The sequence below is a fragment of the Tritonibacter aquimaris genome (genome assembly GCF_009617595.1).
Taxonomy (GTDB): domain Bacteria; phylum Pseudomonadota; class Alphaproteobacteria; order Rhodobacterales; family Rhodobacteraceae; genus Epibacterium; species Epibacterium aquimaris.
Window position 1 is genome coordinate 566,489 of record NZ_WIXK01000001.1, and the last position, 115,343, is coordinate 681,831.

Below are 115,343 nucleotides of genomic sequence, written 5' to 3' on the forward strand. Positions count from 1 at the left end.
GATTTCCGCTACATCATGAAGTGGAACGAACATAACTCGCCGTTGCGCCGTAACGTCACGATCGATGACGTGGGTAAATCCGCGCTTTATCTGTTGTCTGACCTTGGCTCGGGCGTCACCGGCGAAAACCTGCACGTGGATGCGGGCTATCACGTCGTTGGCATGAAGGCGGTTGATGCGCCGGATATGACCAAGGGCTAACCCTTTGAAAACACGGCCGTGGGCGACATCGCCCGCGGCCTGTCGGAACCAGCCGCGCACAGATAGGAGCAACGCTATGAACGATCGTTTGCCGCACGAAAAAGGCTTTCACATCAGCTGGGATCAAATCCACCGCGACAGTCGCGCTTTGGCGTGGCGTCTGGATGGGCAAGGCCCCGATAATGGCGCATGGCGCGCTGTGGTTGCTATCACCCGCGGTGGTATGGCACCTGCGATGATTGTCAGCCGTGAGCTCGACATCCGCACCGTGGATACCATCAGCGTCAAATCCTACCACCATCAGGATCAGGGAAGCGCACAGGTGCTAAAAGCGCCGGATGCGGAGCTGATGAAAGATGGCGAAGGCATCCTGATCATCGATGATTTGGTGGACAGCGGAAAGACGCTTGAACTGGTGCGCGATATGTACCCCAAGGCGCATTTCGCCACCGTCTACGCCAAACCCAAAGGCCGCCCGCAGGTTGATACGTTTATCACCGAGGTCAGCCAGGACACTTGGATCTTTTTCCCCTGGGATATGGCGCTGCAATATGTTGAGCCTTATCGCGGCAAGGATTGATCTCTGCCCGAAATCTGATTTTTTTCAAAGCGCTCCGGTCGGTCCGGGGCGCTTTTTTGTTGCGCCAGAGGCTGTTTCGCCCGTTAATTCAGCGAAATACTTTACCCAGGAGCACCCATGTCCCGCACGCAGCAGACTTTTATTTCACCGATTGTGCTCTCACGCCGCTGGCTGGCGGAAATCCCCTGCCCGTCTGACTATCCTTTGCTGAACCTGTCACAGGCCGCCCCGGCAGATCCGCCGCCAGAAGCGCTGCGTCAGGCAATTGCCGTGACTGCGTTACACGACACCAGCGCCCATCTTTATGGGGCTGTTCTGGGCCGTACTGAGCTGCGTCAGGCGCTGGCTGAAAACGTGTCGCGCCATTATCAAGCGGATGTGCGGCCTGCACAGGTGGCCATCACTGCGGGCTGCAATCAGGCGTTCACTGCGACCATCGCCAGCCTGTGCAGCGAGGGTGATGAGGTGATCCTGCCGACGCCTTGGTATTTCAACCATAAAATGGCGCTGGATCTCGCGGGGGTGCGCGCGGTGCCGCTTGCGGTTGGCTCTGATATGTTGCCTGAAATTGCATCAGCCGAGGCGCTGATCACAGAACGCACACGCGCAATTGTACTGGTTACCCCCAACAATCCCTGTGGTGTGGAATACCCGGATGGGCTGCTTTCGGCGTTTTATGAGTTGGCGAAAAAGCATCGGATCAGCCTTATCGTGGATGAGACCTATCGCGATTTTGATAGCCGTTCAGAGGTTGCACACCACCTGTTTCAACAGCCTGACTGGGGTGAAACACTGGTGCATTTATATTCGTTTTCCAAGGCCTACCGGCTGACCGGACACCGGGTTGGTGCGATTCTGACCCATGAGTCAAAAATGTTCGAAATTGAAAAGTTTCTCGACACGCATACCATCTGCCCAAACCAGATCGGACAGATCGCAGCCCATTGGGGGATTGGCCATCTCGGCGACTGGTTGCAGGGGGAACGGCAGACCATTCTCAAACGTCGTGCCAAAATCGTGAGCGGCTTTGAACGGCTTGTGGCACAGGGTTGGCAGCTTTTGGGCTGTGGGGCGTATTTTGCCTATGTCTCCCACCCGTTTGCAGCCTCCTCTGATGAAATCGCCAAACAGATGCTGGCAGAACGCGGCATCCTGATGCTGCCGGGCACCATGTTCACCCCCGAAGGTGACATAGAAGGCGCGCGCCAGTTCCGCATTGCCTTTGCCAATATTGATGAAGCTGGGATCGACACACTGTTTGACCGGCTCGCAAATTGGTCGCCAGATCAATAAGCACCGCATTTGTCATCATATATAGCACTGGGCGGGCTGCGCTCCCTTGCCCCTCTGGGTTGGGCAGCGTATTCAGGTGCCCAAACCACTGGCGCTAAACCATAGGCGGCAGTGAAATGAGATTTTGGCCATCAGGGCGGCAGGCATGAAACAGCTTTCTAAAACCTTTGTTTGGATCCTCATGGGGATGCTTATTGTCGGCTTGGCCGGCTTTGGTGCGGTGAACTTCACCAGCTCCGCCACTGCGGTGGCGATTGTGGGCGATGAAGAAGTCAGCATCAACGACTACGCCCGTGAACTGCAGCGCGAACAGCGCGCACTTCAGGCGCAGACCGGTCAGGCAATGACCATTTCGCAGCTGGTTGAACTGGGCATGGATCGCGCGGTGCTGTCGCAGCTCGTCTCCATTGCGGCGATCGACAATGAAGTCAGCCGCATTGGTATCTCAACCGGGGATCATAACCTGCAGCGTGAGATCTCCCAGATTGACGCGTTCCAGGGTATCAACGGCCAGTTTGATCGCGAAGCCTATGCCTTTGCCCTGCAAAACGCGGGCCTCAGTGAGCGCGAGTTTGAAGAAGACATCCGCAAGGAAACCGCCCGCACCATTCTGCAGGGCTCAGTCCTGTCAGGGGTCAAAATGCCCGCACTGCTGAAAGACACGCTGCTGGATTATGTCGGTGCGCGTCGCAGCTTCTCTTATGTGCTGCTGGATGAAAATGATGCGGTGTTGACGGCTGAGCTGCCGGAAACCGCAGAATTGCGAGTGTTTTACGATGAAAACATTGCTGATTTCACCCTGCCGGAAACCAAAGTCATCACCTATGTGCACCTGACGCCCGAGATGATGCTCGAAGAGGTCCAGGTGGATGACGCCGCGATCCAAGCCCTGTTTGATCAGCGCAGCGCGGAGTATCAACAGCCCGAGCGTCGTCTGGTGGAACGTCTGGTGTTTGGTGATCAGGCCAGCGCGGATCACGCCAAAGCCCAGCTTGATCTGGGCGGCACCCTGTTTGAAACCCTGGTGGCCGATCGTGGTTTGACGCTGCAGGATGTGGATCTGGGCGATGTGACCCGTGATGCGCTGGGTGATGCGGGTGATGCAATCTTTGCCGCGGATGTAGATGCGGTTGTTGGCCCGCTGCCCTCTGATCTGGGCCCGGCGCTGTATCGGGTGAACGGCAAACTGGCCGCGCGCAACACCACCTTGGATGAGGTCCGCGATGTGCTCCAGCGTGAAGTTGCATCAGATCGCGCCCGTCGTCTGGTAGAAGCGCGCGCAGAAGATCTCGAAGACCTGCTGGCCGGCGGCACCACGCTGGAAGAGCTGGCAGACAGCGACGGCCTTGCGCTGGCAACCCTGAACTGGACCACCGTGAGCAGCGATGACATCGCCGCCTACGAAGGCTTCCGCGCCCGCGCCGCAGCCGTGACCGTGGATGATTTCCCGACTATCGATTTCCTCGATGATGGCAGCATCTACGCTGTCCGCCTTGACGAAATCCTGCCGCCCCGCCCGGCCCAATTCGACACCATCGAAAATGATGTGCTCGCCGCATGGCAGGCGCAGCGCACCCGGACCGCGCTTGCCGCACAAGCCAATGCGCTGATGCAGGCAGCAAACGCTGCGGATGGTTTTGCCGAAGATGCAGAGGTTGTCACTGAGACCGGCCTCACCCGCACCGCCTATCTGGATCAGACCCCGGCAACCTTGGTGAATGACGTGTTTGACATGAACGTGGGTGAATACCGCGTGATTGCGGGCACCGAAAACACCGCTGTTGTGCGCCTGGATGCGCTGCTGGAGCCTTCGCAAAACGATGAGCTTGAGCTGTTGTCCTCCGCAATTGAGGCCCAGCTGGATCAGGCTCTGGCCTCGGCCCTGTTTGATGCGCTGGCCACTGATCTGCGCATCAAGGCTGAGCCCCGCGTGAACGAGCAGGCCCTGTCTGCGGTTCAGGCCAACTTCCACTAAAAGGCAGCTTTCTCATGGCTCTGACCCCAGAATACAGCGATTTCGCCACAGCCTATGATGCAGGCCACAATCAAGTGGTCTACACACGGCTGGCGGCGGATCTCGACACGCCCGTGTCTTTGATGCTGAAACTCACAGGCGCGCAGAAAGATGCGTTTATGCTGGAATCTGTCACCGGCGGCGAAGTGCGCGGGCGCTACTCCATTATTGGTATGAAGCCGGATCTGGTCTGGCGTTCGCGTGGTGAAAACTCTGAGCTCAACCGCGCGGCGCGCTTTGACGATCAGGCGTTTGAAGCGCAATCCGGCAACCCGCTCGACAATCTGCGCGCGCTTTTGGCCGAGAGCAAAATCGACCTGCCCGATGATCTGCCGCAGGCTGCCGCGGGTCTGTTTGGATATTTGGGCTATGACATGGTGCGCCATGTGGAAGTGCTGCCAAATGTGAACCCAGACCCGCTTGGCCTGCCCGATGCGGTGATGATGCGCCCCTCGGTGATTGCCGTGCTTGATGGCGTAAAAGGCGAAGTCACCGTGGTGTCGCCTGTGTGGAACAATGGTGACCAGACCGCCCGCGCAGCCTATGCGCAGGCCTCTGAGCGGGTGATGGATGCGGTGCGTGATCTTGAACGCGCCATGCCCGAAGCCACCCGCGATCTGGGTGACAGCCGCGATGTGGGTGAACCGGTGTCGAACTTTACCAAGTCCGGCTATATGGAAGCGGTGGAAAAGGCCAAGGATTACATCCGCGCCGGTGACATCTTTCAGGTGGTGCCCGCACAGCGCTGGACCCATGATTTCCCGCTGCCGCCATTTGCGCTTTATCGCTCGCTGCGCCGCACCAACCCCTCGCCGTTTATGTTCTATTTCAACTTCGGCGGCTTTCAGGTGGTGGGCGCGTCGCCTGAAATCCTGGTGCGGGTCTTTGGCAATGAGGTCACCATCCGACCCATCGCAGGCACCCGCCCGCGTGGCGCAACCCCTGAAGAAGACAAAGCCAATGAGCTCGATCTGCTTGCCGATAAAAAAGAGCTGGCCGAGCATTTGATGCTTTTGGATCTCGGGCGCAATGACGTGGGTCGTGTGGCCAAAATCGGCACGGTGAAACCCACCGAGGAATTCATCATCGAGCGCTACAGCCATGTGATGCATATCGTGTCAAACGTCGTTGGTGAACTGCATGACGACAAAGATGCGCTGGATGCGTTTTTTGCGGGAATGCCTGCAGGCACCGTATCCGGTGCGCCCAAGGTGCGCGCGATGGAAATCATCGACGAGCTTGAGCCGGAAAAACGTGGCGTTTACGGCGGCGGTGTTGGTTATTTCTCGGCTGGGGGGGACATGGATATGTGTATCGCCCTGCGTACTGCCATCGTCAAAGATGAAAAGCTTTATATTCAGGCGGGCGGCGGTGTTGTTTATGACAGCAACCCCGAGGCGGAATATATGGAAACCGTTCATAAATCCAACGCCATCCGGCGCGCGGCCGCAGATGCGTCGCGCTTCATTCGCGGCGGCAACAGCTGAGGCAAGCTCAGAAGCCTTCGGCGGGAGTATTTTAAAAAAGGTGAAGGGGCGTGGCGTTTGCCGCGCCCTTTTTCTTTGCCTCACACAGCACTGTGATCAAGCCAGCGTGAAAAACTTGCCGCAGCTTTACCGCTTGTTAGGGGCGGCAAGGAAATAACTGGATCGACAGAATTTTCGTCAAATGAGGAAATTTAAAACTTGTTAGAACAACAGTCGATCCTTGCCCCTCATCTCCTGATGGAGTTTCAGGATGTTCAAACCGCAGATGAGGTAGCTGAGCTGGTCACAGCGGCAAAAGCCGCGTCACTGGCTGATGGTGGGCTAACCACCGATGCGTTGCTCACGCGTGCGCTGGAACTTGATCCCCACCACCACGAAGCACAGCTGCTGCGTGAGAGGCTTTATCAGACCTTTGTGCCGCGCTGGCATTTCCCTATGCTGGCGGATCAGGCTCGCAATCAGGCCTATGCGCGCGCGATTGCCGCCAAGGTCCGCCCCGGTGATGTGGTGCTGGATATTGGCTGTGGCGCCGGGCTTACGGCGATGCTGGCGGCACGTGCTGGCGCAAAACATGTATACACCTGCGAACAGCAGCCGCTGATTGCCCGCGCCGCGCGCCGGGTGATTGCGCAAAACGGGCTGAGCGACCGGATCACCGTGATCAACAAATGGTCGCATGACATTGTGATCGGCGTCGATATGGCCGAGCCTGCGGATGTGGTGGTGTCTGAAATTGTAGACACAGTGTTATTGGGCGAAGGTGCGCTGGCGACCTTGACCCATGCGATGGCGGTATTGGCCAAACCAGAGGCCCGCGCCGTGCCGGAACATGGTGTGCTGAAGGCGCAGCTTGTCGAAAGCGCGGCTCTGCAGCAGATGTGGCAGCCCCCCAGCGCCGAAGGCTTTGATCTCAGCGCGTTTCATCACCTTGCCCAGGTGGCACAGCTGACGCCGCATGATTTTGACGCCTGTGATCTGCGCGCGCTGGGGCCAAAGGTGGATCTGTTTGATTTTGATTTCACCCGCCCCTCGATTGAACCGGGACGCGTCAGCCAGCGCTTGCGCTGCAGTCGTGCAGGCACCGCACAGGCGGTTTTGGTGAGCTTTGAAATGCAGCTCGCGCCGGGCATTCAGGTCAACAATGATATTGGTGCAGGCGGCCATTGGGGGCGCACGGCGTTTCTGCTCGATCAGCCCAAAATGCTGCACCCCGGTGCCGAAATCGCGGTAACAGCGCAACACGATGCCGCTGCCCTGAGCCTTGCCATTGATCATCAGCCGACGGCGCGTTGGGATCAGCAGGGCTGGAACCTTACGACCAAGCGGAAACAACCCGCCTATCACTAAGGCTGATATTCTGCGCCGCGCAGTTTCTGCCGCGCGGCGCAAATCTTACTGCGACAGCACTGCCACAACCGCCGCCGAAAGCTCACGCAGGGCTGCATTGCGGGTTTGAAAATCCACCTCTGCCTCACTGATGTAGATCGCGGCAATCCAGGGCGAACCCTTCGGCGGCGCGATCACCGCAATCAGGCTGCGGCTGTCCTTGCCTGCGCCGGATTTGTCCCAGATCTTCCAGCTCTTGGGCGCAGCCTCACGCAAAAGGTTCTGGGTCACCCCACCCTTGCCCATCCAACTGCGTAACTGCTGCCGCGCGTCTTGTGACAAGAGATCGGAAAAGAAAATCGCGCTGAGGGTTTCAACCATTGCCCGCGGTGTAGTGGTATCTAGATCTTCAGACGGGCTGTTCAGCGCAGGCTCCATACGATCCAACCGACTAACTTCATCACCAAGGCTGCGCAGAAATGCAGTGACCGTTTCGGGGCCATTCAGCCGTTGCAGCAAAAGGTTCGCGGCGGTGTTGTCGCTTAGATCCAGGGTGGCAAGGCAAAGATCACCAATCGATAGACTGCCCCCCACATGACGCGTGCTGACCGGCGCATATGACAGCAGATCATCCTGCAAAATGGGCACGTGTTCATCCAGCGACAGCAGCCCTTGATCGTTCTGCGCCAGAACGGTTGCGCAGATCAGTGTCTTTGCGGTGCTGGTCAGCAAAACCGGCGTGTCCGGGCGGTGAAACCAGCTGTGATCGGAGTGGATCAAAGCAACTCCCACCCGCGCGTCAAGGCGGGTTTCAATCGCGCTGATGGTTTGGGAGAGCGGGTCAAATGATGTCTGCGCCGTTGCCGCGCTAAAACAGGACAGGGCCAAACCCAACCCTGCCGCCAAAATGCGAAGCCGCATGATGGTATCCTTTCAAATGTCTGGTTTATGGTTCTGTTCATCAACAAAAGTAATGCACCCTTTCTATTGCGCGGGCTTTTTGTCTGATAGACGAGAAAAAATAGAACCTTCCATTAGTTGAGGTCATGCATGGATCGCCCGGATATTCCGCTGAACGCGCTTAGAACCCTTGAGGTGGCAATGCGTCAGGGCAGTTTCACCCGCGCCGCACAAGAGTTGCGGGTGACGCAGGCGGCGGTCAGCCACCAGATTGCCCGGCTCGAAGATCTGTTGGGGGTGACGCTGTTTTTGCGCACGCCGCAGGGGCTTGTGCCCACCGATGAGGGGCGCATGTTGTTTCCGGTGCTCGAACACAGTTTCGAAGCCATTGCGCGCAGTCTGGATCGGCTGACAGGAAATCGCGATGCCGAAGTGTTGAACCTTGGCGTCAACAGCAGTTTTGCCCTGGGCTGGCTGCTGCCACGGCTGGATCAGTTTCGCGCCGCCCACCCCCAGATTGATCTGCGCATTGCCACCAATAACAACCGGGTGGAAATCCTGCGCGAAGGGTTGGATATGGCGATCCGCTTTGGCACCGGCGGCTGGACCGGCCATGAAGTGCAGCCATTGATGGAGGTTGTGTTTTCACCACTTTGCGCGCCTAAGCTGGCGCAAAGATTGCACCACCCGCCTGATCTGGGGCAGATGCCGCTTTTGCGCAGTTTTCGCGCGGCGGAATGGAGCAATTGGTTTGACGCGGTGCAGATCCCCTGCCCGCCGCTTCAGGGACCGGTGTTTGACAGCTCGCTTGCGCTGGCTGAACTTGCTGCAGCAGGCGAAGGTGTGGCGTTGCTACCAAAGGCGATGTTTGCGCGCTACCTGCAAGACGGGCGTCTGGTGCAGCCCTTCCCTGATGAGGTGCCGCTTGGCCAGTATTATCTGGCCTGGCCGTCAGAACGCGCAATCAGCGCGGCGATGCGCGATTTTGCCCAATGGATCACGCAGACATGCGTGCAGGCGCCAGACGTATTTGAAAAAAGCTAACGCGCGGTGCTGCGCGAAAAAAACAGCGCGCCGTTTAAAAAGGCGCGCTGTTTTCAGGTTTTACCCTACAAGACCGCCATCGTTGCGTTTCACCACCACAACGGATGAGCGCGCCAGCTTGCCTTCGCCATCGGGGAACGGCGCTTTGGGGTGCTGGATGCCAACAAACATGGAACGGCGATCGGCCGACCAGCACAGGCCGGTGACTTCGGCACCATAGGGCACGGTCATGAAACGAACGATTTCTCCGGTCACGGGATCACCCACCAGCATCTGGTTGTTGCCCTGACCTTCGTAATCGCCTTCGTTTTTATAGTTGCCATCGGTCTGGATCCACAAAAGACCCGCGCTGTCAAACGCCATACCATCGGGTGAGTTGAACATATTGCCCGGATGCACATTGGCAGAGCCTGCATATTCATCCCCATGCACATTGGGGTTGCCCGCCATCACATAAAGATCCCAGTCAAAGGTATCCGCGGCGTAATCCGCGTTGTCTGGTTTCCAGCGCACGATCTGGCCATAGTGGTTGGCTTCGCGTGGGTTCACCGCATTGGGGGATGTGTCATCACCACCGGCATTTGGTTTCAGACCACGGTTTTTATTGTTGGTGAGCGCGCAATAGGCTTCAACCGAGATCGGGTTCGCCGCAACCCATTCCGGGCGGTCCATAGTGGTTCCGCCCACAATTGAGGCGGCCATACGGGTGTGGATGTGGATTTCAGCCATTTCCATGCCGGTGGTTTCCGGCGTCAACGGCAGCCAGCGTCCTTTGCCATCGTCGTGGAATTTCGCCACATACAGCGTGCCGTCATTCAGCAGGTTTTCGGTTTCGCCACCGGGCTGATAGACCGCATCGGAGACAAAGCGATACAGATATTCGCCGCGCTCATCATCGCCAAGATAAACCACAACGCGGCCATCTTTCGCGATCACCACTTCGGCGTTTTCATGTTTGAAACGACCCAGAGCGGTGCGTTTCACCGGCGTGCTGTTCGGATCGGTCGGATCGATCTCTACGATATAGCCGAACCGGTTGGGCTCATTTGGGTTTTTCGCCAGATCGTAGCGCGGATCAAACTTTTCATAGTCATAGCGGCTCTCGCCTTTGATGCCATAACGCTTGAACGCCGGGCTCTGTTCAAAGCTCTCGTCACTTGAACCAAAGTAGCCGTTAAAGTTCTCTTCGCAGGTCAGATAGGTGCCCCAGGGCGTCTTACCCGAACCGCAGTTGTTCATGGTGCCCAGAACTTCAACGCCTGCGGGGTCTGCTTCGGTTTTCAGCAGATCATGACCCGCAGCCGGGCCTGCAATGCGCATCGGCGTGTTGTGGTGGATGCGGCGGTTATACGCGCTGTCGAGCACAATCTTCCAGCCTGCATCGCTTTCTTCCACTTCCATCACCGTGACGCCCTGCAGGTTCTGCATCTTGCGCACATCTGCCTCTGACGCGGGCTTGCCGTCTTCGTTTTGCGGCAGGTTCAGTTTTGGGTTGAGATATTCGTGGTTCACAGCGATCAGCTGCTTGTCACCAATTTCAAACAGCTCCATCCCGTCGGTGTTTTCACCAAAGATCCGGTCTGACACTGCATCGCCACCGGTCTCATGGTTGAACTCAGGCGCGTCGGAAAACAGCGGATCACCCCAGCGGGTCAGGATGTCCCAGCTGTAGCCTTCGGGCACATGCACGGTGGCATCGGTGGCAATCTCGATCGGCTTAAACGCAAAACGGTTGCTGGTTGCAGCTTCAACCGCCGACAGCACACCGCTGCCCATCACAGCCGCACCCGAGCCAAAGGCCACAATGCCGCTCAGAAAGCCACGGCGGCTCAATGCGGTTTCAACCACATTATCAAATTCACTGTGGTCCGGGCGCGGATCGTTCAATTCGTCCCACTCGTCCCACGACAGATCAACACGTTTATCAGTCATCTTCCACCCCTGGCTGAATTGCTTGGTATGAGGTCGAAGTACAAAGTGATGGTCTCACTTTTATGACGTCTGCGCAGGTTGGGCCGCACCATGTTGCGGCCCTGCTCACTCCTCGGAGATTGCCGTGCTCAGGCTTGCAGAAACCGGAGCAAGCTGCACCCGGCTGGCGCGATCCTGCAGCCCCCACAACAGCAGCGCCGAGATGGTATCAGGCTGCAAACGTCCCAGCATGATCACAGCACCTTCCTGATTTGCACGAAACGCGGCCTGATCCAGAAACCGTCGGATGGCGCGTGGATCCTGGCCTGCGCCATCAAAATCGCGAAACACCACGCCCGCAGGCACGCCATCACGCGCAGCCAGTTTCTGCACCGTGTTAAACCCATTGGCCTGGGTCACAAGGCCAAGCCCATTGCTCTCGGCAAGGGCGGCCACCTGATCGGCCAGCGCGCGCGTGCCTTGAAACCCGCTGTCGACCCCTTCCAGTAGCCCCACGGCCTCAGGCATTTTGGGCAGCCAGACTTCCATCGACATTTCCGCATCTTTTGGTGTCGCCTCACGGGCAAGATCCACCAGCATCAGCACCTCAAACCCAGCTGCCCGGCGCGCGGCCGCCTTGGATTTTGCATCCGGATCATCGGCCCGAATGGCAAAGCTCAGCGGATAGGGAAATTCCGCCAAGGCTTCGGCCCCCAGGCTGCCCGGCTCATCCAGCAGCACAATCGACATCAGTGGTCGCGAATCAATCAGGATGAATTCTTCGGAATTGCGCTCAAACGGGCTGCGCTCTGGCGCGCCTTCTACTGCGGCTTCGGCGCTACCTTGGGTCACAAGCGCGGTGGCGGGCGTTCCAACCCGTGGCCGCAATGTGGTCTCTGTGGATGGATCCTCGGTCACCTGTGCGGTTTTTTCCTCTGCCGCGCCGGGCTCACGGGTTGCGGGCACCGGGCGCACCACCTGCGGCAAGGTCACATTGGGCAGGCCAGCACTGGAGGGCGCGCTGATTTCAGGCGCAAGGATGGCAACCTTGGAAGAGCTTACGCTGCCAATTGCGGGCGGATCCTGTGGTTCAACACTAGGTTCAACGCTTGCATCAACACTGGGCTCGGGCACGTCGACAGGCTGTTCAACCAGGTTTTCTGTGCCCTGAACAGGCTCCGCTACAGGTTCAGTCACGGGCTCAAGTGCCGCCTCAGGCGCAAGCGCTGCAACCTCTTCCACAGGTTCTTCTGCAGGGGTGGTTTCCACCTCAGGTGCTGCTTCTGCGCCGGGCACATCAGGCAGGTTCAGCGTATTGGGCTGCGGGGGTGTGTCCCCTTCGGGCAGCGCAATTTCAGCAACCGTGCTTTCCAACTCGCGCAACTCAAGCGGGGCGTCACCCACATCGGGGCGTTCTACTGCCGCACGTTCCGACGGAATGGCCAGATCATCACCGCGCTCAACTGGCGCAGGCACCACAGGCGGCACCTCAACCAGATCCGCATCGCGCAGGCTGGCAGTGCCCTCGTCACGTGCCTCTCCCACAGATGCTTCAACCGGAGCAGCAATAGCCTGTGGCTCATCCTGCGGCACATCCACCGTGCGTGGCATTGGCACCGCCAATGAAACCAAAGCCGCCCCCATGCCAGAGACCACCGCGCCAATAGCGACACCACCCAAAAAACCGCGCATGCCTGTTTCGCCTCTCATTTTGCGGAGCCAGGGTCAGCACGGCTGCTTTTACAGCAATTGTGGCATTTACCAGCAGCTTGCCGGGGCGCTTGCCCTTGACGCTGCCGCGCATCCCTGAACATGTATGTTGCAACCACTATACTGCGGTGGGGCCCCGCCCCGCCAGTCCAAAACGAGGCCGCGAACCATGCTGCTGCTAATCGACAACTATGATTCCTTTACCTACAATCTCGTCCACTATCTGGGTGAGCTTGGCGCCGATGTAGAGGTGCACCGCAATGATGCGCTGAACGTGCAGGACGCCATGGCAATGAAGCCGTCTTCAATCCTGCTGTCACCCGGCCCCTGTGATCCCGATCAGGCGGGGATCTGCCTTGCCCTGACCGAGGCCGCAGCCGAAACCAAAACCCCGCTGCTGGGCGTGTGTCTCGGCCATCAGACCATCGGTCAGGCCTTTGGCGGCAAGGTCATTCGCTGCCATGAAATCGTGCATGGTAAAATGGGAGCAATGCACCACAAAAACAAAGGCTTGTTCGAAGGTCTTCCCACGCCGTTTGATGCCACGCGCTATCACTCATTGGTGGTGGAACGCGAAAGCCTGCCGGAGTGTCTGGAAATCACCGCAGAACTCGAAGATGGCACCATCATGGGGCTGCAGCACAAAGAGCTGCCCATTCACGGCGTGCAATTCCACCCGGAATCAATTGCCTCTGAACATGGCCATGCGCTGCTGAAAAACTTCCTGAAAAACACGCAGGCCCCGGCATGAGCGATGCAATCAAACCGCTGATCGGTGCCGCCGCGGATCGCGCGCTGAGCCGCGCTGAGGCCGAAGAAGCCTTTTCCATCCTGTTTGATGGTCTTGCCACCCCCAGCCAGATTGGCGGGCTTTTGATGGCGCTGCGCACCCGCGGTGAAACCGTGGAAGAATACGCCGCCGCCGCCGCCGTTATGCGCGCAAAATGCAAGGCCGTGCAGGCCCCCGCAGATGCGATCGATATTGTGGGCACCGGTGGTGATGGCAAAAACACCCTGAATATCTCAACCGCGACCGCCTTTGTCGCCGCTGGCGCAGGTCTTACAGTTGCCAAACACGGCAACCGCAATCTGTCGTCAAAATCCGGCACCGCAGATCTTCAATCGCAGATGGGCATTGATGTGATGGTGGGCGCTGATGTGATGGAACGCGCCATCAATGAGATCGGCATCGGTTTTCTGATGGCGCCAGTGCACCACCCGGCAGTGGCCCATGTGATGCCCACCCGGCAGGAACTTGGCACCCGCACGATTTTCAACATCCTTGGCCCGCTGACCAATCCGGCCGGGGTGAAACGTCAGCTCACCGGCGCATTCAGCCGGGATCTCATCCGCCCGATGGCCCAAACCCTGCAGGCGCTTGGCGCTGAAAAAGCATGGCTGGTGCATGGCTCTGACGGCACCGACGAGCTGACGATTACCGGCACCTCCTGGGTGTCAGGTCTGGAAAACGGCGCGGTCAGCGATTTTGAGCTCCACCCCGAAGAGGCAGGCCTGCCGGTGCATCCGTTTGAAGCCATCCTTGGCGGCACCCCCGCAGAAAACGCCATTGCCTTCCGCGCGCTTTTGGCGGGCGAACTTTCGGCCTATCGCGATGCGGTACTGCTGAACACGGCGGCGGCTTTGATGGTTGCGGACAAGGTGAGCACCTTGAAAGAAGGTGTTGAAAAGGCACGTGAAAGCATCGATAGCGGCGCGGCCAATTCCAAGGTTGAGGCGCTTGCCGCTGCGACCTCTGCCTAATTCCACGCGCCGGGGAAACCCGGCGCAACACGGGCTCTTTTAATGACATCCCACACCATTCCCGCCGCCTGGGCGCATCTGCCGTTTTTCACCACAGACTGGCCCACGATCGAGGCCGCGCTGGCTGGGGATCCACGCCAGATCCTGCCCCCGGATGAACAGCGTTTTGCAGCGCTTGATCACACGGCCCCCGCTGACACCCGCGTGGTGATCCTGGGGCAAGACCCCTACCCAACGCCCGGTCACGCTCATGGGCTTGCGTTCTCGGTTGAACCGGATGTGCGCCCGCTGCCACGCTCATTAAATAACATTTACAAGGAACTAGAGGCCGACGTGAATGTTACCCGCCCCAATGGTGACCTGCGCGGCTGGGCCAAACAGGGTGTGATGCTCTTGAACACCGCGCTCTCCGTTCCCGCAGGCGAAGCCGACGGCCACAAACGCCTTGGTTGGGCCACATTGGTGCATCAGATCTTGGCGGAATGCTCCAAACGTCCCACGGCATTTGTGCTTTGGGGCAACACCGCACAAAAGCTGGAAAAATTCATCACGGGTGATGGCCATCTGGTTGTGAAATCGGCCCATCCCTCACCGCTCTCTGCCCGGCGTGGCTTTTTCGGCTCGCACCCCTTTTCAAACGTCAACGACTGGCTTACCCAAAAGGGGCATACGCCCATCGACTGGAGCCAATAAGGGAACCCCTGCCGCCATGACCGAAAACGTGCTCGACAAGATCAAAGCCTATAAGCTCGAAGAAGTCGCCGCCGACAAAGCCGCAAAACCCTTGGCAGCCGTCGAAGAAGAGGCCCGCGCCGCTGATCCCGTGCGCGGTTTTGCTGAAAACCTGATCTCCGCCAGCCGCGAAGGCTACGGATTGATCGCCGAAGTCAAAAAAGCGAGCCCATCCAAAGGTTTAATCCGCGAAGATTTCGACCCCGTTGCCATCGCCAAAGCCTATGAAGCGGGCGGCGCAACCTGCCTGTCGGTGCTGACAGACACGCCAAGTTTTCAAGGCGCTAAGGATTTTCTCGTTCAGGCCCGTGCCGCCTGCGCCCTGCCCGCGCTGCGCAAGGACTTTATGTATGACACCTATCAGGTGGCCGAGGCGCGCGCGCTCAACGCTGATTGTATCCTGATCATTCTGGCCTCCGTGTCGGATGCGCAGGCCGCAGAACTGGAAGCCTGCGCCTTTGAATGGGGCATGGATGTGCTGCTCGAAGTCCACAACGCCGAAGAGCTGGAGCGCGCCTGCAATCTAAAATCACCGCTGATGGGCATCAATAACCGCAATCTCAAAACCTTTGAGACCACGCTGGACACCACCCGCATCCTGTCAAAACAGGTGCCCGCAGACCGCACGATTGTCTGCGAAAGCGGCTTGTTCACCCCGGCAGATCTTGCGGATATGTCGCGCTATGGCGCGCGCAGCTTCCTGATTGGCGAAAGCCTGATGCGTCAGGATGACGTGGCGGATGCCACCCGCGCCCTGCTCGCCCATCCTGCCCAACCCGGAGCGTAACCCATGGCCTTCACCCATTTTGATCAAAAGGGCGACGCCCATATGGTGGATGTCTCCGACAAGGCGGTAACATCGCGCATTGCCACCGCAGCGGGTTTTGTCAAAATGGCGAAGGCCACGTTTGATCTCATTGCCGATGGCCGCGCCAAAAAAGGCGACGTTTTAGGCGTTGCCCGCCTAGCTGGCATCATGGGTGCAAAAAAAACGCCCGATCTCATCCCGCTGTGCCACCCGCTGCCGGTGACCAAGGTTGCGGTTGAACTGACGCTTGATCCCGATCTGCCGGGCGTGCAAATCGAGGCCACGGTCAAAACCACCGGCCAGACCGGCGTTGAGATGGAGGCGCTCACCGCTGTCTCCACCGCTGCGCTGACCGTCTATGACATGTGCAAGGCCGCTGATAAGGCCATGGAAATCGGCGGCGTGCACGTAACGCTGAAAGATGGCGGAAAATCAGGACGATACGAGGCTTAGATGATCCCAGTCAGCACCGCCCTTGCCAATCTTCTTGATCTGGTCGCCCCGCTTAAAATCGAACAGGTGCCACTGGCGCAGGCCGCTGGCCGGGTGCTTGCTGAAAATCTAAGCGCAAATCGCGACCAGCCGCCGTTTGCGGCCTCGGCCATGGATGGCTATGCGGTCAATCGTGCTGAGCTTGAGCTGCACGCCATGTTCAAAGTCATCGGCGAATCTGCGGCGGGCCACCGGTTTGACGGGCGCGTGGGTGCCGGACAAGCGGTGCGCATTTTTACTGGAGCGCCAGTGCCCGAGGGCGCTGATTGTGTGGTTATTCAGGAAAACGTTGATCGTAAGGGCAGTCTGATCACCATCGTCGATCAACCCTCTGACAGCACTTATATCCGCCCCGCCGGCGGGGATTTCAAACGCGGTGATGTGGTGCAGGCGCCAAAACGGCTGGCTCCTGCGGATGTGGCGCTGCTCGCGGCAATGAACATCGCCACGGTGCCGGTGCGGCGCAAACCCGATATTGCGCTGATTTCTACGGGCGATGAGCTGGTAATGCCCGGCGACACTCCCGGCCCGGATCAGATCATTGCCTCCAATACCTTTGGTCTTAAGGCGATGCTTGAAGGATTTGGTGCAAACGCCCGCATCCTGCCGATTGCGCGCGACCAGAAACCCGCGCTGGAAGCGGCGTTTAACCTGGCCAAAGATGCGGATCTTGTGGTCACCATTGGCGGCGCTTCCGTGGGCGATCATGATCTGGTTTCGGACGTGGCGCAGGATCTTGGTATGGAGCAGAGCTTTTACAAAGTGGCGATGCGCCCCGGCAAACCGCTTATGGGTGGTCGCATGGGCGATGCTGCTATGGTGGGGCTGCCCGGAAACCCTGTGTCTGCCATGGTTTGCGGCCATGTGTTTTTGAAACCGATGGTGGATCAGATGCTTGGCCTTGTGTCTGAGCCTGCGCTGAAAACCGCGCCTCTGACCGAAGATCTCACTGCAAATGGCCCTCGTGCCCATTATATGCGCGCCACCCTTGGCCCCAAAGGCATCGCGCCCTGTCAAAATCAGGACAGCTCACTTTTGTCGGTGCTCTCGGGTGCCAATGCGCTCTTGATCCGCCCGCCCCATGATGACGCGCGCGAGGCGGGCGAAACCGTCAGCTACCTGCCGCTTTGATCGCAACCACAGCGTTACACCTAAGGCCGTTCCTATGTAGGAGCGGCCTTTGCTTTTATCCACAGCACAGCTGTTGACACAAAACAGGAACATGCGTAGAACAAAACACGATACATACAATAGTGCGAGGCGAGTATGCTCACGAAGAAGCAGTTGGATTTGTTGGAATTCATTCACAAACGCCTGCAACGTGATGGTGTTCCGCCCAGTTTTGATGAAATGAAGGTGGCGCTGGACCTGCGCTCCAAATCCGGCATCCACCGGTTGATCACCGCACTCGAAGAACGCGGTTTTATCCGCCGTCTCGCCCACCGTGCCCGCGCCATTGAAATCCTGAAACTGCCCGAAAGCATGGGACAGGAGCCGCTGCGCGCCATCGATGGTGGCAAGGCCAACAAGGTGGAAGAACCATCAAAACCCAGCGTGTCAGATATGGTTGCCGCTGCGATTGAACTGCCGGTGATGGGCCGTATCGCCGCGGGTGTGCCAATTGCCGCCATTTCCGAGGTCTCGCATCAGGTGGCCGTGCCCACCGCGATGATCTCATCAACGGCGCAGCATTTCGCGCTTGAGGTCAAAGGCGATTCCATGATGAACGCGGGCATCAATGATGGCGATGTGGTGGTGATCCGCGAAACCTCGCATGCGGACAATGGCGACATCGTGGTGGCCTTGGTCGAAGATCAGGAAGCCACGCTGAAACGGTTTTACCGCAAGGGGGATGAAATCGCGCTTGAGGCGGAAAACCCCGCTTATGAAACCCAGAAATACCCCTCCCATAAGGTGCGCATTCAGGGCCGTCTTGTAGGGTTGATCCGCAGCTACTGATCTGTGGGCTTCTATTCTTCCCAGATATGATCTGACCAGACCCGCCGCCCCTGCAGCGGGTCTTTTGTTTTCTGCCAGATCGCCGGGCTCCACAGCCTTAGACCAGATTGCGCCCGGCTGGTGGTAATCACCCCCTGTTTTGAAATCGAAATACTGCCGCTCAGCCGCAGGAGCTTTGGGGTGATCAGCAGACAGGTTTCGCCCTTGGGCAATGTGATTGCTTGATTACTGCTCACCACTGCCGCCTGCCCGCAGCCTTCAAACGCTTCTGCCGCGCGTTTGCCGCGCAGAACGTTGATCGCGCTTGGAAACGCGCCAACGGCTTGTGCCTGGCCCAACGCGCTGCCATCGTTTTCCAGCCAGACCCGCGCGCTAAAACCACTGCCGCGCCCGTGTGAAAGCAGCCTCTGTTCGCCCTGCCAGATACCAGCCAGTCCACCATCCTCGGCGATCAACACAAAAGGCCGTTCCACCGTCTGCCACAGTATCAGCGCCACAATCATCGCGGCAAACCCCGCCATTCTGACAGGTCCGCGCGCCAGCAACATCACCAGCGCCGCCAAACTTGCCAGCGGTAAAATAAACCCTGCAGGCTGCGCCACATAGCTGCGCGGATTTGGCAGCGCCGCCACGAAATGCGCCACCCCCAGGATCCATTCCAACCCCTGCACCATGATCCACAGCGCCACGCCCTCCATGCCAATGGGCAACAGCACCACCGCCAGCACCGCCGCAGGCATTACCACCAGCCCCATCACCGGCACCGCCAACAGATTGGCAAGCAAGCCATAATGCGACAGCGTGTTGAAATGCATCGCCCCAAACGGCGCGGTGGCTAGCCCCGCCACCAGCGACGTCAGCGCCAGCGTTGCAATCGGCCTGATCCAACGCGGCCCCAGCCATACCCGCCGCTCTCGCAGTAACCCGTAAGTCACCACCAGCGCAGTGGTAGCGGCAAAGCTCATCTGAAATCCTGGGCTCAGCAGGCTTTCAGGCCGGTGGATCAACACCACAAAAGCCGCAATAGCAACGGCGCGCAAGGTCAGCGCCCGCCGCCCCAGTACCACCGCGCCCAGCACAATCATCGCCATCACATAGGCGCGCTCGGTCGCGACATAACCGCCAGACAACGTCAGATAGGCGGTGGCTGCGATCATCGCCATTATCGCCGCTGCGGGTTTGGGGTGAAACGCGCGCGATGTGATCATTTCAAGGATGAGCAACAGATAGCGCGCCGCCAGAAACACCACGCCTGACAAAAGCCCCATATGCAGGCCCGATATGGCCAAAAGATGCGCCAGATTGCTGATCCGCAATGCTTCGACGCTGGCCTGGGGAATGGCGCTGCGATCACCGGTCAACACCGCCGCCGCCACCGCGCCGCCCTCGCCGGGCAACGTCTCCCACAGCCCCTGTGTTATGCGCGCGCGCAGCCGGGCCAGTTTCAAATCATCACCGGGATGTTGTGCCAGCAACACCGGCACCCGCGTGTATCCCACCGCGCCAATGCCCTGAAACCAAAGATGGCGGCGAAAATCAAAACCACCCGGCTCAACCGGCCCTCCGGCGGCAGACAGATGCGCCGTGGTCATCACCCGCGCGCCTATGGGCGGGGCCTCATTCAGCGCGCGGGCTGAAATACGAATTTTTTGCGGAGTTTTTTCAGGCGTGACCTCAAGCAGTCGTACACGATCCAGCGTCAGCCGCAGCGCATCGCTTGCGGAACGATCCACCGCAATCAGCCGTCCTTCAACCGGGCCATAATAACGAAAACCCAACACCGGCGCCGCCACCAGATGCGCACGCGCAGAGGCACATAAAAAGCCCGCAAAAATGAGAAACACCGCCATGAGCCCCACACGGCGCAGGAGCGCCCGGGCTGCACCGGGATCCCCCAGATACAGCCCAAACAACGCGGCCAGCGATACAGATAGTGCCAATCCCCATTCGATCAAGGCAGGCTCATGCGGCCAGATGAAATAAATCCCAACGCCCGCACCAAAACAGACCGCAGCCCAGGGAAACAGTTGCCCCTGCTGGGCGTGCCAACTGCGCTGAAGCGCCACAAAGGGCGCGCGCACCACGGATCCTCCTATGCGCATGCTTGCTCCTGACCTGTGGTCTGGGTAGACAGGCGGAAATCACAGGCAAAAGCCTAAGGCTCTTATGGTTTCCGAAAGGTTAATCCCCGACATGTCGCAACAAGTCGTCACCCGCTTCGCCCCGTCTCCCACCGGCTTTCTGCACATCGGTGGTGCCCGCACCGCACTGTTCAACTGGCTCTATGCCCGTGGCCGTGGTGGTAAATTCCTGCTTCGGATCGAAGACACCGACCGTGAGCGGTCCACTCCTGAGGCAACCGCTGCCATCTTGCAGGGCATGGCATGGCTGGGCCTTGATCATGATGGTGAAGTGATCAGCCAGTTCGCCCGCGCCGACCGTCACGCCGAAGTGGCGCATCAGCTGCTCGCCGAAGGCAAAGCCTATAAATGTTTTGCCACCCAAGAAGAAATTGCAGCCTTCCGCGATCAGGCCAAGGCCGAGGGCAAATCAACGCTCTATCGTTCTCCCTGGCGCGACGCGGCGGAAGATACCCACCCGGATGCGCCTTATGTGGTGCGCATCAAGGCGCCGCAGGATGGCGAAACCGTGATCCGCGATGAGGTTCAGGGCGATGTCACCATCAAGAACCAGCAGCTTGATGATATGATCCTGCTGCGCTCTGATGGCACCCCGGTTTATATGCTTGCGGTGGTGGTGGATGACCACGACATGGGGGTGACCCATGTGATCCGCGGTGACGACCACCTGAACAATGCAGCGCGTCAAATGATGATCTATACCGCGATGGGCTGGCCGCTGCCCGTTTACGCGCATATTCCGCTGATCCACGGCGCTGATGGCAAAAAACTCTCCAAACGCCACGGCGCATTGGGGGCGCAGGAATATCAGGCGATGGGCTATCCGGCGGCAGGCATGCGCAACTATTTGGCGCGTCTCGGCTGGTCCCACGGCGATGATGAGTTCTTCACCGATGCTCAGGCCAAAGACTGGTTTGATTTTGCAGGAATCGGCAAAAGCCCCGCCCGCTTTGACACCAAGAAGCTGGAAAACCTCTGCGGTCAGCACAATGCTCAGGCCGATGACGCCGCATTGCGGCAGGAGATCGAAGCCTATCTTGTTGCGGCAAATGAGCCCGCGCTGGATCCGCAACAAAGCGTAAATTTGGAAAAGGCAATGTTTTGCCTGAAAGATCGCGCGAAGACTTTCCCGGAACTTCTTGAAAAGGCACGATTTGCGCTGGCTTCACGACCCCTGGATCGTGATGCAAAGGCAGAAAAAGCGCTAACAAATGTATCCGACGGTATACTGGAAGAATTGACGCCGCATCTGCAAAATGTTAGCTGGACGCGTAATGATCTTGAGGCAGCGTTAAATGCCTTTGCCGAAGCGCATGACACCAAGTTCGGAAAGCTGGCAGCACCCCTGCGTGCAGCCCTTGCTGGACGGGCGGTCACACCTTCGGTGTTTGACATGATGCTGGTTCTGGGCCGCGATGAATCCTTGGCCCGGATCCAGGACGTAGCGGGATAGGTTCGCTTTTAACGCGAAGGTAATCCCGCCCCGATAACACAGCACCTGGGCGAAAGCGCAGGTGCCGCCCCGCATGGATATGAACGTTAATTTCATGCCGTGCCTGTAACAGGAAGGGACATCTATGACCGAAACCCAGAAAACCGCCAAGCTCAGCTTGAATGATCAAGAATATGAGCTGCCTATTTTCTCGCCGACGGCTGGCCCCGATGTTCTGGACATCCGCAAGCTTTACGCCCAGGCGGGCGTATTTACATATGATCCAGGCTTCACATCGACCGCATCTTGCGACAGCACCATCACCTTTATCGATGGTGGCAAAGGTGAACTGCTGCACCGCGGCTACCCGATTGATCAGCTGGCTGGCAAATCTCATTACCTCGAAGTCTGCTATCTGCTGCTTTACGGTGAACTGCCAACCGCAGCACAGCTGGAAGATTTCGAAACCCGTGTGACCCGTCACACCATGGTGCATGAGCAGATGCACAACTTCTTCCGTGGCTTCCGCCGCGATGCACACCCGATGGCAACCCTTGTGGGTGTTGTGGGTGCGATGTCTGCTTTCTACCATGACTCCACCGATATTTCCGATCCGTGGCAGCGCGAAGTGGCGGCGATCCGTCTGATCGCAAAACTGCCCACCATTGCAGCGATGGCCTATAAATATTCCATCGGCCAGCCGTTTGTGTATCCGCGCAATGATCTGGATTACGCGGCAAACTTCCTGCACATGTGCTTCTCGGTGCCTGCGGAAACCAACTATCAGGTTGACCCGATCCTCAGCCGCGCGATGGACCGTATCTTCACGCTCCACGCCGACCACGAGCAGAACGCCTCCACCTCGACCGTGCGTCTGGCGTCTTCTTCTGGTGCAAACCCGTTTGCCTGTATCGCTGCGGGTATCGCCTGCCTCTGGGGCCCGGCCCACGGTGGTGCAAACCAGGCTTGCCTCGAAATGCTCAAGGAAATCGGCACCGTCGACCGCATTCCTGAGTTCATCGCCCGCGCCAAAGACAAGAACGATCCGTTCCGTCTGATGGGCTTTGGTCACCGCGTCTACAAAAACACCGACCCGCGTGCCACAGTTCTGAAGCAATCCGCGGATGAGGTTCTTGAACTTCTGGGCGTCGAAGACAACCCGCTGTTGCAGGTTGCCAAAGAGCTGGAACAGACCGCGCTCAATGACCCCTATTTCGTTGAGAAGAAACTCTTCCCGAATGTGGATTTCTACTCGGGTATCATCCTCGAGGCGATGGGCTTCCCAACCTCGATGTTCACCCCGATCTTCGCGCTGAGCCGCACCGTCGGCTGGATCTCCCAGTGGAAAGAGATGATCTCGGATCCAGGCATGAAAATCGGCCGTCCGCGTCAGCTTTACACTGGCGAAGGTCTGCGTGACTACATCGACATCGAAAACCGCTAACTTTAGGTTTTCAATTAAAAAAAGAACCCCGTCGATCTCGGCGGGGTTTTTCTTTGGCCTCTGTGTTCCTATCTCAAGGACGTATCGAATTCTGAGGTTTTTTATGCGTTTTTTTCTCCTCCCTCTGATCCTCACTCTCAGCGGCTGTGGCTCTGAACAATCCGCCTCTGTTGCGCTTGGCAATGGTCTGCATGTGAATATGGCTTTGCGCAGCATGTTCAGCCTGCAAAGCGACTGGCACCGCACCTTGACCATCAGCCATGACAACACCCAGATCACGCGTGAGCTTGCCGCTGATACCGGTTGGTGGCGTGGTTCAAACCTTTATCGGGCCGGGGATCTTTATATTCTCGACGAAGGGCAAAATGGCTGTATCGCCTTCCGCCTCTCCCCGCTTGAATTTGATGATGCAGCGGCCAAATGCAGTGAACGCCGCGCCGCCGTTGCGGAACCGAAATATGAGGGCCTCACCTACCTTGGTACGTTTTCCGAAATCAACGACGGGGCAACCCATCTGGCTTACCAAACCGCCGATGAAGCCCCCGAACGCAGACTGCCAGATCCCCGCTAAGGGCGATTGCGCAGAAACCGGGTCGCGCAGCTGTATGGATCAGCTCTATCCCTGCAGCTGTGCACCACCCGAGGAATTTCTATGCTGCTGTCTTTGTTGATCTTTCTGTTTCCCCTCGCCTATAGCCCCGGCCCCGGCAATATGTTCTTTGCCGCCAATGGGGCGCGGTTTGGCTTTCGGGCGACCTTGCGCGCAAACCTTGGCTATCATCTGGCGACCTGGCTGGTGACGGCGGCCATTGGATTGGGCGCCTATGGCATACTGGCGCAGCAGCCCGCGTTGTTTCAGGTCCTGAAATTCATCGGTGCGGGCTATGTCTTTTATCTCGCAAGGAAATTCCTGCGCGCGGGCGCGTTTAACCCGGATCTCACCGCCCGTGTTGCCGGGTTTTGGGATGGGGTGATCTTGTTGATGCTGAACCCCAAGGCCTATGTGATTATTGCTCTGATGTTCACCCAGTTTCTTGGCACTGAGGTTGCGCTTACGCAGGTGGTGCTGATCACCACTGTTTTTACGCTCAACAATCTGCTTGCCTTTAGCCTCTGGACGCTGGCCGGCGCGCAGATGGCGGCGCTGTTTCAACGCGCGGATCGCGAACTCAATATCGGCTTTGGCGTTATGCTTGCACTGATTGCGCTGTGGATGCTGCTGGCATAATCGGCTGCGCCACCTGTTTGAACAGCTCGGCAATGCGCACAATCTCCACCGCATCCAACCCGCCATGCAGCGGCAGCACCATGCCGCAACGCTCCATCTGGGTTGCGGCTGCGGTTGCGCCGTATTTTTGCTGCCAGAACGGCAGCTGCGCAATATGGCGGGTCAGCATTGGCTGGCTCTCGATCCGGTTCTGGCGCAGAAATTCTGCCGTTTCATCCGGGTTCGCCACCAAGGTGCCAAAGCCAGAGCCGCAGATCACTGCCTGATCATTTTTCTGCTGATAATAGCGTGCCAATTCCCGTTGATAGATCGCGTGGTTTTCACTGCGCCGCGCTGCTTCTTGCTCGATCCGGCCCAGTTTCAGATTGCCCAGAAACGCGGTGATTTCGCCCGCGTGCATAGAAAAGCCTGCCTGATCAAAATCACCCGCCTGCGCCCGATCTGCGCGCGTTCCCACCGGCGTGCCGCGCAGCCGGCGCATTGTTTTCACCAGCTCGGCGTCATCGCTGACCACAACACCCCCGTCCAGACAGCCCAGCACCCGACGCAGTGAATAGCTTGCAGCGGTGCCAAACCGGCCCAGCAGCCGCCCGCCAAACTGCCCGCCAAGCGCGTCGCGCGCATCCTCCAGCAGCACCACATCATGGCGCGCGCAAAGTGCTGCAACCGCCTCCATATCACCGGGTACACCCAGAATATGATGCATCAGCAACAGCGCTGGCCGTTCACGCCGAAACAGCGCCTCAAGCGCGGCCAGATCCGGCGACAGCGCCTCTGGATCGCAGGGACAAAGATAAGGATCAAACCCCAGCTGCATCAGCGGCGCAATTGTGGATGCCCGGCCAAGTTCGGCCAGTACCACCCGCCGGTTGCGCAACCGTGGCTTTAGCGCGTTCAGCATCAGCAGATTGGCGGATGCGCCAGAATTTACCATCACCACATGGCGCGCGCCCAACCATTGTGCCAGTGCGGTCTCAAACAGGCACAGCTCTGCGTCACCTTGCAAATTGCCACCCTCGGCAATCCACTGCGCCAAAGCATCCCGATCTTCCTGTGTGATCGCTTCGCCTGCCAATGTTACCGGAGGTCTGCGGATCACATACATATCTTGCTCCAAATAATTGATTTTCATAGGCATACCCTTGGGGCCAGCATAACGGACCCCTAGCCCCAAGACTGTAGACCGCCCGCATAGTCTACGGCGGCAAAGGGATGGGAAGGCTGATCCAAAGTTGCAACCAGAGATAGCGAATTTACGCTAACGTTCGGTTATCGGCCTTCGAAATTTGGTGCACGTTTGTCGAGAAATGCGCTGATCCCTTCAAGGAAATCACGGCTTTTGCCAAGTTCCCCCTGCAGGTGCGCCTCAAGATCAAGCTGCGCTGCCAGATCATTGCTCGCACTGGCGCGCAGCGCCTGTTTGATGGCGCGAAAAGCGCAGCTTGGCCCCGCTGCAAGCTGGGCGGCCCGCCCACGCCAATGGGCGTCAAAACTGTCATCGCCCACCGCCTCATAGATCATGCCCCATTGGGCCGCCTGTGGCGCGGGGATCCGCTCTGCAAACAAAGCCGCCCCCATGGCACGCGCCATTCCCACTTTGCGCGGCATCACCCAGCTGCCGCCAAGATCAGGCATCAGCCCGATCCGGCTGAACGCCTGTGAAAAAAACGCAGATTGCGCTGCAATCACCACATCACAGGCCAGCGCCAGATTGGCCCCCGCACCCGCCGCCGCGCCGTTTACCGCCGCCAGCACCGGGATCTCCAGCGCCATCAGCGCGGTTAACATGGGCATATATTCGTCGCGCAGCACCCGTTCGATATCGATGTCATGGGCATTGCGCGCGTCCCCCAGATCCTGACCAGAACAAAACGCATCCCCCGCGCCGGTGATCACCAGCGCGCGCAGATCTTCGGGCAGATGCTGCAACAGATGGGTGATTTCAGCGCGCATCGCCGTATTGAGCGCATTCATCTTGTCCGGCCGGTTCAAGGTCAGAACCAGCAAGCCGCCGATGTGCTCGATTTTAATCGTGCGATACTCCATACCACCCCTTCCAATGCGCTATGCCAAATGCAATGCCGGGGTTCAGGCTGGCCCCAAATCCCGGCAATTGCAAAGGATAACCTAGCGTCGCGCCTTCACCGCCCGGATCAGGGCTGCGGCTTCTGGCGGCAAGGGGCGTTCAATACGGCGATAGACGCTGCCATCCAGATTACGCTCCATCGCGCCCAGTTCCACCAGCGCGCGCCGGATCTGCGCCGCATCGCGAAAGGCGGTTTCGGTATCAATCAGCGCGCTGATTTCGCGCTCGGTAAAGTTCTGGCGTGGTGGGATCGCCGCCCAGACCACCCAACAACACAGCTCCCGCACCCCGCGTTTATGGGGCCACTGCAACCAATGGCCCTCTTCGCTGAAATAGCGCAAAGCGCGCGCGACCTGTTTGTCATTGGCTTTGGGCACCGGTGTGTTGCGCGCCCGCAGGTGTTGATAATTGCGATAACCCGCCGCCCGCGCCACATGCGAAAGCATTTCGCTGTGGCTGGCGTCTGCGTCGATTTCCTTGCGCAGGGTTTTGGTAAATTGCGACAGATCACTGATGTTCAGCTGGATCACATCCCGAGACATGTTCATTCTCCTCGTGATACCACGGCCCATTTGAATGGTCAGGATGTCCGCCCTTATCCCGGGGTATCCGAAGACACGTCAGGAAAGATAATAAAACGCAGGTTTAGCAATTGGCGGAGCCTTGGTGAACTGCGGACCACGGCCCGTATACCAAGGCGCGCCCAGGCTGGCAATCATTCGTCCAAAATCGCCTTCAGCCGTGCTTTTTCGTCCTCACTCAGGGCTTCTTCGCTTTTGGCGGGGGCCTTGGAGCGGCTGCGGATAAAGCTGCCCCCAATGCCAAGCGCAATCAGCAGCATGATCGGCCCAGCGGCCCAAAGCATCCAGTTTGCGCCACTGACCGTGGGGCGCAGCAGCACATATTCGCCGTAGCGGTTGACGAGGTACTCCATCGCCTCAGTATCGCTGTCACCCGCCACCAGACGTTCGCGCAGCACCAGACGCAGATCGCGCGCCAGTTCGGCGTTTGATTCATCGATGCTTTCATTGCGACAGACCAGACAGCGCAAATCTTTTGACAAGATCCGCGCCCGTGCCTCAAGCGCGGGATCATCCAGCACCTCATCCGGTTCCACCGCCCATGCAGGCAGGCTGAGCGATGTGATCAAAGCAGCCATGAGCATCAGATGTTTCATTCCGCCGGAACCCCGCTTGCTTTGGTTTTGCGCGCACCCGCTGCAACGCGGAAACGGCGATCCGACAGGCTGAGAAGGCCACCAAGGGCCATCAGCAAACAGCCGCCCCAGATCCAGTTGGCCAGCGGTTTGATATAGGTGCGCATGGTCCAGCCGCCGTCTTTTTGCTGATCGCCAATCACCACATAGATGTCACGCAGGAACTGGTAATCAATGGCCGCCTCGGTGGTGGGCATACGCGCCACCGGATAGTCGCGTTTTTCCGGATAGAGCGTGGTCACCGCGCGACCGTTGCGCGTGACCTCAACCTTGGCGCGGGTGGCAAAATAGTTGGGGCCACGGTCGCGGCTGACGCCCTGCAGCACCAGCGTATAGGCCCCCACATCAAAGGGTTCATTCATCTGCGCCACACGAATGTCTTCGCGCTCCCAGGCCGTGAGGCCCGCAATGGCAAAGATGGTGATGCCAAGGCCGGAATGCGCCACCGCCTTGCCCCAATCGGCACGCGGCAGGCGCAAAATACGGTCCAAACGATTGCCGGATTTGCTGCGCAGCCACAGATCGGCAAAGGCTCCCATCACCATCCAACTGCCGAGAAACAGCCCAATCGGCCCCAGCATGGAACGCCCGCTTTGCAGCGTAAACGCCAGCAGCATCAGCGCAACCGCCAGTGCAAACACATAGCGCAGCTGCCAGCAGGTGCGACCCAGCTTGCCACGTTTCCACGGCAGCATCGCCCCGATGGGCATCACCAGGCCAAGCCCGACCATAAACGGGGTGAAAGCCATATTGAAAAATGGCGCCCCAACCGAGAGTTTGCGACCAAATGCCATTTCCGCCACCACAGGCCAAAGCGTGCCAAAGAACACAACAAAACAGCTGACTGCGAGCAGAATATTGTTCACCACCAGCCCGCTTTCACGGCTGACCAGCCCAAAGACGCCTTTGGCCTCCATTGCCTGCGCACGCATGGCAAACAGCGTCAGCGCACCGCCGGTGAACACAAAAATGATCACCAGAATGAAGATGCCGCGTTCAGGATCGGTGGCAAAAGCATGTACCGAGGTCAGCAGGCCTGAGCGCACAATAAAGGTGCCGATCAGCGAAAAGCCAAAGGCAAGGATCGCCAAAAGGATGGTCCAGCTTTTGAGCGCTTCACGCTTTTCCACCACAATCGCCGAATGCAGCAAGGCTGCAGCCAAAAGCCAGGGCATGAAGGATGCGTTTTCAACCGGATCCCAGAACCAGAACCCACCCCAGCCCAATTCATAATAAGCCCACCAGGATCCAAGCCCGATACCAATGGTAAGGAAAATCCACGCGGCCAACGTCCAGGGCCGCACCCAGCGCCCCCAGGCGGCATCAACCCGGCCTTCAATCAGCGCGGCCACCGCAAAGGAAAACGCCATCGAAAGCCCAACATAACCCAGATAGAGAAACGGCGGGTGAAACGCCAAGCCGGGATCCTGCAGCAGCGGATTGAGATCCTGCCCATCCATTGGCGGATAGGCCAGCCGGGTGAACGGGTTTGAGGTGAACAGGATAAAGCTGTAAAACGCCACGCCGATTGCCGCCTGCACTGCCAGCACTCGGGCCTTAAGCGTCGGTGGCAGCCCGCCGCCAAACACCGCAGCGGTTGCGCCAAACAGCGCCACAATCAGCACCCACAGATGCATCGAGCCCTCGTGGTTGCCCCAGGTGCCCGAGATCTTATAAAGCATCGGTTTCGCCGAATGGCTGTTTTGCATCACGATATTGATGGAAAAATCCGAGGTAATGAAACCCCACATCAACGCGCCAAAGGAAAACGCCACAAAGGCAAATTGCGCCTGCGCCGCCGGTTCCGCCATGGCCATCCAGCCAGGCCAGCGTTTATGCGCCCCCACAAGAGGCACCACCATTTGCACAATGGCGATCAGGAAGGCTAGGATCAGTGAAAAGTGGCCGAGCTCTGTAATCATAGATCGTGTATACGCCCTTGTGTGAGCCACGCCAATGGGCCTTAGGTCGCCTGCCCCTGCGCAGTTGGTCGCAGGTACGCATTCGTGAAAATGCTGTAGCGGAAATACTTGTTTTACCATGGCTTTCGCGCCCCTGTTCATGAGTTTCTCACGCGGCTTTGATGCCAGTCTTCCAGCGCCGGGTTGCGGCCCTGCCGGTCGGGAATGCGCGCGGGATGCTCGTTCAGGGTTGTGATTTCATGCAGGTTTTCCACCACCTGCGGCAGCCGTGCGAGGCTGCGGCTCAGGTCGCGGTGATAATCCTGCGATTTCAGCTGATGGCGCGCGCCAAAGTAAAAGGTGACAATCACCCCCAAGAGCCACCACAAGGGCTCGGGCACCAGGGCGACCCCTTGCATACGGGCGGCAAACCAGATCGGATCCACCATTGCCGCAACCAGCAGACCAAGGGTGCCAAAGGCCATCAACGGGCGTGGCAATCGGTTGAGCCCATCAATAAAGCGATCAAAATGGGTCTTGTTGCTCAGCTGCAGTTCAGCCCCCATCTGCGCCAATGCGGCCAGGCGCAGCTCTTGACTGCGGGCAGCGGCATCATCGGCGTTTTCGCCAAAAACGGTGGCAGTGTCGCGGATCACATTGCGGCCGCCGCCAAACAACATGCCAAACAGCGTCTGTATCATCCCCATGGTGCCACCCGTGCGTTAAATTCTGCCGTGCTAAGGTGGTAGCGCTTTGAGATGAACTCTTCTGAGCGTTTGATCCAGCCACCTTTGCGCCCCGTGCGACTGCGGACATATTTGCGCGAGCTGGGCCTACGATCGCCAATGGCAAAGTAATAGTTGCGCCGCGCAATCCCATAAGCGTCGCGTAGGGCGGACACATTCACATCCGCGGCGGCGCGACAGGCGCGTGTGGTTTTGGGACCAATGCGGCCATCCACCTTAAGCGCATAGCCCATCTGCACCAGCACCCTTTGCAGAATACGCACCGCATTGCGGCCTGCGTTGACGCTCATATCAAAAACGCTGTCCTGAATTTCTGCGGGCAGCAGATCGATGCGCGGGGCCTTGTAGTAGTGATCAACAAAAATACGAAGCGCGTCGCGTTTTTCGAGCAGTTTGAGATCGTGATGATCAATGCGCCCATCGCCGGTTTTATCGTGGCCGTAGCGTTTCAGAGTGGCAAGGGTAACGCCGTATTTGGTGGCCCCGCCGGGATCATCCGCATCGTTCACATAACCGCCTTCGCGGGCAATGATATCGCGGGCAATGTCGTAGATATGTTGCATGGCTCTGCTCCTTTTGCTTGGGAACAGGCTGGCAGTATGGGTTTAACAGAAGTGAACCGGCGCGCGCGCAGGTCCGGCAACGCGTGGTCTATAGCATTGGAATATCTAATGTTTCAGGCGGTGCGCCCTGTTGCATTGGCGGAGGCTCTCCCGCCTGTGCGTGTCTGCGACACTGGTCCAGTTGGGGGTGGCGCCGCGCAAGGCGCGGCGCGCGGCCCAAGGCAAAACGCCGTCCCAGATTTATCTGGGGCGGCGTCTTTGGGGCGGGAGCACCTCGCCCTTTGATACTGGGTGAAACAGGTGTGGCAAAACCTGCCCCGGCTTAGCTGTCGTGTTCTTGATAGACGCCCTGCTCTTTCAGCGCGTCGACCACCTCTTTGGGCATATAGGTCTCATCATGTTTGGCGAGGATTTCGCTGGCTTCAAACACGCCATCAATATAACGCCCGGTGCCCACCATGCCCTGGTTCTCTTCAAAAAGATCGGGCAGCACGCCGGAAAACACCACCTGCACCGTGGCACCACCATCGGTCACGGAAAATCGCACCTCATGGCCTTCGCCGCGCACCAGGCTGCCCTCTTCGACCAGCCCGCCAATGCGAAACACCTCAGAAGGCGATGGCGGCTCTTCCATCACCTGGCTGGGCGAGCGGAAGAAATTAATCCCATCCCGCATCGCATAGCCAATCAACCCGGTGGCCAAAACCAGCGCCACGGTGGCGGCGGCAATCACCTGAATGCGTCGTTGTTTCTTGAGCGTCTTCATCTGCCTGGACCGAGCGTGCCCTCAGCTGGCGCGCTCGCCTCTTGGTTGGTTTAGGGGAACAGCGGGGCCATCATCAGACCTGCTGTCTCCTCTTCACCTAACATGAGGTTCGCATTCTGCAAGGCCTGGCCACTGCTACCTTTTGTCAGGTTATCCAGTGCCGCAATCACAATTGCACGGCCCTCAATGCGGTCAGCGACCACACCAATGTGGCAGAAGTTCGACCCGCGAATGTGGCGGGTTGATGGCGCTTCACCCAGGGGCAGAAGTTCAATAAAGGGTTCGCTTTCATAGGCTTGCGCGAATGTCTTATGGATCTCTTCGGCGTTGCCTTTGACGTAGGTTGTGGCCAGGATGCCGCGGTTTGCAGGCACCAGATGTGGGGTGAATTGGATCTTCACCGGCCGGCCTGCAATTTTGGAAAATTCCTGGTCAAATTCACCCAGATGCCGGTGGGTGCCGCCCACCGCATAGGCGTGATAGCCCTCGGACAGTTCCGCATGCAGCAGATTTTCCTTAAGCGCACGGCCCGCGCCAGAGACGGCGCATTTCAGATCGAGGATGATTTCATCCAGATCAATCACACCCGCCGCAATCAAGGGGCGCAGAACGAACTGGCCGGTGGCCGCATTACAGCCGGTGCCCGCCACAAGCCGCGCGGCTTTGATTTCCTCACGGTAAAATTCGGTCAACCCATAGACCGCGTCACCTTGCAGCTCCACGGCCGCATGGGGGTTGCCGTACCATTTTTCATATTCATCCGGGTCCCGCAGACGGAAATCAGCCGAAAGATCAACGATTTTCAGATCTTTGGGCAGCGCGCTGATCACTTCCTGGCTGGTTTTATGCGGCAGCGCACAGAAACACAGATCGATTTTTGAAAAATCGATTTCGCCGATTTTGCAAAGGGTTGGCAAATCAAGGTGACGCAGATGCGGAAAGACCTCTGCCATTTCCAGCCCGGCTTTACGCTCGGCTGCGAGGGCTGCGATTTTGATGGAAGGGTGCTGAGAAATCAGCCGTACCAATTCGGCGCCGGTGTAGCCGGATGCGCCAAGAATAGCCACATTATGGGTCATGTCGTCACTCTGTCTGAAAGGGGTGGCTGCGGCGCAGATCGCCGCAGAGATGCGTTTGAGAAATCGCCCTTAGGCGGATTGAAAATTGATTTCTCGTCGCAAAAACTGGGTCGCGCGGGCGCTGACACGCGCAGGATCGCCGGTGGTGTAAAAACCACCCTCGCCAGAGCCAAGCATATCCGGGTGGCGGGTGAGATAATCGCCAAGACTGTCGGCCACCAAATCGCCCTGGCTGTAGACTTTGACGCTGTCACCAAGCGCCTTTTGGAAGATCTCTTCCATCAGCGGGTAATGGGTGCAGCCCAAAATCGCCGCCTCAGGCGCGGGCATTTTGCGCATCAGCGCATCCACATGGCTGCGCACCAAGGCTTCGGCCAGGATCAGATCGCCATCTTCGATCGCGTCGACCACACCGCCGCAGGCCTGGGCTTCGACGTCAACACCAATGGCGCGGAAGGCGAGTTCGCGCTGAAAGGCGCGGCTGGCCACGGTTGCAGGGGTGGCAAACAGCGCCACATGTTTGACTTCGACCTCACGCGGGGGAGAATTGTCGCCCCATTCCCGTTCGGTCAGCGCTTCGATCAGGGGAACAAATACACCCAGCACCCGCTTGCCTTCGGGCAGGCCGTTTTCCTGCATCCGGCGCAGCGCTGCCGCAGAGGCGGTGTTACAGGCCAGGATCACCAGATCGCAGCCTTTGTCCCACATGCTTTCGACGGCCGCTTTGGTCAGCTGGTACACATCTTCTGCATCGCGCACCCCATAAGGTGCGTGGGCATTGTCGCCGTAATAGAGAAACTCCACCTCCGGCAGATGTTTCTGCGCCGCGTTAAAGACGGTCAGCCCGCCCAAGCCGGAATCAAAGATGCCTACTGCCAATGTACCCTCTTTTACCCTCTCTCAAGTCTTGCCTCTGCGTCAGGCGCGAAGGCGGTGTTTGGCCTCGAATTCATAGCCGTAATCCAAGGAATTCAACGGTGTTGGAGACAGCTCATACGTGGCTTTGCGCAGGAAATCCATCATTGCTTTGCCGTCCTTGGACAATGGTGTCAGGATATCACGTTCAATTGGTTTGCCAATCACAACATTTACCGGGCAATCGACCCGGCGGCGGAACTCCTGAATGAGCAGCCCCATGCGCAATGTATTGTGCAGATGGCTGGCGATCTGAAACAGGCGCGAGGTGTGGCCTTCAAAAAACACCGGCACCACAACGGCGTTGGATTTGGCAATCATACGGGCGGTAAAGCTGCGCCAACCCGGATCCATCGGATGGGAAAACGGGGTGGCGGCCGTGCTGACGGTGCCGCCGGGGAAAATGCCAATGGCACCGCCCGCGCCCAGCAGATCCAGCGCATCCTTGCGGGTTTGCAGATTGGTGCGCATCGCCTCTTTGGTTTCGGCAAAATCAACCGGCAACACCACCTGATTAAGATCGGGGGCCTTGCGAAACACCTGATGCGCCAGAATGCGGAAATCACCGCGGGTCTTGGCCAGAATATAGCCCATCATCATCCCATCAAGAATGCCATAGGGGTGATTGGCAATCAGGATCACCGGGCGATCGCGCGGGATATTGGCCAGCGCGCCATCCACCACATTCAGCGACAGCCCATAGCGGGCGGTCATGACTTCCCAGAAGTTTTCACCCGAGGCGACCTCAGCTTCATAGCCTTGCGCGCGGCGGATCAGTCGCAGCCGACCGGTGGTGTTTTCCATCATACGGATCAACACCCGGCCCGAACGGGTTTCGGCGGAATGGGCGTATGAGATGTCACGCGCGATTTGTCTGCTGCTGATCTCGGACACGGTTGAGGATGCTGTACGGGGCTGTGCGGGTTTCAAAACGTCTCGGTCTTTTTTCAAAACTGCGGGCTGGAGGCAGACATAAGGCAAGGCAGCGGAACTGCCCAGCACTTATGCATCTGTTGGTGAACGCAGGCTATCACGCGTGTGCCTATTGTGCCGCGACAGCCAGATCGGCGCTGTGTTGTTTGAGCGCCGCAATCAGGGCTGCGCGTTCTTCGGCTGCATCTGCCGCACTGGCAAGTTTGACCGGGCCAAAGCCGCGAATCTCCAGCGGCAACCTGGCCAGCGCCACCAACGTGTCGTGATTGTGGGCGCTGTGATCGGGCAACCAGCGTTTGAGATCGCGTTCATATTGGCGGATAAGCTGTCGTTCCAGCCTGCGCTCAGCGCTATAGCCAAACAGATCCAGCGGCGTTGCCCGCAGCAATTTCATCCGCGCAAGCAGCGGCAGGAAACGGGTGAACATCTTGCCATAGCGTTGTTTTTTGGCGCGCCCTGTGTGGTTGGTTTTGGCCAGAAACGGCGGCGCAAGGTGGTAGGTCAGCTCCAGATCCCCGTCGAATTCGGCTTCGGCCTGTGCGCGAGTTTTCAGCAATAGCCGCGCGACCTCATATTCATCCTTATAGGTCAGCAGCTTGTGATAGCCCTCGGCAACGGCTTCGCGCAGCTCTGCATCCTCGATGGTGTTGAGCCGCTTCAGATAGCGCCGCGACAGGGCCGCACCTTGGTAGGCTCGCAGATGTGCGGCGCGAAAGGCGATTTTCTCTGCGAGCGTTTTGCGGGTGTTGTCGACGGTCGGCGTGATCAGGGCTGTGGCCTCATCCGGATGCAGCACCGCCCAGCGACCGATATCAAAGGCGCGTGTGTTGCGTTCAACATGGGTGCCATTGAGGGTGATCGCCTGATGGATCGCATCAAGGCTGATCGGCAATAGGCCGCGCTGCCAGCTGGCGCCAAAGATCATCATGTTGGAGTAAATCGAATCTCCCATGGTGATGCGGGCCAGATCTGAAGCATCAAACAGATCAACACCCTCGCGCAAGCGGGCAGTCAACGCCAGCTGCAGCTCTTCGCCCGGAATGCGGAAACTGCGGTCGCGGGTGAAATCACCGGTGACGATTTCATGGCTGTTGACCACGGCACCGGTGCGCCCCTGCGCGGTGAGGCCCAGGGTTTTGGCCCCGGCGCTGACCACAAGATCACCGCCAATCAGCGCATCGGCTTCGCCGGTAGCCACGCGGATTGCGCTGATATCTGCGGGGTCATTTGCCAGACGGCAATGAATATGCACCGCGCCGCCTTTTTGGGCGAGCCCGGCCATTTCCATCATGCCGGCCCCGAGCCCATCAATTTGTGCGGCCTGCGCAAGAATGGCACCGATGGTCACAACACCGGTGCCACCAACGCCGGTGATCACCACATTATGGGTGCCGTTAATTGTGGGAAGCTGAGGCATGGGAAGATCGGGCAGATCCAGATCGGCGGTGGCGGTTTTGCGGATCTTTGCGCCTTTGATCGTCACAAAGGACGGGCAAAACCCATCAACGCAGGAGAAATCCTTGTTGCAGGAAGATTGATCAATTGCGCGCTTGCGGCCCAGTTCGGTTTCGACCGGCACGATTGACACGCAATTGGATTGCACCCCGCAATCACCGCAGCCTTCGCAGATGTCGGTGTTGATAAAGACGCGCTGATCCGGGTCCGGAAACTGCCCTTTTTTGCGACGACGGCGTTTTTCGGCGGCGCAGGTCTGCACATATAAAAGGACCGAAACACCCTCTACGCTGGCGAGCTCTTCCTGCACCTGCATCATATCGGCGCGTTCATGCAGGCTGACACCGTTGGGGAAACGGTTCAGGTCCAGATCTTCCTTGGCGTCATAGACCACCGCCAGACGGCTGACGCCCATGGCGCGCAGCTCATCAGCAATGCGATACGGGGTGAGCCCGCCTTCAGCCGGCTGGCCACCGGTCATCGCCACCGCATCATTATAGAGGATCTTATAGGTGATACTGGTGCCTTCGGCCAAAGCGGCGCGGATCGCCAGAATGCCGGAGTGATTGTAGGTGCCATCACCCAGATTTTGAAACACATGGGTGCGGTTGGAAAACGGCGCTTCGCCAATCCAATTCGCGCCTTCCGCGCCCATATGGGTAAAGCCCAGAGTAGAACGATCCATCCACTGCGCCATAAAGTGACAGCCAATGCCCGCATAAGCGCGGCTGCCATCGGGCACGCGGGTTGAACTGTTGTGCGGACAGCCCGAGCAGAAATAAGGCGTGCGGCTGGTGATTTCGCGGGCGTTATCGGCGCGCCGTGCTTCATGCAAGGTGGCAAGCCCGGCTTGAATGGCCTCAGTATCGCGGCCTTCTTCGGCGAAAATCGCGCCGAGTTTTTCAGCAATCATAATGGGATCAAGCGCGAATTTGGTGGGAAACAGCTCTTCGCGGTGCATGGTGCCCGCGCCGCCTTTGTACCAGCCATAAACCCGGCGGCCACGGCGATCATCAAAGATGGCTTCCTTGATCTGGATCTCGATCAGTTTGCGCTTTTCTTCGACCACAATGATCAGATCGAGCCCTTCGGCCCAGTCGTGAAAACCTTTCATATCCATCGGCCAGACCTGCCCCACCTTGTAGGTGGTGATCCCCAGCCGTTCGGCCATGGTTTCATCAATATTCAAAAGCTTGAGCGCATGGGTCAGATCGAGCCAGTTTTTACCCGCAGCAACCAGACCGATTTTGGCACCGGGTTTGCCCCAGTGGCGGCGATCCATTTTATTGGCATGGGAAAACGCCTCAGCCGCGAAACGTTTGTATTCAATAATGCGGTCTTCCTGGCGGAACCGATCATCATCCAGCCGAATGTTGAGCCCATCTGCAGGCATGTCAAATTCAGGCGTGATGAGTTTCATGCGCTCTGGATCACCATCCACAACCGAGGTGACCTCGATCGTGTCTTTCATGGTTTTGAGGCCGACCCAAAGGCCGGAAAACCGTGACAGCGCATAGCCGTAGATGCCGTAATCCAGTATTTCCTGCACCCCAGCGGGGCTGACAATCGGCAGGTAGCAATCCAGCAAAGACCATTCGGATTGATGCAGCACAGATGAGCTTTCGCCGGTGTGATCATCGCCCATTGCCACCAGCACGCCGCCGTGTTTGGATGAGCCCGCCATATTGGCATGTCTGAGCGCATCGCCAGATCGGTCCACCCCCGGCCCCTTGCCATACCAAAGGCCAAACACCCCATCAAAGCGCCCTTCCCCGCGCACTTCGGCCTGTTGCGCCCCCCAGATGGCAGTGACGGCAAGATCTTCGTTCAGCCCGTATTGAAATCGGACATCCGCGTCTTTGAGCTGGCGTTCGGCCCGCACCATCTGCAGATCCACCGCGCCCAAGGGCGATCCACGATAGCCGGTTACCAATCCGGCGGTGTTGAGCCCCGCGCCGCGATCACGTTCCTTTTGCATCAGCATCAAGCGCACCAGCGCCTGGGTGCCATTCAGCAGAATTGGGGATTGGTTCAGATCATATTTATCAGTCAGTGATATCCTTTGCTGGCTCATCATATCCTCCTCACATGATCAGCTTGCCTCTGGAATCTTCATTGTGGGTCAGGATATGTGACCTGAATAGAGGTTTTTTCGCCACGACGGGGCAAACGTGCCGTCACAAAATGGAAATAGGTGACAAAAAGTTCTATATTCGAGCAAACAACAACACAAAACGAGCGCGCCATGGATTGGGATAAGTTACGGATTTTTCACGCTGTTGCAGATGCAGGCAGTTTGACCCATGCCGGAGACAAGCTGAATTTGTCTCAATCGGCTGTAAGCCGTCAGATCCGTGCGCTTGAAGAGCGGTTGAACGCAACTTTGTTTCACCGCCATGCGCGGGGATTGATTCTTACTGAGCAGGGCGAATTGCTGTTTGAGGCCACCGGCTCCATGAGCCAGCGCCTCGAAGCGGCGGCGGCACGTATTCGCGACAGCGAAGAAGAAGTGTTTGGCCAACTGCGCGTCACCACCACCTTTGGCTTTGGCACGCTGTGGCTCGCGCCGCGTCTGACCAAACTTTATGAGATCTATCCCAACCTCAACATCGATCTGATGCTGGAAGAACGGGTGCTGGATCTGCCGATGCGCGAGGCCGATGTGGCCATTCGCATGAAAGAGCCAAGCCAGGCGGATCTGATCCGCAAGCGACTGATGACGGTAAAGATGCAGATGTATGCGTCTGAAAGCTATCTGGAAAATCATGGCACCCCGCTCAAACCTGAGGATATGAAAGATCACCGACTGATCTGTCAGAACCCCCATGCGTCGCAGGTGGGCGCGGCCGCGTTGATGATCAAACGGCTGATGGTGCATAATCCCGCGTCACTGCTGAACGTGAACAACTATTTTGGTGTGCTGCAGGCGGTGGTGCATGATCTGGGCATTGGCATCCTGCCCGACTACGTCACCGAGGATTTCCCGGCCCTGGTTGAGGTGCATCTGCAAGATGAGGTGCAAGATGTGCCAGTTTACCTTGCCTACCCCGAAGAGCTGCGCCATTCACGCCGCGTTGCTGCGTTCCGGGATTTTGTTCAAAGTGAGATTATTGAACACCGCAAACACATGAAAGAATTGGGCAAACTTTAAGCCCGATTTTCAAGCCTGAATGAGCCATGCACATGGCGCATATCCGCCCTGCGTAAATTCGGCATTAATAGACTTGAAGGGATATAGGAGACTCCCTAAATGGGACTCATGAAGGCGCGGCGAACGCCGACTTTCATACCTCCCTGTTGGACTTCGGCCGAGCTTAGTGCTCGGCCTTTTTTTTCGCGCGCGGCCAGCAATTGTATCCGTTAGGGATGCGCGTGTTTTACCTAGCTTTTGCGCAATTAAAGCTCTCATCCAAGTCTTTGCAGTAAAACGCCAGTGCCCCGGCGGGATTTGGTGATAAAATCCGCGTATTTTTGGCGGGTCTGCATAATTTTCGAGCACTCTTTGTGGGAGTTTCGCGCGGCGATATCAATTTTGAGCTGCGAATCTTGGGCTGAAACAGCAGCTGATGCATGGATAGGGCTTGAAAATGCTCTTTTGGCTTTTCCAATCGCAGCACTTGTCTTAAAAGGCGCGCAAACTCAGCCATCGGGAAGAAAAGCATGCAGGAACCAGCCATCACGCCTGAACTGATCGAGAGTCACGGGTTGAAGCCCGACGAATACGATCTGATCCTTGAGATCATCGGACGTGAGCCGACCTTTACGGAGCTGGGTATCTTCTCGGCGATGTGGAACGAGCACTGCTCTTATAAGTCCTCCAAGAAATGGCTGCGCACCCTCCCGACCGATGGCCCGCAGGTGATCTGTGGTCCCGGTGAAAACGCGGGCATCATCGATATTGGTGATGGCGATGCGGTTGTCTTTAAGATGGAGAGCCACAACCACCCGTCCTACATTGAGCCCTATCAGGGTGCGGCCACCGGTGTTGGCGGCATTCTGCGCGACGTGTTCACCATGGGTGCGCGTCCGATTGCATCAATGAATGCGCTGTCCTTTGGTGAGCCGAGCCACCACAAGACCCGCCAGCTGGTAAACGGCGTGGTCGAAGGTGTAGGCGGCTATGGCAACTGTTTTGGTGTGCCTTGTGCCGGCGGCGAAGTGCGCTTCCACCCGGCTTATAACGGCAACTGCCTGGTGAATGCTTTTGCCGCGGGTCTGGCGAAATCTGACAGCATTTTCTACTCGGCGGCGTCGGGTGTTGGCATGCCGGTTGTGTATCTGGGTGCAAAAACCGGCCGTGACGGTGTTGGTGGGGCCACGATGGCCTCGGCTGAATTTGACGACACGATTGAAGAAAAACGCCCCACCGTTCAGGTTGGTGATCCGTTTACCGAAAAACGCCTGATGGAAGCCACGCTGGAGCTGATGCAGACCGGTGCGGTGATTTCGATCCAGGATATGGGCGCGGCTGGTCTGACCTGTTCTGCGGTTGAAATGGGCGACAAGGGCGGTTTGGGTGTCAAACTGAACCTCGAAGATGTGCCCCAGCGCGAAGAGAATATGACAGCCTATGAAATGATGCTGTCGGAATCTCAGGAACGCATGCTGATGGTTCTGAAGCCAGAGCTGGAAGCCGAAGCCAAAGCTGTGTTTGTCAAATGGGATCTGGATTTCGCCATCGTGGGTGAAACCATCGCGGAAGACCGCTTCCTGATCTTGCACAATGGCGACGTAAAAGCAGATCTGCCACTGTCGAAACTGTCGTCTTCGGCACCTGAATATGACCGTCCGTGGGTGGCAACACCTGCAGCCGCAGAGCTGGCGGATGTTCCGGAAATCGATCCTGTTGAAGGCCTGAAAGCGCTGATTTCTTCGCCGAATTATGCGGGCAAACAGTGGGTCTATGAACAATATGACACCACCGTCATGGGTGACACCCAGCAGCGCCCCGGTGCTTCTGCGGGTCTGATCCGTGTGCATGGCACCGACAAGAAACTGGCGTTCACATCCGATGTAACCCCGCGTTACGTCAAGGCGAACCCGGTTGAAGGTGGCAAACAGGCGGTGGCCGAAGCCTACCGTAACCTGACATCTGTTGGCGCGAAGCCTTTGGCAACCACCGACAACCTGAACTTTGGCAACCCGGAAAAGCCCGAAATCATGGGCCAGTTCGTGGGCGCAATCCAAGGCATCGGCGAAGCGGTAGCCGCGCTTGATGTGCCAATCGTTTCCGGCAACGTGTCGCTTTATAATGAAACCGACGGTCAGGGCATTCTGCCCACCCCCACCATTGGGGCCGTGGGTCTGATTGCCGCTGATGAAGAGCCGATCATTGGCGAAGCGCGCGACGGTCATGTGGCGTTGCTGATTGGGGAAACCCAGGGCCATCTGGGCCAATCCGCCCTGCTCGCCGAAGCGTTCAAGCGTGAAGACGGTGATGCGCCTGCGGTTGATCTGGATGCAGAAAAACGCAACGGTGAATTCATTCGCGAAAACCGCGCGTTGATCAAAGCCTGTACCGATCTGGCTGATGGCGGTCTGGCGCTGGCTGCGTTTGAACTGGCTGAGGCTGGTCAGGTTGGGGTGCAGCTGGATGCGGGCGATACCGCGACGCTCTTTGGTGAAGATCAGGCGCGCTATCTGGTGGCCTGTAACTTTGATCAGGCCGAAGCGCTGATGCTGGCCGCGGGTCAGGCCGGGGTGCCGATTGCAAGCGTTGGTAAGTTTACCGGCGATAGCGTGAAATTTGGCGGATCAGAAGCCCCCCTTGCAGAGCTGGCGGAGATCTACCGCACCAGCTTTGCGGCGGCGGTGGCCTAAGACCGTGCTGAAAGACCAGACTGGCCCATCACAGGTGGGCCAGCCTGAACCTGATGGGATCACAGCGGTGACAAACCTGCCTGTTCTGACCCATGATTGCAGCCGCTGCGCCGCCCTGTGTTGTGTGGCCTACCCTTTTGACAAGGGCCGTGAATTTGCGCTGCAAAAAGAGGGCGACAGCCCCTGCCCCAATCTAAATGGATCCAGTGGTTGCAGCGTGCATTGTTCGCTGAATGAAATGGGTTTTAGCGGCTGTGTGGCCTATTCCTGCGCCGGTGCGGGGCAGCGGGTCACACAAGAGCTGTTTGACGGCGAAAGCTGGCATGATGATCCCGATCTATTGCACCATATGACCTATGCGCTCAGGGTGTTGCGGCCCATTCACGAGGCTTTGCTGATCCTGAACGAAGCGCTGGAAATCCCAATGCCTGCGGACCTGCGCCGCGACTGCACCGCGCTGATTGCGGCGCTGTGCCCGGCTGAGGATCGCTCCATCTGGGATTTTGAAGAGCCCGAGGTACAAGAGGCGCTGGCAGAGGTACCAGATTTCCTGCCCAAGCTTGCGCCTTATGTAATCTCTGACTGCTAATCTGCTTGCAGTAGACCCGGCGCAGCCCTACATTTTCTACAAACAGTTAGAAGGACATCGATCCCCCATGCCCATGCAGGCCCATGAAATTGAAGCGCTTTTGCGCGAAACCTTCCCAGATGCAGAGATCCAGGTCGGCGGCTCCGACGGGGTGCATATGTCAGCAATGGTGGTGGATGAAAGCTTTCGCGGCAAAAACCGGGTGCAGCAGCAACGCGCGGTTTATGCCGCACTAAAAGGCAAGATGGACGGGGCCGACGGTGATCTGCACGCGCTGGCACTAACAACCAAAGCGCCCGAATAAATGGATTGGCGGTGGGTGGTTCTGGGACTGCTTGTGGCGCTTGGAGCCGCGATTGCGCTTGAGGTCTATCTAAAGCGCAACCACCACCGCAACCTATCGGCATCGCGGCCGGAAAAACCTGTGCGCCCGCTTGGCATGGAAGCCACTGATGTGAAACAGGTTGAAGAGGCCCATGCCAGCAACCGCGCCCATCAAAAACGAAATGACGCGCTGTCACGCCGCTAGCGGGTGATCACAATTGGATGATGGGCCCGCGGCACTGTTGGCAAGTGCGACAAAAGCGGCCTTTCATGGGCTGGTTCTATTTATTGATCTTGCGTATATCTTTGCACTAGCCCTATGTGAGTTTAGAAAACTTCTAAAATATGGACCACGCTTTTGGCGCGTTGAACGGCAGATGCGCCGCCGCGCCTGGAAACGGAGACAAAAATGACAGATGTAAACGCCCGCATCGATGAAACCGTCAAAGCCAATGATGTTGTGCTGTTCATGAAAGGCACCAAAGAAATGCCGCAATGCGGTTTCTCTTCGCGTGTGGCTGGCATTTTCAACTACATCGGCCTCGATTTTGTCGACATCAATGTGCTGGCCGACGAAGAAGTGCGTCAGGGCATCAAGGACTATTCCGACTGGCCCACCATTCCGCAGCTTTACGTCAAAGGTGAATTTGTGGGTGGCTGTGACATCATCACCGAGATGACCCTTTCGGGTGAGCTTGACACGCTGTTTGTCGACAATGAGATCACTTTCGACAAAGAGGCCGCAGACAAGATCCGCGAAGCCAACCAAGAATAAGTCAGACAACCTGCTGACATCAAAAAGGCCTGCCAGTTTTGGCAGGCCTTTGTTGTTTCGTGCAACTCTTTAGCTGATCGCATCAGCATCATAGAAGAGCAGTTGCAGATCATCTACGGTCAGCGTGTCCCCCGCATCTTCGACCCGTGCCAGCGTCACCCCATCCTGCATGATCAGCGCGTCACCAGTGTCTGTGTCATTGACCACTGTAATGCGTGCGTTTGACTCTTCGATCTCCTCTACATCATCCACATCAACGAGGATGCTGATGGTGTCCTCGCGGGGTTCGTAGTCGGTGATATAAGCCGGGCCGCTGGGGGAAGGATCGGTGAACAGGGCAAAGGTGTCATTGCCGTCACCACCGGTTACAGTGTCGCCTGCGCCAAAGATCGTAAAATCATTGCCGTCACCGCCGTTGATCACATCAGCGCCATCGCTGGCCGCCTCCAGTTCCAGACCGGTGAGCGGCTCACCGTGGTCAATGAACTCTTCGACCTCGCGCAGGTCATCGCCATGCTCAACCGCTACGATCAGATCATCGCCCTGATCGCCGTTCAGCGTATCTTCACCGTGGCCACCAAACAGGACATCGCTGAAGCTGCCGCCATTGATCAGATCATCGCCCGAACCACCAAAGGCAACATCGGTGCCAGAGCCGCCAAACAGGGTGTCATCGCCCTGATTGCCAAACAGCGCGTCGTTCTCTGCGCCCCCTTCTAGGGTGTCGTCACCTTCCATGCCAAAGAGAATATCGACATTGTCGCCGCCCGAAAGCGTGTCTTCGCCGGCGCTACCAAACACCGTATCCGAGCCCGCGCCGCCATTGATTTCAACGTCTTGCGCATCGACGAACAATGAATCATCGCCCTCGGTTGCGCGTTCAGAGGTGCCTTCGGGCACCTCAGGCAAGAAGCGTTCTTCTTCGCCTTCATCAAAGGAGGTTTCATTGCGGTTGTCGTCATCATCATCGTCGATCGACAGGACAACGCCCCCAACCAGGAGCGTGGCAAGCAGTGCAACACCAATCATTTCGCTGATCCAATATCAGTTACCAATTGGTTAAGGGTTACGGTAAATTTTCCACAATCCAAAGATGAATTTAACAAGTTATCTCAATTAACTATCTATATAAGCTGATGCGCGAGACAGTGGCCGCATGGCGCAAAAACTGTTTCCGGGTCGCAAAAATTGTCACAAAAAAACCTGCCCGGACGCGCCGCGCAGGTCTTTGATTCTCAGGCCGTGGTATCAGCTCACAAGGACCCGGAACGCCAGGCTTTCGACCTCACCGGCTGCGCCAACAACCCGCGCCAGGGTGACACCCTGCTGCACGATCAACGCATCATCACCGTCCTCTTCGATGGTTAAATTCTCATCCGCAGGCCCCGGCACGGTTCCATTGACCACAATCTGGATTACATCTTCGTCTGGGTCATAATCGGTGATGATCGCAACCCCTTCCGGGGTTTCATCGGTCAGGATGGCAAAAGTATCAGAGCCGGTGCCGCCCGATGCGATATCTGACGCGCCCACAACCAGGATGTCATCACCTGCGCCGCCGTTCAATGTGTCAGCGCCCGAGGTGGTGGTGCTGTCAAAGGTGACCGTTTCCTGTGATTGAACAATGTTGTTTTCACGCAGCTGGTCGGCATCTTGCTGATTTGGCACCCGGTCGAATTCACCGCCGTAAACAAAATCATTGCCATCGCCGCCTGAAACCTCATCGGCACCGCTGCCGCCAACCAGGAAATCATTGTCGTCACCACCGGAGACTTCATCGGCGCCCGAGCTGCCAAAGAGCACATCATTGCCTTCGCCGCCGCTCAGGACATCATCACCGTTGCTGGCATAAAGAATGTCAGAGCCATCGCCGCCTGCGATCGTATCATCACCGCCCTGACCAAACAGCGCATCATCACCCTCGTCGCCAAAGACAATATCATCGCCACGTCCAGCAAAGACGGTGTCATCCCCCTCGCCTGCGCTGATGAGCTCGGCCTCATCACCTTCAAGCTCGATGCGATCGGCAAAATCGGTGCCTTCAACTGCGCCCGGTGGAAGTTGTGTCGCATCTGGTGCCTCAGGAAGCGGCACAAGGGAGCCATCCTCGCTCACACGCACAAGCGAGATGTCATCCAGCGTCAGCTGTCCCGCGCCATCTTCGATGCGGGCGATGGTCACACCGTTTTGCAGCACCATGGCATCACCGGTGTCGTCATCTTCCACCAGTTCAAAATTACCCTCATTCAGGGTACTGTCCGGATCATTGATCTGGATTTCGATACTGTCTTCATCCGGATTGTAATCAGAGATGTCGGCAATACCCTGCGCGCTGTCATCGCTTAGCACCACAAAGCTGTCTTCGCCTGTGCCGCCGATCCCAACATCACGGGCCCCAAGATATAGCGTGTCGTCACCAGCGCCGCCCACCAGCGTATCCGCGCCAGAAACGGAGTTTTGCATGGTGACGCTCAGACCTTCGCCAGCGGCAACAGAGTCGCGCAGCTCATCCGCAGTGGGTTCGCGGTCAAACTCGCCGCCAAACAACACATCATCGCCGCCTTGACCTTGCAAAATATCATGGCCAGAACCGCCAACGATCAGATCGTCGTCATTGCCACCCACCAGCAGGTCTTCGCCAGAGCTGCCCAGCAGCGTATCGGCGCCGTCGTCGCCAATGACCGTATCGTTGCCAGCGCCACTGTTGATCACATCCGCATCGTCACCGCCCGACAGCGTGTCATTGCCAGCCTGCCCTGAAATATCATCGCGGCCCGCGTCGCCATTGATCTGATCGTTGCCCGCGCCTGCAAACACGGTGTCATCACCGTCCAGCGCTTCAAGCGTATCATCGTCATCACCCAATTGCAGCAGATCGCCAATGTCGCTCGGCAAATCCGGCTCTGACTGCTGTTCGGTGTCGCGTTCCACATCCGAACTATTGTCATCATCATCGTCAAAAATAGCAAACAGGGCTCCTCCAATGAGGAGCGTGCCAAGCACGTATAATCCGATCATCGCAATCGCCTCTTAACCATTCGTAAATACCCTGGAGTTGTAAGAGGATCTTTTTGACTGGACAAGTTAAACCAAAATTTCGGGGCTTCCGGGCTGGTTTACCCCCGTTTCTGGCCACGATTGACCACAGAGCAGAAACAAAAAAAGCCCAGGCTGCAGCACTGTTGCAACCTGGGCTTTCGAAATTTCAATACCTGAATGCGACTCACTCCTTGGGTGATCAACCACGTGCAGCGGGGCGCAGTCAGGGGGGGCTGTGGATCAGCCTGCGGCTTTTTCCTCGATCTCCTGGGCCAGGCTTTCGGCGCGGGCGGCAAGTTCTGCCAGCGTGTCTGAAACCTGCGGCGGGATCACCGGAACCTCGATCTGTTGCGGCGCGGGTGCGGGCGCTGCGCGCAGGGCTTCAAGCTCGGCGGTGATTGCAGCAATCTGCGCGTCTTTCTGCGCGATCACGGCTGTGACCTCCTTGTTGCGATCCTCAACCGCGGCGGTTTTATCCGCAAGCAGCAGACCCGCCATCAAAAGCATACGCGATTCCGGCATGCGGCCGATCTGATCTGCAAGCACCTGCGCCTCATCGTCAAGCATGCGCGCGGCGGATTGCAGGAAGCTTTCTTCGCCCTCCTGACAGGAGACTTCAAAATCGCGGCCACCAATATGAATGATCACTTCGGGCATTATTCATCCTCTCCCTGCGGCAGGTTCTGTGCGGTGGCCAAAAGCGGCTCGAGCCGGGAAATCACCATCGACATCTCAGCGCGGTCGGTTTCCTTGGCAGCGCGCAGACCTTCGATTTCGGCCTGAAGCGACGCGTTGATCAAGGCGGGATCACCCACGCCTTCGGCATTGGCGGCGCGCAGGGCGGCGTTGGAGCTCACCAGTTGATCGTTGGCGGCACGCAGGTTGCCAAGCTCCTGATCCAGTTTGATCAGCTCGGCGCTGTCATCAACCGGCTGCTGCGCCAGTTGAAGTTCTGATTTCAGGCGGGTGTTTTCTGCCTCGAGCGCGGCAAAATCCACCTCGGAAATTGCGGGCTGGGTATTTGCAGCGGCTTGGATCGCGTCCTGGGCAGCGGCTTGCGCCGCAGTCAGTTCAGTTGCGTGTTGGGCCGCCTGTTGCTGCGCCGCGTCTGCTGCGGCCTCAGCTGCCTGAGTTGCGGCCTGACGTTCCGCATCAAGATCGGATGTCAGCTTGGCGATTTCTGCGTTCAGCGCATCAACATCCACCTCGGCCGCGAGCATGGCGGCTTCCAGCTCGCTTTTGAGACGGGTGTTTTCCGTCTCCATGGTTTCGCAATGTTCCTTGGAACTGGCGGCCTCATTCTGGGCGCCTTCCAGCGCGCCTTTCAGCCGGTCCACCTCAAGGCGCAGCGCATCACGTTCGGCGGTATTGCCAACTTCATTGCGCAACAGCTGCACTTCGGCTTCCAGCGCTTCCATCGCGGCGGGGTCTGCGCCACCACCGCTGGCGTTTTCTGCGGCGAGCTCAGCCTCATCAAGACGGCCGCGCAGCACTTTCAGCCGCTCTTCCAGCTGGGCGTTGGCGGTGCGTTCCTCATCGAGGGCGCGTTCCAGATCTGCATTGCCGCCCGCAGAGGATGCGCCTGCGGCTTCCAATGTGGTGACGCCGGAACTGATCCGCTCCATCGCGGCCAGGATCCGGGCCTGCAACTCTTCTATATGCTCCATGGCTGTCCCTATGCCTGTTGTCTGCCTCATGCCCTGCACATAGCTGCCCCCTAAGTGGGGTCATTGTTAGCGTGCATCATCGCCATTTCCGGCGAATCACGCGCGCGCAGCTGCACATGGCATCTTGTTTCACCGAACAGGAGTAAATGAGCGCCTTAGCGCTTTCAAGCGCTTGCAGCCGAAAGCCGCGACAATAGCGGTTTTCCCGCCTTCTGCGGCTTGCACTTTGCCGTATCGGTGCTATTGAGCGATTTGTCCGCACGATAGCCATAAGGAAGACTCCAGTGGATCTGACAGCCCTGCGTTCTGCAAACCCCGAGCATTGGTCCAAAGCCGCCGCGATCCGCGGCCTGACCCTCGATGCGGTTGCTGCCGCCAATTCCGGCCACTCCGGCATGCCCATCGGCATGGCAGATGTGGCCACCGTGCTTTTTGAAAAGCACATGAAGTTTGATGTGGCCGCGCCAAGCTGGCCGGACCGGGACCGGTTTATCCTGTCCGCGGGCCACGGCTCGATGCTGATCTATTCCCTGCTCTATCTCATGGGCGACAAGCAGGTGACCCTGGATCAGGTGAAAAACTTCCGCCAGATGGGTCAGCTGACTGCGGGCCACCCGGAGAACTTCCTGCTGGATGCAGTTGAGGTCACCACCGGTCCGCTGGGTCAGGGTATTTCCAACGCTGTGGGTTTTGCCATGGCCGAAGAAATGCAGCGCGCCCAATACGGCAAAAAGATCGTCGATCACCACACCTATGTGATTGCGGGCGACGGCTGCCTGATGGAAGGCATCAGCCAAGAGGCGATCGGTCTTGCTGGCCGTCATTCGCTGGGCAAACTGATTGTGCTGTGGGACAATAACAACATCACCATCGATGGCACCGTTGAACTGTCGGATCGCACCAATCAGGTACAGCGCTTCAAGGCCTCGGGCTGGCACGTTCTGGAAATCGACGGTCATGACCCTGTGGCCATCGACGCCGCAATTGAAGCCGCGAAGAAGACCAAGAAACCCTCGATGATTGCCTGCAAAACCCATATCGCACTGGGTCACGCGGCACAGGATACCTCCAAAGGGCACGGCGCGCTGACCGATGCAGAGCAGCTGATTGCGGCAAAAACCGCCTATGGCTGCCCGCTCGAAGCCTTCGACGTTCCTGCAGATGTGAAATCCGCATGGGAAGCCATTGGTGCCCGTGGCGCCGAAGAACGCGCCGCATGGGAAGCGCGTTTTGCCGAAGTGTCCAGCCAGAAACAGGATCGGTTCAACCGCGCCTATGCGCTGGAAGCACCAAAGAAACTGTCGTCTGTTGTGCGCGCGCTGAAAAAGCAGGTCTCGGAAGAGCAGCCCAAGGTTGCCACCCGTAAGGCATCTGAAATGGCGCTGGCCGCGATCAACCCGGTGATGCCGGAAACCGTGGGTGGCTCGGCTGACCTCACCGGTTCCAACAACACCAAGACCGGTGATCTCGGCGTGTTTGACACCGACAACCGCAAGGGTCGTTATGTCTACTGGGGTATCCGTGAGCACGGCATGGCCGCAGCGATGAACGGTATGGCCCTGCACGGCGGCATGCGCCCCTATGGCGGCACCTTCTTCTGCTTTACCGATTATGCGCGCCCTGCGATGCGTCTGGCGGCCCTGTCGAAACTGCCCACCGTTTTTGTCATGACCCATGATTCAATTGGTGTTGGTGAAGATGGCCCGACCCACCAACCGGTTGAGCATCTGGCAATCTGCCGTGCGACCCCGAACACCTATACCTTCCGCCCGGCAGATGCTGTTGAAACCGCGGAAGCCTGGGAAATCGCGCTGTCGTCCAAAGAGACGCCTTCTGTGATGGCGCTGACCCGTCAGAACCTGCCGACCGTGCGCACCGAGCACAAGATGAACAACCTCACCGCACAGGGTGGTTATGTTCTGGCGGATGCGGAAAACAAGCGTCAGGTGATCTTGATCGCAACCGGTTCCGAAGTGTCGCTGGCGATGGAAGCAAAAGCCAAGCTCGAAGCAGAAGGCATCGGCACCCGTGTGGTTTCCATGCCCTGTATCGAACTGTTCCTGGCGCAAGACGAAGCTTACCGCCGCAAGGTTCTGCCTGCAGGCCCCGTGCGCGTGGGTATCGAGGCAGCCGTGCGTGATGGTGGCTGGGATCGCCTGCTCATGGGTGAGCGCGGCCAGGAAAAGAAAGCCGCCTTTGTTGGCATGGCGTCCTTTGGCGCGTCGGCCCCTGCGGCGGAACTGTTCGAAAAGTTCGGCATCACCGCAGAGGCGACTGTGGCCAAGGTCAAAGACCTGCTGGGTTAAGGCTTTGCCACGATAATGATGAAAAGAGGGGCCTTTGGGCTCCTCTTTTTTTTTTGCTGCTGTATCTGTGTTTTTAGCGTTTCTTAGCTCCTGATTGGTCATGTTCCACCTCGCAATCCAGAGGAGATCAGAATGATCGCAGTAATCGCAAAACATGCGGAGCAGATCCGTTCCACAGGCCAGCCCCCGCTGCAAACTGTCCGGGAGCAGCAGTACAAGGGCAGTGATTTTGCCTCAGTCTATGGCAATATGGATGCGACCCGCGCCAAGATCCAAACCACGATCACAGGCTGGACGGCGGACACGCCTTACAGCCAGATGCGCAAAGAGGCGCAGGCGCTGATGACCGGTGATCTGGAACAAGACACCGAGATTTTTGCCACAGCGCTGTCTTTTGTCAAAACCCCTGAGCAGATGCATGCCCTTGTCGATGCAATGACCACAGGCCCGGACAACAATCTGCGCGAGACGCTGCAGTCGCTCGTGGAAGGCGCACGCAAGGGGATACCAGCCCTGCATGAAGAGCTGGAGCGGCTGAAGGCAGCAAAAGAGGCATTGCAGGCCCAGGAACCCAGCTCGCCCCAGATGGCAGAAGCGCGTGACAAGGCGATTGAGCGGATCGACCGCGAAATTGCGCAGATCCAGGAAGCCATCAAAGAGAAGCTGCAACGCTCCTTTTATGGCGGCAGCGAATTGGAAGACCACAGGTCAGCTGTGGTGCAGGCAAGTCTGGCGCAAACGGCGGCTGAACAGCTGCACTAGTCTTAAGGCAGCGCTGAATTCATGTTGTTTAGCGGCGTGGTGATGGGTGTACTGTCGCGAACTGCTATTGAGCACAATTCGGGCCAGTCCGCCCAGCTTTCTGAGCTGCGATCTACTTGGATGTTTTTGACGGGGCGCTAATGGTAGTTACCTGGTTCCCTTGTTGACCAGCGCCTTGTTCACAAAGAAGCTATGCAGTTAAAGATCTGAATTCCGGAACGTGAAATGAGATTAGTCAAGCCAAGCGTTGATCATGTTTCAGCGTATATTGAGGCATTGGAACGAGGTTGGTCACCAGACAACCTGCGCCCTGAGGCAGCGCTAGAGCAGTTGCAGAAAATTTCCGAAAATGCCTTGAAATTCGTTGCAAACCTTGATGATCCAAGTGCAAGGGCTGGACCAATCACATTGCCTGATGGTTCGAAAGTGCCGCGTTTACCAAGTATCCGCCGCTGGATATGGTCAGACGGGTTTTGCGGCCACATTAGTTTACGCTGGCAACCGGGAACAGAGGAATTGCCACCTACTTGTGCGGGACACATCGGTTATAGCGTTGTGCCTTGGCGGCAGGGAGAGGGATTGGCAACTGCAGCGCTCTGCGCCATTTTACAAGAAGCCAAGCCGGTTGGTTTAAAATACGTAGCAGCAACCACCCGTCCTGACAATTTAGCCTCTATCCGTGTCATTGAGAAAGCCGGAGGCCAACTGATGAAAAGTTACAATGCCAATAAGGCTCTTGGTGGTCATGAGACTTTGGAATTCAGGATTTCTACCACTGCCTAGGTCACTTTTGGAAGTGCTCAATGGTGGCGCATCAAAAGACTGTGGTTGAACCACGCGCAAATGCGACCCAAGGGCGAGAGAGTTCGCCCCTGGGCCAAATCAGTTTTGAACGCTGTTGGCTTCACCCTTCCCAAACGGCCGTGCCGGGATGAAACTGTGACCAGGCGAACCAGAAGGCCTGATGGCTGCCAAGGTCCCTGCCCGCATTGTCTACCGCGCGTAACCCGCCGCCATCGAGCACCAGTGAGACGTTTTCATAGCTCACGGCGCGGCCGCGTTTCAGGGCAGACACCGCTTTGGAGCGTTGAAACGCCACTGGTTTGCCCGAGGCTGTGACAATGCCAATTACATCTTCCTGTACCGGCAAACGCGGATCCACATCGCCCACCGGGAAGATCGGCCCATCGGCATCACGCCCATTGCGGAAATCAAAATCACGCCCCAGCGCCAGCTCTTCGACCAGAACGGTGGTATTGGGATGCGCCTTTTTCCAATCGCCCCAGGTGGTGGTGACCACGCCCGCTTGCTGCAAGGTTATGCCCTTGCGCGCCAGCGGTCCGGTGACGGCTTTGCCAAGAAACGTGTCAAAGACCGAGCCGCTCTCTATGTCGTACATCACTTTGTTGGAGCGAATGAGCAGGCCCGAGGTGCGCAGCACCGGGCGTTTGATGCCAAGGCCATCGGTGAAATAAGCCTGCGCCGCACCACACAGCGTACAATAAGGAATGCCAAGGTCACGCCCGCCAAGGGTGTCATTGACCATCTCGCGCACTTCCATAATCCGGCGCGGATAGGCGCGGGCTTCGCCGTTGACCACAATGCCAAACACAATGTCTTTGTTTTTCAGCCAGCGGGCGTCTTTGGCGTTTTGCACCTTGGGGTTATCAGCGGCGGGGATGCAGTTGCAGCGCGCATCGGTGGTGTCATAGGCGCGTTCATCCATCAACACGCCCCCCCAGGATACATGTCGCCAGTCAATGTCACCTTTGACAAAGAGCCGCTCCCAACCTGGTTCAATCGAAGTAAAGATCTGGCGTTTGTATTTCAGATAGCCGGGCGGTGCCGGGATATCCCAGGCAATCAGGTGATCGGTGATCACCCCCCAGCCATTGCGGCGTGGCGGTTTGATGTTCAAAAGCTTGGCTGCGCCCTCGGTCAGGATGTTGTTCAGCCCCTGATGGGCGGTGAACCGCATCATATCGCTGATCAGCCAGACCACGCGGGGGTCTTTGCTTTCGACCAATCTGGCAAAAGCGACGCGATGGGCCTCGCCCCAGGTGCCGCTGAGCAGGCTATCCACCAGCGCCACCTGCATGGCGCGTTTCACGTCGCGCGCCATATTGCCGTTGGGGATCGCAGGGGGCTGGCCAAATTCCGCAATGACATAATCAGGCAGCTCCGTTTGGTTTTGCGCATAGGCAGGTTGAACCACCAAGGTAGCGAGCGCCACAAGCGCAGCCCGAAGAATACGTGAAGCAGACATAAGATTTCCCCCTGTGAACTGCGCAACGGAGACAGCACTGACCGCCGCAGTATCAGTGTCGCGGCAAATCGACCTGCGCGCCAATCACGTTCAATCAGGCTCGGGTGATGATCTGGCCCCAAAATGAAGCGAGTGATTTGTTGTTTTTTCACGCGAGTTCACAGATTGATTCGCGGATTGAGAATAAATTTCCACCGCGCGGGGGCAAATCACGCTGGTTTACCGTCGGCGGGAGGGGTGCGACACTCTGACACAGTAACCACTAATGCACTGTATTTCCGACATTTTTCATACACTTTAGAACGAGTCTAATAACTTTTCCAACCTTTTTCGACAGAATTATATCCCTATCTTTTTTGTCGGAATTGACCTGCGGGGCAAAAATGACAATATCGCGAGGACGTTAGACAGAGAAGCCCATGATCGTTTGTAGTTGCCAGTCCATCTCCAGCAGCGATATCAACAGCGCCATCAGCTGGATGCGTACCTCCGATCCGGAGACGATCATCACTCCGGGCAAGATCTATCGCGCCCTTGGGAAGAGCCCCGACTGTGGTGGTTGCATGAAATTGTTCGTTGCAACCATGCGCAAAAGTGACAAGTTTGAAGTGCCAGCGATACTTCGCGGCATGAATGAAACGCTGTCACAGGAGAAGGGCCACCATGAAGGGCGACAAGAAAGTCATCGAATATCTCAATAAGGCCCTGCGCGTTGAGCTGACTGCTGTCAGCCAGTTCTGGCTGCATTACCGCCTGCAGGCGGATTGGGGCCTTGGCAAGCTTGCCAAGAAAATGCGTGAGGAATCCATCGAAGAGATGGAGCACGCAGACAAGCTGATCGACCGCATTCTGTTTCTTGAGGGTCATCCGAACCTGCAAACACTCGATCCCCTGCGGATCGGCGAAGATGTTCGCGAGACACTGACCTGCGACCTCGAAGCAGAGATGGAAGCCGTGGCGCTTTATAGCGAAGCGCGCAAATACTGCCAGGATGTGGGGGATTATGCTTCGATGAAGCTGTTTGATGACCTGATCCTTGATGAGCAGGGTCACATCGACTTCCTCGAAACTCAAATCGGTCTGCACGACAGTATCGGCGCGCAGAACTATGGCGCACTGAACGCAGAGCCCGCTGACGCGGCCGAGTAAGAAAACGTTGCACCCGGCGCGGGTGCCACCACTCACAATATCGGTTTCAAGAAAGGTCTAGGCCGCAATCAAGGAAAGTATCCAGCCACTCGATCCAGGTACTCCATCCAGCCCGGTATCATATCCAGCCAATCGCCAGATATGCGCCCAGCCAGACAGACACCCAGACAGAGACGCCAGAGAAACCCCAGACAGCAGCCTAGGCCACCCGAAATAAACAGCGATCCGCCAAGCCAGACCAAAAGAGGTCATACGCCCAGCCAAGATTTGATCCAGCCGCCAGCCCGCCACCCAGCCTACGCCAGGGGCAAGCCCGCATCGCCAGATCACGCATCCATCCAGCATTTCGCCAGATCGAGCCAGTAGATCGAGGGTTTCTCTCGCTCATCCAGCTATCGAACGGAAGCCAACCCGCGCATCGGCACAACGCAGAAAGCCGCCCCTTCGAGGGCGGCTTTTTCGCATTTTCACAATATGTTGCGGCGGTTTGTTCAGGTTCTTCTCTGCTGCGGCTGGCGCAGCGCATATTGCCCCATAACCACGCTCATAAGCACGGTGGCCACCCCGGCAATTTGCAGCGAGCTGAGTGTTTCGCTTAGGTAAAGCCAGCCGAGCAGTGTTGCGCTTATTGGGCTGAGCAATCCAAGCAGGGACACCTCGGAGGGATGGATTTTGCCAATGCCGCGCAGCCAGATGATATAGGTCAGCGCCGCGCCAATGAGGCCAAGATACGCAAGCCCCGCAAGGTTGGTAGCGCTCAGCGTGGCAAGACCCGTATCTGCCACCAGCAGGCACGGCAGCAGTAGCACCCCACCCGCCGTAAGCTGCCAGGCGGTGAAGGTCAGCGGTGACACCGGTGGCTGCCATTTGCGGCTAAGCACGGTGCCAAACGCCATTGAAGTCGAACCACCAACCCCGGCCGCAAGCCCCCAGACATCCAGCGCCGCATCAGAGGTCAGCACCAAGAGCGCCACCCCAACGCCCCCTGCCCCCACAGCCAGCAGCGCCAGCCGCCGAATGGGGGAGCCCAGCAACAGCCGCGAAGCAAAGATCACCACAAAGGGCTGCAACGCCCCCATCAAGGCCGCCACCCCGCCGGGCAGCCGATAGGCCGCCACAAACAGCAGCACCCAGAAGATCGAGAAATTCAGCGCCCCCAGCAGCGTGATCTTCCAGAGCCACGCCCCATTTGGCAGCTGGCGCACCAGACACAACAACAAAAGCCCCGCAGGCAGCGCCCGCAACAGCGCCACCGAGAGCGGATCGAGGTTGGGTAGAAATTCGGTGGCAACAATATAGCTGCTGCCCCAGATCAGCGGCGCGGTGGCCGTCAGGCTTAGATTAAACAGGCGTTGCATTGGTCACTTTCTATTTATCTCGACATCAAGATAATGCCACTTACCTTGACGTCAAGATAACTGCGTGCCATTCTGTTTTCATGTTTGATATCGAAGACATCCGGACCCAATGGGCCAAGCAGCGACCGGATCTCAACACTGCACCGATGGGGTTGATTGGCCGCATGGTGCGGCTGACGGCATTGTTTGATCAGGAAATGAACAAGACCTTTGCCGCGCATGGGCTGAATTTTGCGAGCTTTGATGTGCTGGCAACGTTGTTGCGCTCAGGCCCACCCCATGCGCTGCCGCCAAACCGGCTGCTGGAAACCATGATGGTGACCTCGGGCACGATGACCAACCGGATTGATCAGCTGGTCAAAGAGGGTCTGGTGCGGCGCCTGCCCAACCCCAACGACAAACGCAGCGTACAGGTGCAGCTGACGGAAGCAGGTTTCACCAAGATCAATGCCGCGGTGAGCGATCACGTTCAAACGCAGAAACACCTGGTTGCGGGGTTCACAGAGGATGAGCAGGAAACGCTCAACCAGCTGCTGGATCAGGGATTGCGACATCTGGGCTAATTTCATGGTGGTTGGGAATATCTGACCAGCGGAGTGCTTACGGATTGACTCCAGCTCCCTTTGCGCCCTAAGAATTTTCACGGAAAAGTGATAATCAGCAGCGCGCTGATTTCGCGTCTCGGTTCAGAAAGCAGCTTTAAATGTGTGTTTCCGGTTTAATATTGGAACAGGCAGGATTATTCCCACCAAAGCAATTTGCCCCAAAGCCAACTCTTGCATACCGTCGCTTGCGGCCGGGGTGCGATTATCGATTAGCAGCGGCACTGCAATGACGTGCGGCACTGATGCGTCCGGCGCGGGCAAACGTGACGGTCTCTTAGGATCCGCATACACAGCAAAGCTGAACACGCCCGCTTAGGCCAGCCACAGTTTACTCAATATCTAAATACTGAGTTCAGCGTCCTTCTTGAGCGCATGATTATTGGTTTTTCGCGTGTCTCCTACCGGAGATGCGGTTTCCAACCCAATATAAATGACAGGAGAACCCTTATGACTGACATCAACAGCCCACATACCGCGCAACGCCACGCGTATAGTGCCGGGCTCTATCGGATCACAACCATTGCAAATCTGCTGCTGCTCCATTGGGGTGTCTATTGGTTGATGAATGGTCTCGACAAATTCCTAAACCGCACCGATGTGGGCTTGTTTGTCTGGTACGGCAAGGATCGCAGCACCCAGTTTGGCGACTATCTGGAAAACACCGGCACTTCGCTTTCGGCGCTGGAGCCGATCCTTTATTTCACCGGCATCATTGAACTGCTGGTCTCCATCCCACTGTTCATGATCCTTGCTGCCGCAATATCCGGAAAGCAGATCAGCCAGGCATTTCTTGAAATGTCATTCGTTCTGGGCGGAGTGATTTTTGTCGGCTTTTCCTTCTTTGACGTGATCTTTGGGGATCGCGCCGAACTGTGGGAGCACGGCACATTCCTGATCGGCCTGCTGTTGAGCTACAAGCTGGTCAAAGATGGTCTGCAAGAGCGTTCGCAGCTGGTGTGATGTCTGGGCACGGCAGCATTTTGCCACCTATGCCCAACACCACATCGGCCCATCTATTGTCAAAAGACATCAATGCGCGCTGGATTTGCCCAAGAGTGGCATCATCACCTTGGTCACCAGCGGGATCAGTACAAGACCCACAACAAAACCAAGAATGCCATCAATCACCGCTTTGGTGATCCATTCGATCAACGCATCCCCATGACCCACCGCATGGGCCCAGTGGTGAATAAGCTCTTCGGGGCCGTGCCAGCCCATTTCGTGCAGCGAGTGAACAATAATCGAGCCACCAACCCAAAGCATCGCTGCCGTGCCCACAATGGTCAGCAGTTTCAAAAACCACGGCATCACCACTACAATACCACGCCCCAGGGCGCGCACGGCGCTGACTTTGCTGACACGGGTCAGCCACATGCCCACATCATCCATCTTCACGATGATCGCAACCACGCCGTAAACCGCAAAGGTGATGACAATCCCCACCACCGCCAGCGTCACGGCGCGCAGCCAGAGCTGGTCTGCCTCAATAGTGGCCAGCGAGATGGTCATGATTTCAGCTGACAGGATAAAATCGGTTTTGATCGCGCCTTTGACTTTTTGTTCCTCAAGGTGGGATTTGTCGCCCACATCATGGCTGCCATCGGGGCCTGCGTCATGGCCGTTGCGATGCATCAGCACATGGGCGATTTTTTCCGCGCCTTCAAAGCTCAGATAACAGCCGCCCAGGATCAACAGCGGCGCAATCAGCCAGGGTGCAAAGCTTGCCATCAAAAGCGCAACCGGCAGCAGGAACACCAGCTTGTTGATGAGCGAGCCGCGCGCAATGCGCCAGATCATCGGCAATTCGCGCGCCGGCGCAAACCCGGTGACATACTTTGGCGTCACCGCCGCATCATCAATAACAATGCCCGCAGCTTTTGAACCTGCCTTGGCCGTTTGGGTGGCAATATCATCCACCGAGGCCGCGGCCACTTTGGCAATTGCAGCCACATCATCCAATAGCGCCAGTAACCCGCTCATCGTCCTGTTCCTCTTTTGCGTCCTCTGCCCCGCGCACCCTAGCGCAAATCGGGCCTAGCACAAGCGTTAGCGCCATCGCCAGAAATTAACCGTAATTCGTTATCGCCATCGGTGATTTCGTTAACGCCACCGGTCATGTTTTGCGCTAACAGTCTGGCTTTTAAACGTTTTTTTCCTTTAGGAAATTAAGGTATAAAGTTATAGCACCGCCAACCACGCTTGCCTGGAGAGATGCAACATGACCATCAAAGTAGGTATTAACGGATTTGGCCGGATCGGCCGATGCACCTTGGCCCATATCGCTGGATCGGGCCGCGACGATATCGAAGTGATCAAAGTAAATGCCACCGGCCCGCTTGAGACCGCTGCGCATCTGATCAAATACGACAGTGTCCACGGCCGCTTCCCCGGTGAAGTGAGCATTGGTGAAAACACCATGAACCTGGGTCGTGGTGACATGCAGATGTATTCCACCTACGACATGGCTGAGCTGGACTGGGAGGGCTGCGATGTGGTTCTCGAATGTACCGGCAAATTCAACGATGGTGAAAAAGCCAAAACCCACCTTGATCGTGGCGCCAAGCGCGTGCTGCTGTCTGCCCCCGGCAAGAACGTTGACCGCACCGTTGTCTATGGTGTGAACAACAACGAGCTGGTGGCAAGCGATGTCATGGTTTCCAATGGCTCTTGCACCACCAACTGCCTGGCGCCGCTGGCGAAGGTTCTGGATCAGACCGTTGGTGTTGAATCGGGCATCATGACCACGATCCACGCCTATACCGGTGATCAGCCGACGCTTGATCGTCGTCACAAGGATCTTTACCGTGCCCGCGCAGCTGGCATGTCGATGATCCCAACCTCAACCGGTGCGGCCAAAGCACTGGGTGAAGTGCTGCCATCAATGAAGGGCAAGCTGGACGGTTCTGCCATCCGCGTCCCCACCCCGAATGTTTCGGCCGTGGATCTGACCTTCCGTGCCACACAGGATGTGACCGCAGAGCAGATCAACTCCATCTTCAAAGAAGCTGCCGAAGGTGAGATGAAAGGCGTTCTGGGCTATGAGCCTGCGCCGCTGGTGTCCACCGATTTCAACCACAGCCCGGAAAGCTCGATCTTTGCACCGGATCAGACCCGCGTTGTTGGCGATCGTCTGGTACGTGTTCTGGCCTGGTATGACAACGAGTGGGGCTTCTCCTGCCGGATGGCCGATGTTGCCATTGCCATGGGCAAACTGGGCTAATTCAGCCGCAGATCTTGAGATTATGCGCCCGGTCAGTCATAACTGGCCGGGCGTTTATTCATTCAGAGTGCCAATTGTCATGACCCATAAGATAGCTGTTTGGCTTGGCAGCCTGATCCTGCTGGCACTTGTTTTAAATGTGCTGATGTTTGGCGATACCCATCTGGTGTTTCTGGGCAAAAAGCTGTTGGCACTGACCCATTGGATGGCCTTTTGGCGTTGAGCGCACAAAAAACGGCCCCCGCAGGAGCCGTGTTTCAAGCACTGTAAAAACCCTTGTGTGACCGCAGCCACCGCGCGGGGCTTAGCCTTCGCGGAGACGCTCGGCCAGTTTTGCCTGCACCCGTGGCGTCACAAAGGTCGACACATCCCCACCAAGACGGGCGATTTCCTTGACCAGTTTCGACGCGATCGCCTGATGTTTCGCTTCGGCCATCAGGAACACGGTTTCAACCGAGCTATCAAGCGCGCGATTCATGCCAACCATCTGGAATTCATATTCAAAATCCGCAACCGCGCGCAGCCCGCGCACGATCAGCTGCGCGCCAACATCATGGGCGCAATCGATCAGAAGGTTCTCAAACGGATGGGCAACAATTTCGGTGCCGGTCTCTTCGCTGAGCTTGGCGCATTCAGCTTCGATCATCGCCACACGCTCTTCGAGTGAAAACAAAGGACCCTTGTCGCGGTTGATGGCAACCCCGATCACGAGCTTGTCCACAAGCGCGCTGGCACGGCGGATAATGTCCAAATGACCCAAGGTGATCGGATCAAAAGTTCCGGGATATAAAGCAACCCTCATCACGCTGTCCTCCTGGCTGGCTTTGGCTGCACGCAATCATATTTCGTGGCAAAAGTGCAAGGGGGCGTGGCCTGGAATTTCACATGTTTATGGGTTTCCCAACGTAAAACCATAAAATTCACCAAGGCCATTGTGATCTCTTGCACATATGGGCGCTGAGGCAGAGCCTGCCCGCCTCAGCACGGGGTGTTACAAGCCGCGGATCATGCCCTCAAGCGCGTCTTTTTCCATCTCAAGCTCGCTGAGCTGCGCCTTGACCACATCACCCAAAGTGACAATGCCAACCAGCTTGCCCTCTTCCAGAACCGGCATGTGGCGAAACCGCCCCTCGGTCATCTGGCGCAGCACATCCTGTACATTGGAGTCTTTGCTGCAGGTCACCAGATCTTTGGTCATATAACTGCTGACAGGCTCAGACAGGCAGCCGCTGCCGGTTTGGGACAGTTCGCGTACAATATCGCGTTCTGATAGGATGCCATCAGCTTTGGTTCCGTCAGAGGACACCACCACAGTGCCGATCCGATGTTTCGCCAAAATTGATGCCGCCTGGGATACGGTCGCATTGGGGGCAACTGTATGCACCGATGCGCTGGCCTTGGATTTCAGGATCAATTGGACAAGCATTATAGCTCCTCATTAAATGCTAATATCTTGATCCTTCCGGCAACATCGCATCAAGTCAAGGCTTCGAGCCGCTCAATCTCTTCGCGAATACCGCTGGAAAGTTCGCGCGCGAACCGATTGAGCCGCTCACTGCGCTGATCGCCTTGATGGCGAACCAGATAGAAACTGCGCGTCAGGCTGATTTCATCGGTGAGGATCTTTCGCAGCATCCGATGTTCAGGCAGGGTGAAATCATGCGCCACACACAGCGCGGAACCCTGCGCCGCCATACGCACCTGCACCGAGACCGAATTTGATGCCATGGCGACCCGATCGATGCCCAGCTCGTTGAGGTAATCCAGCTCACGGTCAAAGATCATATCGGGGATATAGCCGATGACCTTGTGGTTTTTGATCTCCGCAACCGATTCAATCGGCCCATGTTCGCGCAGATAATGGCGCGAGGCCACCAGATGCAATTTATAGTCGCAAATCTTTTGCACCATCAGCTGGCCCGCAGTGGGGGCGCTGACGGTCACCGCCATATCGGCCTCACGTCGGGACAGGTTGATCAAGCGCGGCAAGGCCACGATCTGAATATCAAGGTCGGGGTTGGCATCCGAGATTTTTGCAACCACCTGCGGCAACACATAATTTGCACTGCCATCGGGCGCGCCGATGCGGATCTGGCCCGACAATGTATCGCTTGGCCCTGACAATGCTTCGCGCCCGGCGCGCATCGCCTGTTCGGCGGCTTCGGCATGGGCCAGCAAACGATCACCTGCCGCGCTTAGGGCATAGCCCTGCGGTGATTTCACAAACAGTGAGGTGCCAAGCGCGCTTTCGAACCGGGTGACGCGACGGCCCACCGTGGCCGGATCCATCTTGAGCACACGGCCTGCGGCCGACAGGCTCGCCTCGCGTGCGACCGCCAAAAAGACTTTCATATCATCCCATTGCGGATCCATAACTGCCCTGCTCCTTTCTGGAGATTTTCTGGCAAGACCCTAAATCTATCAGGGTTAACCAGCGGTAAATGCCTTGCGTTTTTGCAAACTCTGTTTGAAATCTTTCCTCTTCTCCGATGTTTTTTGCAAGACTAACATGGGCACAAGTTCAAACATTGGAGGACTCCCATGACGGAAATCACCCATCTCATCAACGGCGAGAAAGTTGCCGGCACTTCTGGTCGTTTTGCCGAAGCGCGCAACCCTGCCACTGGCGAAATCATCAGCAAAGTTCCTTTGGCCACCAAAGAAGAGCTGGATGCAGCGGTTGAAAAAGCAGCTGCCGCGCAGAAGGAATGGGTAAAGGTCAACCCACAGCGCCGCGCGCGCGTGTTCATGAAGTTCGGTGCGCTGATCAATGAACACATGGATGAGCTGGCTGAGATCCTGTCAAAAGAACACGGCAAAACCCTGCCCGACGCCAAAGGCGACATCCAGCGTGGTCTGGAAGTGGTTGAAACCTGCATGGGCGCACCGGCCATGAACAAAGGTGAATACGTGGGCGATGCGGGCCCCGGCATTGACCTGTATTCCATCCGCCAGCCTCTAGGCGTTGTTGCGGGCATCACCCCGTTCAACTTCCCTGCGATGATCCCGCTGTGGAAAATGTCACCCGCTGTTTCCTGCGGCAATGCAATTATCCTAAAGCCTTCTGAGCGCACCCCCAACACCGCCATGCGCCTGGTTGAACTGTTCCAAGAAGCCGGTCTGCCCGAAGGTGTGGTGCAGGTTGTACATGGCGACAAGGAATGCGTTGACGCGATCCTCGACAATGAAACCATTCAGGCTGTTGGCTTTGTTGGTTCCACCCCGATCGCGCAGTACATCTATGGTCGCGCCGCCACCAACGGCAAGCGCGCACAGTGTTTCGGTGGTGCCAAGAACCACATGATCATCATGCCCGACGCCGATCTCGACAAGGCGGCAGACGCGCTGGTTGGCGCAGGCTTTGGTGCCGCTGGCGAACGCTGCATGGCGATCTCGGTTGCGGTTCCGGTTGGCAAAGAAACCGCCGACCGACTGGTTGAAAAGCTGGTGCCCAAAATCGAAAGCCTCAAAGTTGCGCCTTACACCGGTGGTGATGATGTTGATTTCGGCCCTGTTATCACCGCGCAGGCAAAAGACCGGATCGAAGGTCTGATCACCTCGGGCGTTGAGCAAGGCGCAAAGATCCTCACCGATGGTCGCGGCCTGTCGATCCAGGGGTATGAAGATGGCTATTTTGTTGGCCCGACCCTGTTTGACGATGTGACCCCAGACATGGACATCTACAAAGAAGAGATCTTTGGCCCGGTTCTGTCGATGGTGCGTGAAGACAGCTATGAGGATGCGCTGCAGCTGGTGATCGACAATGAGTACGGCAATGGCACCGCGATCTACACCGCAGATGGTGATGTGGCCCGTGACTTTGTGAACCGCGTCAATGTTGGCATGGTTGGGGTGAACTTCCCGATCCCGGTTCCGCTGTCTTACTTCTCATTTGGCGGCTGGAAAAAATCCGGCTTTGGCGATCTGGACCAATACGGCCCCGATGCGTTCAAGTTCTACACCCAGTCCAAAAAGGTCACCTCGCGCTGGTTCTCCGGCATCAAGGATGGTGCGGCGCTGAACTTCAAAGCGATGGACTAAGTTTCTGACCAGACTTGGAAAAGCCCCGGTATGCGCCGGGGCTTTTTTATTTAGGCAACCATCAATGCCGCAGATGGCATCATTTGATCGCCCATGATTTCCGGCAGGATCCGGGTGTTGCGTGCATCATTCAGGGTATGGGCAATGCGGTGCTGAAACCCCTTGTCGCGCCAATAGAGATTATGCGCAAACGGTAGCCGACCAAGCCCCGCAGGCAGGACACGGATCCAGTCTTCTTTCAGCTCACCACGATCCACCATGCCCTGATAGGCCGGTGCCGAGGGAGCCAAAGGCATCCCCAGCACATCGTCGCGATCATTGATATTGATCCACCACGGCGCCACTTTGCGCCCCGCGTCGGGCGCAACCCGCAGGCCTGGGTTGGAAATCGGCGTCACCTTCTGGCGCGGCTGATTAAAGGTGAAGATCGGAATATTGCAGCCAAAGGTGACAAAATGGGTCAGCGTTTCACCCGCCTGAAAGCTGCTTTTGGGGGTGAACATCGCCTGTTTGTGGGCAATGTCGTAGATGTAGTTTGACATGATATGCCCGCCGAGCGAATGCGCCAGCACCAAAAGCGGCGTATCACCATCGGTCAGCCGTTCCAGCTCCCGCAGGGTGCGGGCAATGCGACAGTGGATGCGCCGATAGGTGCGGCTGCCATCCTCATCCCGGCGATATGCCGCCGCATCGGTCAGCCGGTTCATCACAAAACTGCGGCTTTTGGGCCAGCGCGCCCCTTCCTGTTCGATCAAGTGGCGCTGATAGTCTTCCTGGCGGCGTTGCAGGATGTCGGCCCAGAAGACCTCGCGCCAAACCACATTTTCAAAGACCTCATCCCCCAAAATCTGGCGTAAGCCCCAGTAAAGCTGGGTGGAAAAGCTCAGCTCATAGGATTGAGGCGGCCTGCGCCCCTGGCTGCCCATTCCGTGAATAACCGCAACGGCAAGTTTCTGCCCCATAACACTCCCCTAAAATAATGGCCAAATCTGGTGCCAAATAACTGATGAGTTATCGCAAATTATGCACGTAAAAAGTGTAAAACAGAGCGCAGCCATGCGCAAGAATACGCAAAAGTGAACCCCTGCCCCTTGGCAAGCCCCCCATGATCATCTTATGTCGCCTAAACAGCATAACAACACAGTGTACATCAGATGACCAAGAATCCCCTGACCCGCCGCAGTGCCCTGATGGGCTTGGGTGCATCACTGGCCACACCCACCTTGCTTCGCGCCCAATCCACTGATGCATTCCCGCAGGATGAGGCCGCAATCCGCGACCAATTCCCAGTGTCGCGCAATATCTCTGCCTTTGCCCAGCAACATTGGCAGGACCATTTTGACACGCTTGGCGTTGGCTGCCTGCTGGCTGACATCGACTCGCGCGCGCTGCATTACTGGGGCGGAGATGGCGAAACCTATCACCTGTTCCCCTCCTCGGTGCCGTTGACCGAAGAGCTGACAAAGCGCGGCTATACCAAGGTTGTGCGCAAGCGCGAAAACCCAAGCTGGACCCCAACCGCATCCATGCGCGAACGCGACCCGTCGCTGCCAGTGCGCATTGGCGGTGGCGAAGTCGGCAACCCGCTTGGCACCCGCGCCATGTATCTGACTTGGCCCGCCTATCTCATCCACGGCACCCACGACACCCGCAAGATCGGGCGTCAAAGTTCATCCGGCTGTATTGGTCTTTACAATCAGCACGTTGAACAGCTGTTCGCGTTGGTTAAAATCGGCACCCAGGTGCGCCTGCTGTAACCTCGATAGAGAAAAGCTCCCGCAACAGGCGGGAGCTTGTTACAGGTGTAAATCGCGCGGCGCGTGCCCGGTTTCAATGTTTGACAGCGCCTTTTCCAACATCCGCTCCCAGTTTCGGGTGAACCTTGCGGTGTCAAAAAGCGGCGCGCTCTTACGCTTTTCGGCCACTTTTTCACGCAGGCGGCGCAGCTCAGTCGGGTTTTCCGCAAGAGCCAGAATGCGTGCCTCATATTCTTCGGCGCTATAGGTGATCAATTCTGGCATCTCAAAGGCATTCAAAATGCTAGACGCAACCCGCGCAGCAAACTGTTTGCCCTGAAACGTTACAATCGGCAACCCCGCCCAAAGAGCATCAGAGGCGGTGGTATGGGCGCAGATATTAAACGTATCCAGAAAAAGATCGGCGCGTGCGAGCCGTGCCAGATGCTCAGGCTGTGAGATGGAACTGCAGAAAATCAGCCGATCACGCGAAATGCCGCGTTTTTCAGCCTCGTTGCACAGGTTTTCCATGGCTTTTTCTTCGGTCGCCCAATGCCACAGCACACTATGGGGCACCTTGGCCATGACCCGCATCCAAATATCAAATTCTGCCGGGGTAATTTTATAGGTGCCATTAAAGCAGCACAGCACCAGCGCATCTTCTGGCAGGCCCAGCTCTGTGCGGGTTGGTACCGTCGACGCAATTTCGCGCTGATCGTCCGTCACCTGATAGCATTCCGGCATATACAGAATGTTTTCAGCGTAGTAGCGGCGCAGTTCCTGTGGGATCATCACCTTATCGGCAACGATGTAGTCCACCGCTTTCAAGCCCAGCGTGCCGGGGAAGCCAAGGTATGAAATTGTAACGGGCGCGGGCCTGCTTGCAACCAGCCCATAGCGACCGCCAGCAGTGAACCCTTTGAGATCAACCGCGATGTCGATTGCGTCGGATCTGGCCAAAGCAAAGATTTCATTGTCAGATAGCTTTTTGACCCGGTGATGGTGATCAACGCTTGCAGAGACCCGCTGGCTCATCTCATCGGACACGTTTGAATAATCATATAGGTAGATTTCGAACTTATCGCGATCGTGCAATTCGAACATCCGCACCATGAGCCACATCGTGGCATGGGCGTAAACATCGGATGAGAAATAACCAATCCGGATTTTATCCCCTGCCGCCCGTTTGCGCGGAGCTGGTCGTGGCGGCTCCTTTATTCCGAACCGGGTGCCCGAATAGATGATGGACTTTTCAAATTGAAGCTGGGGATCATCATAAAATGACATGATCGGACCCGGCGCAAGATTGGCGACATGCTGATTTAGCATGTGTCGCAGCTTGGGCAGCGTCTCCCATCTGTCCCAATCCGCATCAAGCAGCGATTCAAACATCAGGCTCACAGCGGCAAAAATATATTCCTCGTCACAATCAGCGGCTTTTTTAAAGAAGTCTTTCGCAGCCGCGCGATCCCCCGAGTTTTTTGCCACGCTGCCAAGATTGTAGTAGGCCTTGGCATCGTTGGGATTGAGCGCCAGAATTTCCAACAACGCAGCCATAGCGTTGCCATAATCAGATCTCGCAAGATGGGCACTTGCCTGAAGGCTTTTGATTGTTGGGTTTGTGGGATCAAATTCGACCGCTTTCGCCAAGATGTTCAACGCCACATCCAGCTCGTTCAGCTTTATCTTTTCGTGGGCAACTTTCAGCAGTGCAGCCATATCCTGCGGTGACAGTGTCTGCGGCGGGATCAGTTGCGACAGAACGGGTTTCCCGGACATGGCACCCGGCGCGTGAATCTGTGTGTGTGACACTTTGGGGAAACCTTTGCTAAAATCATCCCGGACCAGAGCTTGCGAAATCACAATCTCTAGATGTTACCTGTAACGTTTTGTTTCTGCGCAATTCTGGCCGTTGCACTGTTGAAACAGCCGGGGATGCGCCCATAGGGCACACCCCCAAAGCTGCGCATTTTACAGCGTTAGGTCTTCGGGTTTCAGCCCGCTTTCGGCGCGCAGCAGCGCGCGCTCAAGCATCTGTTCCCAATTACGGGTGAAGCCTTCGGTGTCAAACAAGGCAGTGTTTTCGCGATTTTGGGCGATTTTTTCGCGCAGCGCCTGCAGCTGTTCAGGATCACGGGCCAGCTCCAGAATACGGGCTTCATATTCTTCGGGGCTATGGGTGACGAGCTCAGGCATATCAAACGCATGCAGCACGCTTGATGCTACCCGTGCAGCGAATTGCTGCCCTTCAAGCGTCACGATCGGCACCCCTGACCACAGCGAATCTGAAGCGGTGGTATGGGCGCAGATGTTGAACGTATCCAGGAACAGATCCGCCTGTTTCAGCCGGGCCAGATGATCTGGCTGCGAAACCGAGTCACAGAAGATCAGGCGATCCGCGGGGATGCCGCGTTTTTCTGCCTCAGCTTCAAATCGCGCCTTTGCCGCTTCTTCGCGGCACCACATCCAAAGCACGCTGCTGTCAACCTCGCTCAGCAGTCGCATCCAGATGTCGAACTCCTTGGGGGTCACCTTGTAGTTTGCATTGAAAGAGCAGAACACGAACGCGTCTTCGGGCAGCCCCAGCGCCGCGCGGCTTGGCACCACTTCGGCAATTTTGCGGGTGTTGTCAGTCACCTGATAGCAATCAGGCATATACATGACGTTTTCACTGTACCACTTGCGATTTTGCTTTGGAATCATATGTTTATCGGCAACGATATAATCGATCTCTTTGCAGCCAATTGTGCCGGGATGGCCAAGGTAGGACACTGTGACAGGTGCAGGCTGATGGACCAGGATCTGCGGACGCCCGCCCATTGTGTGCCCTTTGAGGTCAATCGCAATATCAATGCCAAGCTGACGCGACAGCGCTGCGATCTCGCCATCTGTCACTTTCTCAACCACATGGTGATGATCCGCTGTCGCTTTGATGCGCGGCATCCACTCTTTTGAGGCCATGCCATTGGTATAATCAAACAGATGGATTTCGAATTTTTCGCGGTCATGCAGCTCAAGCATGCGGATCATCAGCCGCATGGTGGCGTGATCATAGAAATCCGACGAATAATAGCCGATGCGGATCTTTTCTCCGGCCTGACGGATGCGCGGGGCTGGGCGCTGAATGGCAGGTTTCGGATAGGTTTTGGCAACATAGCTTTCGCAGGTTTTCTGCTGCAGCTCGGGATCATCCGCCAGGCCAAGGAAACTGCCCGGGCTTAGCGTCACCACCAGGGATTTGAACGCTGTCACCCCGGCCTGGATCGCGTCAAAATTGCTCCAGTCGCTGCGCTGCATGTCGATAAAGCTTTTGCGCGCCAGCGCTTCGGTGTGATCCGGTTCAAGCTGCAGAACCTTATCCAGCAGGCTAGCCGCATCATCCAGACGCCCAAGCCCAAAAAGCGCCGCTGCAATATTGACCATCAAGTGACAGTTGCCGAGGTTGCGTTTAAGCGCGAGCAGATAATATTCAATTGCTTTGGCGTAATCGGCGCGCAGAAACTCTGCTTCGGCAAGTGCAATATCCAGCAGGCTGTTCTCTGGCACATACTCTTTTGCTTCGAGCAGCGCGCCCACCGCTTCATCGATGCGCCCTTGCCCGGCGAGCGTACCAGCAAGCGTAACAACGCGCTGAATACTTGGGGCTTGCTGTGCAACGACAGGTGCGGAACTGGCAGAGGTTTCCATTTGATGGTGCACTGTGCTTCTCCTCAGTACAGGTATGCAGTCGCAAATTCTGCAATGCGACACTCAATTGTGAGCAGTTTTCATCCAATCCTCTTAAAATTTCCTCTCCACCTTCGAAAAATTACCCAATGCATTAATGCAAAGCAGCTTTGCAATCGCGCGGGTTGCCTCTGCATCTGTGTATGGACTACAATTAAACAACCGTTCAATTCGACCTTGCCGATGGGAGGAGAGGCTATGGATTTTGCATTGACCGAGGAACAGAGTGCTATTTTTGACCTCGCTTATGATTTTGGCCAGACCCAGATCGCACCACATGCTCAACAATGGGAAACCGAGGGCACCATCCCGAAATCGCTATGGCCTGAGCTGGGCGCGCTTGGCTTTGGCGGGCTTTATGTCAGCGAAGACAGCGGCGGTGCGGGGCTTTCGCGTCTGGATGCCACATTGGTATTTGAAGCGCTATCAATGGCTTGCCCTTCTGTGGCCGCATTCCTGTCGATCCACAATATGTGCGCCAAGATGATCGACAAATACGGCAGCGACGCAATGAAAGCCTCGGTGCTGCCGGCAGCGATCCAGATGGAAACCATCCTGTCTTATTGCCTGACTGAGCCGGGTTCGGGATCAGATGCAGCGGCGCTGAAAACCCGCGCGGCCAAGATCGACAGCGGTTATCGCCTGAATGGCACCAAGGCGTTTATTTCTGGCGGCTCTTATTCTGATGCCTATCTGACCATGGTACGCACCGGCGAAGACGGGCCCCGCGGCATTTCCTGTGTGCTGGTAAAAGACGGCACTGCCGGTCTCAGCTTTGGCGCGCTTGAGCAAAAGATGGGCTGGAAAAGCCAACCGACCGCGCAGGTGCAATTTGATGATTGCGACATCTCTGATGCGGATCTTGTGGGCGAAGAAGGCAAAGGCTTCAAATACGCGATGGCCGGCCTTGATGGTGGCCGGTTGAATATCTCGGCCTGCTCACTCGGCGGGGCGCAACAGGCGCTTAATCAGACCCTGCAGTACATGTCTGAGCGCAAGGCTTTTGGCCAAAGCATCGATCAGTTTCAAGCGCTGCAATTCCGTCTTGCCGAGATGGAGATTGAACTGCAGGCTGCGCGTACTTTCCTGCGTCAGGCCGCATGGAAGCTGGATACCGGCGCCCCGGATGCGACAAAATTCTGCGCCATGGCCAAGAAGTTTGTCACCGAGGCGGGCTCCACCATTGTGGATCAATGTCTGCAGCTGCATGGGGGCTATGGCTACCTGTCGGATTATGGCATTGAAAAACTGGTACGCGATCTGCGGGTGCACCAAATTCTGGAAGGCACCAATGAGATCATGCGCGTGATCACCGCCCGCCACCTGCTGCAAGAACAGCGCTGAAGGAGTTCGCCATTATGTCCGACCTTTCCATCCGCGTGACCGGCAAGGCCGGACGTATCACACTGACCCGGCCCAAAGCGCTGAATGCGCTGACCCATGACATGAGCCGTGAGATCGATGCGGCGCTGATCGCCTGGGAAAATGATCCCGCCGTTGAGCTGGTGATCATTGACGCCGAAGGTGACAAAGCCTTCTGCGCCGGCGGTGATGTTGCTGATATCTATCACGCCGCCAAAGGGGGCGACTTTCAGGCCGCCCGTGATTTCTGGCGCGATGAATACCGTATGAACGCCCGTATCTTTGGCTACCCCAAACCAGTGGTCAGCTTTATGCAGGGCTTTACCATGGGCGGCGGTGTTGGCATCGGCTGTCACGGCAGCCACCGGGTGGTGGGCGAAAGCAGCCAGGTGACCATGCCGGAATCCGTGATCGGTCTGATCCCGGATGTTGGCGGATCACTGCTGCTTGCGCTCGCGCCTGGACGGCTTGGTGAATATATCGCCATGACAGCGGCACGGATGAAAGCAGCAGATACGCTTTATGCCGGGTTTGCGGATTACTACATCCCCGAAGCGCTGTGGCCCACGCTGATTGCCGCCCTCGAAGAGAGCGGTCAGGTGGGCGTTGTAACTGATGCAGCGCAGGATCCCGGTGTGGCCCCGCTCGCCAATCTGCAAAGCGAAATCGACACGCTGTTTGACGGTGAAGCGCTGAGCGATATTCTCACCCAGCTCGATCAAAGCAGCAGCGATCTGGCGACAGAGGTCAAAAAACGCATTGCGCCCCATTCCGCAATTTCCATGGCCGCAGCGGTTGAGGTGATCCACCGGTTGCGCGGCAGTCAGATCTCAATGGAGAAAGCGCTGGAGCTGGAATACCGCTTCACCTACCGTGCGCAGGAGATGAGCGATTTTCAGGAAGGTGTGCGGGCCCAGCTGATTGACAAAGACCGCACCCCCAAATGGAAATACCCAGATAAAAACGTGCCGACCTCGGTGATTGCGCAGCTGTTGATGCCTTTGGGCGATGCAACGCTCACGTTTTAAATCAGCGCATATTGGCACGACGGAGGAAAGACAGATGAAAATTGCATTTATTGGCCTAGGCAATATGGGCGCGCCAATGGCGTCAAACCTGTCACAGGCAGGCCATGACCTTGTGGGTTATGATGCCGCGGGCGTTACGGTTGAGGGCGTCTCAGTTGCCACAAGCGGCGCGGCGGCGGCTGATGGCGCGGATGTGGTGATCACTATGCTGCCCAATGGCGCGATCCTGCGCGCGGTGGCCGATGAGGTGGTGCCCGCGATGAAAGACGGGGCGCTTTTGCTGGATTGCTCCACCGTGGATGTGGACAGCGCCCGCCATGTGGCCAAGCAGGCCGAAGCTGCCGGGAAAATGGCGGTGGATGCGCCGGTTTCAGGTGGCATCGGCGGCGCGGCTGGCGGCACGCTGACCTTTATGGCTGGTGGCAGTGCCAAAGCCTTTGCCCTTGCGGAACCGCTGTTTGACATCATGGGCCAAAAGGCGGTGCATTGCGGCGAAGCGGGCGCAGGTCAGGCGGCGAAGATCTGCAACAATATGGTGCTTGGCGTCACAATGGCGGCCACCTGCGAAGCCTTTGCTTTGGCAGATAAACTTGGCCTTGATCGCCAGAAAATGTTTGATGTGGTCTCAACCTCTTCGGGTTACAGCTGGTCGATGAATGCCTACTGCCCTGCCCCGGGTGTTGGCCCCACCTCACCGGCTGACAATGGCTACCAGCCCGGTTTTGCCGCAGAGCTGATGCTGAAAGACCTGCGCCTGTCACAACAGGCCGCCGAAAGCGCCGATGCGGATACCCCGATGGGCCAGCTGGCAGAGCAGCTTTATAGCCAGTTTGTGGATCACGAAGATGGCAAAGGCCGTGACTTTTCGGCGCTGCTGCCCCGCTTTGAAAAACGCAGCCGTGGCTGATAGCGTCGGGCCATGACTTGGCTCGATTCTTCTCCATTGATGCGCAATATGGATGAGGCGGCGCTTGCCCGCCTCTCCCAGCTGCACCCGCTTTCGCTTCCGGATGATCAGGTGCTGTTTCGCCCCGGCGATGCAGTGCAGGGTTATGTGATCGTGCTTGAAGGCCGGGTTGATGTTGGGCTCTCTGGCGTCAACGGGCGTGAGATGCTTTTGTATTCCGTCACACCGGGGCAAAGCTGCATTCAATCCACGCTTGGCCTTTTGGGTGGCGAAGACTATTCAGCCGAGGCGCGCACCCGTGGCGATACCCGGCTGGTATTGTTGCCAAAATCGGCTTTCCTAGACCTTCTGGATCAATCAGATGCGTTTCGCGCGCTGGTAATGCGGGCGTTTTCCGACCGGATGCAGATGCTGATGCAGCTCTTGGAAAAAGTCACCTTTCAGCGCGCCGAACACCGGCTGGCCGAGCGGCTGTTGGTGCTGGATCACGGCGATGAGATCACCATCACCCAGGGCGATCTGGCCCGTGAAATCGGCACCGCGCGCGAAGTGGTGTCACGCCGCCTGGAAGCCTGGGCCAAGAAAGGCTGGGTCGAAACCGGCCGTGGCCGCCTGCGGGTGCTGGACCGCGCCGCGCTCCAGCGTTTTGCCGCCGCAGACAGTTAAGACACAACAGCCAGCGATCAGTTGCGGCGCAGGTGTTTGGCGACCTGGCGCTCTTCCCATTTCGCATCCAGGAACGGGAACAGCTCAAACACGCTCATCCCATGTGCAACAATGCCAATGCCCCAGCCAAGCGCCGGCCACAGAAACCAAAGATAGCCCGGGCTGGTCAGCAGGTTGACGCAAGCCAGCGCAAAGATCACCACACCATATTGGATTGCGTGATTGTAAAATCCGCGCATTTCACGCACGTGTTCGCGCGCCTGTTCCAGATCCGCCGCAGAAACACCCTGCGCGTCAAAACCCGCAGAACCATAATCGGCATCTGCTGCGCCTGATCGGGCATCACCGCGCTGCGCGGCTTGTAGGCGGGCAAAGTCCACATCCAGCGCTGCAGCAATACATTTCAACGTTTCTGCGCTGGCACTGCCGCCGCTTTCAAGCCGCTGCAAGGTGCGGCAGCTGACCCCGGCCATGCCGGCCAGATCTTCCTGGGTCAATCCCAGCTCCTGTCGACGCGATCTAATCATATGTGCTGCTCCTTCAAATTATTACCGCGACGCTAGCACAGAAGACCCGAAACACCACGACAACAACCCGCCAACGCCCCGTCATGTCGGGATTTTTGCACCTTTCGCAGGGGCTGCGACAGTTTGGCACCGGGCATCCTGCCTGCGTTGGTGACGGAGTCACAGACCCAGGTAAGGGCCCTTGTTAGTTTTATTACCAAGAGTTCAAACACACCATGACAGGAGATAACCATGATCAAGAACCTTGCCAGCTGGGACCGAATTGCCCGCCTTATCATTGGTGTTGCACTGGTTGCGGCCTATTTCGCGGGCATTGGTGGTGGCCTGATGGTCATCGGCCTGATTGTCGGCATTGTCCTTGCCGCGACTTCAATGATGAACCACTGCCCGCTTTATCGGATCTTTGGTCTTGCCACCTGCCCGCTGGAAAAACACTAATTTCCAGCCCGCAGACCAAAACGCGCCTGATGTCAGGCGCGTTTGTTTTTTCGTTACTCAGACTCGCGCGCAAGTACCCGCAAGCGGCTGTCCCAATCGCCGCGATCGACGTAGCAGCCATGCAGATGACGAAAGCCTGTGGTGGGATCAAACGATTCACGCCCATGCAGCACCCGGCGGTTATCAAACACCACCATTTCACCGCCGCTTAGGCGCAGTGAAATCACATAGGCCGGATCACGCAACATCCCCATGAACTTTTGGTAGGCGCGATAAAACGGCACCATCAGATCGGGATCCAGATCGACAATATCCGCAATATGCGCGTTAAAGCAGATCTCATCCACGCGCCCGTCACCATCCAGCACAATCAGCGTCTTGCGCGACCGGATATCGGTGTCTTTGTCCTGAAACCGGAACGGCACGGAAACCGTGGTCAAAATATCAAAGGCTTCGGGATCATCTGCGCGCAGATTTTCGGCAACCGCAACCCCATCACAGAAAGTAGAGCCGCCGCCCTCAGCCTCATTCGCTAGGCAATGCAAAAACTGAAAACCGGGGGGCAGCTCCTGATTGGTCAGGTCAGTGTGCAGCGGCAGCGCAACCGACGTATAGGCCAGATTGTTGGGATCCGGTTTCGACATTACCTCAAAGGTCAGGCCAAAATTGGTTTCGCGCAGATGGGCGATACGACGGGCAATATCGGTGCCCGCGTCAGTAGAATTGGCAAGCCCGGTGACAATCGCCAACCCGTATTTCTTGGTGTCGCGCAGCCAGTTGGCCAGCCCTTCACCGCTTGCCAGCACGGTCTTGGCCGGATGGCGCGGCACGCCATCAGCGCCAAGATCGGCGCGCCAAATGTGCGCGGGCACATCTGCTGGATCGCTGCGGCGCTGACCCGGACGGTGGGTTTTCAACCAGCTCAATTCAAACTCACTTGGTGTCTCACTGCCGGGCCAGGTCAGCAGCAACAGATCATCGCGCAGTTCAACATGGTCGGGGGTGATATCGATCGCCACGCTGGTGAGTTCAAAGATCCGCTCGCCGGTTTGCGGATGAAAGCCAGAGGGATCGGTGTCGCGCAGCCAGATATAGGGCAGTTTGGCGCAGGTCCCGTCAGACCAGCGCAGCTCAAGGGAATGTTCCCCGGTGCTCAAAGTGGGCATTATCAGTGTTCCTAGAATATATGTGGGTAAAGGCGAAGCTTCAGCCAAGCTGCGGCGGCGGCCACCATTCGTGAACCTTGCCATGCGGGTGTCCCGCAAATCTGCCTAAGACGCAGTACATATATTGGACCGTCCTGAGTTAAGATCTATTTTTGTCTCTTGCCTGAAACGCTTTGTCAATAATCTCGCGCGCACGAAAGCGGCAAACGCGCAGATCCTCACACTTTGCCCGCAGCCAAGGCCCTAGGTGCAACCGGCGCTTTGCCGTAAGCTGAGCAAAGCTGCAGGTCGCAAACAAACCTGCAGGCCATCACCTTGGGAGAGAGACATGTTCAAATTTGTACTTTACCCTGGCTCTGGCTGCTGCTGTGCCATCCACTGCCTTGGCCTCAGACGCTGATATCAAGGCCGCATTGGCCGGTAAAACCATCACATCGGGCAAATCGGTGATCAAGATCCGCAAAAACGGCCGTATGACCGGCAAGGTCGGCAAAAACGGCGATGTCAAAATCGAAGGGGCCTGGGCAATCCGCGATGGCAAATGGTGCCGCACCATCAAAGAACCCCAAAGCTTTTCCGGCACCGAATGTCAGACGCTCAGCTTTGGTGATGGCACCGTGTCGTTTACCGGCAGCCGTGGCACCTAGGAGTGGGTGATCAAATAAACCCATCCCGGCCCCCTTGACGCAGTGATGAAACCTGCCATTTCTGAACCTGGACAGACACAAGGGGGCCAGCATGGGGCTAATTCAACAACTGCTGCTGGGCACCTCGGTTCTGTGTATCTGCGCGTTGATCCATGTCAGCCTGCTGGCGCTGGCCTTGCCCTTGCTGATGCGGTTGGGGGATGCACATCGCAAACGCGATAATTTCTTCAGCGCCGCGGTCCTGATCTCTGTCGGCTTTGGCATCACCGTTGTGGCGCATACGCTGCAGGTCTGGGTCTGGGCCGCAACCCTGCTGCTGCTACAGGCCGCCCCCAATCTGGAAGAGGCGCTGTATTTTTCATTGGTGACCTATACCACATTGGGCTACGGCGACATTGTGCCGGGCGTTGAAATCCGCATGTATTTCACCCTTGCGGCCGTCACCGGGCTGTTGACCTTTGGTCTTAGCACCGCGTTTCTGGTGGGGCTGATCACCAAGGTACTGGCCAAATATGCAGACGCCGCCGAAGAGCGCGCCCACCGCAAGGATGTCACCTGATCAGCGCATTCCGGGCCTGATAGTCTGTGTGCGACCAGCGGGCTTGGCTGGTCGCTTCACTGATCACTCACTCCGCCGCAACTTTCTTGGCGGCAAGCATCGGTTTCAGATAGTGCCCAGTGTGGCTGCGTGGCTCATTGGCGATGTCTTCGGGCGTGCCAGTGGCGACAATCTCACCGCCACCGCTGCCGCCCTCGGGGCCGATGTCGATCACCCAGTCGGCGGTTTTCACCACGTCGAGGTTGTGTTCAATCACCACAACTGTGTTTCCCTGCTCCACCAGTTCATGCAGCACCTCAAGCAGTTTGCGCACATCTTCAAAATGCAGACCTGTGGTGGGCTCATCCAGAATATAGAGCGTGCGCCCGGTGGAACGTTTGGCAAGTTCCTTGGACAGTTTCACCCGCTGCGCCTCACCACCCGAAAGCGTGGTCGCCTGCTGGCCCACCTTGATATAGCCAAGGCCAACCCGCATCAGCGCATCCATTTTGTCGCGGATCGTGGGCACCGCCTGGAAAAACTCCTGCGCGTCTTCCACGGTCATATCCAGCACATCGGCGATGGATTTGCCCTTGAACTTGATCTCAAGCGTTTCGCGGTTGTAACGCGCGCCATTGCAGGTTTCGCAGGTGACATAGACATCCGGCAGAAAGTGCATTTCCACCTTCAACACCCCATCACCCTGACAGGCCTCACAGCGCCCGCCCTTGACGTTGAACGAGAACCGCCCCGGCTTGTAGCCGCGCGTCTTGGCCTCAGGCAGACCCGCGAACCATTCGCGGATCGGGGTAAACGCGCCCGTGTATGTCGCGGGGTTGGATCGCGGGGTACGGCCAATGGGGCGCTGGTCGATGTCGATCACCTTATCAAGATGTTCGAGCCCTTTGATGCTTTCGCAAGGCGCCGGGGTCTGGCGCGCACCGTTAAGGCGCATCGACGCGGTCTTGAACAGGGTTTCAATCGTCAGCGTTGATTTGCCGCCGCCCGAGACGCCGGTAACGCAGACAAATTTCCCCAACGGGAATTCAGCGGTGACGTTTTGCAGATTGTTGCCAGTGGCGTTGACCACTTTGACCTTTTTCTTATTGCCCTTGCGCCGGGATGTGGGCACCGCGATTTCGCGCGTTCCGGCCAGATATTGCCCGGTGGTCGAATTTTCATCCGCAGTGATCGCCGCCGGAGTGCCGTGGCTGACCACCTGCCCGCCGTGCACGCCCGCGCCAGGGCCAATATCAAACACGTAATCCGCCTGGCGGATCATGTCTTCGTCATGTTCCACCACAATCACCGTGTTGCCCTGATCGCGCAGGTTTTTCAGCGTGGTGATCAGCCGGTCGTTGTCGCGCTGGTGCAGACCAATCGACGGCTCATCCAAGACATACAAAACCCCCGTCAGCCCCGAGCCGATCTGCGACGCCAGCCGGATCCGCTGGCTTTCGCCGCCCGACAAAGTGCCAGAAGCGCGCGACAGCGTCAGATATTCCAGACCCACATTATTGAGGAACCCAAGACGCTCGCGAATTTCCTTCACAATCGCGCGGGCAATTTCCTGTTTCTGCGCGGTCAGATGGTTGGGCACATCCTCAATCCACGCCAGCGCCTGACGGATGGATTTTTCAACCACCTCACCAATGTGGATGCCACCGATTTTAACCGCCAACGCCTCTTCGCGCAGGCGATAGCCGCCGCAATCCCCGCAATGGCGGTTGTTCTGATAGCGTTCAAATTCTTCGCGGATCCAGTTGCTGTCGGTCTCGCGGTAGCGTCGCTCCATATTGGGAATGACACCTTCAAACACCCGCGTCACATTATAAACCCGCCCGCCTTCGTCATAGCGGAACTCGATTTCCTCATCACCTGAGCCATAGAGAAACACCTTCTGCACATTTTTGGGCAGCGCTTTCCAGGCAGTGTTTTTGTCAAACTCATAATGGCGCGCAATGGCCTCAATCGTTTGCAGGAAATACGGCGATTTTCCCTTGCGCCAGGGGGCCAGCGCGCCGTCATAAACCTTTAGGCTTTGATCCGGCACGACTAGGCGTTCGTCAAAAAACAGCTCCACCCCAAGCCCATCACAGGACGGACAGGCACCAAAGGGCGCGTTAAAGGAAAACAGCCGTGGCTCAATCTCGGGGATGGTGAAGCCGCTGACTGGGCAGGCGAAGTTCTCTGAGAATGTGATCCGCTCAGGATCGCCCTCACGCGGAGCGGTCTCAAGAATGGCAATGCCATCAGCCAGATCCAACGCTGTGCGCAAACTGTCGGCCAGCCGGGTTTCGATCCCCTCTTTGACCACCAGACGATCCACCACAACATCAATGTCATGGCGGTATTTCTTATCAAGCGTCGGCGGCGTGTCGAGCTCATGGAACTCCCCGTCCACTTTCACCCGCTGAAAACCCTGCTTGCGCAGCTCCAGCATCTCTTTTTTGTATTCACCCTTGCGGTCGCGCACGATCGGGGCCAGCAGATAGCCACGGGTGCCCTCCTCCAGCGTCATGATCCGGTCGACCATATCCTGCACCTGCTGCGCCTCAATTGGTTTGCCGGTGGCAGGGCTATAGGGCGTGCCTGCGCGGGCAAACAGCAGGCGCAGATAGTCGTAAATCTCGGTGACGGTGCCAACGGTGGAACGCGGGTTTTTTGAGGTGGTTTTCTGTTCAATGGAAATCGCAGGGCTAAGACCGCTGATATGATCCACATCGGGCTTTTCCATCATATCAAGGAACTGGCGCGCATAGGCCGAGAGGCTCTCAACATAGCGGCGCTGCCCTTCGGCATAGATGGTATCAAACGCCAGCGAAGATTTGCCCGACCCCGACAGCCCGGTGATCACCACCAGCTCATCGCGCGGAATGTCCACATCGATGCTTTTCAGGTTATGCTCGCGCGCACCGCGCACCTCGATGGTCTTCAGCTCAGCCATAATGCCCTCAGTTCCAGATACCGCCCCCCGAGGGCTCCCCTAGAGATAGGCAAAGAGCGGCGAGTCTCCAATAGAAAATTGCGAACAAAATACGAACAAGCGCGACAGAGCCACAAACTCAAGGCTAGATATCCCACTACAACGGGCCAATAACACCGCGCCACATACATCAACGCTTGCACCGCTGGCGCGGTGATACGGTTCAGGAAAACGCAGCAGACCTGTGCCAGCGCCATCGCAACGATACTCCAGACCTACGTGTTTTTCGCTGAATGTTTCGCAGGCCCCGTTTCACGGTGTCACTATCACGGTGTCATTTCACGGTGATTTTGCTCGGCAAATTGCAGAAGTCTTTATGGCAACACTAAGACCTTTTGCTCCAACTTGATTCAACTGCGATCCTCATGGGGCAATCCATAGGCTAAATTAAATCAACCTCGCCCGCTAAATAGTTGACTTCATGTAGATCAACGCAAAAATCCACACCCCGGCTAAGTGATCACCCGCCACCTCCTTTTGGCCTGCGAAATTCGGTCCAATTTGAACCATCCCGGCGCGGAAAACCTTGCGATATGATATATCTAGATCTGAACCCACGCGCAAAAGATCGGGGCGGACAGTCTTTTGAACTGTCATTCACGCCCTATGCGCCCCTCTCGTTTTGGTCAGGCTGACTACCCTGAACAAGACAGGCTGGTCCAACCCGGACCGGTCCACACACGGAGTAACGCAGATGGCCAGACAGTTTCCCGCCGCACTGCGCACCGCTGCTTGGGGTTTGGCGACGTGCACGGCACTCATCAGCAGCGCTGCGGCGCAGACCCCACGGGCAATGCTGGTGGTAGATGGGTCCAATTCCATGTGGGGCCAGATCGATGGCACCGCCAAAATCACCATCGCCCGCGAGGTGGTTCAGGATCTTCTCGCCGATCTGCCGCCGGATCTGGCGCTTGGGCTGACCGCCTATGGCCACCGGCGCAGCGGAGATTGCACCGACGTCGAAGTGCTGGTGCAGCCGGATGCCAACAGCCGCAACGCCATTCGCTCCCAGATGGAGCAATTGATCCCCCGCGGCAAAACACCAATGGCCGAAGCGGTACGTCAGGCCGCCGAAAGCCTTGGCGCTGCAAGCGGCCCGGCAACCGTGATCCTCGTGTCAGACGGGGTCGAAACCTGCGCCCCGGATGTCTGCGAGGCCGTGCGCGCGCTTAACGACAGCAGCGTTGATTTCACCGCGCATGTGATTGGTTTTGATATCCGCGACAAGGCCGCCCATGACCAATTTGCCTGTGTTGCCCAATCCACGGGCGGGCGCTACCTCAGCGTTGACAGCGCCGATGAGCTGAGCGCCGCCTTGATTGCCACAACCGCCCTGCCCGAACGGCGCGAGGCGTTGCCGCTGATTACCCAAGCCGGACGGGTGCATTTTGTCGCCTCCCACAAGGTGCGCGGCAAATTGCAGAACCTTCCGGCCCATTGGCAGCTGCACGATGGCAGCGGCGCATTGCTGATGACCGGCTTTCACAATTCGGGCGGGCAGATTGATCTGAAACCGGGCAGCTATCAGCTCACCGCAATAGATCCAGACAGCAAACGCCGCGAAACCCGCAAGATCCGCATCACCAATGGCGGCTCGATGCAGATCACCTTGATGTTTCCATAAGACTGGCCACGCTCCTGACGTGCCATTCCCAAAAGAAACGCCCCTCTCTAGAACGGAGAGGGGCGTTTCTTTACTGTTTCAGATGTTTGGCACGGTAGCCTACATGTGGATCACACGATCAAAGGCGTCGAGCACGCTTTCATGCATCATTTCCGACAGTGTCGGGTGCGGGAAGACGGTGTTCATCAGGTCTTCTTCGGTGGTTTCCAACTGACGGCCCACCACATAGCCCTGGATCATCTCGGTCACTTCGGCACCAACCATATGCGCGCCCAAAAGTTCACCGGTTTTCGCGTCAAACACGGTTTTCACCATGCCTTCCGGTTCACCCAATGCGATGGCTTTGCCATTGCCGATGAAGGGGAAGCGACCCACTTTGATGTCATAGCCCAGCTCTTTGGCTTTGGCTTCGGTGTAGCCAACGCTGGCGACCTGCGGATGGCAGTAGGTGCAGCCCGCAATGCTTTCGGGTTTGACCGGATGCGCGTGTTTGCCCGCGATCAGATCGGCAACCATCACACCTTCATGGCTGGCTTTGTGCGCAAGCCAGGGCGCGCCAGCGATATCACCAATCGCATACAGCCCGTCCACACCGGTGCGGCAGTAGGCATCGGTCACCACATGGGTACGATCCAGTTTCACACCCAGCGCCTCAAGGCCCAGACCTTCGACATTGCCCACAATCCCAACGGCCGAGATCACGGTGTCAAACTCTTGCTTTTCAACCTTGCCACCCACTTCGATATGAGCGGTGACTTTGCCTTTGGCACGATCAAGCTTTTTGACCATGGCTTTTTCCATGATCTTCATGCCCTGTTTGACAAAGGCTTTTTTGGCAAAGGCAGAGATTTCCGCATCTTCCACCGGCAGCACCCGGTCCATCACCTCGACCACGGTCGTGTCGGCACCCAAGGTGTTGTAGAAGCTGGCAAATTCAATACCGATTGCGCCCGAACCGATCACCAAGAGCTTCTTGGGCATCTTCGATGGTTGCAGCGCGTGTTTGTAGGTCCAGACCAGATCACCGTCGGCCTCAAGACCGGGCAATTCGCGGGCACGGGCACCGGTGGCAAGCACGATGTTTTTTGCCGTGAGCTCTTCGGTGCCTTTTTCGGTTTTCACCGAAACCTTGCCCTTGGCTGGGATGTTGGCTTCGCCCATCACCACGGTGACTTTGTTTTTCTTCAGCAGATGGCCGATACCACCAGAAAGCTGCGACGCGACCCCGCGGGAGCGTTTCACCACCGCATCCAGATCATAGCCGATGTTTTCTGCCTTCAGGCCAAAGTCCTTGGCGCGTTCCATCAGGTGGAACACTTCAGACGAGCGCAGCAGCGCCTTGGTGGGGATACAGCCCCAGTTCAGGCAGATACCGCCCAGATGTTCCCGTTCTACAACGCAGGTTTTCAGCCCCAGTTGTGCAGCCCGGATCGCCGCCACATAGCCGCCGGGTCCGGCGCCGATTACGATCACGTCAAAGTTCTGTCCGGCCATGATGCTCCCTCTCCGAAATCAGGGTCTCAAAAATTAGTTTACCATTAAACTACTTTTCAAATCACCGCAATGACACAAGCACATATCTGCCATGCGAGTATGAAGAATTGCTATAGACCTCAAAACAAAAGGTTTTTTTCGCCACACATTCAAGAAGGCATAAAAAAAGCCGCCCCAAATCTGGAAGCGGCATCAGAAACGGGCCCGAAAGCCCGTTTTTTGCGGAGATTTATTCTGCCGCTTGCAATGTACGCACAGTTGACCCGTAGCCACCCGCATCCACATAGTCGCGCTCGGCATTGCTGGAGTTGCGACCCAGCGCATCATTGCGATAAGGGAAACGGCCAAACAGGCGGATCACTTCGCGATGGGCGCGCGCATGCAGCAGATTGCCAAGCCCGTGTTTGGGCATCCGCTCCATGAACATCCGCACGCAGCGTTCCTGATCCACCAGGTTTTCGGAGTGCATCAAAGGCAGGTAGAAAAACTGGCGCGCCGGTTCATCAATTTTCAGATCCCATTTCTTATCGAGGGCCGCCTTGGCCACCGCCCGTGCCAGACCGTCGGTTTCAAACGCCCGCGCGTCGCCGCGGAACATGTTGCGCGGCAACTGATCGGTCAGAATGAGATAAGCAAGCGCGCCGCTGGGATAGGTCATCCACATGGAAAACTTGCCCGCACAGGCCGCCTCCCAGGTGCTTTGGAACTGCTGCCGGATCTCACTGTCCAGCGCGGTGTCCTGGATATACCAGCCTTTTTCTCCAACCTTATCCAGCCAGAATTCGAGGATCTGTTCGGGCCCTTGCATCGGGATGCTCTCCGTAAAAATACCTATGTCTCATCATAGGCGCGTTTCACGGGGTATTGGCAAGCGCCTCCGCAGTCACAATTTGCGACGTGCGGAGGATTTGCTGAAATAAACGGCATGTTTTCTTGAGTTTACCGCTATCACTGGTCATTTTCCTGCTCTTCGAGCTCGGTCTCAATGACATATTCCTGCGCCCATTCCGCCGCAACTGCAGTTGCAGTCGGGGCCATAACGGCCATTGGACCGGTTGCTTCCAGATCCACAGTTGGACGCTGCGTGGTGCGGTAGGCTGCATAAAGGCCAATCGCCGACAGCAATGTCGCCATAAACAGGAAATAGCCGGCAGGTCCAAACTGCTGATCCGACATCAGCCAGCCGGTCACCAGCGGGCCAGCAACCGCACCCAATCCATTAATGAACACAAGCCCACCAGAGGCCGCAGGCATTTCCTCATGCGACAGAAAATCATTGGAGTGGGCAATCAGAAGCGAATAAAGCGGCGTGGTCATCCCCCCGATTACAAACCCCGCGCCAAGCAGCATCAGGTAGTTTTCAGGCTGCATCATGCAGACAAACCCAGCGCAGGCACCAATCCCCGCCGCAATCATAATCACCAAGCGTCGGTCCATTCGGTCTGACATCCAGCCGATCGGGAATTGCAAAACCAATGCGCCGACATAGAACGACGACACAAAAGCAGAGGTCTGTGCAATCGACAGGCCCACATTGGTGGCCAGGACCGCCGACATGCCAACCTGCGCCGAAAACGCACCACCAAGCAGGAACATGCCTACAGCACCCAACGGTGAGGCTTCCTTCAGCTCTTTCAGGCTCATGGGTTTGGCGGTTTCAAACATAGGTGTCGGCGAAATCGACAGCAAAATCGGTGCAAATGAAATCGAAACCGCAATCGAGGCAATCACAAACGGCAGGTAATCCGAAGGGCTACCCACCAGCAAAAGCCCCTGCGCGCCGACAAACCCCAGCGTCATCACCATCATATAAAGCGACAGCGCCTTGCCGCGGTTTTCATTGTCCGCCGCATCATTCAGCCAGCTTTCGGCCGTGACATACACGCCCGAAAAGCAAAACCCGATCATCACCCGGCCAATGCCCCAGACAATCGGATTATCCAGCGCGGGATAAACAATGATCACCGCTGAAATCAACGACCCAAGTGCCGCAAACACCCGTACATGGCCTACCCGGCCAATCATCACCGGTGCCAGCCGCGAACCGCCCAGAAAGCCTGCAAAATAGGCCGCCATAACCAGCGAAAGCTCAATGTTTGAAAACCCAGCCAATGAGCCGCGCACCCCAAGCAATGAGCTCTGCAGCCCATTGCCCAACATCAGGAGGCCAACTCCCAGCAAGAGCGCCCAAGCGCTCGACAGAACTTGCAACATAGCGGCACCTCTCCCCGCGTACGGGCGGGGACTTGAAATTGCGAGAAATGGCTGACGGCCCGGTCCGGATTTTCGCCCGAGACTCAAACAGATCAGCTCCACCATCTACGCGATGGCAGAGCAGCCTTGTCTACGCCAAATCACGACATTTCTAGTCACTTTGCGGCAATCAGGGAATTAACAGCGACGCATCACCATAAGAAAAGAAACGATACCGCTCTGCCACCGCATGGGCATAGACCTGTTTCATCCGCTCTTGCCCCATCAGGGCTGAGACCAGCATCAAAAGCGTGGACTTGGGCAGGTGAAAATTGGTCATCAGCGCATCGCATACGCTGAACTTAAACCCCGGATAGATAAAGATATCCGTTTCCCCTTCCCAGGGGGCAATGGCGCCGGTGTCGCGGGCCGCACTTTCAATCAGACGCAGCGCGGTGGTGCCCACGGGGATCACCCGGCCGCCCGCGTCTTTGGTGGCCTTGATCTCGGCGGCGGCAGCGGCGCTGACACTGCCCCATTCCGCGTGCATCTTATGGGTGGTCACATCCTCGACCTTTACCGGCAAAAACGTGCCCGCCCCCACATGCAGCGTCACATGGGTGAACGTGACCCCTTTGTCTGCCAGCGCCTGCAACAGCCCGGTGTCAAAATGCAGCGACGCAGTCGGGGCCGCAACTGCACCGCGGTTTTTGGCCCAGACGGTCTGATAGTCTTCTTTGTCTTGTTCATCGGCGGCGCGTTTGGCGGCAATATACGGTGGCAGCGGCATGGCACCCGCCTCATTCAGCGCCGCGTCAAAATCATCACCGCTGAGATTGAACCGCAGATGTCCCTGCCCGTCCTCAACCGCCTCCAGCTGCGCAGACAGCGTTTCAGAAAACACGATCTCTTCGCCGATCTTCACCTTGCGCAGGGGCTTCAGCAGCCCCGCCCAGCATCCATCGGAGCGTGGCTCCAGAAGCGTCACATCCACCTTGGCCGCAACCCGCCCCTGGGCACTGTCGCGAAACCGCTGACCAAACAGGCGCGCCGGAATCACCTTGGTGTCGTTCAACACCAGCCGGTCACCGGGTTTGAACCACGTGAGCAGATCACCCACATGCTGATCGTGAATGGCATCCCCCTCGGCCACCAAAAGCTTGGCGGCACTGCGCGGGGTGATTGGACGGGTGGCAATCAGATCTTCGGGCAGATCAAAATCAAAATCGCTGAGTTTCATGGGCCGCTCTCTTACTGAGGTTTTTCCCCTATGACCAGAGCGCAGCTGATCAGCGTTCCTCGCGTTCTTCGCGCCGTTGTTGCAGCGATTTGCGCGGCGGGCGCACTTCACCCGGAGCCAAGGGCGCCTCACGGCGGAAAATCTCACGCAGGAACCCCGGCGCAAGCCCCGACAGCGGGTTGACCGACACATCCGGATCATCGGCAGTGCCGCGCAGATTGAATGCAAACCCGATCAACCCCTCGCCCTTGCGGGTCAACACACTGCCGACGACGTTCAGTGCATAGATCGGCGACAGCACCCCGCGCATATCCAGACGGCTATTGCGCAGATCATAAACCCCATCCATCGACAGGCCGATTGACGGGCCTACTGCGCTGCTTTTGTGCACTTTGATATGGGTTGGCGCGAGCTCAAAATCCGCTTCCACCTTGGTAAAGAGTAACCCGTTGCCGGTCAGTTCGGTCACCAGCCCCACAAGGCTGACCGCATTCACCAGCGCCAGCATCGCAGGTGCGCGTTTCACCCGGATGTTTTCTGCCACCACCCGACCGCGGAAAAGTCCAGCGCGCCCGGTGGGTTGCAGCGTCATGTCAAACCGGCCCCCTTCGGCGTGGCGCAACACCCCGGCCGAGCGAAACACACCGCCGGCGTTTTCAGCCTGAATACGCATCGCCATGCCCGCAGCCTGCGGCACCAGCACGCCGTTAATCGGGGTCTGCCCGTTCAGGCGTCCGCGAAACTGCCCGTTGACGCCGCCCGAGGTTTGCACCCGTCCGCGCGCATCCGTCAGCGCAATGCTGTCGGTAACCTGAATCCGATTGAGCGCAAACTCAATCGGTCCAATCCCAGCGCCGCCAGAGCCGCCGCCAGAAGACCCGCCAGATCCGCCCAATGTGCCAAATGGCGCGCGGCGCAGATCCAATTGCCCCCCAGTCAGCCGCACCGCTGGCGCTGCCCCGCCGCGCCCTGCCAATGTGGCACTGCCCTTGAGCCAATTGCCAATGGATAGCGCTGTGAACGTGGCCTCATTCAAACCTCCGCCATCGCGCAAGCTGATCCGACCACGCGCGTTCAACCCTGCGGTTTCAAGCTCAAGCGCCTCAACCGCGGGGCGCTCGCCCAATGCCACCTTCAGGCGCAGATCGCCGCGCCCATTGGTGGATTTTGCCCAATCGAGCGAGGGAATGCGCAACCGCACCCCCCGCAAATCAGAGCGCAGCGTTAATTCGGGCACCGCGTCTTTTGGCAGGCTCACCTTGAAATCCGCCTGCCCTTTGCCGCGCACCATGCCGCGTGGCAGCCCCACATTAAACGCATCAAGCGCCTCGGGGCTCAGCTCGACCCGACCGGCCACATGATGTTCACCCGCGCCACCTGCCAGCGGCAAATACCAACGCGCCGTGGCAGGCACCCCGCTCAGCGCGGCGTCCCCTTGGATGGCAACATAGCTATTGTCACCACTCAGGCTCAGCTCACGGGCGGTTAGGGTATAGTCTTCTACCAGCGTGTCGCTTTTGACCCCATAGATCGTGCCGGCATAGTGATACTCCACCGCGGAAATCGGCAAATGATCTTTCAAAGGCAGGGCCAGCGTGCCGGTTGCCTCAACATAGCCCGCGCTCAGATCGGTGCCGAGCCCCGTGTATTTCAGCACCTGCAGCGGCGGCTGATTGAGCATGCTAAGCGCGGCCTGCACCGCACCTTTGGCGGCAATACGCACCACCGCCGGGCTGCCGCCTTTGACCGAAAGATCCGGGATAATAAACGAAGTGCCCGCCGCATCGAGCGCGCCACCTTCCGGCGGGGTAACCCGGCCCGCACCAAGGCTTGCCACCAGACGATCGCCGTGAATGGAAAACTGTCCCTGCGCATCGGTCAGATGTGGCATCTGTTTCTGATAGCGCACTTCCAGCCCCTGAAACCCAAGGCTAAGCGAAACAAACGGCGGTGCATCGCCCTGGCTGCGCAATGAAATCTGCGCATCCCGCCCGATGCCCGCCAGTATATTGTCACGCACCCATTGGCGCGCTTTGGGCGGCGCGGTGACCGGCCACAGTTCCTTGACCTGATCCATCGTGGCGTAATCCACCGTCCCATCCAACGCATAGGCCCAGCCTTCCGGCCCGGTCCAGATCTCACCGCTCAGATGGGCGGTGCTTTGGCGGTGGGTCACGGTTGCTTCGCCCAGACGGAAACGGAACGGGTTCAGCTCAAGTTTGAAATCGGTGGTGACACCGGGGAAAGACTGTTCACTGTCATAAAGCTTCAGCGGGTTCAGGCTCAGATCGGAAAACCGCAGCTGCCCCACCAGATCGGTGAGCTGGCCGTTTTCAATCCCGCTGAGCCGGGCCACCCCCTCCATCTGACCGCTGCCAAGATCCGACGACACCTCAAGCGCGTCAAACTGCAGGATCTGTTCCGCCGGGTAATAGGTGAAATAGCTGCTGGCCCCGTCAAAGCTGACGGGCCGCGCCTGTGGATCTGGCTGCAATGCGCCGCGACCCACATCAAGATTGGCGGCCACCGGATTGAGCCCGCCCTCGCTGTCCAAACTGCCGCGCACCGAACCCGAAATCGGTGCGCGCAAAACGTTGAGCCATCCAAGCGCCGGACTTTGCACCGCAATGTCTTCGCTGGCCAGATCAGTAAAAGAGATGCCAAATTCAGCCGCAGTATCACCAATGTCTGAGGTGTAATTGGCCTCAATCGCGCCCACCGTGTCACCACCACCCAGCACCGAAAACCCGGCCGACAACGCCAGTTCATCGCGGTTGCGATCCATAGTTAGGAAACCACCGTCCAGGGTCCAGGCGCGATTGATACGCAGATCTTCATAGCGCAGCGAGATCGCCTCAACCTCAACCGCGCGCAACGCGCTCAGCATCGGCAGGTCAAAATAGGCATCCCATTGTTCAATCAGATCCGGCAGGTTCTGCGCCTGACGCACCGCAGTGCCGCCATCCGCAAGGCTCAGCGCCATCTGCTCACCGTCCTGGCGCAGCGTGGCCAACACCCCGCCAAGATAGATATCCTTGGGCTGGAAGCGGCCGTAAAACAAGCCGCCAAGCGAAATCGCCGCCGCCATATCATTGAGCTGCGCCGCCGCCTGCCCATCGGGGTAACGCAGCACCACATCGCGCAGCGCCACCCGCGGACGCAGCCCTTCGTTCAAGATCACCCGCAGCGCGCCAAATTCAATCGACAGCTCACCCAGCTGCGCCTCAATATGGGCTTCGATCTTTTCACGCGCCCAATCGGGCACATCAATGCTGCGCTCTTTGGAGATATAAACAAGCCCGATGCCAAACCCCACAAACAGCACCAGCGCAAAAATTGCACGGCGCAACATGCGGCGTAGCCCCTGGTTGCAGGCCCGACGCCAGGCAGACACGCGCAAAGCCTCAGGCGGTGCCGTGCCTTGCGTCACCACCGCATCCGAGCTGGAATTTTCACGCTCCACTGCGATCTTTGTTTTCCTTTGCCTGCGCTGATCTATATCTAGCGGGTCTTGTTTTGAATTACCCTAATCGAGAGACCCAATATTATGCTCAACCCCTCCGATCCAGCCCCGGATTTCACGCTGCCGCGCGATGGTGCAGATGCAGTGACGCTGTCTGCGCTCAAAGGCCAGAAAGTGGTTTTATTCTTTTATCCACGCGATGATACGCCAGGCTGCACCAAGGAATCCATCGGATTTTCCCAACATCTGCAAGGCTTCGCCGATGCGGGCACCACGGTATTTGGCATCTCGCGCGACACTTTGGCAAAACACGCTAAATTTACCACCAAACATGAGCTCACGGTGCCGCTGTTGTCAGATGCCGAAAGCACGGTCTGCGAAGACTATGGCGTCTGGGTTGAGAAAAACATGTATGGGCGCAAAAGCATGGGCATTCAGCGCGCAACCTTCCTGATCGACGCTGACGGCAAGATCGCCCGGATCTGGCCCAAAGTAAAAGTCCCCGGCCATGTGGAAGAGGTGCTGGAGGCTGCACAAGCGCTTTGAACCTCACCTAAACTCATCGCTTCGCTGCAAATCCCATGTGCTCCCGCCCCTGCGGGTGCGCAAAGCGCCCCCTGGCAGCGTTGGGCCCGGCGCCCCGCTGACGCGCGGCGCACCACCGCTCAACCTTTGGCGTTTGCTCTGGAGCCGCCCATCACCTGTCCCCGATGGGTCAGCGCGCGGGCTGGGATGCCAGAAAAATCGCCGAGGGGCCCCTTTGGGGATGCGGCTATTTTACTTGCAGCGCAGCCTGTGCGATGGCAGGGGACAGATCAGGTGATGGGAGGATCCAGAGCTTTTGCTTTGGTGAGCCTTTGATCCTTTTTACTTTTTGTGCCAGCTCACAACAACTTTGCCTTACATTTGCGGATCTTTCGATGACAGACACCCCCTCCACTCTTGCTGAAATGGCGCAGGCCGTGCTCACCACGGCGGATGGGCGCGAAAAAACCGCGCTGTCGCATCGCTACGCTTCAAAATGGCGAGCCGCACGCGCGGGCGATGCGCCTGAAATCGCCATTGGCACCGCCAACCCGCCGCTGCACCCGGCGCGCCCGGACAAACCCGAGCTGCTGAACCCGCGCGATGTGCCCAAACGCAAACCGGGTTCTGAAGCCGGGCGCAAGGCGCTGATCCACGCGGTCGCCCATATTGAACTCAACGCGGTGGATCTGCATTGGGACATCATCGCCCGGTTTTCCCATGTGCCGATGCCCTTGGGGTTTTTCGACGACTGGGTGCAATCCGCCGACGAAGAGAGCAAGCATTTCAATATGATGTGTGACTGCCTTGAAGATCTTGGCAGTTTTTACGGCGACCTGCCTGCCCATGCTGGCATGTGGCGCGCCGCCGAAGACACCGCCGATGATCTGATGGGACGGCTTGCGGTGGTGCCGATGGTGCTGGAGGCGCGCGGCCTTGATGTGACCCCCGGCATGATCAAGATCTTCAAAAACGCCAAACTCGACCGCGTGGTGGACGCGCTGGAACTCATCTACGCCGAAGAAGTGGGCCATGTGGCCTATGGCGCGAAATGGTTCAACTTCCTTTGTGGGCGCGACAATCTCGACCCAAAGGCGTTGTTTCATGAGCTGGTGCAAAAATACTTCCGCGGCGCGCTGAAACCACCCTTCAACGAGGAAAAACGCGCCGAAGCGGGTCTGCCGCCAGATTTCTACTGGCCGCTTGCGGATGAGGTGCGCCCCCTGCCCGGCTGGCAATAAAACGCAACATGGTGCCTGCGCGCGCATTGATGCGCAGGGCCGCCAATTCGTGACATCAGCGAAGACATTGGTGACAGCATCGGCGAAAATTCGCTCAAATTTAGCCGCATTTTTGGTGACTTGCCCTGCTTTTAGGGCTGCACACCACCTGCGACAGCCGAAACACTTGCTGAATGGCGGCAGTCTAGCTATTTCCTTTCGGCAGTGTGCAGTGGTGAAGCCGCTGCCGCTGGAGGGAATAACAAACGGAGCGCTGGGATGCGAACTCGTCTTGGCATCAAGATCAACGCCAAATTGGAACGTCACTTCCCCGAACGCCGGGTGTTTGTGAAGTCCGATGACGACACCCGTTTCATTCGCCTACGCCCTGCCACCCAATTGTTCTGCGCCGCGGGCATCACCGCTGTTGTGACCTGGTCGATTGTCGCCTCGGCGATTGTGATGATGGACAGTATCGGCTCGGGCAATTTCCGCGAACAGGCCAAACGCGACCAAAGCACCTACCGCGAGCGACTGAATGCGATCTCAGTAGAACGCGATGACCGCTCTGCCGAAGCGCTGGCGGCACAGAAACGATTTAACGCGGCACTGGCGCAGATCTCGGCGATGCAGTCTGAGCTGCTGGAATCTGAAACCCGCCGCCGTGAGCTGGAAACCGGCATCGAGGTGATCCAGACCACGCTGCGCGAAACCATGACTGAACGTGAACGCGCCCGCAAAGCCCTGGCAGAGCTGCGCGAAAGCGCCCAGGAAGGTGGCGCACAGTTTGCGGCGGCTGCCCTGCCTGCACAAATGGATTTTGTGGCTGAAGCGCTGTCAGAAACCGCGCAGGAACGCGACCGTATTGAAGCTGATGCACGCCACGCGCTGGAAGAGCGCGACGCGCTCAAGCTTGAAATCCGCCTGATGGAAGAGCGCAACGACCAGATTTTCCGCCAGCTCGAAGAGGCAATGGCAGTTTCGGTTGAACCGCTGGACAAGATGTTCCGCCAGGCTGGCATGGCACCGGATAACATTCTGGAACAGGTGCGGCGTGGCTATGATGGCCAGGGTGGCCCGCTTGAACCGCTTGCCATGTCCACCAGCGGCGCACCGCTGACGGCAGATGCGCTGCGCGCCAATGATCTTTTGGCCAAGATGAGCCAGCTTAACCTGTATCGTCTGGCGGCGGAACGTGCGCCTTTTGCCGAACCTGTCCGCCCCGGCTCCAGCCGTTTCACGTCAGGCTTTGGCTATCGTCGCCACCCCATTACCGGCGGCCGCCGCATGCACAGTGGCATCGATCTGGCAGGCCCAACCGGCACCGATATCTATGCCACCGCAGATGGGGTTATCTCCTTTGCGGGCTGGCAGTCCGGCTATGGCCGCATTGTCACCATCAAACATGATTTTGGCATTGAAACCCGTTACGCCCATAATTCCAACATCCGCGTCAAGGTAGGCCAAAGGGTCTCGCGCGGGGATCACATTGCTGATATGGGTAACACCGGACGGTCCACCGGGACCCACCTTCATTATGAGGTACGGGTCAATGGAAAACCAATAAACCCGATGATCTATATCAAGGCTGCAAGAAATGTTTTCTAAAAGCAAAATCAACGAGCCCGGCGCAAAGGCCGACACCCCAACACCGGCGCCCACTGCGGCCCCTGCTCCGACGGCACCAGTTGCCCCCAGCAGCGACTTCAAAGCCAGCAGCGCCGCCAAGCCAAAACCGGCTGCCTCACTCTTGAGCTCAGACCTGCACATCACCGGCAATCTGAAAACCAGCGGTGACATCCAGGTTGAAGGCACCGTGGAAGGTGACATCCGCGCCCATCTGCTGACCATCGGCGAAAGCGCCACCATCAAAGGCGAAGTCACTGCTGATGACGTGGTGATCAACGGCCGTATCGTTGGTCGCGTGCGTGGCCTGAAAGTGCGCCTCACCGCCACCGCGCGTGTCGAAGGTGACATCATTCACAAAACCATCGCAATCGAGAGCGGCGCCCATTTTGAAGGCTCCGTTCAGCGTCAGGACGATCCGCTGAACCCGGGCAAAGCAGCACCAAAAGCGGCCCCAGTTCAGGGCTAAGGCCGACACACAAGCCGATCACAATACTCAAAGCCCCGGTCTTGATCGGGGCTTTGTCGTGTTTTCCACCTCCATTTTTCTATCTCCATATTTGTATTTTTCGTGTTGCTCGCCTTTGAATATGTTGCAAACCACCTAGGGTGGATTTAGTGAAAGTTAATATTACTTTTGCGAGGATTTTCCGTTGGCCAATATAACGTTCAGACCCTTTAACGATAATTTTGATATTGAAGACGTCCGCACCGCGCTCGCGTTTCTGTGGGAAAGCTCTCAGGTAGATGAGATCGGAACAGACACACTAATCACCATTCGATACATCGGCACCACTTACGAAGATCTCGCTGACATATACATCGAGTTTTACGGCGATTTTAGCTCTGATAACTTCGAAGACTGGCAAATCGACCGCGTTGAAATGGGTCAGGGTACTGAAGTTGTTCTGACACTGGATGAGCTGTCGATCAACGGCCCTGAAGTTGGTGCGCAGGATGGGGACAACCTGCTCAGCTTCCTTATGTCTGGCAATGACACCATCACCACAGAAACCAACTTCGCTGATGCTGTCGTTGAAGGATACGATGGCGATGATCGTTTTGCTATGGCATCGTCTGGCTTGCATGTTGCTGGCGGTCGCGGCCAGGACACGGCGGTGTTTGATTTCGGAGTGCGCGACGCAACGATACAGGCAGAAACTGTAAGACCCGAGGGCGAAACGCAAGAATTTCATATCCTGCGCGTAACCAATAGTGATGACACCGAATATACGCTCTATGAGATCGAAGCGACAGAGTTCAACGGTGAACGCTATGAAATCACAGGCGGTTCTGCTGACAGTGACCTACTCACTGGCTCCCCCAATACCCGCGATCTGATCGCTGGGGCTGGCGGAAACGATACTATTCTGGGCGGCAACGGCGCAGACCTGTTGATCGGCGAAGGCGGCGACGACACCATCCTGGGCGGCAATGGAAGAGATTTCATCCAAGCCGGCACAGATAATGATATGGTACGCGGCGGTAACGGCGCCGATCGCATTCTGGGCAATGAAGGTAATGACGTACTGCGCGGTGGGTTTGGCCGCGACACGCTGAATGGTGGCGAAGGCAACGACCGGATCTATGGCGGCAAAGGGTTTGACCTACTGAATGGCAGCCGCGGCAATGACCGCCTGTTTGGCGAAGCGCGCAACGACACGCTGCGGGGCCAACTTGGTGACGACAGCCTGTTTGGTGGCTCGGGCAACGATATGCTGTTTGGCGGTCAGGGCAATGATCTTCTGCGTGGCGGTGCCGGTAACGACTTTTTCAATGGCGGCGCAGGTGACGATGTCTTTGTCTTTACATCAGGAAATGGCGACGATCGCATCGTTAATTTTGCCGCGGGTGAGGACACCATCCGCATCCAGGATGGAGCGGATTCACTTGAAGACCTCAGCTTTGAAACCCTGGGCGATGACGTTCTGGTCAGCTTCTCCGATGTGACCATTCTGGTCCAGGATGTTGAACTGAACGCGCTGCAGGATGCGGACAACTTCCTGTTCTGATCTGGCCACCCTGCCCCGATCAATACTAGCTACAGCAAAGGCGGCATTCGGTGCCGCCTTTATCTTTTTATAAATACTCAAATCCAACGCAGGCCAAACAGGCAGGCAAAGGTGCATAGCCGCAGCTGCGCGCAACAAAAAACCACGCGAAGACAGATCTCCGCGTGGCTCTATCAGGCAAAGCGATCCGTTTACTCGGTCGCTGCATCCTCGATCACAGTGACCTTGCTCATCCGGTCCGGCGCACCGATGACCGCGCCATTGGGGCCACGGCCACGTTTGATCGCATCAACCACATCCATGCCTTCGGTGACTTCGCCCACAACGGTATATTGACCGTTAAGGAAATAGCCCGCGTCAAACATGATGAAGAACTGCGAATTGCCGCTATTTGGGTTTTGCGAACGCGCCATGCCAACAACGCTGCTACACATGCAGAGATGCAACTAAACCACCCCAAACCGTTCTCACCCTGCTTGCAAATTTACTAAACCTTAACCATTACACTTTTGAGCAAAGTTTTTTGAAAATATTTCAGGAATACGAATATGACCAGAATCACTGTCGTCTCCGGGGATCATGGGCTGTCTCAAATCTCTCTCTACCTCCTCCCTGACTTCACCGCTGACAACGTTGAGCTGGCTACCCGCACAAACTCCGTTCTGCTCTTTCAGAGCAACAACGGCTTTTTTGTCCGCATGCTCGGCGAATTCACCGGCGACGATATCTCGCTATGGACGCTTACAGGACTGGAAGTGGGGCGTGACAATCAGACTCAGATCCGCGCAACTGATTTTGAAATCGGCTTTAATGAATACACGCAGATCACAGACCCAGCTGACCTGATCGATGCAACCCTGTCAGGGAGTGATGTGTTCGTCTCGCAAAACGACGCTGACAACAACTGGGATTCAGGCGCAGGCGACGACACGCTCAACCTTGGTCGTGGGGATGACTTGATTTTTGCAGGTGAGGGTATTGACCGTCTGATCATCGACGATAATTTTGCCAACGCTGAGTTCCTCGACACACCGGACCGAGTTGCTGTGCGCAGCAATGATGGCACCGACACCTTGTTTGGTGTCGAACTGCTCCAGTTCAACGACCGCCTTGTCACAATTGCGCGCGACTTCTCACTGTCCGGGGGCGCAAGACTCAGCGGCGATCAGTTCAGCGCGACCCGTGATGATGTTCTGCTCGCAGGCGAAGGCAATGATACTCTTCTGGGCGGTATTGGTGCAGATCTGTTGATCGGCGAAGGCGGCGACGACACCATCCTGGGCGGCAATGGAAGAGATTTCATCCGAGCCGGCACAGATAATGATATGGTACGCGGCGGTAACGGCGCCGATCGCATTCTGGGCAATGAAGGTAATGACGTGCTGCGTGGGGGCTATGGCCGCGACACGCTGAATGGTGGCGAAGGCAACGACCAGATCTATGGCGGCAAAGGGTATGACCTACTGTATGGCAGCCGCGGCCACGACCGTCTGTTTGGCGAAGCGCGCAACGACACGCTGCGGGGCCAACTTGGTGACGACAGCCTGTTTGGTGGCTCGGGCAACGATATGCTGTTTGGCGGTCAGGGCAATGATCTTCTGCGTGGCGGTGCCGGTAACGACTTTTTCAATGGCGGCGCAGGTGACGATGTCTTTGTCTTTACATCAGGAAATGGCGACGATCGCATCGTTAATTTTGCCGCGGGTGAGGACACCATCCGCATCCAGGATGGAGCGGATTCACTTGAAGACCTCAGCTTTGAAACCCTGGGCGATGACGTTCTGGTCAGCTTCTCCGATGTGACCATTCTGGTCCAGGATGTTGAACTGAACGCGCTGCAGGATGCGGACAACTTCCTGTTCTGATCTGGCCACCCTGCCCCGATCAATACTAGCTACAGCAAAGGCGGCATTCGGTGCCGCCTTTATCTTTTTATAAATACTCAAATCCAACGCAGGCCAAACAGGCAGGCAAAGGTGCATAGCCGCAGCTGCGCGCAACAAAAAACCACGCGAAGACAGATCTCCGCGTGGCTCTATCAGGCAAAGCGATCCGTTTACTCGGTCGCTGCATCCTCGATCACAGTGACCTTGCTCATCCGGTCCGGCGCACCGATGACCGCGCCATTGGGGCCACGGCCACGTTTGATCGCATCAACCACATCCATGCCTTCGGTGACTTCGCCCACAACGGTATATTGACCGTTAAGGAAATAGCCCGCGTCAAACATGATGAAGAACTGTGAATTGCCGCTATTTGGGTTTTGCGAACGCGCCATGCCAACCACACCGCGCTCAAAGGGCAGCTGGGAAAACTCCGCGGGCAGATCCGGGCGGTCAGACGCCCCGGTGCCTGCGCGGCGCATGTCGCCACCCTCTTTGCCAAATTGCACATCACCGGTCTGGGCCATAAAGCCATCAATCACCCGGTGAAACACAACCCCGTCATATTGGCCCTCAGCGGCCAATGCGGTGATCTGCTCAACGTGTTTGGGCGCAACATCTTCAAACAGGTCAACGGTGATGGTGCCATTGGCTTCACCTTCAACCTCGATGGTCAGCCCCGAGGCAAATGCCGGACCTGCCACCAGAAGTGCCAGCGCAGTGGCAAGCTTACGCATCCGCAGCCACCTTAACGCTGATCATGCGGTCGGGGCTCGCAGGCGGCTCACCACGGGTGATCGCGTCTACGTGCTCCATGCCTTCAATCACACGGCCATAGACGGTGTATTGACCGTTCAGGAAGTGGTTGTCGCTGAAGTTGATGAAGAACTGCGAGTTAGCAGAATCCGGGTTGGCGGAACGCGCCGCGCCCAGGGTGCCACGGTCGTGCGGCAGCTTGGAGAACTCAGCTGGCAGATCCGGCAGCGACGAGCCACCGGTGCCCGCCATACGCAGGTTGAAATTGTCTTCCATGTCGCCATTGGCCACATCACCGGTCTGCGCCATGAAACCATCAATCACACGGTGGAACGCCACATTGTCATATTCACCGCCGCGCGCCAGTTCTTTCATGCGTTCCGCATGCTTGGGTGCAACATCGGGCAGCAGTTCAATGACCACTTTGCCGTCTTTCAGCTCAACGATGATTGTGTTTTCGGGATCCTTGATCTCGGCCATGTGGCCCTCCTAATGCAGTAGAATTGCAGCGATTGTTACGGTGGTTCCGTCCGAATGCCAAGGGAGCATTGACGCAGCGGCAAAAACAGCTGAAACAGGCCGCGTTAATCTCTTGTTAGATATCACTGCCGATTTATTCAAAGGAGCGCCGCATGGGCTGGAATTCACTGGATGATATGGACCTGAACGGCAAACGGGTTCTGGTGCGCGTTGACATCAACGTACCTGTTGAAGCGGGCCGCGTAACCGATGACACCCGCATCCAACGCATTGCCCCGACGATCAAAGACATCCTTGCCGCCGGTGGTAGCCCGATCCTGCTGGCGCATTTCGGCCGCCCCAAAGGCAAAGTGGTGCCGGAAATGTCGCTGAAACCGCTGGTGCCCGCGCTTGAAGCTGTGTTTGGCACCGATGTAACGTTTATCGAAAAACCCAGCCGCGACGCCATTGATACCCTGGCGCAGGATACCGTTGTGCTGGTGGAAAACACCCGTTTCAGCGCAATGGAAGAAGCCAATGACCCCGAGATGGCGAAATTCCTTGCCACTTTGGGTGATGTCTACTGCAATGATGCGTTTTCCGCTGCGCACCGGGCCCATGCCTCAACCGAAGGTGTGGCGAAGCTTTTGCCAAATTGCGCCGGTCGTCTGATGCAGGCGGAACTCACCGCACTCGAAAGCGCGCTGGGTCAGCCACAGCGCCCGGTCACCGCGGTTGTGGGCGGCGCAAAGGTTTCGACCAAGCTGGAGCTTTTGGGCAATCTGGTGGAAAAGGTCGACAATCTGGTGATTGGCGGCGGCATGGCCAATACGTTCCTTGCGGCGCAGGGTGTGGATGTGGGCAAATCGCTGTGCGAACACGACATGGCCGGCACTGCCACCGAGATCCTGAAAAAAGCCGAAGCTGCGGGCTGCACCATTGTACTGCCCAGCGATGTGGTGGTGGCGCGTGAATTCAAAGCAGGCGCTGACAATGAAACCGTCGCGGCCACGGCCTGCCCGGCGGATGCAATGATTCTGGACGCAGGCCCCGCCACGGTTGAAGCGGTCGCTGGCGTTTTGTCAGATTCCAAAACCCTGATCTGGAACGGGCCGATGGGCGCCTTTGAAATCACCCCGTTTGATGCGGCCACCAATGCAGCAGCGCAAAAAGCGGCAGATCTCACCAAAGCGGGTGATCTGATTTCGGTTGCAGGCGGCGGCGACACCGTTGCCGCGCTCAATCAGGCCGATGCGGCGCAAAGCTTCACCTATATCTCCACCGCCGGTGGCGCATTCCTGGAATGGATGGAAGGCAAAACCCTGCCAGGTGTTGCCGCGCTGGAGCAGTAAACAAGCTGTTGCTGCGGGGGCCAAGCGCTCCCGCGCCTTTATGGAGGGCTAAAGCCCACCAACAGACTTGGGCCCAGCACCGCGCTTTGCGCGGTGCTGTTGTGTTTGGGGAGATGGTTTGCAAAACACCCCTTGAAACCGGGCCATGCTTACGGTTCTGTCTTTTCAGACCCCCATCAGGATCACCCCCATGCAGCTCACCCATCTTCTGGCATTTAACCTCGCGCTTCTGGCTGCCATCGCAAGCCCCGGCCCGGCGCTGTTGGTGGCGATCAAAACCAGCTTGACTGCGGGACGTCGCGCAGGCATTGCCATTGGGCTTGGCCTTGGGCTGATGGCCGCGCTCTGGACGCTGGCTGCGCTCATCGGGCTTGAAGCGCTGTTTGTGCTGTTTCCCTGGGCCTTTACCCTGGTGAAAACCATCGGCGCGATTTACCTCATTTACGTGGCCTTTGGCATGTGGCGCCACGCCCGCGCCCCGCTTGCGCCACAGAACAAACCCTCCTCTCATGCTTTCCGTCAGGGGCTGCTGATCAATGCGCTCAACCCCAAGGCCGTGCTGTTTGCCGCTGCGGTGCTGGTGGTGGTCTTTCCCAAAAACATGAGCCTTGCGGAAAGCCTGATCATTGTCACCAATCACCTGCTGGTCGAATGGCTGTTTTACCTCGCGCTGGCCTACGCCATGAGCAGTCGCGCGGTTAGCCAGCGCTACCTGCGCGCCAAACCCTATATGGACCGCAGCGCCGCCGTGGTGCTGGGCGGGCTTGGGCTGAAGCTTTTGCGCTAAACCCGCCTTTAGGTCAGCGCGCCACAATTTCATCACCTGTGCGAAAAAAAACGCGTCCTTGGCCAATAAAAGGATTCACAAGCTGAAATGATTGTGTCATAAACAAGGCAGACGTCGGAAAACGGCGCAAAAACAAAAACTTGGCGGTAAATTTACCAAGGGAAACTTGAGAGCCTTTAACAGGGCAAACATACAGGCAACCACATTGACCCGAAGCTCGCGGCCCAATCTGGGCACTTTCTTCTTTTTTGCTGTGGCGTTCGCATTGAGCGCCTATTTCACCTTTGCAGCAATTCAGGGGGACTTCGGTCTGTTTCGCCGGGTTGAGATCCAAGCTGAAGCTGACACGCTGCAGCAGGATCTCAACCGGCTTTCAGCCGAGATTGACGAGATGGAAAATCTCACCAAACGCCTGTCTGACAATTATCTCGATCTTGATCTGCTTGATGAACAGGCGCGCTCGGTTCTGGGCCTGCTGCGCTCGGATGAGCTGGTGATCCGCTAAGCCTCCCCAATCGATCAGCCCATATCATTTGTTCTGACGGGTGCAGTATATCTGACCCGTTCGTTTTGGCCTGCCCACCTGAAACACAGCCGGGCACAGCCAGTCGTTTGCCCCTATGCGCCGCGCGCCTCAGCCATCTGATCAAGATGTGCGCCAAACTCAGCCGCGCTCAGATCTTCGGCCAGGGCCCGCGCCATAAACGCCGCCTGTGTTTCTGGCGCTAGGCCATGTGCTGGCGGGTCACGGTCCAGATTGGTCGGGAAGGAATAGCCCTCGGCGCAGGCCGCAATCGCCGCACCCTGCTCCGCCGCGCTAAGGCTGCTGTTGCGCATCACCGGATAAAGCAGCCGACACATCTTATCGCGGTCCACCGTCTCCATTGCGCGCCCAAAGGCCGAAGACACCTGCAACAAATTCACAAACCGGTGGATGTCGGCGCTGCTATTGGCGCCAGCCGCATGAAACAGCGCCGGGTTGAAAAACACCGCATCACCCTTTTCCAGCGCCAGCTGCACATGACGCGCTTCAAACAGGGCGCGGAAATCGTCGCGCCGCCAGGCCGCATAACCCGGACGGTAGGCCTGCGAAAACGGCAACAGCTTGGTTGGCCCGCTGTTGAGCGGCATGTCACAATGGGCCACCGCCCCCTGTAGCGTCAAAATCGGCGAGACATCATGCACATGCGCCGGATAAGACGCGCTGACATCCGCGGTCTGAAACCCCAGGTGATAATCACGATGCGCCTGCTGCGCCGCGCCGCCCGGATGCACCAGATTGACCTGCGCCGTCATCTGATAATTCGGCCCCAACCAGGCTTCAGACATCGCTGCAATCGAGGTATTGGCGAAATAGCGCACAAACACATCCGGAGCCGCCTCGCACAGTTTTTGCAGCGAATTCCAGATCCGGTCATTGGCCCCAGACGCGGCAAAATGATCACCTCCCCCACCGCTGCCGCGTTTTTCTGCGTCGATAATATCCAGATAGATCGCGGTGGCCTGATCGAGCACTTCCGTGTCAGCATAAGCGCGCTTCAACACCACCACACCCGCGCCGCGGCCCAGCACCCTGGCCCATTCGCCCATCAGGGCACGGCGCGTGGTGCCATCCTCCAACATCGGGCGCAGCGCCGCCATGTCATAGATCGGAATGTTTTTCTCAACGGCCATTGCCTGTGGCACGTCTTCCGCCGCAACGCTCTGGTCGATCAGCGCGGTAAACGCCGCAATATCACAAAGCTCTGGCGTGTAATAAGATTGCTCGCTCATCTGTTGTCCTCCCTTTGGTCTGGCAAATCTAGCGAAACCAGCGCTTGCAGTGCGGCGCAAAACACATCAAAAACACATCAATGACCCATCGCTTCCCAATCAAAGAAATCGCACGTCAGGCAGGTCTTGGCCCCGCCACCATTGACCGGGTGCTCAACAATCGCGCCAATGTCAGCACCCAGACCCGGCTGCGGGTTGAGGCCGCAATCAACGAGCTCAGCGCCCAGGAAGCCCAGCTCGCCGCCAAAGGCCGCCGGGTGTTCTTTGATATGGTGATCGAAGCGCCGCGCCGCTTTAGTGCTGAGGTCAGATCAGCCGCCGAAGCGCTGCTGCCGCAGATCGAAACCGCCGTCTGCAGGCCGCGTTTCATTGCGCAGGAAATCATGGAGGAAGATGAGGTTGTTGCCATCCTCAACCGCATCTTAAAACGCGGCAGTCACGGGGTCTGCCTCAAGGCGCGCGACACGGTGAAAATCCGCGCGGCAGTTGATCGGCTGATGCAGGCCAAAATCCCGGTGGTCACATTGGTTACAGACATCGCGGCCACCACCCGCCTTGCCTATGCCGGGCTTGATAATGCCGGCGCCGGGCGCACCGCCGCCTACTTGCTGGCCAATACGCTGGGCGATACCACCGGTCAGCTGCTAACCACCCAAAGCCACGCGCGTTTTCTTGGCGAAGAGGAACGCGAAGCCGCCTTTCGCGACACCCTCAAAAGCCTCTGCCCCAGGCTGCAGATCGTATCGCTTCAGGGCGGCAGCGGCGTGGATGTGGAAACCTCCAAACTGCTGTCAGAGCTGCTGCGCGGGGTTTCTGACCTGCGCGCGGTCTATTCCATGGGCGGCGGCAACCGGTCTATTCTGGAAACCCTTGCCGCCCATCGGCTCAAACCGCAGATCTATATCGCCCATGATCTTGACCGCGAAAACCGCGCCCTGATTGCGGATCATCAGCTCAGCTTTATTCTGCACCATGATCTGCAACACGACCTGCGCGGCGCGTTTCAGGCGTTTTTGAGCTATCACCAGATCTCACAGGCACCGGTTGCGCAGCAACTTTCAACGGTGCAGGTGATCACGCCCTACAACATTCCGCCAACTTCCTAAGATCCGGGCAGATCAAAGAAGGCGCGCAGATGCGTCATCACCGCCTCTGGCGCTTCTTCGGCCAGATAATGCCCCGCAGGCACCGCGCTGCCGCTGACCTCCCCATCGCTATAGGCACGCCACAGCGCGAGCGGGTCGTAGAATTTGCCAATGATCCCATGATCGCCCCAAAGCGCCAGAAGCGGGCACTGAATACGCTGGCCATCAGCGCGGCTTTGGCGGTCATGGTCCAGATCAATCGTCGCTGCGGCGCGGTAATCTTCGCAGATGCCGCGGATCACCTTGGGGTCGCGAATATGGTTCAGATAATCCTCCAGCGCGCGCGGATGAAACAGCTCCGTGGCCGTGGGCGCGCGGCCGCAGTGGTGATGAAACCAGCCCTCGGGATCTGCGCCAATCATTTCCTCTGGAAAGGGCGCAGCCATCGACAGGTAAAACCAATGGGCATAGGTACGGGCAAAGGCCATATCGGTGCGTTCAAAATGTTCAAGCGTTGGCACAATATCCAGAACCGCCAGCCGTTCCACCCGGCTGGCATGATCCAGCACCAGCCGATGCGCCGTGCGCGCACCGCGATCATGGGACAGCACCGAAAACCGCGCATGATCAAAATGATCCATCAACGCAATGAAATCCGCAGCCATCTCCCGTTTGGAATAATGCGCATGATCCGCACTGGCCACAGGTTTCGCCGACACGCCATAGCCGCGCAGATCCGGGCAATAAACGGTGAAATGGCGCGCAAGCTCAGGCGCGATCGCATGCCACATCACATGGGTCTGCGGATTGCCATGCAAACACAACAGCGCAGGCCCCGTCCCGCCCCGGCGCAGCCGCACCGGGCCCGCAGGCAGATCCACCGTCATCAGGTCAAACCCATCAAAAAACGTCATATCTCATCCTCACTGCACGGGCTGTTTTTGCGGATCTGGCACCCGCACAAACACTGCCGTTTCTTTGGCGCGGGCGCACCTAAAATACAAAATTTTCTGCCAACATAAACGCCGCAATCCCCACCAGACCAGCCCGAAATGCGCACCAAAGCATTGCCCGCTGCGTTTCAACCTGGGCGTTTTGGCACCGAAATCGTGCCTTTCCAGTATTGCACCACCACCCCATCCTGATTGATCACATCAACATGAAACCGCAACTTGGCGGCGCGGGAATTGGGCTTGGGATCCAGCGTCTCGATCACTTCCATCTCATTGCGCAGCTGATCGCCCGGACGCACCGGATAAAGCCATTTCAGCTCTTCGATCGACTGGCCAATCAGCCCGCCCGCAATATTGAACTCACTTTCAACCAGCAACCGCATCGACATCGCCGCCGTATGCCAACCACTTGCTGCGAGCGTTTTAAACAGGCTGCCCTCTGCCCCCTCATCTGACAGGTGAAACGGCTGCGGATCATAGGCGCGGGCGAAATCGATGATCATCTCCCGCGTCACCTCCAGCTGCGGTGAGCTGAACCGATCCCCCACCTGAAAATCATCAAAATAGCGCTCTTGCCGTGTCATCGTTCACCCATCCTTTGTGCAACGCCCAAACCAAAGACGCGCGCCCCAGCCAAAACCCAGCCACCGCCCGACTGCAAGGCAAACGTTGCGGCCCATAGCCTGTGTGCCACATATCCCGTTCCGTTGCCCGCATTAGGCTTGAGCTTGCGCGCCACCCCTGACAGGTATCACCGCATAAATCCGGAGGACCAAGATGCTGGGGTTTTTAACCGTAATACTGCTGTGCCAACTCGGCGGAGAGCTGGTGGTGGGCGCGCTCAACCTGCCAATACCGGGGCCGGTGATGGGCATGGCTATTCTGTTTGTCATATTGATCCTGCGCGGCGATGTGCCCAAGGGTCTCGAAGACACTGCAAATGGGCTGTTGCGGATGATGTCATTGTTGTTTGTGCCCGCAGGCACCGGGGTGATCTTGCATTTTCAACTGATAGGTCAGGCACTTCTGCCACTAAGCCTTGCGCTCATCCTCAGCACCACTGCAACCATTGCCATCACCGCGCTGCTGATGCGCTGGCTCAGCAAACCTGAGGCGCAGCAAGATGGATAACCTGCATGAAACCTGGGTCTACCTCAGCGCCACGCCGCTGTTTCACCTGACGCTGACGCTGGTGGCGTTTCAGATCGCCAGCTGGCTGTTCGAAAAATCAGGCCGCACGCCGCTGTGTAACCCGGTGCTGATTTCGGTGCTGCTGGTTGTGGCTGTCTTACTGCTGACCGGCACCAGCTACACCACCTATTTTGAAGGTGCGCAGTTTGTGCATTTCCTGCTTGGCCCCGCCACGGTGGCACTGGCAGTTCCGCTTTATCGCCAATGGCATCATGTGCGCCGCTCGGGCGTGGCGATCCTTGTCAGCCTGCTTACGGGTTCAATTGTGTCGATCCTCACCGCGCTTGGCGTCAGCTGGGCTATGGGCACCACGTCTGACGTACTGGCATCGCTTGCGCCCAAATCCGTCACCGCACCGGTGGCAATGGCCATCGCCGAAGAGCTTGGCGGCCTGCCCTCATTGACTGCCGTGCTGGTGATTGTCACCGGCATCTATGGCGCAATGTTTGCCCCCTACATCCTCAACGCCATCGGGGTCAAAGACTGGCGCGCCCGCGGCCTGGCAGTCGGCACCGCCAGCCACGGCATCGGCACCGCCCGCGCGCTTCAGGTCAATGAAACCGCCGGAGCGTTTTCCGGCCTGGCCATGGGTATCAACGCATTGGCCACCGCGCTGATGCTGCCCATCCTCTGGAGCGTTCTGTCACCGCTGTTTGGGTTTTAAGCCCGCATTTCAGCCGTCATAAAAATTGCGAAAACCACATGTAAACCAGCGGACCATGTGGTTTTCCCTCTTCATACCCGCGGCCCCATGCGCCCACGTTCATTCACTGAAACGGTGCAGCCCATGATCGGGCCAATGGTTGCCTTTGTGATTGCCTCCACCATCACGCCGGGGCCCAACAGCATCATGATTATGACCTCGGCGGTGAACTACGGCTTTCACCGCACCCTGCCCCATATCTTTGGCGTGGCGGTTGGCATTACCCTAGTGATCAGCCTTGCGGGCCTCGGGCTGCAGGCCTTGCTGGATCTGTTCCCGGCGCTGTGGCTGGTGTTGACACCGCTGTTCTCTTGCTACCTGCTCTATCTTGCCTGGAAGATTGCAACCGCCGCTCATCCGGGGGGATCCGGTGCCACTGGCACCCCGCTCAGCTTTTTTCAGGCGCTTTTGTTTCAATGGATCAATCCCAAGGTCTGGGCGTTGGGAGTGACCGCGCTCACACTTTTTGCGCCGCAGTATGAACTGCATAAGGTGCTGCTTGTTGCCACGACATTTGCGCTGGTTGGGATCGCATCAAACACGCTTTGGGCTGGGGCTGGCACCTATATAGCACGATTGCTGATGTCACCGGGCCGGCTGCGCGTGTTTAATCTCTGTGCCGCGCTGGCGCTGTTGCTGTCGTTGCTGCCAGGGCTGCTGTGATCGCTGTGCACGGGCCCCAGCAGTCAGTTGTTCCGTTCATCCCGCTTTAACCAAATTCGGTGTATCACGCGGCCGTGCGGCCAGCCTGAAAACGGGCATTTTCAGCACCAAAACAACACAACCCCAAATTGTGCAAGATTATCGCTCGCCTCCGCGAGAAAAATGCTTTATGAATTAGTTTAACACTAAACTATCTTGCCAAAAGGGGGAGACCGCCACCATGGCCGCAAGAAAATCCACTGCGAAATCAAACGTTTCGGCAGATGAGCTGAAACATTATTACCGCGAGATGCTTTTGATCCGCCGATTCGAGGAAAAAGCAGGCCAGCTCTACGGCATGGGTCTGATTGGCGGTTTCTGCCACCTCTACATCGGTCAGGAAGCGGTTGTTGTGGGCCTTGAGGCCGCAGCCGAAGAAGGCGACAAGCGCATCACATCCTATCGCGATCACGGCCATATGCTGGCCTGTGGCATGGATCCAGGCGGCGTGATGGCCGAACTGACCGGACGCGAAGGGGGCCTCTCCAAAGGTAAGGGCGGCTCCATGCATATGTTCTCGAAAGAGAAACATTTCTACGGGGGCCACGGCATTGTGGGCGCACAGGTGCCACTGGGTGCCGGTCTTGCCTTCTCTGATAAATACAAAGAAAACGGCCGCGTAACCTTCACCTATTTTGGCGATGGTGCCGCGAACCAGGGCCAGGTTTACGAAACCTACAACATGGCGCAACTCTGGGAGCTGCCGGTTGTCTTTGTGATCGAAAACAACCAATACGCCATGGGCACCTCGGTGCAGCGCTCCACCAAATCCCCATCTTTGTGGGAACGTGGCGCCGCTTATGGCATCGCAGGCGAAGCGGTGGATGGCATGAATGTGCTCACCGTCAAGGAAGCAGGCGAACGCGCCGTGGCACACTGCCGCGCGGGCAAAGGCCCTTATATCCTTGAAGTGAACACCTATCGCTACCGCGGCCACTCCATGTCGGATCCGGCGAAATACCGTACCCGCGAAGAAGTGCAGAAAATGCGCGACGAGCGTGATCCGATCGAACAGGTCCGCGACATGCTGCTGACTGGCAAACACGCCACCGAAGATGAGCTGAAAGCGATCGACAAAGACATCAAGAACATTGTCAACCAGGCCGCGGATTTCTCCAAAGAAAGCCCCGAACCTGCGCTCGAAGAGCTCTGGACCGACATCTACGCCTGAGGTCGCTGATATGCCCCATTTTGAAATACATGCGCGCGATGTGGAAGAGGCCAAGGTGTTTTACACCGGCCTCTTCGGCTGGAGCTTTGCTCCGATGCCGGGTGGTGAAGATGCGGAATATCACCTGATCGAAGGCTCAGACATTGGTCTTGGCCAAACGCTGACAGGCGGGCTGATGCGCCGCTTTGATGCAACGCCCGCCGCCGGCAGCCCGGTGCGCGGCGGCACAATGACATTTGAGGTGGCAGATTGCGATGAACGCTACGCCTGGGCGCTGGCCCATGGCGGCAGCGAAGCCCTGCCCCCCACTGATTACCCAGGCATAGGCCGCTGCGCCTATGTGGAAGATGGTCAAGGAAACATCGTCGGGATGATCACCCCGGCCACTGAGGAAAACTAAAGACATGGCAACTGAAATCCTAATGCCCGCCCTGTCGCCCACGATGGAAGAGGGCACATTGGCCAAATGGCTGGTGAAAGAAGGCGATACCGTAAACTCCGGCGACATCCTGGCGGAAATCGAAACCGACAAAGCCACCATGGAATTTGAAGCCGTGGACGAAGGTGTTGTGGGCAAGATCCTGATCGCGGAAGGCTCTGAAGGGGTCAAAGTGAACACTCTGATCGCAGTGCTGGTGGAAGAAGGCGAAACCTATGACGCCTCGGCTGCCGCGCCAAGCGCACCAGCCGCAGAAGAAGCCGCCCCCGCCGAGGCACCTACGGCGCCTGCAGCGGTGCCAGCTGCTGCCGCGGTTGAGGTGGTTGAGCTCGCGCCAGACTACCCCGAGGGCACTGAAATGGTTACCGTCACCGTGCGCGAAGCGCTGCGTGACGCCATGGCCGAAGAGATGCGCGGTGACGAAAACGTCTTCCTGATGGGCGAAGAAGTGGCCGAATATCAGGGCGCTTATAAAGTGTCGCAGGGCCTTCTGGATGAGTTCGGCTCCAAACGCGTCATCGACACGCCAATCACCGAGCACGGCTTTGCCGGTATTGCCACCGGTGCGGCCTTTGGTGGTCTGCGTCCGATCGTGGAATTCATGACCTTCAACTTTGCCATGCAGGCAATCGACCACCTGATCAACTCTGCTGCCAAGACGCTTTATATGTCCGGTGGTCAGATGGGTGCGCCGATGGTGTTCCGTGGCCCCAACGGTGCCGCAGCCCGCGTGGGCGCCCAGCACAGCCAGGACTATGCCGCATGGTACATGCAGGTGCCCGGTCTTAAGGTTGTGATGCCCTACTCTGCCGCAGATGCCAAAGGTCTGATGAAGACCGCCATCCGCGACAACAACCCGGTGATCTTCCTGGAAAACGAGATCCTTTACGGTAAATCCTTTGAGGTTCCGAAACTGGATGATTTCACCATTCCGTTTGGCAAGGCCCGCATCTGGCGCGAAGGCTCTGATGTGACCATCGTCTCCTTTGGCATTGGCATGACCTATGCGCTGGAAGCGGCGGATAAGCTCGCCGAAGAGGGTATCTCGGCCGAAGTCATCGACCTGCGCACCCTGCGCCCGATGGATCTGCCCACCGTGCTGCAATCTGTGCGCAAAACCAACCGTCTGGTCACTGTCGAAGAAGGCTGGCCGCAGGGCTCTGTTGGCTCCTACATCGCATCCGAAGTCCAGCGCGAAGCGTTCGACTACCTTGATGCGCCGGTTGTGACCTGCACCGGTAAGGATGTGCCGATGCCTTATGCGGCAAACCTTGAAAAACACGCGCTGATCACCACCGACGAAGTGGTCGCAGCCGTGAAACAAGTCACCTACCGCTAAGGACACGAGATGTTCTGGAAAAAGAAACAACCGACCCAAGACATTGGCAGCCCAATGTTGATCGCCTTCCGGATAGAAAACGCAGACAGTACGCTTGCGGTGCATCTGGAGCCCGATCAACTGGGCAGCCCCGGCGAGGTTGGTGTCATGCTGGCGGATATTGCCCGCCAGATGGCACGGGCTTTGGTGCAGTCAGGTTATGACGGCACCGAAGCGCAGGCTTTCAACCAGATCATCAACATTCTTAATGCAGAAGCAAACGCACCAACGCAGCCCTAATGGGTCGTAAGGTACAATAAGGAGGCATCGCCAATGCCAACTGAAATTCTTATGCCAGCACTGTCGCCCACCATGGAAGAGGGGACTCTGGCGAAATGGCTCGTCAAAGAAGGCGATACCGTCTCCTCTGGCGATCTGATTGCCGAGATCGAAACCGACAAGGCCACCATGGAATTTGAAGCCGTGGATGAAGGTGTTGTGGGCAAGATCCTGATCGCGGAAGGCTCTGAAGGGGTGAAAGTGAACACCCTGATCGCAGTCCTTCTGGAAGACGGTGAAAGCGCAGATGACATCGCCACAGGCGGATCCGCGGCCCCTGCCGCAGCGGCTGCCGAGGAGGCACCTGCTGCCGCCGAGAAAGCCGCCCCTGCGCCGGCTGCCGCCCCAGCTGCACCCGCAGCGGCAGATGGTACCCGCATCTTTGCATCGCCTCTGGCGCGCCGGATTGCGGCTGACAAAGGTCTCGACCTCAGCACCATCGCAGGCTCAGGCCCGCGCGGTCGTATCATCAAAGCAGACGTGGAAAACGCAACCGCAGCCCCCAAAGCTGCCGCCGCAGCCCCCGCAGCTGCCGCCGCCGCGCCCGCGCCTGCTGCAGCCCCCACCGGCCCCTCGGCCGATCAGGTTGCCAAAATGTACGAAGGTCGCGCGTTTGAGGAAATCAAACTCGACGGCATGCGCAAAACCATTGCTGCGCGCCTGTCTGAAGCCAAACAGACCATCCCGCATTTCTACCTGCGCCGCGACATCAAACTCGACGCGCTGCTGGCCTTCCGCTCACAGCTGAACAAACAGCTCGAAGGGCGTGGCGTAAAGCTCTCGGTCAATGATTTCATCATCAAAGCCGTGGCCAACGCGCTGCAGGCGGTGCCTGCTGCCAATGCGGTCTGGGCTGGTGATCGTGTGCTGCAACTGAAACCGTCAGACGTGGCTGTTGCGGTTGCCATTGAGGGTGGCCTCTTCACCCCAGTTCTGCAGGACGCGGACATGAAATCGCTTTCGGCCCTGTCGGTTGAAATGAAAGACCTGGCCAAACGCGCCCGCGAACGCAAACTGGCCCCGCATGAATACCAGGGCGGCGCCTTTGCCATTTCCAACCTTGGCATGTTTGGCATCGACAACTTTGACGCCATCGTGAACCCGCCACACGCAGGGATCCTTGCTGTGGGTGCAGGTGTCAAAAAACCGGTGATCGATGCCGAGGGCAATGTCTCTGCCGCCACCGTGATGAGCGTGACCATGTCGGTTGATCACCGCGTGATCGACGGCGCTGTTGGGGCAGACCTGCTCAAGGCGATTGTTGAGAACCTGGAAAACCCGATGGTAATGCTTGCATAAGCTACCCTAAATTCAAAAAACCAAATCTGGGCCGGGCATTGTTCCGGCCCTTTTTTATTAATGCATTCGGCAAATTGCAGGTCATAGCCATATAAAACCCGCTTTGAATCGTTTACGTAACAAAAATATTACAGACCGTTCAAATTGAATGGAAATTCCATTTTTCCGTTTAGAATTCGAAAATCCGAAATGGACAATATGCGCGCAGGACACAACTGCAGAGCACAGCATGAAACAGATCCTCGCCTTATCCGACGCAGGGAGATTCCTGCATTCGATGAATTTTCGCATTTCACTTTTGGTCTCGGCTTTCACCCTGATTGTTGCCATTCCGATTGCTTTTTACGCCGCCCTCCAGCTGGAGCGCATTTCCATTACCGCAGCCCGCGACATGCAATACGAACTCACCCGCGCTTTGGTCAAAGACGTGGCGCAACCGGTGCAGCTTGGCTTTTCCGGCACCGTGGATGAACGGCTCAACTATGTGATTGAGCGCGCGGGCGAAAATTTCCAATACGCCCGCATCACCAAATCCAACGGCGTCATCATGAGCGAGCAAGGCAGCGCCATCGCCACAGATCAGCTCACCGCCCTGGAACAGCAGGTCGCCGAAAGCCTGACACCTTACACTTCTGAAGATGGTTTCCAGCTGATCTACCCGATCCTGTCGAAAAAGGGCAAATTGCGCGGCACGCTGGTGATGGTCTGGGATCCCGCCGCCACCTATGCGGCGCTGCGCAAAAGCCTGTGGCATGAGGCCGAAGCAGGCGCGGTGCTGCTGCTGATCGCCAGCACCATCTGCTTCCTGATCCTGCGTCGGGTTCTCAGCCGTCCACTGCGCGAGTTGGGCACCAGCGTCAATCTGATCACCGCAGGCCAATATGATCGCAAACTCTCCACCAGTGAGCGCCGCGATGAACTGGGGGAAATCGCCCGCCGGATTGAAGGGCTGCAAATCACCCTGGCTGAGGGGCGCGCCGCCACCAATGCCCGCATTCAGGATCAGCACGCCCAGACCCGCGCGGTTGACCAGCTGCGTCAGGGGCTGGCGGCTCTGGCCCGGCGCGACCTTGCCTATCGTATGAACGAACCCCTGCCCGGCTCCTACGAAGCCCTGCGCGAGGATTTCAACTCGGCGCTGGACGGTCTGTCCAACACCATGGGTCAGGTGCTGGGCAGCGCCTCCGATATCTTAGGGCGCAGCTCTGATATCCGGCAAGGTTCCGGTGATCTCTCCGGCCGCATCCACAGCCAAAGCGACGCGCTTGGCGACGTCGCCCAAAGCATGGGCGCGCTGACCCAATCGGTGCAAAACGCCGCCGAAGGTGCACGCACCGTCAACGCCATTGTCGGCCAGGCCGTCGACGAAGCGCAAAACAACGCCGCCGTGGTTGAACACGCGGTCTCTGCCATGCAGCAGATCGAAGCCAGCGCCAGCAAGATCGCCACCATCATCGCCACCATTGATGACATTGCATTCCAGACCACTCTGCTCGCGCTGAATGCCGGGGTTGAGGCCGCGCGCGCAGGTGAATCTGGCGCAGGTTTTGCCGTGGTTGCATCAGAAGTGCGCAACCTCGCCCTGCGCACCTCGCAGGCCGCAACCGAGATCAATACCCTGATCACCGATGCCACCTCCCATATCGAAAATGGTGTCAACGAGGTGCATAATACCGGTGATGTGCTTCAGCATATCATCACCCGCATGAGCGAGATCTCCAACCGCGTCAGCGCCTCAGCCGAGGGTTTTGTCAGCGACAGCCAAGAGCTGCAGGCGCTGTCTGGCCGGGTTGATGAACTTGGCACCCTCAGCAGTGCCAATGATCAGATCGTGGAACGCAACACCCAATCGGTTGATCTTTTACGCGATGAGGCCGCCCATCTGGACACGCTTGCAGGGGCCTTTACCCTGCCCCGCACGCAGCAAACCAGCCCAAGCGCGGCTGCGGCCTGATAGACGCCGCAGCACAAACCAGCCAAATCAAAGCCCCCGCAGATCAGATCTCTGCGGGGGCTTTCTTGTTGAAAACGCGGATAAATCCACAAAAACGCCGATCCGCGCGCCGCTGTAAGATCATTTTTAAGATATTTCAGCTCATATACAGGCGTAACTTTAGCAAACCGATGGGTCTCCAATGACGCCAAGTGCAAACAGCTACAATGTGGTGCAGATCAAACCAGAGGGCTATGTCCACGCATCCGCCTTTGATGAAATCGCAGAAGGGGTTGCTGCGGGCATTCGCGAACTGGGTCATAACGTTGGCCAAAGCTTCAATGCCTTTGATCCCAATTGCATCAATATCGTGCTGGGTGCCCATCTGCTGCAACCCGATACCATTGATCTGCTGCCCGCCAATACAGTGATCTACAATTTTGAACAGCTCCACAAAGAGGGCTGGTTCATGAGCTCGGGCTACCGCGCCTTTATGGAACGGTTTCAGGTCTGGGACTACAGCGCGCATAATCTCGACTTTCTCACAGGCTTCGATCTGAACCATGCTCCCAGACTGGTAGAGCTTGGCTATAGCGACGCCCTGAAGCGCATCCCCCGCGCTGACCTGCAAGACATCGATGTGCTGTTTTACGGCTCCACCAATGAACGCCGCCTCAAAGTGTTGCAGGATCTGCAATCGGCAGGGTTGAATGTACAGCTTTTGCAGGGCGTCTACGGTGCCCAGCGGGATGCCTTTATCGCCCGCGCCAAAGTGGTGCTGAATATGCACTTCTATGACACCAAGATCTTTGAACTCGCCCGCGTCTCATATCTGCTGGCCAACGAAAAAGCCGTGCTAAGCGAATACCACCCGGGCACCCATATGGATGCGGCGCTGAAACAGGCGCTTTGCCTCGCGCCTTACGACGGTCTGGTGGACGCCTGCCTTGAGCTCGTGCGCGATGACACCAAACGCCGCGCCTTTGAGCAGGCCGGGTTTGACGCGTTTTCCCAGATGAAACAGGCAGATTACCTCAAACCGGTGCTGCACTGATCCGCCACACCCGCCAAATTCCACGACAGAAGGTCTCCCAAATGGAACATTCCCCCTCCGCCTTTGGTGAAAACGTCACCGCCGTGCCAAAGCTGTTGAACATCGGCAGCGGCAAAAACTTCCGCGAGGATTGCGTCAACCTCGACATTCTTGACTATTGGAGCCCTGACATCCTGGCTGATCTCAGCCACAAGGATCTGCTGGGCCAGAACTTTGAAACCGATCGTTTTGGGGCACTGACGCTGCAAAAAGGCATGTTTGATGAAATCATCTGCAACGATGTGATCGAACATATCCCCGATCTGCTGCCTGCAATGACCAACTGTCTCGACATGCTGCGCGTGGGCGGCAATTTCAACATTCTGGTGCCTTATGATCTGTCGTTTGGTGCCTGGCAGGATCCCACCCATGTGCGCGCCTTCAATGAGCGCAGCTGGAACTATTACACCGACTGGTTCTGGTATGTTGGCTGGACCGAAGCGCGCTTCCACCTGCGTCAGATGAATTTCAACATGTCTGAAATCGGCCAGAAACTCCTGTCTGAAGGCATGGACCAAGAGGTGCTGATCCGCACCCCGCGCGCAATCGATTCCATGTCGGTGGTGCTGGAAAAACAGCTGCTCTCCGATCAGGACAAACTGGTGCTGGAACACCACCGCAAACGCGGCTGATCCGCGGTTTTCAGATATCTTTACAGCAGGCAGCCTTATAAAAGGGCTGCCTGTTTTGCCTCTGGCGCACCACGATCGTCGTTTTGCACCAGCTAGCTGCGCGCCTTAAACCAACATCCGCAGTCTGGCGCGCAGGGCACCGGTAACAGCACAATCAAGGCATTCAAATCCGAAACCGCGGCTTACTCGCGCCCGCTCACCAGCTGGTTCATGCTGATTGCAGGCTGGCTGCAGCCCGCTTCGCCGACAATCTTTGCAGGCACACCCGCAACGGTTTTAAACGGCGGCACTTCCGACAACACAACCG

The 115,343-nt window shown here is 57.5% G+C and carries 107 protein-coding genes and 1 pseudogene (2 of these 108 running past the window's edge); 64 read left to right on the forward strand and 44 right to left on the reverse strand.

Annotation, left to right across the window (positions count from 1 at the left end; all coding sequences use genetic code 11):
- From fabI to GG681_RS02755, 6 genes are all read left to right on the forward strand, one after another.
- Nucleotides 1-201, forward strand: partial view of an enoyl-ACP reductase FabI gene (gene fabI, locus GG681_RS02730; protein WP_153544796.1) — the 3' portion only. It extends 606 nt beyond the left edge of the window; 201 of the gene's 807 nt are visible here — the last part of the coding sequence; the start codon falls outside the window, past its left edge; the stop codon is at nt 199-201.
- Between the two features lie 76 nt (nt 202-277).
- The gene (gene gpt / locus GG681_RS02735) at nt 278-781 is read left to right on the forward strand and encodes a xanthine phosphoribosyltransferase (RefSeq protein ID WP_153544798.1); all 504 of its coding nucleotides are present in this window, start codon (nt 278-280) and stop codon (nt 779-781) included.
- A 117-nt stretch (nt 782-898) separates the two neighbouring features.
- The gene (locus tag GG681_RS02740; protein ID WP_153544800.1) at nt 899-2,074 is read left to right on the forward strand and encodes an aminotransferase; all 1,176 of its coding nucleotides are present in this window, start codon (nt 899-901) and stop codon (nt 2,072-2,074) included.
- A 124-nt stretch (nt 2,075-2,198) separates the two neighbouring features.
- The gene (locus GG681_RS02745; RefSeq protein WP_268968966.1) at nt 2,199-4,049 is read left to right on the forward strand and encodes a peptidylprolyl isomerase; all 1,851 of its coding nucleotides are present in this window, start codon (nt 2,199-2,201) and stop codon (nt 4,047-4,049) included.
- Between the two features lie 14 nt (nt 4,050-4,063).
- Nucleotides 4,064-5,575 (forward strand): anthranilate synthase component I, encoded by a 1,512-nt coding sequence (gene trpE, locus GG681_RS02750; protein WP_153544804.1) that lies wholly within the window; start codon nt 4,064-4,066, stop codon nt 5,573-5,575.
- Nucleotides 5,576-5,812: 237 nt separating this feature from the next.
- Nucleotides 5,813-6,922 carry a 50S ribosomal protein L11 methyltransferase gene (locus tag GG681_RS02755; protein WP_153545180.1) on the forward strand — a complete coding sequence of 370 codons (1,110 nt, stop codon included), beginning with the start codon at nt 5,813-5,815 and terminating at the stop codon, nt 6,920-6,922.
- Between the two features lie 45 nt (nt 6,923-6,967).
- Here GG681_RS02755 and bla read toward each other — a convergent pair whose 3' ends face one another.
- Nucleotides 6,968-7,822, reverse strand: a complete 855-nt coding sequence (gene bla, locus GG681_RS02760) for a class A beta-lactamase (protein ID WP_153544806.1) — start codon at nt 7,820-7,822, stop codon at nt 6,968-6,970.
- 129 nt (nt 7,823-7,951) lie between these two features.
- On the opposite strand from bla, the gene GG681_RS02765 reads away from it, so the two are divergent.
- Nucleotides 7,952-8,845: a LysR family transcriptional regulator gene (locus tag GG681_RS02765; RefSeq protein WP_153544808.1), complete on the forward strand. Its 894-nt coding sequence runs from the start codon at nt 7,952-7,954 to the stop codon at nt 8,843-8,845.
- A 60-nt stretch (nt 8,846-8,905) separates the two neighbouring features.
- On the opposite strand, the gene GG681_RS02770 is transcribed toward GG681_RS02765, so the two are convergent.
- Both GG681_RS02770 and GG681_RS02775 read right to left on the reverse strand, forming a co-directional pair.
- The gene (locus GG681_RS02770; protein ID WP_153544810.1) at nt 8,906-10,777 is read right to left on the reverse strand and encodes a PhoX family protein; all 1,872 of its coding nucleotides are present in this window, start codon (nt 10,775-10,777) and stop codon (nt 8,906-8,908) included.
- Nucleotides 10,778-10,882: 105 nt separating this feature from the next.
- Entirely contained in the window at nt 10,883-12,448 is a 1,566-nt protein-coding gene (locus GG681_RS02775) for a divergent polysaccharide deacetylase family protein (protein ID WP_153544812.1), read from the reverse strand.
- 187 nt (nt 12,449-12,635) lie between these two features.
- Here GG681_RS02775 and GG681_RS02780 point away from each other — a divergent pair, with 187 nt between their 5' ends.
- The 7 genes from GG681_RS02780 (at nt 12,636) to lexA (ending at nt 18,218) form a co-directional block, all read left to right on the forward strand.
- Nucleotides 12,636-13,217 carry an anthranilate synthase component II gene (locus tag GG681_RS02780; protein ID WP_153544814.1) on the forward strand — a complete coding sequence of 194 codons (582 nt, stop codon included), beginning with the start codon at nt 12,636-12,638 and terminating at the stop codon, nt 13,215-13,217.
- Entirely contained in the window at nt 13,214-14,227 is a 1,014-nt protein-coding gene (gene trpD / locus GG681_RS02785; protein ID WP_153544816.1) for an anthranilate phosphoribosyltransferase, read from the forward strand. Before GG681_RS02780 ends, trpD begins: the two co-directional genes overlap by 4 nt.
- Before the next feature lie 42 nt (nt 14,228-14,269).
- Nucleotides 14,270-14,920 carry a uracil-DNA glycosylase gene (locus GG681_RS02790; protein ID WP_153544818.1) on the forward strand — a complete coding sequence of 217 codons (651 nt, stop codon included), beginning with the start codon at nt 14,270-14,272 and terminating at the stop codon, nt 14,918-14,920.
- A 16-nt stretch (nt 14,921-14,936) separates the two neighbouring features.
- The gene (gene trpC / locus GG681_RS02795) at nt 14,937-15,746 is read left to right on the forward strand and encodes an indole-3-glycerol phosphate synthase TrpC (protein WP_153544820.1); all 810 of its coding nucleotides are present in this window, start codon (nt 14,937-14,939) and stop codon (nt 15,744-15,746) included.
- A 3-nt stretch (nt 15,747-15,749) separates the two neighbouring features.
- Complete coding sequence (gene moaC / locus GG681_RS02800; RefSeq protein WP_153544822.1) at nt 15,750-16,220, forward strand: cyclic pyranopterin monophosphate synthase MoaC; 471 nt, start codon at nt 15,750-15,752, stop codon at nt 16,218-16,220.
- Complete coding sequence (locus GG681_RS02805) at nt 16,221-17,390, forward strand: molybdopterin molybdotransferase MoeA (RefSeq protein WP_153544824.1); 1,170 nt, start codon at nt 16,221-16,223, stop codon at nt 17,388-17,390. It begins immediately after the preceding gene.
- 135 nt (nt 17,391-17,525) lie between these two features.
- Entirely contained in the window at nt 17,526-18,218 is a 693-nt protein-coding gene (gene lexA, locus GG681_RS02810; protein ID WP_153544826.1) for a transcriptional repressor LexA, read from the forward strand.
- An 11-nt stretch (nt 18,219-18,229) separates the two neighbouring features.
- On the opposite strand, the gene GG681_RS02815 is transcribed toward lexA, so the two are convergent.
- On the reverse strand, nt 18,230-20,320 hold the full coding sequence (locus tag GG681_RS02815) for a ComEC/Rec2 family competence protein (RefSeq protein WP_153544828.1): 2,091 nt from the start codon (nt 20,318-20,320) through the stop codon (nt 18,230-18,232).
- 91 nt (nt 20,321-20,411) lie between these two features.
- Here GG681_RS02815 and gltX point away from each other — a divergent pair, with 91 nt between their 5' ends.
- The 4 genes from gltX (at nt 20,412) to GG681_RS02835 (ending at nt 24,463) form a co-directional block, all read left to right on the forward strand.
- Nucleotides 20,412-21,812, forward strand: a complete 1,401-nt coding sequence (gltX, locus tag GG681_RS02820) for a glutamate--tRNA ligase (protein ID WP_153544830.1) — start codon at nt 20,412-20,414, stop codon at nt 21,810-21,812.
- Nucleotides 21,813-21,936: 124 nt separating this feature from the next.
- Complete coding sequence (gltA, locus tag GG681_RS02825) at nt 21,937-23,235, forward strand: citrate synthase (protein ID WP_153544832.1); 1,299 nt, start codon at nt 21,937-21,939, stop codon at nt 23,233-23,235.
- 103 nt (nt 23,236-23,338) lie between these two features.
- Nucleotides 23,339-23,806: a hypothetical protein gene (locus tag GG681_RS02830; protein WP_153544833.1), complete on the forward strand. Its 468-nt coding sequence runs from the start codon at nt 23,339-23,341 to the stop codon at nt 23,804-23,806.
- An 81-nt stretch (nt 23,807-23,887) separates the two neighbouring features.
- Complete coding sequence (locus GG681_RS02835) at nt 23,888-24,463, forward strand: LysE family translocator (protein ID WP_153544835.1); 576 nt, start codon at nt 23,888-23,890, stop codon at nt 24,461-24,463.
- Here GG681_RS02835 and GG681_RS02840 read toward each other — a convergent pair.
- From GG681_RS02840 to GG681_RS02895, 12 genes are all read right to left on the reverse strand, one after another.
- The gene (locus tag GG681_RS02840) at nt 24,423-25,595 is read right to left on the reverse strand and encodes a DegT/DnrJ/EryC1/StrS family aminotransferase (RefSeq protein WP_194287125.1); all 1,173 of its coding nucleotides are present in this window, start codon (nt 25,593-25,595) and stop codon (nt 24,423-24,425) included. The genes GG681_RS02835 and GG681_RS02840 overlap by 41 nt on opposite strands.
- A gap of 137 nt (nt 25,596-25,732) precedes the next feature.
- Entirely contained in the window at nt 25,733-26,509 is a 777-nt protein-coding gene (locus GG681_RS02845) for an enoyl-CoA hydratase-related protein (RefSeq protein ID WP_153544839.1), read from the reverse strand.
- A gap of 81 nt (nt 26,510-26,590) precedes the next feature.
- Nucleotides 26,591-27,091 (reverse strand): DUF2087 domain-containing protein, encoded by a 501-nt coding sequence (locus GG681_RS02850; protein WP_153544841.1) that lies wholly within the window; start codon nt 27,089-27,091, stop codon nt 26,591-26,593.
- Nucleotides 27,092-27,264: 173 nt separating this feature from the next.
- On the reverse strand, nt 27,265-27,726 hold the full coding sequence (locus GG681_RS02855; RefSeq protein WP_153544843.1) for a cytochrome c-type biogenesis protein: 462 nt from the start codon (nt 27,724-27,726) through the stop codon (nt 27,265-27,267).
- The gene (locus tag GG681_RS02860; RefSeq protein ID WP_153544845.1) at nt 27,723-29,687 is read right to left on the reverse strand and encodes a heme lyase CcmF/NrfE family subunit; all 1,965 of its coding nucleotides are present in this window, start codon (nt 29,685-29,687) and stop codon (nt 27,723-27,725) included. Before GG681_RS02860 ends, GG681_RS02855 begins: the two co-directional genes overlap by 4 nt.
- Before the next feature lie 137 nt (nt 29,688-29,824).
- Nucleotides 29,825-30,373, reverse strand: coding sequence for a holin family protein (locus GG681_RS02865; RefSeq protein WP_153544847.1), 549 nt, complete (start codon nt 30,371-30,373; stop codon nt 29,825-29,827).
- Nucleotides 30,364-30,975, reverse strand: a complete 612-nt coding sequence (locus tag GG681_RS02870; RefSeq protein ID WP_153544849.1) for a holin-associated N-acetylmuramidase — start codon at nt 30,973-30,975, stop codon at nt 30,364-30,366. Before GG681_RS02870 ends, GG681_RS02865 begins: the two co-directional genes overlap by 10 nt.
- A gap of 322 nt (nt 30,976-31,297) precedes the next feature.
- Entirely contained in the window at nt 31,298-31,741 is a 444-nt protein-coding gene (ccmE, locus tag GG681_RS02875) for a cytochrome c maturation protein CcmE (protein WP_153544851.1), read from the reverse strand.
- Nucleotides 31,742-31,791: 50 nt separating this feature from the next.
- Nucleotides 31,792-32,820, reverse strand: a complete 1,029-nt coding sequence (gene argC, locus GG681_RS02880; RefSeq protein ID WP_153544853.1) for an N-acetyl-gamma-glutamyl-phosphate reductase — start codon at nt 32,818-32,820, stop codon at nt 31,792-31,794.
- 69 nt (nt 32,821-32,889) lie between these two features.
- A complete protein-coding gene (locus tag GG681_RS02885) occupies nt 32,890-33,699 on the reverse strand; it encodes a glutamate racemase (RefSeq protein WP_153544855.1) in 810 nt (269 codons plus the stop codon).
- Nucleotides 33,700-33,738: 39 nt separating this feature from the next.
- A complete protein-coding gene (locus GG681_RS02890) occupies nt 33,739-34,629 on the reverse strand; it encodes a lysophospholipid acyltransferase family protein (RefSeq protein ID WP_408057641.1) in 891 nt (296 codons plus the stop codon).
- Between the two features lie 148 nt (nt 34,630-34,777).
- Nucleotides 34,778-38,197 carry an indolepyruvate ferredoxin oxidoreductase family protein gene (locus tag GG681_RS02895; RefSeq protein ID WP_153544857.1) on the reverse strand — a complete coding sequence of 1,140 codons (3,420 nt, stop codon included), beginning with the start codon at nt 38,195-38,197 and terminating at the stop codon, nt 34,778-34,780.
- Nucleotides 38,198-38,368: 171 nt separating this feature from the next.
- Between GG681_RS02895 and GG681_RS02900 the strand changes: the two genes are divergently transcribed.
- The 6 genes from GG681_RS02900 to grxD all read left to right on the forward strand — a co-directional run bounded on the left by GG681_RS02900 (nt 38,369) and on the right by grxD (nt 43,631).
- Nucleotides 38,369-39,274, forward strand: a complete 906-nt coding sequence (locus tag GG681_RS02900; RefSeq protein ID WP_153544858.1) for a LysR family transcriptional regulator — start codon at nt 38,369-38,371, stop codon at nt 39,272-39,274.
- 509 nt (nt 39,275-39,783) lie between these two features.
- Nucleotides 39,784-41,943: a phosphoribosylformylglycinamidine synthase subunit PurL gene (purL, locus tag GG681_RS02905; protein WP_153544860.1), complete on the forward strand. Its 2,160-nt coding sequence runs from the start codon at nt 39,784-39,786 to the stop codon at nt 41,941-41,943.
- A gap of 4 nt (nt 41,944-41,947) precedes the next feature.
- Nucleotides 41,948-42,532 carry a hypothetical protein gene (locus GG681_RS02910; RefSeq protein ID WP_328593241.1) on the forward strand — a complete coding sequence of 195 codons (585 nt, stop codon included), beginning with the start codon at nt 41,948-41,950 and terminating at the stop codon, nt 42,530-42,532.
- Between the two features lie 67 nt (nt 42,533-42,599).
- Nucleotides 42,600-42,836 (forward strand): BolA/IbaG family iron-sulfur metabolism protein, encoded by a 237-nt coding sequence (locus GG681_RS02915; protein WP_153544862.1) that lies wholly within the window; start codon nt 42,600-42,602, stop codon nt 42,834-42,836.
- Nucleotides 42,837-43,061, forward strand: a complete 225-nt coding sequence (locus GG681_RS02920; RefSeq protein WP_153544864.1) for a hypothetical protein — start codon at nt 42,837-42,839, stop codon at nt 43,059-43,061.
- A 204-nt stretch (nt 43,062-43,265) separates the two neighbouring features.
- Nucleotides 43,266-43,631, forward strand: a complete 366-nt coding sequence (gene grxD / locus GG681_RS02925; RefSeq protein ID WP_153544866.1) for a Grx4 family monothiol glutaredoxin — start codon at nt 43,266-43,268, stop codon at nt 43,629-43,631.
- A 69-nt stretch (nt 43,632-43,700) separates the two neighbouring features.
- On the opposite strand, the gene GG681_RS02930 is transcribed toward grxD, so the two are convergent.
- From GG681_RS02930 to GG681_RS02945, 4 genes are all read right to left on the reverse strand, one after another.
- On the reverse strand, nt 43,701-44,660 hold the full coding sequence (locus GG681_RS02930) for a calcium-binding protein (RefSeq protein ID WP_153544867.1): 960 nt from the start codon (nt 44,658-44,660) through the stop codon (nt 43,701-43,703).
- 219 nt (nt 44,661-44,879) lie between these two features.
- Complete coding sequence (locus GG681_RS02935; protein WP_153544869.1) at nt 44,880-46,649, reverse strand: calcium-binding protein; 1,770 nt, start codon at nt 46,647-46,649, stop codon at nt 44,880-44,882.
- A gap of 261 nt (nt 46,650-46,910) precedes the next feature.
- Complete coding sequence (locus GG681_RS02940; RefSeq protein ID WP_153544871.1) at nt 46,911-47,327, reverse strand: cell division protein ZapA; 417 nt, start codon at nt 47,325-47,327, stop codon at nt 46,911-46,913.
- Complete coding sequence (locus GG681_RS02945; protein ID WP_153544873.1) at nt 47,327-48,337, reverse strand: coiled-coil domain-containing protein; 1,011 nt, start codon at nt 48,335-48,337, stop codon at nt 47,327-47,329. Before GG681_RS02945 ends, GG681_RS02940 begins: the two co-directional genes overlap by 1 nt.
- A 284-nt stretch (nt 48,338-48,621) precedes the next feature.
- Between GG681_RS02945 and tkt the strand changes: the two genes are divergently transcribed.
- From tkt to GG681_RS02960, 3 genes are all read left to right on the forward strand, one after another.
- Nucleotides 48,622-50,643: a transketolase gene (tkt, locus tag GG681_RS02950; protein WP_328593242.1), complete on the forward strand. Its 2,022-nt coding sequence runs from the start codon at nt 48,622-48,624 to the stop codon at nt 50,641-50,643.
- Nucleotides 50,644-50,775: 132 nt separating this feature from the next.
- Nucleotides 50,776-51,405 (forward strand): hypothetical protein, encoded by a 630-nt coding sequence (locus tag GG681_RS02955; RefSeq protein WP_153544875.1) that lies wholly within the window; start codon nt 50,776-50,778, stop codon nt 51,403-51,405.
- Nucleotides 51,406-51,630: 225 nt separating this feature from the next.
- A complete protein-coding gene (locus tag GG681_RS02960) occupies nt 51,631-52,188 on the forward strand; it encodes a GNAT family N-acetyltransferase (RefSeq protein WP_153544877.1) in 558 nt (185 codons plus the stop codon).
- A gap of 121 nt (nt 52,189-52,309) precedes the next feature.
- Here GG681_RS02960 and GG681_RS02965 read toward each other — a convergent pair whose 3' ends face one another.
- Nucleotides 52,310-53,671, reverse strand: a complete 1,362-nt coding sequence (locus GG681_RS02965; protein WP_153544879.1) for a DUF3179 domain-containing (seleno)protein — start codon at nt 53,669-53,671, stop codon at nt 52,310-52,312.
- Between the two features lie 419 nt (nt 53,672-54,090).
- Between GG681_RS02965 and GG681_RS02970 the strand changes: the two genes are divergently transcribed.
- Nucleotides 54,091-54,372, forward strand: a complete 282-nt coding sequence (locus GG681_RS02970) for a PTS sugar transporter subunit IIB (protein WP_153544881.1) — start codon at nt 54,091-54,093, stop codon at nt 54,370-54,372.
- Nucleotides 54,335-54,820: a bacterioferritin gene (gene bfr, locus GG681_RS02975; RefSeq protein ID WP_153544883.1), complete on the forward strand. Its 486-nt coding sequence runs from the start codon at nt 54,335-54,337 to the stop codon at nt 54,818-54,820. Before GG681_RS02970 ends, bfr begins: the two co-directional genes overlap by 38 nt.
- 491 nt (nt 54,821-55,311) lie before the next feature.
- Here the strand turns inward: bfr and GG681_RS02980 are convergent, their stop codons facing one another.
- Nucleotides 55,312-56,178 (reverse strand): EamA family transporter, encoded by an 867-nt coding sequence (locus tag GG681_RS02980; protein ID WP_153544885.1) that lies wholly within the window; start codon nt 56,176-56,178, stop codon nt 55,312-55,314.
- Between the two features lie 80 nt (nt 56,179-56,258).
- Here GG681_RS02980 and GG681_RS02985 point away from each other — a divergent pair, with 80 nt between their 5' ends.
- Together GG681_RS02985 and GG681_RS02990 are read left to right on the forward strand one after the other, a co-directional pair.
- Nucleotides 56,259-56,741, forward strand: a complete 483-nt coding sequence (locus GG681_RS02985) for a MarR family winged helix-turn-helix transcriptional regulator (RefSeq protein WP_153544887.1) — start codon at nt 56,259-56,261, stop codon at nt 56,739-56,741.
- Nucleotides 56,742-57,230: 489 nt separating this feature from the next.
- Nucleotides 57,231-57,743 (forward strand): hypothetical protein, encoded by a 513-nt coding sequence (locus tag GG681_RS02990; RefSeq protein WP_153544889.1) that lies wholly within the window; start codon nt 57,231-57,233, stop codon nt 57,741-57,743.
- Nucleotides 57,744-57,812: 69 nt separating this feature from the next.
- Here GG681_RS02990 and GG681_RS02995 read toward each other — a convergent pair whose 3' ends face one another.
- Nucleotides 57,813-58,763 (reverse strand): DUF808 domain-containing protein, encoded by a 951-nt coding sequence (locus GG681_RS02995; protein WP_153544891.1) that lies wholly within the window; start codon nt 58,761-58,763, stop codon nt 57,813-57,815.
- 238 nt (nt 58,764-59,001) lie between these two features.
- Here GG681_RS02995 and gap point away from each other — a divergent pair, with 238 nt between their 5' ends.
- Together gap and GG681_RS17660 are read left to right on the forward strand one after the other, a co-directional pair.
- On the forward strand, nt 59,002-60,003 hold the full coding sequence (gene gap / locus GG681_RS03000; RefSeq protein ID WP_153544893.1) for a type I glyceraldehyde-3-phosphate dehydrogenase: 1,002 nt from the start codon (nt 59,002-59,004) through the stop codon (nt 60,001-60,003).
- A 79-nt stretch (nt 60,004-60,082) separates the two neighbouring features.
- Complete coding sequence (locus GG681_RS17660; RefSeq protein ID WP_194287126.1) at nt 60,083-60,226, forward strand: hypothetical protein; 144 nt, start codon at nt 60,083-60,085, stop codon at nt 60,224-60,226.
- An 81-nt stretch (nt 60,227-60,307) separates the two neighbouring features.
- Here the strand turns inward: GG681_RS17660 and coaD are convergent, their stop codons facing one another.
- The 3 genes from coaD to GG681_RS03015 all read right to left on the reverse strand — a co-directional run bounded on the left by coaD (nt 60,308) and on the right by GG681_RS03015 (nt 62,376).
- On the reverse strand, nt 60,308-60,805 hold the full coding sequence (coaD, locus tag GG681_RS03005; protein ID WP_153544895.1) for a pantetheine-phosphate adenylyltransferase: 498 nt from the start codon (nt 60,803-60,805) through the stop codon (nt 60,308-60,310).
- Nucleotides 60,806-60,994: 189 nt separating this feature from the next.
- The gene (locus tag GG681_RS03010) at nt 60,995-61,429 is read right to left on the reverse strand and encodes a CBS domain-containing protein (protein ID WP_153544897.1); all 435 of its coding nucleotides are present in this window, start codon (nt 61,427-61,429) and stop codon (nt 60,995-60,997) included.
- A 50-nt stretch (nt 61,430-61,479) separates the two neighbouring features.
- The gene (locus GG681_RS03015) at nt 61,480-62,376 is read right to left on the reverse strand and encodes a LysR family transcriptional regulator (RefSeq protein WP_153544899.1); all 897 of its coding nucleotides are present in this window, start codon (nt 62,374-62,376) and stop codon (nt 61,480-61,482) included.
- Between the two features lie 168 nt (nt 62,377-62,544).
- Between GG681_RS03015 and GG681_RS03020 the strand changes: the two genes are divergently transcribed.
- Nucleotides 62,545-64,044 carry a CoA-acylating methylmalonate-semialdehyde dehydrogenase gene (locus GG681_RS03020; RefSeq protein WP_153544901.1) on the forward strand — a complete coding sequence of 500 codons (1,500 nt, stop codon included), beginning with the start codon at nt 62,545-62,547 and terminating at the stop codon, nt 64,042-64,044.
- Nucleotides 64,045-64,094: 50 nt separating this feature from the next.
- On the opposite strand, the gene GG681_RS03025 is transcribed toward GG681_RS03020, so the two are convergent.
- A complete protein-coding gene (locus GG681_RS03025; RefSeq protein ID WP_153544904.1) occupies nt 64,095-65,006 on the reverse strand; it encodes a hypothetical protein in 912 nt (303 codons plus the stop codon).
- A 192-nt stretch (nt 65,007-65,198) separates the two neighbouring features.
- On the opposite strand from GG681_RS03025, the gene GG681_RS03030 reads away from it, so the two are divergent.
- Complete coding sequence (locus tag GG681_RS03030) at nt 65,199-65,801, forward strand: L,D-transpeptidase (RefSeq protein WP_153544906.1); 603 nt, start codon at nt 65,199-65,201, stop codon at nt 65,799-65,801.
- A gap of 39 nt (nt 65,802-65,840) precedes the next feature.
- On the opposite strand, the gene GG681_RS03035 is transcribed toward GG681_RS03030, so the two are convergent.
- On the reverse strand, nt 65,841-67,592 hold the full coding sequence (locus tag GG681_RS03035) for an O-linked N-acetylglucosamine transferase, SPINDLY family protein (protein WP_153544908.1): 1,752 nt from the start codon (nt 67,590-67,592) through the stop codon (nt 65,841-65,843).
- 159 nt (nt 67,593-67,751) lie between these two features.
- Nucleotides 67,752-69,479, reverse strand: a complete 1,728-nt coding sequence (locus GG681_RS03040; protein ID WP_153544910.1) for an O-linked N-acetylglucosamine transferase, SPINDLY family protein — start codon at nt 69,477-69,479, stop codon at nt 67,752-67,754.
- Between the two features lie 225 nt (nt 69,480-69,704).
- On the opposite strand from GG681_RS03040, the gene GG681_RS03045 reads away from it, so the two are divergent.
- Genes GG681_RS03045 through GG681_RS03060 form a run of 4 tightly spaced genes read left to right on the forward strand, consistent with a single transcriptional unit; the run spans nt 69,705 to nt 73,469 of the window.
- Nucleotides 69,705-70,850 carry an acyl-CoA dehydrogenase family protein gene (locus GG681_RS03045; RefSeq protein ID WP_153544912.1) on the forward strand — a complete coding sequence of 382 codons (1,146 nt, stop codon included), beginning with the start codon at nt 69,705-69,707 and terminating at the stop codon, nt 70,848-70,850.
- Nucleotides 70,851-70,864: 14 nt separating this feature from the next.
- The gene (locus tag GG681_RS03050) at nt 70,865-71,896 is read left to right on the forward strand and encodes an enoyl-CoA hydratase/isomerase family protein (protein ID WP_153544914.1); all 1,032 of its coding nucleotides are present in this window, start codon (nt 70,865-70,867) and stop codon (nt 71,894-71,896) included.
- A gap of 34 nt (nt 71,897-71,930) precedes the next feature.
- Nucleotides 71,931-72,803, forward strand: coding sequence for a 3-hydroxyisobutyrate dehydrogenase (mmsB, locus tag GG681_RS03055; RefSeq protein WP_153544916.1), 873 nt, complete (start codon nt 71,931-71,933; stop codon nt 72,801-72,803).
- Between the two features lie 12 nt (nt 72,804-72,815).
- Nucleotides 72,816-73,469: a Crp/Fnr family transcriptional regulator gene (locus GG681_RS03060; RefSeq protein WP_153544917.1), complete on the forward strand. Its 654-nt coding sequence runs from the start codon at nt 72,816-72,818 to the stop codon at nt 73,467-73,469.
- 17 nt (nt 73,470-73,486) lie between these two features.
- Here GG681_RS03060 and GG681_RS03065 read toward each other — a convergent pair whose 3' ends face one another.
- Nucleotides 73,487-73,996 (reverse strand): helix-turn-helix domain-containing protein, encoded by a 510-nt coding sequence (locus tag GG681_RS03065; RefSeq protein ID WP_153544919.1) that lies wholly within the window; start codon nt 73,994-73,996, stop codon nt 73,487-73,489.
- A gap of 231 nt (nt 73,997-74,227) precedes the next feature.
- Between GG681_RS03065 and GG681_RS03070 the strand changes: the two genes are divergently transcribed.
- On the forward strand, nt 74,228-74,434 hold the full coding sequence (locus GG681_RS03070; RefSeq protein WP_153544921.1) for a YgaP family membrane protein: 207 nt from the start codon (nt 74,228-74,230) through the stop codon (nt 74,432-74,434).
- Nucleotides 74,435-74,487: 53 nt separating this feature from the next.
- Here the strand turns inward: GG681_RS03070 and GG681_RS03075 are convergent, their stop codons facing one another.
- Complete coding sequence (locus GG681_RS03075) at nt 74,488-75,600, reverse strand: TauD/TfdA family dioxygenase (protein WP_153544923.1); 1,113 nt, start codon at nt 75,598-75,600, stop codon at nt 74,488-74,490.
- 368 nt (nt 75,601-75,968) lie between these two features.
- Between GG681_RS03075 and GG681_RS03080 the strand changes: the two genes are divergently transcribed.
- Both GG681_RS03080 and GG681_RS03085 read left to right on the forward strand, forming a co-directional pair.
- A complete protein-coding gene (locus GG681_RS03080) occupies nt 75,969-76,247 on the forward strand; it encodes a hypothetical protein (protein ID WP_153544925.1) in 279 nt (92 codons plus the stop codon).
- Nucleotides 76,248-76,338: 91 nt separating this feature from the next.
- Nucleotides 76,339-76,806 carry a potassium channel family protein gene (locus GG681_RS03085; protein WP_153544927.1) on the forward strand — a complete coding sequence of 156 codons (468 nt, stop codon included), beginning with the start codon at nt 76,339-76,341 and terminating at the stop codon, nt 76,804-76,806.
- Nucleotides 76,807-76,873: 67 nt separating this feature from the next.
- On the opposite strand, the gene uvrA is transcribed toward GG681_RS03085, so the two are convergent.
- Nucleotides 76,874-79,732, reverse strand: a complete 2,859-nt coding sequence (gene uvrA, locus GG681_RS03090) for an excinuclease ABC subunit UvrA (RefSeq protein WP_153544929.1) — start codon at nt 79,730-79,732, stop codon at nt 76,874-76,876.
- Between the two features lie 733 nt (nt 79,733-80,465).
- Here uvrA and GG681_RS03095 point away from each other — a divergent pair.
- On the forward strand, nt 80,466-81,395 hold the full coding sequence (locus tag GG681_RS03095) for a vWA domain-containing protein (protein ID WP_153544932.1): 930 nt from the start codon (nt 80,466-80,468) through the stop codon (nt 81,393-81,395).
- Between the two features lie 99 nt (nt 81,396-81,494).
- On the opposite strand, the gene lpdA is transcribed toward GG681_RS03095, so the two are convergent.
- The 5 genes from lpdA to GG681_RS18060 form a co-directional block, all read right to left on the reverse strand.
- Entirely contained in the window at nt 81,495-82,889 is a 1,395-nt protein-coding gene (gene lpdA / locus GG681_RS03100) for a dihydrolipoyl dehydrogenase (RefSeq protein WP_153544934.1), read from the reverse strand.
- A 229-nt stretch (nt 82,890-83,118) separates the two neighbouring features.
- On the reverse strand, nt 83,119-83,697 hold the full coding sequence (locus tag GG681_RS03105) for a DUF924 family protein (protein WP_153544936.1): 579 nt from the start codon (nt 83,695-83,697) through the stop codon (nt 83,119-83,121).
- A gap of 140 nt (nt 83,698-83,837) precedes the next feature.
- Complete coding sequence (locus tag GG681_RS03110; RefSeq protein WP_153544938.1) at nt 83,838-85,103, reverse strand: MFS transporter; 1,266 nt, start codon at nt 85,101-85,103, stop codon at nt 83,838-83,840.
- A 169-nt stretch (nt 85,104-85,272) separates the two neighbouring features.
- A complete protein-coding gene (queA, locus tag GG681_RS03115; RefSeq protein ID WP_153544940.1) occupies nt 85,273-86,322 on the reverse strand; it encodes a tRNA preQ1(34) S-adenosylmethionine ribosyltransferase-isomerase QueA in 1,050 nt (349 codons plus the stop codon).
- Between the two features lie 49 nt (nt 86,323-86,371).
- Nucleotides 86,372-89,785 (reverse strand): YhdP family protein, encoded by a 3,414-nt coding sequence (locus GG681_RS18060; RefSeq protein ID WP_153544942.1) that lies wholly within the window; start codon nt 89,783-89,785, stop codon nt 86,372-86,374.
- A gap of 84 nt (nt 89,786-89,869) precedes the next feature.
- Here GG681_RS18060 and GG681_RS03125 point away from each other — a divergent pair, with 84 nt between their 5' ends.
- From GG681_RS03125 to GG681_RS03145, 5 genes are all read left to right on the forward strand, one after another.
- Nucleotides 89,870-90,331: a peroxiredoxin gene (locus GG681_RS03125; RefSeq protein WP_153544944.1), complete on the forward strand. Its 462-nt coding sequence runs from the start codon at nt 89,870-89,872 to the stop codon at nt 90,329-90,331.
- A 374-nt stretch (nt 90,332-90,705) separates the two neighbouring features.
- Entirely contained in the window at nt 90,706-91,551 is an 846-nt protein-coding gene (locus GG681_RS03130) for a ferritin-like domain-containing protein (protein ID WP_153544946.1), read from the forward strand.
- A gap of 258 nt (nt 91,552-91,809) precedes the next feature.
- Nucleotides 91,810-93,138: a DUF5930 domain-containing protein gene (locus GG681_RS03135; protein ID WP_153544948.1), complete on the forward strand. Its 1,329-nt coding sequence runs from the start codon at nt 91,810-91,812 to the stop codon at nt 93,136-93,138.
- Nucleotides 93,128-93,625: a bactofilin family protein gene (locus GG681_RS03140; protein WP_153544950.1), complete on the forward strand. Its 498-nt coding sequence runs from the start codon at nt 93,128-93,130 to the stop codon at nt 93,623-93,625. The genes GG681_RS03135 and GG681_RS03140 overlap by 11 nt, the downstream gene beginning before the upstream one ends.
- A gap of 184 nt (nt 93,626-93,809) precedes the next feature.
- Nucleotides 93,810-95,168 carry a calcium-binding protein gene (locus GG681_RS03145; protein WP_153544952.1) on the forward strand — a complete coding sequence of 453 codons (1,359 nt, stop codon included), beginning with the start codon at nt 93,810-93,812 and terminating at the stop codon, nt 95,166-95,168.
- Nucleotides 95,169-95,359: 191 nt separating this feature from the next.
- Here the strand turns inward: GG681_RS03145 and GG681_RS03150 are convergent.
- Nucleotides 95,360-95,590: pseudogene (locus GG681_RS03150) on the reverse strand (peptidylprolyl isomerase); the annotation flags it as partial.
- A 126-nt stretch (nt 95,591-95,716) separates the two neighbouring features.
- Here GG681_RS03150 and GG681_RS03155 point away from each other — a divergent pair.
- Nucleotides 95,717-97,033 (forward strand): calcium-binding protein, encoded by a 1,317-nt coding sequence (locus tag GG681_RS03155; protein ID WP_153544954.1) that lies wholly within the window; start codon nt 95,717-95,719, stop codon nt 97,031-97,033.
- 191 nt (nt 97,034-97,224) lie between these two features.
- Here GG681_RS03155 and GG681_RS03160 read toward each other — a convergent pair whose 3' ends face one another.
- Both GG681_RS03160 and GG681_RS03165 read right to left on the reverse strand, forming a co-directional pair.
- Nucleotides 97,225-97,788, reverse strand: coding sequence for a peptidylprolyl isomerase (locus tag GG681_RS03160; protein WP_153544956.1), 564 nt, complete (start codon nt 97,786-97,788; stop codon nt 97,225-97,227).
- Nucleotides 97,781-98,287 (reverse strand): peptidylprolyl isomerase, encoded by a 507-nt coding sequence (locus GG681_RS03165; RefSeq protein WP_153544958.1) that lies wholly within the window; start codon nt 98,285-98,287, stop codon nt 97,781-97,783. The genes GG681_RS03160 and GG681_RS03165 overlap by 8 nt, the downstream gene beginning before the upstream one ends.
- A gap of 152 nt (nt 98,288-98,439) precedes the next feature.
- Here GG681_RS03165 and GG681_RS03170 point away from each other — a divergent pair, with 152 nt between their 5' ends.
- From GG681_RS03170 to GG681_RS03180, 3 genes are all read left to right on the forward strand, one after another.
- Nucleotides 98,440-99,618, forward strand: coding sequence for a phosphoglycerate kinase (locus GG681_RS03170; protein ID WP_153544960.1), 1,179 nt, complete (start codon nt 98,440-98,442; stop codon nt 99,616-99,618).
- Nucleotides 99,619-99,808: 190 nt separating this feature from the next.
- Nucleotides 99,809-100,405 carry a LysE family translocator gene (locus GG681_RS03175; RefSeq protein ID WP_153544962.1) on the forward strand — a complete coding sequence of 199 codons (597 nt, stop codon included), beginning with the start codon at nt 99,809-99,811 and terminating at the stop codon, nt 100,403-100,405.
- Nucleotides 100,406-100,610: 205 nt separating this feature from the next.
- The gene (locus GG681_RS03180) at nt 100,611-100,910 is read left to right on the forward strand and encodes an FtsB family cell division protein (RefSeq protein WP_153544964.1); all 300 of its coding nucleotides are present in this window, start codon (nt 100,611-100,613) and stop codon (nt 100,908-100,910) included.
- Between the two features lie 113 nt (nt 100,911-101,023).
- Here GG681_RS03180 and GG681_RS03185 read toward each other — a convergent pair whose 3' ends face one another.
- The gene (locus tag GG681_RS03185) at nt 101,024-102,178 is read right to left on the reverse strand and encodes a phytanoyl-CoA dioxygenase family protein (RefSeq protein WP_153544966.1); all 1,155 of its coding nucleotides are present in this window, start codon (nt 102,176-102,178) and stop codon (nt 101,024-101,026) included.
- 80 nt (nt 102,179-102,258) lie between these two features.
- Between GG681_RS03185 and GG681_RS03190 the strand changes: the two genes are divergently transcribed.
- Nucleotides 102,259-103,284, forward strand: coding sequence for a LacI family DNA-binding transcriptional regulator (locus GG681_RS03190; RefSeq protein WP_153544968.1), 1,026 nt, complete (start codon nt 102,259-102,261; stop codon nt 103,282-103,284).
- Here the strand turns inward: GG681_RS03190 and GG681_RS03195 are convergent.
- Nucleotides 103,281-104,177: an alpha/beta fold hydrolase gene (locus tag GG681_RS03195; protein WP_153544970.1), complete on the reverse strand. Its 897-nt coding sequence runs from the start codon at nt 104,175-104,177 to the stop codon at nt 103,281-103,283. The genes GG681_RS03190 and GG681_RS03195 overlap by 4 nt on opposite strands.
- Nucleotides 104,178-104,344: 167 nt before the next feature.
- Nucleotides 104,345-104,800 (reverse strand): MaoC/PaaZ C-terminal domain-containing protein, encoded by a 456-nt coding sequence (locus GG681_RS03200; RefSeq protein ID WP_153544972.1) that lies wholly within the window; start codon nt 104,798-104,800, stop codon nt 104,345-104,347.
- 193 nt (nt 104,801-104,993) lie between these two features.
- On the opposite strand from GG681_RS03200, the gene GG681_RS03205 reads away from it, so the two are divergent.
- The 11 genes from GG681_RS03205 to GG681_RS03255 all read left to right on the forward strand — a co-directional run bounded on the left by GG681_RS03205 (nt 104,994) and on the right by GG681_RS03255 (nt 115,036).
- The gene (locus GG681_RS03205) at nt 104,994-105,347 is read left to right on the forward strand and encodes a CidA/LrgA family protein (RefSeq protein ID WP_153544974.1); all 354 of its coding nucleotides are present in this window, start codon (nt 104,994-104,996) and stop codon (nt 105,345-105,347) included.
- Nucleotides 105,340-106,071, forward strand: a complete 732-nt coding sequence (locus GG681_RS03210; protein WP_153544976.1) for an LrgB family protein — start codon at nt 105,340-105,342, stop codon at nt 106,069-106,071. The genes GG681_RS03205 and GG681_RS03210 overlap by 8 nt, the downstream gene beginning before the upstream one ends.
- 123 nt (nt 106,072-106,194) lie before the next feature.
- On the forward strand, nt 106,195-106,773 hold the full coding sequence (locus GG681_RS03215; protein ID WP_153544978.1) for a LysE family translocator: 579 nt from the start codon (nt 106,195-106,197) through the stop codon (nt 106,771-106,773).
- A 220-nt stretch (nt 106,774-106,993) separates the two neighbouring features.
- On the forward strand, nt 106,994-107,983 hold the full coding sequence (gene pdhA, locus GG681_RS03220; RefSeq protein ID WP_153544980.1) for a pyruvate dehydrogenase (acetyl-transferring) E1 component subunit alpha: 990 nt from the start codon (nt 106,994-106,996) through the stop codon (nt 107,981-107,983).
- Nucleotides 107,984-107,993: 10 nt separating this feature from the next.
- Complete coding sequence (locus GG681_RS03225; protein ID WP_153544983.1) at nt 107,994-108,383, forward strand: VOC family protein; 390 nt, start codon at nt 107,994-107,996, stop codon at nt 108,381-108,383.
- A gap of 4 nt (nt 108,384-108,387) precedes the next feature.
- Nucleotides 108,388-109,761 carry a pyruvate dehydrogenase complex E1 component subunit beta gene (locus GG681_RS03230; protein WP_153544985.1) on the forward strand — a complete coding sequence of 458 codons (1,374 nt, stop codon included), beginning with the start codon at nt 108,388-108,390 and terminating at the stop codon, nt 109,759-109,761.
- 9 nt (nt 109,762-109,770) lie between these two features.
- The gene (locus tag GG681_RS03235; protein ID WP_153544987.1) at nt 109,771-110,040 is read left to right on the forward strand and encodes a DUF5076 domain-containing protein; all 270 of its coding nucleotides are present in this window, start codon (nt 109,771-109,773) and stop codon (nt 110,038-110,040) included.
- A gap of 33 nt (nt 110,041-110,073) precedes the next feature.
- Nucleotides 110,074-111,378, forward strand: coding sequence for a pyruvate dehydrogenase complex dihydrolipoamide acetyltransferase (locus GG681_RS03240; RefSeq protein ID WP_153544989.1), 1,305 nt, complete (start codon nt 110,074-110,076; stop codon nt 111,376-111,378).
- Between the two features lie 229 nt (nt 111,379-111,607).
- Nucleotides 111,608-113,332 (forward strand): methyl-accepting chemotaxis protein, encoded by a 1,725-nt coding sequence (locus tag GG681_RS03245; protein ID WP_194287127.1) that lies wholly within the window; start codon nt 111,608-111,610, stop codon nt 113,330-113,332.
- 181 nt (nt 113,333-113,513) lie between these two features.
- Nucleotides 113,514-114,365: a CgeB family protein gene (locus tag GG681_RS03250; protein ID WP_153544993.1), complete on the forward strand. Its 852-nt coding sequence runs from the start codon at nt 113,514-113,516 to the stop codon at nt 114,363-114,365.
- Between the two features lie 41 nt (nt 114,366-114,406).
- Nucleotides 114,407-115,036, forward strand: coding sequence for a methyltransferase domain-containing protein (locus GG681_RS03255; RefSeq protein WP_153544995.1), 630 nt, complete (start codon nt 114,407-114,409; stop codon nt 115,034-115,036).
- Between the two features lie 182 nt (nt 115,037-115,218).
- On the opposite strand, the gene cysE is transcribed toward GG681_RS03255, so the two are convergent.
- Nucleotides 115,219-115,343: the end of a serine O-acetyltransferase gene (cysE, locus tag GG681_RS03260; protein WP_153544997.1), read on the reverse strand. It continues 685 nt past the right edge of the window; 125 of the gene's 810 nt are visible here — the last part of the coding sequence; the start codon falls outside the window, past its right edge; the stop codon is at nt 115,219-115,221.

Excerpts from the sequence above, each read along its gene's own strand:
- gpt (WP_153544798.1), top strand. The coding sequence starts at position 278 with ATGAACGATCGTTTGCCGCACGAAAAAGGCTTTCACATCAGCTGGGAT.
- GG681_RS02740 (WP_153544800.1), top strand. The coding sequence starts at position 899 with ATGTCCCGCACGCAGCAGACTTTTATTTCACCGATTGTGCTCTCACGC.
- trpE (WP_153544804.1), top strand. The coding sequence starts at position 4,064 with ATGGCTCTGACCCCAGAATACAGCGATTTCGCCACAGCCTATGATGCA.
- GG681_RS02755 (WP_153545180.1), top strand. The coding sequence starts at position 5,813 with ATGGAGTTTCAGGATGTTCAAACCGCAGATGAGGTAGCTGAGCTGGTC.
- bla (WP_153544806.1), bottom strand. The coding sequence starts at position 7,822 with ATGCGGCTTCGCATTTTGGCGGCAGGGTTGGGTTTGGCCCTGTCCTGT.
- GG681_RS02765 (WP_153544808.1), top strand. The coding sequence starts at position 7,952 with ATGGATCGCCCGGATATTCCGCTGAACGCGCTTAGAACCCTTGAGGTG.
- GG681_RS02770 (WP_153544810.1), bottom strand. The coding sequence starts at position 10,777 with ATGACTGATAAACGTGTTGATCTGTCGTGGGACGAGTGGGACGAATTG.
- GG681_RS02775 (WP_153544812.1), bottom strand. The coding sequence starts at position 12,448 with ATGCGCGGTTTTTTGGGTGGTGTCGCTATTGGCGCGGTGGTCTCTGGC.
- GG681_RS02780 (WP_153544814.1), top strand. The coding sequence starts at position 12,636 with ATGCTGCTGCTAATCGACAACTATGATTCCTTTACCTACAATCTCGTC.
- trpD (WP_153544816.1), top strand. The coding sequence starts at position 13,214 with ATGAGCGATGCAATCAAACCGCTGATCGGTGCCGCCGCGGATCGCGCG.
- GG681_RS02790 (WP_153544818.1), top strand. The coding sequence starts at position 14,270 with ATGACATCCCACACCATTCCCGCCGCCTGGGCGCATCTGCCGTTTTTC.
- trpC (WP_153544820.1), top strand. The coding sequence starts at position 14,937 with ATGACCGAAAACGTGCTCGACAAGATCAAAGCCTATAAGCTCGAAGAA.
- moaC (WP_153544822.1), top strand. The coding sequence starts at position 15,750 with ATGGCCTTCACCCATTTTGATCAAAAGGGCGACGCCCATATGGTGGAT.
- GG681_RS02805 (WP_153544824.1), top strand. The coding sequence starts at position 16,221 with ATGATCCCAGTCAGCACCGCCCTTGCCAATCTTCTTGATCTGGTCGCC.
- lexA (WP_153544826.1), top strand. The coding sequence starts at position 17,526 with ATGCTCACGAAGAAGCAGTTGGATTTGTTGGAATTCATTCACAAACGC.
- GG681_RS02815 (WP_153544828.1), bottom strand. The coding sequence starts at position 20,320 with ATGCGCATAGGAGGATCCGTGGTGCGCGCGCCCTTTGTGGCGCTTCAG.
- gltX (WP_153544830.1), top strand. The coding sequence starts at position 20,412 with ATGTCGCAACAAGTCGTCACCCGCTTCGCCCCGTCTCCCACCGGCTTT.
- gltA (WP_153544832.1), top strand. The coding sequence starts at position 21,937 with ATGACCGAAACCCAGAAAACCGCCAAGCTCAGCTTGAATGATCAAGAA.
- GG681_RS02830 (WP_153544833.1), top strand. The coding sequence starts at position 23,339 with ATGCGTTTTTTTCTCCTCCCTCTGATCCTCACTCTCAGCGGCTGTGGC.
- GG681_RS02835 (WP_153544835.1), top strand. The coding sequence starts at position 23,888 with ATGCTGCTGTCTTTGTTGATCTTTCTGTTTCCCCTCGCCTATAGCCCC.
- GG681_RS02840 (WP_194287125.1), bottom strand. The coding sequence starts at position 25,595 with ATGAAAATCAATTATTTGGAGCAAGATATGTATGTGATCCGCAGACCT.
- GG681_RS02845 (WP_153544839.1), bottom strand. The coding sequence starts at position 26,509 with ATGGAGTATCGCACGATTAAAATCGAGCACATCGGCGGCTTGCTGGTT.
- GG681_RS02850 (WP_153544841.1), bottom strand. The coding sequence starts at position 27,091 with ATGTCTCGGGATGTGATCCAGCTGAACATCAGTGATCTGTCGCAATTT.
- GG681_RS02855 (WP_153544843.1), bottom strand. The coding sequence starts at position 27,726 with ATGAAACATCTGATGCTCATGGCTGCTTTGATCACATCGCTCAGCCTG.
- GG681_RS02860 (WP_153544845.1), bottom strand. The coding sequence starts at position 29,687 with ATGATTACAGAGCTCGGCCACTTTTCACTGATCCTAGCCTTCCTGATC.
- GG681_RS02865 (WP_153544847.1), bottom strand. The coding sequence starts at position 30,373 with ATGGGGATGATACAGACGCTGTTTGGCATGTTGTTTGGCGGCGGCCGC.
- GG681_RS02870 (WP_153544849.1), bottom strand. The coding sequence starts at position 30,975 with ATGCAACATATCTACGACATTGCCCGCGATATCATTGCCCGCGAAGGC.
- ccmE (WP_153544851.1), bottom strand. The coding sequence starts at position 31,741 with ATGAAGACGCTCAAGAAACAACGACGCATTCAGGTGATTGCCGCCGCC.
- argC (WP_153544853.1), bottom strand. The coding sequence starts at position 32,820 with ATGACCCATAATGTGGCTATTCTTGGCGCATCCGGCTACACCGGCGCC.
- GG681_RS02895 (WP_153544857.1), bottom strand. The coding sequence starts at position 38,197 with ATGAGCCAGCAAAGGATATCACTGACTGATAAATATGATCTGAACCAA.
- GG681_RS02900 (WP_153544858.1), top strand. The coding sequence starts at position 38,369 with ATGGATTGGGATAAGTTACGGATTTTTCACGCTGTTGCAGATGCAGGC.
- purL (WP_153544860.1), top strand. The coding sequence starts at position 39,784 with ATGCAGGAACCAGCCATCACGCCTGAACTGATCGAGAGTCACGGGTTG.
- GG681_RS02915 (WP_153544862.1), top strand. The coding sequence starts at position 42,600 with ATGCCCATGCAGGCCCATGAAATTGAAGCGCTTTTGCGCGAAACCTTC.
- GG681_RS02920 (WP_153544864.1), top strand. The coding sequence starts at position 42,837 with ATGGATTGGCGGTGGGTGGTTCTGGGACTGCTTGTGGCGCTTGGAGCC.
- grxD (WP_153544866.1), top strand. The coding sequence starts at position 43,266 with ATGACAGATGTAAACGCCCGCATCGATGAAACCGTCAAAGCCAATGAT.
- GG681_RS02930 (WP_153544867.1), bottom strand. The coding sequence starts at position 44,660 with ATGATTGGTGTTGCACTGCTTGCCACGCTCCTGGTTGGGGGCGTTGTC.
- GG681_RS02935 (WP_153544869.1), bottom strand. The coding sequence starts at position 46,649 with ATGATCGGATTATACGTGCTTGGCACGCTCCTCATTGGAGGAGCCCTG.
- GG681_RS02940 (WP_153544871.1), bottom strand. The coding sequence starts at position 47,327 with ATGCCCGAAGTGATCATTCATATTGGTGGCCGCGATTTTGAAGTCTCC.
- GG681_RS02945 (WP_153544873.1), bottom strand. The coding sequence starts at position 48,337 with ATGGAGCATATAGAAGAGTTGCAGGCCCGGATCCTGGCCGCGATGGAG.
- GG681_RS02955 (WP_153544875.1), top strand. The coding sequence starts at position 50,776 with ATGATCGCAGTAATCGCAAAACATGCGGAGCAGATCCGTTCCACAGGC.
- GG681_RS02960 (WP_153544877.1), top strand. The coding sequence starts at position 51,631 with ATGAGATTAGTCAAGCCAAGCGTTGATCATGTTTCAGCGTATATTGAG.
- GG681_RS02965 (WP_153544879.1), bottom strand. The coding sequence starts at position 53,671 with ATGTCTGCTTCACGTATTCTTCGGGCTGCGCTTGTGGCGCTCGCTACC.
- GG681_RS02970 (WP_153544881.1), top strand. The coding sequence starts at position 54,091 with ATGATCGTTTGTAGTTGCCAGTCCATCTCCAGCAGCGATATCAACAGC.
- bfr (WP_153544883.1), top strand. The coding sequence starts at position 54,335 with ATGAAGGGCGACAAGAAAGTCATCGAATATCTCAATAAGGCCCTGCGC.
- GG681_RS02980 (WP_153544885.1), bottom strand. The coding sequence starts at position 56,178 with ATGCAACGCCTGTTTAATCTAAGCCTGACGGCCACCGCGCCGCTGATC.
- GG681_RS02985 (WP_153544887.1), top strand. The coding sequence starts at position 56,259 with ATGTTTGATATCGAAGACATCCGGACCCAATGGGCCAAGCAGCGACCG.
- GG681_RS02990 (WP_153544889.1), top strand. The coding sequence starts at position 57,231 with ATGACTGACATCAACAGCCCACATACCGCGCAACGCCACGCGTATAGT.
- GG681_RS02995 (WP_153544891.1), bottom strand. The coding sequence starts at position 58,763 with ATGAGCGGGTTACTGGCGCTATTGGATGATGTGGCTGCAATTGCCAAA.
- gap (WP_153544893.1), top strand. The coding sequence starts at position 59,002 with ATGACCATCAAAGTAGGTATTAACGGATTTGGCCGGATCGGCCGATGC.
- GG681_RS17660 (WP_194287126.1), top strand. The coding sequence starts at position 60,083 with ATGACCCATAAGATAGCTGTTTGGCTTGGCAGCCTGATCCTGCTGGCA.
- coaD (WP_153544895.1), bottom strand. The coding sequence starts at position 60,805 with ATGAGGGTTGCTTTATATCCCGGAACTTTTGATCCGATCACCTTGGGT.
- GG681_RS03010 (WP_153544897.1), bottom strand. The coding sequence starts at position 61,429 with ATGCTTGTCCAATTGATCCTGAAATCCAAGGCCAGCGCATCGGTGCAT.
- GG681_RS03015 (WP_153544899.1), bottom strand. The coding sequence starts at position 62,376 with ATGGATCCGCAATGGGATGATATGAAAGTCTTTTTGGCGGTCGCACGC.
- GG681_RS03020 (WP_153544901.1), top strand. The coding sequence starts at position 62,545 with ATGACGGAAATCACCCATCTCATCAACGGCGAGAAAGTTGCCGGCACT.
- GG681_RS03025 (WP_153544904.1), bottom strand. The coding sequence starts at position 65,006 with ATGGGGCAGAAACTTGCCGTTGCGGTTATTCACGGAATGGGCAGCCAG.
- GG681_RS03030 (WP_153544906.1), top strand. The coding sequence starts at position 65,199 with ATGACCAAGAATCCCCTGACCCGCCGCAGTGCCCTGATGGGCTTGGGT.
- GG681_RS03045 (WP_153544912.1), top strand. The coding sequence starts at position 69,705 with ATGGATTTTGCATTGACCGAGGAACAGAGTGCTATTTTTGACCTCGCT.
- GG681_RS03050 (WP_153544914.1), top strand. The coding sequence starts at position 70,865 with ATGTCCGACCTTTCCATCCGCGTGACCGGCAAGGCCGGACGTATCACA.
- mmsB (WP_153544916.1), top strand. The coding sequence starts at position 71,931 with ATGAAAATTGCATTTATTGGCCTAGGCAATATGGGCGCGCCAATGGCG.
- GG681_RS03060 (WP_153544917.1), top strand. The coding sequence starts at position 72,816 with ATGACTTGGCTCGATTCTTCTCCATTGATGCGCAATATGGATGAGGCG.
- GG681_RS03065 (WP_153544919.1), bottom strand. The coding sequence starts at position 73,996 with ATGATTAGATCGCGTCGACAGGAGCTGGGATTGACCCAGGAAGATCTG.
- GG681_RS03070 (WP_153544921.1), top strand. The coding sequence starts at position 74,228 with ATGATCAAGAACCTTGCCAGCTGGGACCGAATTGCCCGCCTTATCATT.
- GG681_RS03075 (WP_153544923.1), bottom strand. The coding sequence starts at position 75,600 with ATGCCCACTTTGAGCACCGGGGAACATTCCCTTGAGCTGCGCTGGTCT.
- GG681_RS03085 (WP_153544927.1), top strand. The coding sequence starts at position 76,339 with ATGGGGCTAATTCAACAACTGCTGCTGGGCACCTCGGTTCTGTGTATC.
- uvrA (WP_153544929.1), bottom strand. The coding sequence starts at position 79,732 with ATGGCTGAGCTGAAGACCATCGAGGTGCGCGGTGCGCGCGAGCATAAC.
- GG681_RS03095 (WP_153544932.1), top strand. The coding sequence starts at position 80,466 with ATGGCCAGACAGTTTCCCGCCGCACTGCGCACCGCTGCTTGGGGTTTG.
- lpdA (WP_153544934.1), bottom strand. The coding sequence starts at position 82,889 with ATGGCCGGACAGAACTTTGACGTGATCGTAATCGGCGCCGGACCCGGC.
- GG681_RS03105 (WP_153544936.1), bottom strand. The coding sequence starts at position 83,697 with ATGCAAGGGCCCGAACAGATCCTCGAATTCTGGCTGGATAAGGTTGGA.
- GG681_RS03110 (WP_153544938.1), bottom strand. The coding sequence starts at position 85,103 with ATGTTGCAAGTTCTGTCGAGCGCTTGGGCGCTCTTGCTGGGAGTTGGC.
- queA (WP_153544940.1), bottom strand. The coding sequence starts at position 86,322 with ATGAAACTCAGCGATTTTGATTTTGATCTGCCCGAAGATCTGATTGCC.
- GG681_RS03125 (WP_153544944.1), top strand. The coding sequence starts at position 89,870 with ATGCTCAACCCCTCCGATCCAGCCCCGGATTTCACGCTGCCGCGCGAT.
- GG681_RS03130 (WP_153544946.1), top strand. The coding sequence starts at position 90,706 with ATGACAGACACCCCCTCCACTCTTGCTGAAATGGCGCAGGCCGTGCTC.
- GG681_RS03135 (WP_153544948.1), top strand. The coding sequence starts at position 91,810 with ATGCGAACTCGTCTTGGCATCAAGATCAACGCCAAATTGGAACGTCAC.
- GG681_RS03140 (WP_153544950.1), top strand. The coding sequence starts at position 93,128 with ATGTTTTCTAAAAGCAAAATCAACGAGCCCGGCGCAAAGGCCGACACC.
- GG681_RS03155 (WP_153544954.1), top strand. The coding sequence starts at position 95,717 with ATGACCAGAATCACTGTCGTCTCCGGGGATCATGGGCTGTCTCAAATC.
- GG681_RS03160 (WP_153544956.1), bottom strand. The coding sequence starts at position 97,788 with ATGCGTAAGCTTGCCACTGCGCTGGCACTTCTGGTGGCAGGTCCGGCA.
- GG681_RS03165 (WP_153544958.1), bottom strand. The coding sequence starts at position 98,287 with ATGGCCGAGATCAAGGATCCCGAAAACACAATCATCGTTGAGCTGAAA.
- GG681_RS03170 (WP_153544960.1), top strand. The coding sequence starts at position 98,440 with ATGGGCTGGAATTCACTGGATGATATGGACCTGAACGGCAAACGGGTT.
- GG681_RS03175 (WP_153544962.1), top strand. The coding sequence starts at position 99,809 with ATGCAGCTCACCCATCTTCTGGCATTTAACCTCGCGCTTCTGGCTGCC.
- GG681_RS03185 (WP_153544966.1), bottom strand. The coding sequence starts at position 102,178 with ATGAGCGAGCAATCTTATTACACGCCAGAGCTTTGTGATATTGCGGCG.
- GG681_RS03190 (WP_153544968.1), top strand. The coding sequence starts at position 102,259 with ATGACCCATCGCTTCCCAATCAAAGAAATCGCACGTCAGGCAGGTCTT.
- GG681_RS03195 (WP_153544970.1), bottom strand. The coding sequence starts at position 104,177 with ATGACGTTTTTTGATGGGTTTGACCTGATGACGGTGGATCTGCCTGCG.
- GG681_RS03200 (WP_153544972.1), bottom strand. The coding sequence starts at position 104,800 with ATGACACGGCAAGAGCGCTATTTTGATGATTTTCAGGTGGGGGATCGG.
- GG681_RS03205 (WP_153544974.1), top strand. The coding sequence starts at position 104,994 with ATGCTGGGGTTTTTAACCGTAATACTGCTGTGCCAACTCGGCGGAGAG.
- GG681_RS03210 (WP_153544976.1), top strand. The coding sequence starts at position 105,340 with ATGGATAACCTGCATGAAACCTGGGTCTACCTCAGCGCCACGCCGCTG.
- GG681_RS03215 (WP_153544978.1), top strand. The coding sequence starts at position 106,195 with ATGATCGGGCCAATGGTTGCCTTTGTGATTGCCTCCACCATCACGCCG.
- pdhA (WP_153544980.1), top strand. The coding sequence starts at position 106,994 with ATGGCCGCAAGAAAATCCACTGCGAAATCAAACGTTTCGGCAGATGAG.
- GG681_RS03225 (WP_153544983.1), top strand. The coding sequence starts at position 107,994 with ATGCCCCATTTTGAAATACATGCGCGCGATGTGGAAGAGGCCAAGGTG.
- GG681_RS03230 (WP_153544985.1), top strand. The coding sequence starts at position 108,388 with ATGGCAACTGAAATCCTAATGCCCGCCCTGTCGCCCACGATGGAAGAG.
- GG681_RS03235 (WP_153544987.1), top strand. The coding sequence starts at position 109,771 with ATGTTCTGGAAAAAGAAACAACCGACCCAAGACATTGGCAGCCCAATG.
- GG681_RS03240 (WP_153544989.1), top strand. The coding sequence starts at position 110,074 with ATGCCAACTGAAATTCTTATGCCAGCACTGTCGCCCACCATGGAAGAG.
- GG681_RS03245 (WP_194287127.1), top strand. The coding sequence starts at position 111,608 with ATGAAACAGATCCTCGCCTTATCCGACGCAGGGAGATTCCTGCATTCG.
- GG681_RS03250 (WP_153544993.1), top strand. The coding sequence starts at position 113,514 with ATGACGCCAAGTGCAAACAGCTACAATGTGGTGCAGATCAAACCAGAG.
- GG681_RS03255 (WP_153544995.1), top strand. The coding sequence starts at position 114,407 with ATGGAACATTCCCCCTCCGCCTTTGGTGAAAACGTCACCGCCGTGCCA.